The sequence below is a fragment of the Saprospiraceae bacterium genome (genome assembly GCA_016709995.1).
Lineage (GTDB): Bacteria > Bacteroidota > Bacteroidia > Chitinophagales > Saprospiraceae > JADJLQ01.
In genome coordinates this window covers 1,431,099-1,546,441 of sequence record JADJLQ010000001.1, presented here as the reverse complement: position 1 = coordinate 1,546,441, position 115,343 = coordinate 1,431,099, and the positions used below count along the sequence as shown (strand labels likewise).

Sequence of the window (115,343 nt, the reverse complement as noted above, 5' to 3'; positions counted from 1 at the left end):
GCAGTGATATGGGATATTGAAAAAGAAGATTGGGAGCATGTCAAGGAGAGGGTAGATCAATGCCAGAGATTCCATTTGGACAATAACCAGGATTTATTAATGCATGCTGTCGCAGATATAGAGCAATACTGCGAAAAAAAAATTAATTTTCGACGATGATCAAAAAAATGATACTGCTGAGTGCCTTGCTCCTCATAGGATTTGTCTCTCAGGCACAGAATACAACACGCTATGGTTTGAAGTTGGGGCCTACCGTTGGATTTCAAAAATGGAATTATTTTCAAAATGATCCACTCTTTAAATATCATGCAGCTGCCTGGTTAGAATCATACAGGGACGAGGATCCGTTCTCGGTGCTTTTACAATTGGGGTACCATCTCAAGGGAAGTGCTACGCGATATTCTTTTCCGATACAATATAATAACACGGTCTACACCATACCGACAGATGAATTCATTTTTAGAAACTTGTCCTTGCTGGCTGGAGTTAAAAGAAAGTACGCAAAAGCCAAATTCTCCACCTATTACACCATGGGATTAAGGGGAGAATACACATTATCTACCAACCTGGATCGGTATGATCCAATCAATAAAATTATCCCGGTATATCCATTTAATCAGGCAGTAAAAAAGGTTCTACTGGGTTTTTCTTTGAGTGGTGGACTGGAACTTCCTTTTGGCGATTTGGCTGGTGGCATTCTTGAGTTTACCATTGGGCCGGATATCACAAAACAATATTACCAGCCACAGATTGATAATATTATTGACATCTATAGACCAGGCAATACAACCTCTATCGGAGAAAAAAGTATCAAAAATGTGACCCTCGAGCTTTCCTTTGGCATTTATTTTAATAGAAAAGTGGAATACATCGACTGATCAACCTGGCGGTCTACTTAATTAATTATCAATAAGATGTACATATAAATATGGGCAATATAATTTTCAGGACCCTGTATAACTAAAATATACGTTAAAAAAAATAAATATTAGTTGCAAATCGTATAAATTCGTTTTATATTTGATTTGTCAAACGAAATGAACGAATCATTAAAAGAAAGTCAGTAGATACATTTTTAAACTCATCTCAAATAATGTGATATGCGAAAAAAACTAACCAAAGCAGAAGAAGAAATTATGCAAATCATCTGGGCTAAAGGCAGGGTGCTGGTCAGTGATATTTTAGACGAATTGGGGGATCCCAGGCCGCCGCATAGCACCATTTCTTCGATCGTACGCATCTTAGAGAAGAAAGGGTTTGTAGCCCATAAAGCATATGGTCGTACTCATGAATATTTCCCTTTAGTACCAAAGGAAGAATATGGCAAAGTCTCTGTTAAAGATTTGATTACAGAATATTTTGGAGGCTCAGCCAACAGCCTGGTCTCTTTCCTGGTCAAAGAAAATGATCTTAGTCTAAAGGAATTGACAGAATTGATGGAATCACTTAAGAAAAATAAAAAATAGCCCGATCATGATTACGCTCATACTTCAAAGCAGTCTTTGCTGGCTTTTATTCATGGTGATCTATCATTATTTTTTGCGCAGAGAGACTTTTTTTAGGTTTAACAGGTATTACTTGATCACTACCTTGTTTTTAGGAGCCGGAATACCTTTGGTCAGAAGGTATTGGGAAGCATTTTTTCCGGATTACATGCCTCAGGTATCATTCATTCAGGGGAGTGCAAGGATGTTTGAGGTTTCCCAAGCAGTAGTGCCAGCTGATTCTTTTCAATGGATGTATTGGTTGGAAAAATTATACTGGATAGGTTTTTCTATTTCCATGGTTTTATTAGTCCGGGAATTATTTTTTTTGGTGAAATGGATTTACAAATACCCACACACTTATAAAAAACAGCATACTCTTATCACGACTGATATAGACCATCTGCCTTTCTCTTTTTTAAATTATGTATTCGTCAGTGATAAGTCCCAGTTTATCAATGAAGAAATGGAAAAGGTGATGCAACACGAACTCAGTCATGTCTCAGGGTGGCATACGATAGATATATTGTTGAGCAGGTTGGTAGCCGTCGTCGCATGGTTTAGCCCCATGGTCTACTGGTATCAAAATACCATACGCAATACGCACGAATATCTCGCAGACGCCATAGTGACCAGGAGCTCCGATACACAAAGTTATGGCCAGCTTTTAATCGAAAACTCCAGTCGCAGCCTGTACATGTCATTAGCCAATCATTTTATTTATTCACAATTAAAAAACAGAATCAACATGATGATAAAAATTCCTTCCAAGCCATTGAGTGCCTGGAAATACGCTTTGATTATTCCAATTTTACTTTTATTAGGAGTCGTTTTTGCTTACAAATCGGAAAGCAATCTTAATCAGCCAGTGAGCTCGAATTTTAGCAGCTCCTTATCTGACACCATTCCTGAAGCTGCACTATACATCCTTAATGGCGAAAAAGTCACAAAAACTGAAGTAGACAATGTTTACCCCAACCAAATCACCTCCGTCAGTGTACTCAAAGGTGATAGTGCTATAAAAAAATATGGAGAAACTGGAAAAGACGGCGTCATCGAAATTCAAACAAGAACCTTGTATCTGATAGATGGTGTCGAATCCAGCAAAGAAGCAGTAGACAAAATAAGTCCAGATGATATAGCTACAATGGATGTAGTTAAATACGGTAAAAATAGTGAAGGGGTCGTCAAAATAAGATTGAATTCTAACGCTAAAAAGAACAGTGAAACTGAAAATGGAACCGCGTCAAAAATATTTACACAAGTGGATGAAATGCCTATGTTTCCAGGTTGTGAATCTGAGTCAGATCTCACCGCTCGGCGAAAATGTGCCGATATGAAAATGCTTCAATTTCTTTATGGACAAATGAAGTATCCTGAACAAGCTAAAAAAGCAGGTTTGGAGGGCAAGGTGGTCGTCAGTTTTATAGTGGGCAAAGAAGGTATGATCAACAATGTTAAAATAATCAAAGATATCGGCGGAGGTGCAGGTGATGAAGCAATCCGTGTTGTGAACACCATGAATCAACTCCCGGATAGATGGATGCCTGGTAGGGTGGATGGGAAAAATGTGTCAGTGATGTATACACTGCCATTCCAATTCAAATTACAAAATGACCAAAAATCAAGTGAACCAACCTTAAACCAATCTTCAGAACTATTGCCCACTAAAGAAATCTTCAATGTAGTTGAAGAAGCACCAAGATTCCCAGGCTGTGAAGCAGAATCAACAGAGGATGCAAAAATTAAATGTGCCACAGAAAAGATGTTGCAATACCTGTATACCCATGTCAAATATCCTTTGGAAGCAAAAAATGAAGGTGTTCAAGGAAAAGTGGTCATTTCCTTTATAGTCAATGAAGATGGTTCTATATCTGATGCAAAGATCGTGCGCGAGATCGGAGGTGGATGTGGTGAAGAAGCACTGAAGGTAGTTCAATCTATGAATCTTATGCCTGAAAAATGGATACCGGGCAAACAAAAAGGGAAAGCGGTCAATGTTCAGTACAATCTGCCCATTGCATTTAAATTATCCAATGGCAGCGAAAGCAATTCCAACTCAAACAGTTCAAAAAATACAAATCTCAATCCAATCCAATTAAAAGCTTTTGACAATCTTAAGATCAGCCCTAATCCTGCTAACCATAGAGTTGAAATAGCATGGCCGGAGAAAGGTGAAATTCATGTTCATATTTTTGACATGAATGGAAGGATAGTACATTCCAGTGACTGGGGAGATTTTGATGGAAGACAGTTCATCGATGTGTCTAAGCTCGTCAAAGGCGCCTATATCATCAGAGCATTTAATTCAACTAGCTCTCAGGATCAAAAATTATTGATACAGTAGAAGTTTATTTCTTGAAGCATTTGCGATTGGCCTCCTGGTAATCAAACTAAAGAGGCCAATTTTTTATTAGGAGCATATAGGAATATAGTTTGTGATACGTAGTAATTTCTCCATTCAATTGATTATTGTTTTAATAGTGGTCGCGATCGCACTTTCAACTCCCAACCTGCAGATTGGGCTATCAACCTGACCATCTCTAAAAATTCCTGGCCTTGTACTCCAGCCTCTGAAAGAAGCTGACTTTCTGATGCTTTTTGTTTGATCAATGCCTTGGCTTCAACCTGTATCTGATTATAGTCTTGGACTGTAAAGCTCGTAAATAATCCTTCACTGATATCATAATAGTCCAGGTCATGATCTATGGAGAGAATTTGAGGATCGGGAAGAGAATTGATGTAAATGATTTTGTGAAGAGAATCTATCTCTAAAGAAAGATTGTTGAAGTCAAAACCAGCAGCTACTGTAGCTTTGACTCTGACCAATACTTTTTTCTGAAAGGGAGATATATCGAAATATTTGAAGGAGGTCTTTTCGTAGATCTCAGAAAACTGTCCTTCGACGGTAGTAAGCTTTGCTACTTTTTGAATTCTTTCCAGGAGGACCGAACTCTTAGTCTCGACATGAATGCCAGACCTGGACTGCCACCACAGGTACCCTAATAGGATTAAGGTAAGTAACAAGGCAGCACTAAGGCCATAGAGTAGGTTTTTAAATTTTGCCATGGAACTAAACGATCTCAGTTTTCCTCAAACTTATATTTCAATCCCTTATAATCTTTGAGCACGGCTTTGATGGAACCCACGGAGACCGGAGATTCGATCAATAATGGGATCCGGTTTTGATCTGCACTCGCCCAGATATGCATCCTGTCTTTTTCTTTAAACACAGTTCCTGCGATCACTTCAGGACTCAGGTGATGTGTTTTATACCTCCCCAATTTATATACTTTTTTATCCTCTTCGAGACCGAGGTAAGCCAGGTTTAGGTTGTATTCTTTATTGTCTAAAAATATATTTACAGGGACGACACTATTCTTTTTTAGGGCATCAAAATCCTGGGTGCGTATAGAATACACCATAGCCAATATATCATGAACACAACCATTCAAAGAATGATTGGCCAGGGTAGCGGACTCTTCGGACTTTCCAGTCCACGATCGCAGGCGATTACCTTGCTGATCAAACTCCACTTTTTCAAAATACCTGTATTTGTTTTCTTTTATATCCCGCTTGAAGCTAAGCGGTAGAAGTGTAGATTTATCCACAATAGATTCAAAATAGTCATCCGCCTTAAAAAACCATTCGTACGAACTATAAGTACGACCGTTGGCACTGAGTTTGTACCGATCACCAAGATCTGAGACTTTAAATACTACTTCTCCAGCCGAAAGCCAGACGAAATTCCAATTGTAATAAAGTTTATAGGTCAATTGCTCACCAGCCTTAAAAGTAGTGTTATCGGACTCACATTCGAGCATCGTTGGCGCAAGGGAGCCCTTATCAGCTAGATCTGGTTTGGGGCTCAATAGTGAAAATAAAAGAATCCAAATTGGTAGAATCATCTATTCAATTTATTAGCGGGTTTACAAATGATTTTTTTCGATAGACAAAGTTCATTCCCAATAATGCTGGTAATACAATATTGATCATCCATATAAATAACGAAATAATCACTGCGGACTGGATCGACTCTCCGATTAATCCCCAAATCAAAATATTGATCTGGGCTCTGGAGAGCAATCCTGCTACGAATGGGAGTGGTACCATAGACTGAATCATAAGAGCAGAACATATAATTGAAAATAACGTTACAAAGTCACTATTAATTCCTAAGCTGATCGCGCATATATAATACTGTACCACGTAAACAGTGTAGCGTAATATGCTGTAAAACAATGCTTTAAAAGGGTTATACGCAGGAAATTGATTCAGTAAATCTTCCTGAAGCGGTATGAACTTTAGATGATTTTTAACAAACCTAAAGCCCCAGATTGTTAATTTTTTTCGACCATCTGCATATGTAAGGAAGATGGTAAGTAAAAGTAACAGTATCACGCTTGGCACCAATACTAATTTTAAATAGTTATTGTGATAACGAAATAGCAAGAAAGATACTCCGAGAACACCTCCGATCAAATTAGCCAGATTTTGCCATAAGCTACTGTGGAAGGTAGCTGTGAGGGCTGTGACAGATCGACCTTTGAACTGAGTGGCCCTTCCTATATAATCGCCTACTTTCGCCGGGGTGATCAAGCCCAGGGTATAACCTGTCAGTACTGCTTGCCAGGCTTCAAAGGTGGTGATTTTGTTATTTGAACTTAAAATAGTCTTCCATTTAATGCTTTCCAATATCCAATTGACCGGAGCCAGGACCAGGATCAACATGATTCCAATCCAGGTCTTGGCACTTAATGGAAAAATAGGGTTAAAGCCACCTTTAAAATCTTTTAATTGCCAATAGATGACACAAAACAATGTCAATGTGACTACTATCTTGGCGACGGTGATTAATCTTTGATTTAAAAAAGGCATGAATTTTTATATCTACAATGCTATTAACAGCATCGAGAGTGCAAAGTTAATCATCAAAACTTATTTAGCTTTAAGGGCTATCTGCCTTAGGGTAAAAGATGAATTAAATAAAAAGGCTAAATCATCAGAAATACATCGATTTCAAAAAGTATAAAATCACTGGACTGAAAGCAAAGCCTCCTTAGCGGCATCTAATAATTTTCTCACTTTGATACTGTCTCCTGCTTGAGCATATACACGCAAAACGGGCTCGGTGCCGGAAGGTCTGACCATGACCCATTCATCAAAGCCAAACAGAAACTTATAGCCGTCCATATCTTCGACAGATTCGATCTTATATGACCCAAAAGAGGTGAATGCCCGATCTTTACAGGCCTGGATGATAGTTTGCTTTTTAGATTCGTCCAGATGAAGATCATCCCGGTCGCACTTAAATGCGCCTACCATCGCGTATACCTCATTGATAAGGTCTGTAAGTGATTTGCCGGTAGAGGCCATAAACTCGAGGATAGTCAGTGCAATCCATACGCCATCACGTTCTGGAATATGCCCTGCTACTGCGATGCCACCTGATTCTTCGCCTGCGACCAGGATAGGGGTGTGCATCATGATTTCGCTGATGTATTTAAAACCAATTTTGGTGACTTCACATTCTACCCCGAAGAGATCAGCAAGTTTCTTTACTTTATCCGTCACGGAAAAAGTAATTAGCACTTTTCCTTTTTGTTTTTTAAAATGATGTTGATAATACAATAAGAGTAAGAGTAAATGGTGTGAATCGACGAATTCGCCATATTGATCCAGCATGCCGATTCGATCCGCATCTCCATCAGTGGCAGCGCCTACTTTGATGGCCGGATCTGATTTGACAGTTTCGATCAAATGACTGAGATTTCGCTCGATAGGTTCGGGAGCCTGACCATGAAACGAAGGGTTAAAATCGCTGTGCAGGTGGATAGCTTCAGGAAATAATTTTTTCATGATACGTTGGCCGGCTCCATACATCGCGTCATAGGCAAATGGCATCGCCACAGCCTGGATAGTAGGTATATCAAAGGCAGCTCTGACTTTGTCTTCATAGATTTTTTCGAGATCAACCAATTCTATTTTACCATTGCCATCCATATTAGTAGGAATGCTGTCCGGGATTAGATTTTCTATTTCCGTGACCTCACTGGGGATCATTGGACCACCATAGGATGCTTTAAGTTTGTAGCCATTATAGGAGGGAGGATTGTGGCTGGCAGTGATGACGATGCCCAGATCAGCCTGAAGGTGCAACACACCAAGAGAAACCATTGGTGTCGAGGCATAATCGTTAGATAAATAGACATGATGACCATCTCCGGCCAATAGATCTGCGACAGCTTTAGCAAATAAGGAGCCTCCAAATCGGGTATCATACCCTATGATGGCTTTCGACATATTTTTTTGCTTCATCCAGGTGGAAGTGCCTTTGGCGACTCTCCTCACATTATCAATAGTGTAATCATCAGCTATGATTGCTCTCCAGCCATCTGTACCAAATTTTATCTTCAACATAATAAGAGATTTATACACAAAGAAACAAAGAATTGGGGGATAGCTATCAATTTTTACATATCAAAAAAATGAAGAATATTCTGTAAGTGGTTAGGATCAAGCTACATCTTTTTAAGCCTCAATTAGTCTGTATGATGGCCGCAGTGCGTTCCATACTATAAAGCGGGTGGAATTACATTAATTTTTTTCTTAATATAAAAAGCATGATCTTCGGGCCATCATATGCCAGTCACCTCTTTTCAACATAGAATCCTGGGTGTAGATCCAGGCACCCTTTTCCTGGGCTATGCTATCATTGAGCCGCATCGGGAGGGTACTAAAATCCTTTGCATGGGTACTCTGATGTTAAAAAACCTGGGCGATCATCAAGAGAAGCTCAAGGAGATTTTTCTACAACTTCAGGAATTAATCGAGACCTACAGACCCGGTCAGATGGCTATAGAAGCTCCTTTTTTTGGTAAAAATGTACAGGCTATGCTCAAGTTAGGTCGTGCGCAGGGGGTCTCCATCGCAGCAGCCATCACGATGGGACTAGAGATCTATGAATATTCGCCCAAAAAAATTAAACAATCCGTCACCGGCAATGGCAATGCGGCTAAAGAACAGGTAGCAGCAATGTTGAATCATTTGGTCAAGACGCCAATACCAGCCGGCACGCTGGATGCCACCGATGCATTGGCCTGCGCCGTCTGTCACCATCAAAACTCCAGCCTGATGACTGCTTCACCAGGTAAAAAATTTAATTCCTGGAAAACCTTTGTCTCCGGCAATCCGGACAAAGTAATGAAGTGAACTTTTTTTTCGATGATTAGAGGCTTAAAATTTAAAATTTAATAATTGATCAACTAGCTCTGGCACTCCCTCCGTCGCTGATGATGTTATGACTTCTAATCTGGGGGATTTTTTTAACCCATGAGAAATATGAGGCTTGGGATCAATGTAATAAATTGGGCATTCAGCATCAAGATAACTAACCAGGCCAGCTGCTGGATACACCTGCATGGAAGTGCCGATTATAATGCATAATTGAGCAGAAATACATTCTTTAATGGCCCTTTCCAACATAGGCACCTCCTCACCAAACCAAACGATATGGGGTCGGAGTTGACTACCATCGTCTGCTTTTTGTCCAAGGGTTAAGTCTTCCTGCCAGGTATAGATCAAATCTGGGTTTCGTTCACTTCTGACCTTCAGAAGCTCCCCGTGAAGATGAATTATTTTTTTGCTCCCGGCTCTTTCATGCAAATCATCAACATTTTGAGTGACGATTCTGACATCATATTTATGTTCAAGAGCAGCTAGGCTTTGGTGTGCAAGGTTGGGCTGACTTAGTTTTAATTGTGCTCTTCTTTGATTGTAAAAATCCAATACCAGCTCCGGGTTTTTGTGCCAGGCTTCGGGAGTGGCTACTTCTTCTACGCGATGCCCTTCCCAGAGCCCATCTGCATCTCTAAAGGTTTTTAAACCACTTTCGGCGCTGATACCAGCTCCAGTCAGAACTACAATTTTTTCCATTAAAAATTTTTATCAGCCATGAAATATCGTGTGAAAGGCATGCCCCATATATTTGATGATATCTGAAGCGATCAATGATTCATAACTGGAATCCTTGTAGGCCAGGTCCCCGGCAAATCCATGGATAAATGTCCCAATCAACGCTGCAGACTGGCTGTCATAACCCTGTGCCACCAGGCCTGTTAATATACCAGTCAGAACATCGCCGGTCCCAGCAGTGGCCATGCCTGGATTGCCAGTATTGTTAAAATAAATATGGCCATCCGGAAGACCGATCGCGGTATGGGCTCCCTTGAGTACGATGATCAAATTGTAGTCACAAGCGTTTTTACGCAATTTTTCCACCCTGTCAAAACAAGATTTACTGGGGCCGAATAATCTCTCAAATTCTTTAATATGAGGTGTCAGTATCGTTCCTGCTGGTAATTTATGGAGCCAATCCGGATGTCGTGCAAGCAGATTGATGGCATCTGCATCCAACACCATTCTTGAATCATTTTCGGATAGGAGCGTCAACAAAGCTCTTTCGGTAGATTCTTTCTGATCTATTCCGCATCCAACCCCAATAGCGGTATACTTCCTGATATCTTTTGGAAGCGAAGACCAATAGAATTCATGTTCATCCAAAGATGCCATGGCCTCTGGCACAGAAGTTTGCAGAATGTTATACAAATTGCTTGGAATGTGATTGGTCAACAAACCAACTCCGCTCCGGAGACAAGCTTTGGCTGCCAGGATGGCTGCACCGCCTTTGCCGTAACTGCCATTGATCAGTAAGGCATGGCCATAGGTACCTTTATGTGAAAACTTTTTACGTTTATTGATGAGGGTACGAATCAGTTCAATCTCAGATAAATAATAACGGGATGGTGTTCTGGCTGCAAAACCTTTAATAAGTCCGATGTCAACTGTTTCCCAAGTGCCGGTATATTGCTCATACGAAGGCAACAAAAAACTGATCTTAGGGATTTGGAATGTAATAGTATGATTGGCTTTGATGGCAGTCTCACAATCTGCATCGGCATATAAGCCCGAAGGGATATCCACAGAGACGATAGTATGATGAAGTGAATTGAGCCAGTGGATTAAGTCTTCTAATGCACCTTCTACAGGTCTGTTGATCCCAGTTCCGAGTAAGGCATCTATGACCAGCTCATCAGGGCTCAGCATGGGTGGTTCGGCCATATCGACTGCAAACATTGGGATGTGGTCAAAGTCCGGTAGTCTGTTCAGGTTTATGAGAAAGTCATTGGATTTGTCTTGACCAAAATCAGCTAGCCAGATCCTGACATCATAACCTGCCATACTCAATATTCTGGCTATAGCGAGTCCATCACCTCCATTATTGCCCATGCCACAGAAGACTGAAACTGGTCGGTTAGGAGTATATTTTCTTTTAAATATATCGGTAAAAGCGATAGCAGCTTTTTCCATCAATTCAATAGAACTGATTGGAGTTTCAATGATGGTAGCCTGATCCCACTCTCTGATTTGTTGGGCATTAAATAGTTTCATGCTTTGAATAATTTTATCAACTGAAAGTATAAAAATAATTGTGGAGTCCCGGGCTAAATATCAATTACTTTTCCTTTTTTCAAAATTACCCATTATCCTATTTTGAAGAGGGTATAAATTATTTAACCGATATGGGACAGATTTGAGCCATCCAAGCGCCAATCCCTGATATTTTGCCAGATAATATCCTGATGTTGTGGTATTATTTGGGAGGATGTCTTTCTTGAGAAAATGAATAGCATCGTCCAGGTTGTATTCAATCGAAAGGATACCTGGATGTAAGATTGAACTTAACGCAAGATGATGATCCGGTATGACTTCAAGATTTTTTAATTGCCCCAGTTTGATGCCCGCTTTTACTATCCTTAAGCTACTACTGAGCATCTCCAGGTCTGATACAAAATCCAAAGGGAAGGCAAAATAATTTTCTTTATGAAAAAAAGCAGCATGATCCCCCATATCCACGAATGGTTTGAATGCTTCCGGTAGTTCCAACCAATCCAATCTATTCGATGTAATATGCTTGGATACCTCGCCGGGCGGTTTTTTGAGCACACTGACGAACAGACCTTCACCCTGAATTAAATGAGGATATCCTTGATAACCAAAAGCATTTCCAGAGCTTATTTTGACCCAATCAGCCGATTCCAAAGATTCCAGGGGCAAGGGTTCAAACTGTTGTTTACAAAGATTTTGTATCTGAACTATGTTTTCTTCAGGATTAAAAGTACATGTAGAATAAATCAGGAAGCCACCGGGACGCAAGGTCTGGACAGCATGCTGCAAGATTCTGTTTTGACGCAAACTGCATTGGTGTGCAAGGTCTTTGGACCAATGTGCCATACTATTTGCATCCTTTCTGAATAACCCCTCCCCTGAACATGGAGCATCTACCAATACGACATCGAAAAAATTGGGTAAGGCATCAAACTTTTCAGGATCTGAACTTGTCACGACAACATTTGAAAATCCCCACTTATCTATATTCTGCACCAGGGAGGCTACTCTCGATTGAATGGTTTCGTTGCTGACTAATAACCCTCTGCCTTCTAATCCACTCAGGCATAGAGTGCTCTTACCCCCTGGTGCTGCACATAAATCCAACACTTTCGGTGTAATCGTCTCCTCCGATAAAGCTTTGAATATTTGGCCTATCACCATCGAAGAAGCTTCTTGTACATAATATCCACCTGCATGGAAGCATGGATCTAAAGTGAAGATCGGTCGCTCGCTTAAATAATATCCTTTGGAATACCAGGGCACCGAATTTGAAAGATATTCCTTCAGGCAATTCTCCCCCTTTGAGGGATGCAGGTGCACGCTAGTCGCCAGGGGAGATGTAAGAGAAGATATAAAAGCCTCAGATTGATCACCAAGTTGGGTTCTGATCCGGTCCACAAAATCAAGTGGCAATGCAGGGGAGACCTTCATTACCGGGAGGGTTTTGTTTTCTTTTTTATCCATGCTATACAAAGGCCCACCCTTGGCAAATAATTGGTCGACAGCCCTGGAAGTTATCGGGTCAACCTCCAATACAGGTGCATGATGTGGTTTTATTCGTGCATCGATGATCAATGGCCCGTGACAACCCCAATGTTTAAAGTTGGTAAACGATTTTACTCCATAAATGTCCTGGGCGGGATTGGAACGGGTAAAGGTCACCCATAAAAAGTTTTTCCAGTCAGAGGAGGTAAAATGCGCATCATCAACCAGTATTATCCAGGCAATCCCTTCTAATTGGTTGGGCTGAATTTCTTTGGCAAAAATCTCAATAATATGTTTTTCATTTTGATAATTGGTAAATGTGCTTGCTTTTACGCACAATATTCCGGAATGAAAAAGGGTAGGGTCGTCAAATCCTCCTGGCAATCTGAAGTTTTCAGGTAGGGTGCGGAGTAAAGATCTAATAGGTGCTCCATGGCAAGCCATAATAATCTTAGAGCCAGCATTCCAACTCTCCCCGGAATAATCCAGTGTATCAATAGTCGTCTGAGTGATAAAGTGTAAGTCGCGGTCAAAACGAAGCCTGCTCAATAAGTGATCAAAAAACCGTGAATAGTCATGGGTGTCCAGTGTGGGGTCATCATCTGCAGCTATCAGAACAAACTTGGCCAGCGAAGTTTGACCTGAACCCAGGATACGATGGGCAATGGTCAGTATTTCTTCGGGTCGTCTTTCCCGGAAAGGCATATATCTTTCTTTGCCAATAGCCAGCAAAAGTGGATGCACTCCAGCTGCATCCACCGCATGCATTTGCTTCAATCCTGGAAACTCTTTGGGGATCAGGTCTTGCACCAATTGGTGTATCAGATATCCGAAGTAGGAGTCTTCTTGAGGAGGTCTGCCGACCACCGTAAAATGCCATATAGCATCTGTACGATGATAGACCTTATCTACTTTGAATACTGGAAAATCATGTTGTAGTGAATAATATCCCAGGTGGTCTCCAAAAGGACCTTCTGGTTTTAAAGCAGATTTGTCTATTGTGCCGGTAATGACAAAATCAGCTTGCTCGGATAAATAATACCCGTTATGATAAGAATAAGGAAATCTTCGACCGTTGAGCAGCCCTGCAAAAGTGAGCTCTGACATGCCTTCGGGCAATGGAAAAATGGCAGCCAAAGCGTTAGCAGGAGGACCTCCTATGAAAATACTTGCTTTAAATGGTTGGTCGGAGTCGAGGTACTGTCTATGATGATTACCTATCCCTCGATGGAGTTGATAGTGTAGACCGATTTCCTTATTTTTAATGTATTGATTACCAGATAGTTGTATCCTATACATGCCAAGGTTGGATTCCATCAAATTGGTACTTCCGGGCGGAAGGGTTAACACTTGGGGCAACAAAATAAAGGCACCTCCGTCTTTAGGCCAGGACCTGATCTGCGGAAGATCTTCAATTTTGCATTCAAAAGCCAGATGCCTATGCTTTATTTTTCTGGGCAAAGCGTACCTCGATTTGAGCGCTGGGCCAAGATAAGTAGATGGTTTTTTGAACAACAACGAAGGGTCGCTTCGCAAAGCCCCGAGTGCTTTTATAAGTGGAATACTTTTATGAAATAAATATTCGATTCTCTCGGTAGTGCCGTACAGATTTGATAAGCCAGGAAATTTCGATCCGATGATATTTTCAAATAAAATCGCCGGGCCTTGAGCATCGTGTATCCGACGATGTATTTCTGATATTTCAAGATCAGGGTCTACGGGGGTTTTGATTTTGACGACTTCGCCCAGGCGATCGAGGTCGTTTACACATTGTCTAAGGCTATCATACACAGATCAAAAGTAAATAATTTTAACTCTAAATTTGGAATGCAGATTTAAGGTAGGATCCCATGTCGAAGGATACAAAGTAGTTAAATCAAATCTTCAAGCTCTACGACTGTTTTATAGATTTCGCCGTCTCGGATATATTGGACTTTTATTTTCCTATGACCTTTCCTGGAGAAAATAGCAATGATCTGGTCCAGGGAAAGAATGTTGGATGACAAGCCTACTACTTTTTTTATAAAATCACCTTTTTTCAGGCCAGCTTTGGCCGCTGGCGAGCCTGGTAGGACAGAGCTTACTATATACTGTTTGAGCTCATGACCTGTAGCCAGGATATCCATTCCGCTACGATCCACATTAAATTCTTTTGATAGATCTTTAATAGGGCTCATATACATGATACTTTTTTGATAGTCAATATATATGTCAAACCGATTGAGCAATTGATTCCCAATGAGTCCATCTCTAAAATTACGTTGGTTAGGATCTTGAAATTGGACGGTTACCGATGAATCCAGTTGTTGAAAACTAGTCACAGTATTAGGGAATTTAAAAGACTCTAATTGCAACTCATTGATCTTGCCGATATGCCCCTCAAGAAACCCGCCCAGTCCTTTACCAAGCTTTCCAGGGATGGATTTTTCAGGTGGAGCAAAATTTGGATTGGCGTCGGTATACAATAGTAAAGGTAAGCCTGCGCCTGTATCCACCAGCAATTTCACAGGTATTTTCTTGTTGTTGATAGAGACGGTGGCGTTGACATAGATTTTGCCATTACTTAATTCAATGGGCACTTTGACATACTTGCGGGATACTCTGAACGCATTAGGCTGAATAAATGAAAGATACCTGGATTTATAATTTATGTGGGTGATATAGGTTTTGAAAAAGCTTCCACTCATGATGCCATCCACATACAGGCCAGTGAGTTCTTCTAATTGAAAAAAATCTTGTTCCAGTACCAGGATATCTTGTGAATAGGATACAGTAGGCGAGAAGCTAAATCCTATACCTCTGGTGATTAAAGCATACATTTCTTCTGTGTGATCGGATCCTAAAAGTTTAATCCTCCTATCGTATTTGAGTCCTAGTAGATCTGAATATTCTTTTTTGAGCAAAAGCGTGTTTTCTGCCCCCGTATCAAAAATAAAATTGAGGGGAAATGATTTTTGCAGAAGGACCCTCAATAAAATGAAGTGATTCTCATATTGAAATGGTATATCAATCTTTTTTTGGCGCCCAATTATATCGAATTTGTTGAGGACAGATTGGCCAGAAATCTTTAAACAGATCAATAAGATTGATAAGGTAAGGGTCAGTCTGATCAGGTTTTTTATCATATCGAAGTATCCAAATTTAAAGCTTTTCTAAAAGTAAACGCTTTTCTAATACCTATTGTATGATCAAAACTTGCTAAAAAGCTGTTCAAACTAGCTTCATAAACAAAAAAAGCCAATCCGTATCGACGGATTGGCTCTAATCTATAATTAAATAGGATTACTTCTTAGTTACGACGACTTCTACACGACGATTGGTTGCTTTGCCTTCTTCGGTAGCATTGTCAGCGATAGGTTTGTCAGGTCCCATACCTGCAGTAGCTACTCTTGCACCGGCTACACCTTTTCCAACAAGATAAGCTTTTACAGATTTAGCTCTCATATCAGATAATTTTTTATTAGCAGCAGCATTGCCTACGTTGTCTGTATGACCTACTACTTTAATAGCTACAGTAGCGTAAGCATTCAATACGGCGACCAGTTCATCCAATTGAGCTGATGATTCAGCAGTCAAAGAATCTGATCCGGTTTTGAAGTTTACACCATCAAATGCAAAAGCCATATTTGGGTCTAAAGTGGCATTTGCATCAGAGAAATAAGTAGCGATTTTGTCAGTAAAGCTTCCTTTTTTGGCATTTAGTTCCACACCTCCTGGCAAAGAAAATTTGCTCACTGTGGCAGCTATACTATCAGCCACTCTCTTCATAGCAGCAGCTGCAGAGTCAGCAGCCATTTTAGCTGCATCCATAGTCGCCGTTACAGCAGCAGCTGGAGACTCCATAGAATTTGAGCAGCCTTTACGACCTAAGAAATAAGCCAAAGCTCCTAATAAGAGTAAAGGCAATAACCATTTAAGCATATTGTTGCCACCACCTGAAGTATTGCTTGATCCACCACCTGAAGTCATTTTGCTTGCAGTAGAAGCAGTGTTACCTGCAGTACTTGCAAGACCTAATACGCTACTTAAAGCTGAAGGCACCCCTTTAGAAATGAAATCACGTTGTCCGCCTAATAAGTTTTTTAAACCTAAGGCATCAATTGATTTTTCTTTGATATACTTACCTACAAAACCCATTAAAAGAGGTGCAGCCATTTTTAATAACGATGAAGAAGAACCAGTCTTTACACCAGCTACATTGGAGATGACATCTACGATAGATCCGAGTTTGTCACCAACCAGAAATTTGAGTATTCCACCACCAGCATTCAAAAGACTGTCAGTACCTTGTCCACCGGAGAACAAACCACCTAGATTGCTGAGGATGCTACCATCAATATTATTGGTTTTAATAAAATCTAATATACCACGGGCTCCAGATTCGCTAGAACCTTTACCTGCAAGGCTACCTAGAAGCGTTGGAAGAATGGATCCAACTGCTTTTGAAGTGTTTGATTCAGATTCACCTAAGAATTTACTAGCTTGACTTGCTAGCTCGCCACCAATTTGAGATTGGAGCATTTCGAGAAGATTAATAGCCATAGTTTAAATGTTTTGTTATTGTTTAAGTAAAAATTTTAAATTGGAAACAATTAGTAAATTGGAGGGAATTATTGGGGCGATCAATAATTTGTGATGCAAAAATAATCTGTATATAACTTAAAATGTTAAAATATTTGTAAATAAATTGCTAATGTTTAGATGGGGAATAATAGGGTTGGGGAGAATAGCGCACAAATTTGCTCAAGAATTAACTCAAACTAGCCTTGGAGTGGTAGGCGCTGCAGCATCAAGGGACTTGGCTAAAGCTGAGGACTTTACAGCATTATATGGAGGGGTGCCTTACGGTGATTACGATGATTTTATATCGGATGCCAGTGTGGATGCAGTATATGTTGCAGTACCTCACCATTTACACTTCGTTTTGGCTTCAAAATGCATTGAAAAAGGGATTCCTGTTCTATGTGAAAAACCTTTTACTATCAATCTTCATCAATCTGAGGCTTTGGTAGCTTTGGCCAGAGCGCGATCCGTATTCTTGATGGAGGCTATGTGGACACGATTTATGCCTCATATTTTATGGTTAAATGAATTTTGTCGGCAAGGTTCACTTGGACATATGCTACACTTAAAAGCGGAATTCTGTTTTAAAGGCAAAGAAAGGGGACTGACACAAGGGGTCTCCAGGTTACTTCAAAATGAATTGGGCGGTGGAGCACTTTTAGACATTGGCATCTATCCGATATTTTTAAGCTTGTTGTTATTGGGAGGTCCTGACGAAATCAACGCTCAGGCAGTCATCGTGAATGACATCGACGAATCCTGCAATTTGCTCTTTAAATATAATCGCGGCACTACTGCCTACCTCGAATCCAGCATCATGTATGAGTCAGCTGGTCAGGCTATTTTGTACTTTGAACAAGGCTCAATCATAATACCTCTTAGGTGGCATGAGTCAAACGAAATCTGGATCTTACGACCTGATGGCTCCAAAGAAATCAAGAAGTGGGATTATCCATCCCGAGGTTTTTATTACGAGATGAAAGAGGTCCAGGAATGTGTAGAAGCAGACCAAAAAGAGAGCAAGCTGATGCCTTTGGATTTTTCTTTAGAGCTCACGAGTACCTTAGATAGAGTCCGAAAAATAATTGGGTTACATTATCCTGCTGACTTGGGATAGTTTCGTTTATGGTTAAAGTTGAAATCGTCAGCGTCTAGCTATTTATTATATTAACCCTAGGTTATTCTTCTTCGTCACCTATGAGTGATTTGACTTCGGATTCAATATTCCTCAATCTCATTTGACAATAAGTGATAAGCTCCTGCGCCTGTTTGATTTTTTCTGCCAGGAGATCAATTGAAAGGTTTTCATTTTGAATGTCCTTGATGATCTTATCCAGTGCTGATTTTGCTTGTTCGTATGTGAGATCCGATTTATGTAGGTTTGATTTTTTCATGTACAATTAAATTGATGTTATTTAACTATGCTGGATATAGTGCCTTTCGCCAGGCGAGTTTCTATGATGTCGCCGGCATTGACCTGCTGCATATTTTTAATCAGTATACCTCCTTTGGTGGTCATACTATATCCTCTTTGCAATAAAGTATAAGGATCTATCAGGTTTAATACCTTGTGGGCACTGTCGAGCTCCAGTTGATAGGCTTTGATCATCATCAAAGGTCTTTGATTTAAATCTAACCGGTACTGATTCAGCTTAAATTTATGATTTTGAATAGTTTGAATTGCGAGGTATTTAATAGATTCTGCAGACCGTTGTATGCGTCGATTTTGGTCTTTAATGATCTGATGAGCAAAAGTCTCGATATGCCTGAGCCTTTCAAACAAGCTGGACTCAAAGCCTACATTGTGATCTATCAGGTAGTTGGCCACCGCGGTTGGGGTTTTTAAGCTGGTGTGGGCCACCAGGTCGGCAATAGATTGGTCTATGTCATGTCCTATACCGGTGATGACAGGAAAGGGCATATCTGCCAATTGCATACAAAGTCTAAGTCCGTCAAAGGGGGAAAGGTCTAGTTTGGATCCCCCGCCTCTGATGATGATCACCGCATCATAAGGTTCTTTTTCTTTGAGGATGTCCAGGCAGGCACGAATGACTTCGCGTTCTACATTTTTTCCCTGCATGGCTGCAGAGAATAGTTCACAACGGAAGGCAAAATCATAGGCGTTTTCCTGCAAGTGGGAGATAAAGTCCTGCAGACCTGCTGCGCGCTCTGATGAAATGACAGCTATCTTTTGTATTACCACTGGTAACAGTATTTTTTTGTTTTTTTCAATCAGTCCTTTTTTTTCTAGTTCATTCAGTACTTCTCTGCGTTTTAGCTCCAGCTGTCCCAGCGTAAAGGAAGTGTCTATATCTTCGACATTAAATTTGAGGCCGTATCGTTCATTGTAATCGATTTTTACTTTAAGGAGCACCTGGACTCCTTTTTGCAACAATTGGCTCAATCCGGGACCGGTCTTATGTTCGATAAACTTCAGATTTCTATACCAGATGGCAGCACTTGCCTGGGCTATGATGTCCTCGCCTTCTTCTTTTTTTTCTATAAGATCCAGATAACAGTGGCCTCTAGAAAAACTACATTGATTGATTTCAGCTCTGATCCAGACAGGTTCAGTAAAATTGAGTGCTATGACCTGTCTTATATATTCATTTATCTCAAATAAGGATAGTGGTGTCAATGTGATTTGTCAGTTATTGACTGATTAAGACTCTAACGCTTCTTTTACCAATGCGGCGGCATCTTTAAGTAAAATGGCTGATCGAACCCGGAGCCCCGAATCATCGATGATTTTTTTGGCTAATTCAGCATTTGTCCCTTGAAGTCTCACTATGATAGGCACTTTGATCTCGCCGATATTTTTGTAAGCATCTACGACACCTTGAGCCACACGATCACATCGGACGATGCCACCAAAAATATTGATGAGTATTGCTCTTACTGCCGGATCTTTTAAAATAATTCTGAAAGCTTGTTCGACCCTGGCAGCATCTGCAGTACCTCCAACATCAAGAAAATTGGCCGGCTCGCCACCAGATAGTTTGATGATGTCCATGGTAGCCATAGCGAGACCAGCACCATTGACCATACACCCTACATTTCCATCCAACGCTACATAATTCAAATTATAAGCTTTCGCTTCGACTTCAGCCGGATCTTCTTCGTCGGTATCTCTAAGGGCTTCGAGGTCTGCATGCCTAAAAAGGGCATTGTCATCCAAAGAAACTTTACAGTCGACCGCGATAATATTGCCAAGTCCATCCCTCAGACAAGGGTTGATTTCAAACAAGGTGGCATCAGACTGGACAAATGCCTGGTATAGGTTGGTAATAAATTTAACCATGTTTTTAAAACTGTCCCCTTCCAGTCCCAGATTAAAGGCAATATTTCTTGCCTGGAATGCTTGTAGTCCTACCAGAGGATGTACATACTCCTTGTATAAAAGCTCTGGGGTATGCTCTGCCACTGCTTCGATATCCATGCCACCTTCAGTCGAATAGATGATCACATTCGCCTTCTTTTCCCGATCTGTTAAGATAGAGACATAGTATTCTTTGCAAGACTCAAAGGTGGGTCGGAAGGAATCTTCAGTGATCAGGATCTTTTTGACCAATTTGCCAGCACCAGTCATGCCCCCGGGTGTCTGTGGCGTTTTGAGCATCATACCTAAGATCTGGGGTATAACCTGCTGAGCCTGCTCTTTTGACTTGACGACCTTGACCCCGCCTCCTTTGCCTCGTCCTCCTGCGTGAATTTGAGCTTTTACAACGACTACTGGTGAATGCGTGTCAGCTGCGATTTTTTCGTATGCAAGGAGAGCCTCTTCTTCCGTAGTGGCGAGAATCCCTTCCTGAACGGGAATATTAAACTTTTTTAAGAGGTCTTTACCTTGATATTCGTGAAGATTCATGTTGTAATGTTGATATGGGTGCGAAAATAATTATATATTGAAACTATTTAGAGAAAATAAGAAGCTCACATTGTTCAAACCAAATAATATATCATAATGGATCAGAAAATAATAAGCCGCATGTTGAGCCCGTGGGTGATGCGATTTTATTTTTTTAATCAATTGCCTGGTGCTTGGTTTTTTGGTCTTAAGATCAAAGTGCTGGATCACGAAAAATGTGTGGTTCAAATCCCATACAGATGGTCTACAAAGAACCCCTTTCGTTCTATCTATTTCGCAGCATTGTCCGCTGCAGCTGAACTATCAACAGGAAGTATTGCATTGGCAGCTATTGAGGGGAAGGATATGTCCATGTTGGTCACTGGGATGAGTGGTGTTTTTCTAAAAAAAGCAAAAGGAATCATTTTGTTTGAATGTCCGGAAGTTCCTCGAATTGTCGCAGCTGTCAAAGAAGCTGAAAATAATCCGAATGGTTCGGTTGTCTCGGTTACCACGATCGGACGCAATAAAGATGGAGTAGAGGTAGCTAAATTTACCTTTGAATGGTCATTTAAGAAAAAATCTGCCTGATCAAAGTACAACCAGTTTTCTAGTCACCTGGCCTTGACCTGAGGAGAGCACCACCGCATATACTCCAGGTTTTAATACATCCATGTACAGTTCTTTGGCAGTTAGCCCACTTTGAAACTTATCTTTAAATTGGTATATAAGTTGCCTTCCACGTATATCGTACACATTGATCGTACCATTAAAACTGGTCTTACTCTCAAGTTGAATATGAACTTTATCATCATTAAAGGCAGGATTTGGATACACAGCAAAGCTCTTTACTTCAGGAATATCGGGTACCGCTGTCAAAGCACCAGCTTTAAAAGTAAATCTCTGCGGATCAAGAAAGCAAGTAGAGTATTCATTGAATGGGATCACCCTCCAGTGATAAGTCCTGTTTTGAGTGAGCTTTTCTATTTTTAATTTACTTTCTTTAGTAACAATAGATTGTACGAATAATTCAAAGGTGGATACGACATCATACTGTACCAGATAAGAAGTGGCTCCTGGCACATCATCCCAGTCAAGGGTGACCGTGTCGGCACTGACAGTGGGGCTTCCATTGGCTGGAGTGCGCAAGGTTGCTTGACTAGTGATCGTTGTAATGGTAGGCGGAGAGGTTCCTCTGATATCCCTTCTTGCACTACTATTATAACTGGCGAGTACTGCGTCTTTTTGATTAGGTGTAAAAATGTATTCTGTACATCCAGAAAAATAATTCATGAAATTATTTGTTTGAGGATGTAATAATCGACCATTGGGATCCATTGCCAAAGGATTATAAGTACAGGTAGGAGAGGGGCCGAAATTATAATCAGCAGGGGTGTCGCAAAAACCATCTCCTACATTTTTAGGTCCACAATTGGAGCTGTCTGCAAACTCATTGATGGTGATGCCATCAGGGGCAAACTTGCCGACAGGATTGCCATTTTTAACCGGATCCCAGGCAACGGCATCCCAGCCATGAAAAGTATGAGGTAAGCTTAAATAATGTCCCATTTCATGAGGTGCCACCCTTACATCTGCTATATAGTCACTTTGGATGACGATAAAATCATTGGAGGACGCTGCCGGTCCTATATAATATCCAGCCACACCATCGAGAATCTTTTGGGTGATGAAGATATTGACGGCTTTGGGGTCCTTGTTTAGGGACATTTGCAAAGTACCTCCGGAAGATCCAGGTGTCTCAGCGATGGCCGTATTATTGATTGTTTTGAGCTCTTTGATATAAAATTGAATATTTTGGTCGACATAGGCTTTATTCAATTGGCACATCATGCGCAGCGCATTCATGACTGATATATTGCCGGTACCATCATTGTATGCAACCAAAAATATTTTGACAGGTATATAATTGATAGCCCCCCTTTGAATATGAAGGTTTTTGAATTCCTCCCTGTTTTTGAGCATCTCTTGTTTAATGTCTTCCAGATGCTCAGTCCCACAGGTAAAAGGCAGGCTACTTTGGGAAGGTAGTACAAAAGCACACAACAATAAAGAAGAGATCGCTAGAATTCTTTTCATTATTACAAAATTATCGATTTTATGGTTGAAAAACCCAACAAACTCATGGAATATCTTTTGTGGTATCACAATACAGGTCTAACTTTGCGCTATTTAATATTCTTAACGTAAAAAATATGAGTAAAGTTAGTGTGATCGGAGCAGGTAATGTAGGTGCTACTTGTGCCAATGTCCTTGCACATCAGGATATCGTGAATGAAATAGTGATGATCGACATAGCAGGAGACCTGGCCAAAGGCAAAGCTTTGGATATGTGGCAGCAAGCGCCTATTGATGAATACAGTACTAGGGTCAAAGGGACTGACAATTATGCTGATTCTGCGGGGTCGGATATCGTGATTATTACTGCCGGAGTGCCACGTAAGCCTGGCATGAGCAGAGATGATCTGATATCAACCAATGCCAGGATCGTCAGCAGTGTCACTAAAAGCATCCTCCAATATTCTGCTGACCCAATCATCATCGTGGTATCTAATCCCCTGGATGTCATGACTTACGCAGCTCAAAAGACTTCAGGTTTGCATACCAGTAAAGTGCTAGGAATGGCGGGTATTCTGGATACAGCACGATACAGAGCTTTTCTGGCAGAAGCACTAAATGTTTCACCAAAAGATATCCAGGCAGTGCTTATGGGCGGTCATGGTGATACTATGGTGCCACTTCCGAGATACACCACGGTCAGTGGGATACCCGTAACTGAGCTCATCAGCCATGCAGATCTGGATGCCATTGTAGAAAGAACTAAAGTCGGTGGTGGCGAACTCGTAAAATTAATGGGGACTTCCGCATGGTATGCTCCTGGAGCTGCTGCTGCTCAAATGGCGATTGCAATATTAAAAGATGAAAATCGCATATTCCCCTGCTGTATAAAAATGGAAGGGCAATATGGACTTAATAATGTGTATGTAGGAGTGCCTGTAAAATTGGGCAAGGGAGGGATCAAGGAGATCATCGAACTTAAGCTCAATCCTGCTGAAATGGCTCTGTTAAATGCATCTGCGACATCAGTAAAAACAGTGATGGATGCTTACGATTCTATGAATCTTTGAACAAATTAACGTTTGTTTATAATAGTCACTAGGTGTGACTTCGTTCTATTGAAAATTTTGTCCATGAGATTTATCCTGGCAGGGGCCTTTATTCTTTATATATCTATGATGGCACTAGGTCAGCGATCAAGCCCGCTTTCCTCTGACGAAAGACTTGCTATTCAGGTATATGAAGATACATTATCTGTACTTGCCAGAGGAGTACTGACTGCAGAGCTTACTGAAGATAGGGTATATGCGTGTCACCAAATGATACCGATTTTGGTAAAAGCATTAAAAACAACCAATTCTTTTAAATATAGCTTTCCAAGGTTAGAAAATGTTTCGATGATCTACCCTCTGGATAGTACCTTTAGAATTTTCAGCTGGCAATTGAAAGTCAATGATGCCGAATACCGATATTTTGGGGCTATCCAGTGGGACTTCAAGGAATTGAAACTAATCCCATTGGCAGACCGGTCAAGCAACCTGCCTAATCCTAAGTATCAGGAAACCAATGCAGATCAATGGTATGGGGTGGTGTATTACGGATTAAAGTCCTTTAAAATGACCAACCAATCCGAAGGATACCTTTTATTTGGTTACGACGGCTTTGGAGTCACAGAACGGAGAAAAGTAATTGATCTTCTTTATTTTAAAAACGGGGTACCCAAATTTGGAGCACCCGTATTTAAAGTCGACAAAGGCCAATTGCAGACTCGCTTAATTTATGAATTTAGTGCCGATGCTGCAGTCAGGGTTAATTATGATGAGGCCGAAGGTATGATCGTTTGTGATCACCTTACCGCCAACCAAGGTCTATTGCCGGGCCAGGGTAAGACCATGGTCCCTGATGGATCTTATGAAGGATTTAAGTTAGAAAAAGGTATATGGAAATATGTAAATGAAGTTTTTCCATCTGGTAGTGGTAGTAATCAAAGAGCCTTTTCTACCAAGCCCAAACAATAATGGGCCTTTTTAGTGCTGATAATCAGTCAGTTCACTAAATATTTATCAACATTATCTATATATGTATCTATATGATCCAGTTGGACATATAAACTTAATATTGGCTTAAAGCTGGCTTAACATTGACAGTCTAGTTTTGCACCGTATTTAACAAACTGGTAATGAAACAAACTCTATTAACATTTATTTTCGGGATATGCATAATATCCTTTGTGTCGGCACAGACCGGCACCATTCAAGGGATTATTATTGATCAAAAGCTTGGTGACCCATTGATTGGAGCCACGATACGACTTGTGGGGACTGAAATAGGTACTGCCACTGATATCGATGGTTTTTTTAGCCTTGAAAGAGTACCTGTGGGTACCTACAGTCTCCAGCTGTCTTATGTATCCTTCAAAACAGAATCATTAGAAAATGTAAAGGTAGAAGATGGAAAAGTCACCTCCATCAAATTTGGAATGATCGAAGAATCTGAAACCCTTCAGGAAGTAGTCGTATCCAGTGACAAGGTCAGAAATAATGAAATTGCTATATTATCTGAGATAAAGGCATCCATGCAAGTGGTCAGCGGTATTTCTGAACAACAAATCAAAAGGTCAAATGATGGCAATGCCGCTCAGGTAGTCAAACGGGTACCTGGGATCACTGTAGTTGGAGAACGTTTTATCAATATCCGTGGGCTTAATGCACGATACAATAATGTGATGCTGCACAATGCGATTACCCCGTCTATGGAGACGGATATCAAGTCTTTTTCGTTTGACATCATTCCAGCGGGTCAAATAGAACGATTGCTTATATTCAAAAGTCCTTCTGCAGATTTGCCCGGAGATTTTGCGGGTGGGGTGGTTAAAATATTTACCAAAGGTATCCCTGATCACAATGGGTTGACACTGGATTATGGTGTTTCCTTCCGTGAAGGGACTACTTTTAATACCTTCAAGCAAGGGCAAAATGGAAGTTTGTATTGGACTGGTTTTAATGATGGCTATCAAAATTTACCAAAACGATTCCCAGCCTCTATAAATAATGTAATCAATAATCCTATTGCACTGGAGCTGGCCGGTAAAGCGCTGAAAAATAACTGGGAATCAGTATCATCTACAGCTGTTCCGGACCAAAAAATAGGCTTGACCAATAATCTCCGTTTCTCACTAGGTGGGGTTGATATCGGCAATATTACTTCAGTCAATTACTCAGACTCGCGGACGATTTATGATATCAATAGGGGAGATTACAACGAACAAAATCAGGGCATCGAATCCAAAATATACAATTATCAGGATCTTCAATACAATCGCAACATCAGGGTAGGTTTACTGCACAATTGGGCAGCTAAATTTTCTCCAAATCATCAGATAGAATGGAAGAATCTTTTCAACCAAAACAGTACCGGCTCTTATGTTGCCAGAGGTGGGAAAAATTTTGAGTCAAATTATTTTCCTAATAGTCACTCGTTTGATCAGGTATATAAGAGTATCTACTCCGGCCAATTGGTGGGTACACATAAATTTGATGATGAAAAATGGATAGTAGAATGGCTCGCAGGTTATAATCGGGCTACCCGCGAGCAACCAGATTACCGAAGATATAGATCTGACCTGGATCCGGATACAGAACAGTCTACCATATATGTTCCATTTGGTGCAGCTCAGGCATTTTTTCTAGGTCGATTTTCATCCGATATGCTGGAAAAGACCTACTCAGGACAGTTGAATGTGACCAGGAAAATTGGGGCAGTAGAAATCAAAGCCGGAGGTTCCTATGAATCTAAAAATCGGGATTTTGCAGCGCGTAATTTGGGCTATGTAAGGGGCAGTGCATTTGATTTTGACAATTCATTGATAGACGGCACCGTCACCAACCTGTTTAACCACGTAGATTCTAAAACAGGTATCAAAATAGACGAACAGACCAATCCAAGCGACTCCTACAATTCAAAAAATCTTCTGGAAGCCGGTTATATTACTTTTCTGGCACCGCTAGGTAAAAAGTTGTTATTCTCAGGAGGCGTGAGAGTAGAGCACAACGAACAAACACTTTTGAGTAACCTCATCGGGGGTGAACCCATCAACTTAAATTATCCGGTGACCAAAGCTTTGCCTTCAGCTACTTTATCCTATAATTTTAACCACAAGACTGTTTTAAAAGCCTCCTACGGTATCACTCTTAATAGGCCTGAATTTAGAGAGCTGGCACCTTTTGCATATTATGATTTTGATTATAATTATGTGTATAAGGGTTCTCCACTTTCTACAGCAGTTGTTCAAAACTTTGATACCAGATTTGAGTTTTACCCATCGCCGTTCGAAGTCTTTAACGTAGCATTATTTTATAAAAACTTTAAAGATCCTATCGAATCCCTGGTGGTGCCTGGTTCTGGTTCAGGTGGAGCAAAAACTTTCACCTTTGCCAACGCAGAAAAGAGTATTAATTACGGGGTGGAGATCGAATTGAAAAAATCTTTTACCAACTTGACGACTTCCAAATTTTTGGGAAATTTCAGCACAGTGTTTAATGCGACCTTGATTCACTCCAAGGTCACTTTGGGAAATAAAATCAGTGGTGGCCAGTCTGATAATCGTCCACTCCAGGGCCAGTCTCCCTTTATCATCAATGCTGGATTAAATTATCAGGACAGGGATAGGGGATTTCAATTTAATGCTTTGTACAATGTGATCGGCAAAAGAATATTTGCAGTTGGTTTTGAAGGATACCCTGATCTATATGAAATGCCTCGCAATGTAATTGATATCACTGCAAGCAAAGACCTTAGCCCACGACTTACCATAAAAGCAGGCATCAGTGATCTCTTAAACCAGCCAGGTCGAATCCTTCAGGATGGCAATCAGGATCAAAAGTGGAATCCTAAAAATGATCAGATCATTCAACAATTTGCTCCAGGCAGGTTAGTGCAGCTTGGGTTGTCCTATAAAATTGGTAAATAAAAAAAATAAAACTTTATATCTAATAAAATTTTCAAAACTATGAAAGTAACAATGAAAAATTATTTACGAACCGGCATGATAGCGCTCCTGGGTGCTTGGTTTATAATGAACTCAGCTTGTAAAAAGGACGAACCTGTTTATCCCGCTCCATCAGTATCTGTAGGTGCTGCAGCCTCAGGCTTAGCAGGAGCATCGGCCACCATATCAGCAAATTTGGCTTCGGAAAAGGGGCTTAAATCGTTACTGGTATTAAAAAATGGAGCTTCTTTTGATTCAAAAACTTACCCTGAAGGCGTATTTTCTGATGCTTATTCAAAAACTTATACCATTGAAAATCTAGCCGCCGGAAGTGCAATCAACTTCACTTTTATTGTAACAGACTATGCTAATCTGACCACCACTGGTGGACCACAAACTGTAACAGTTTCAGCAGTTCCTGCTAAGCAGGTAGTTGAGGTTTCTGGCATATTGAGTGGCAACGTAAGTTGGACCAGTGATAAAATCTATAAGTTAAAAGGATTTGTTAGAGTAGGTGAGGATTTGACCAAAGATGGCACTCCTACCAAGACTGGTGTATTAACCATCCAGGCAGGTACTATTATCATTGGTGACAGGGCCAGTAAAGGAACTTTAATCGTACAAAGAGGCAGTAAGATTATGGCTGAAGGTACAGCGACTGCCCCCATCGTATTTACTTCAGAAAGAGCTCCTGGAGAACGTGAGCCTGGTGACTGGGGAGGACTGGTAATCTGTGGAAAAGCAAAAAATAATTTACCTGGAGGTACTGCTGAATTAGAAGGTCAATATAGTGGATTCCATGGCGGTACCGATGATGCAGACAACTCCGGAGTATTAAAATATGTCAGAATTGAATATGCAGGTATTCCTATCAATCCTAATCAAGAGGTCAATTCTTTGACCATGGGCTCAGTAGGTAGTGGTACTACCATAGATTACGTGCAGTGTTCTTACGGATTAGATGACTCCTACGAGTGGTTTGGTGGCACTGTCAATGTTAAACACATCATAGCTTTCAGAGGGCTGGATGATGACTTTGACTGTGACAATGGTTTTACCGGCTACGTACAGTATGCTGTAGGTTTGAGAGGTACTACCCAAGCTGACCAATCTGGTTCTAACGGTTTTGAAGTAGACAACGATGGTAGTGGTAGTGGAGCGACTCCGATTACAGCTCCAACCTTCTCTAATGTAAGCATCATTGGAGCGAAAAGCTCTAACGCAACTTCCATAAGCCCATTGTTTCAAAATGGTATGCAGTTAAGAAGAAATGCCAAAATCAAAATTTACAATTCGGTAGTGACAGCTTATCCTAATGGTGTGTATATAGATGGTACCGCGGCTGCTACCAATGCTAATAACGGCGAATTGATTCTTAAGAACATCGTAGTAGCTGGTGTCGACGATTGGGGTGACAATGGATTTGGCAATGGAACTTCAGTAAATCCCCGAGGTTTTACGATCAGAGATATTAATACCTCCTCACCTGCAGGTGATTTATTGATTGGTACACAAAAGCCATCCGTTTGGTTTGCGGCTATCGGTGGGAATAAAGTGCTTTTAATCAATAGCAAAACTGGTTTAAACGCTGATATTTATAGCGCCAAACCTACGCTCACTATTGCCCAGGGTCAGGCAGACGGCCTTGAAAAAGGAGGAAGTGGTGATGGATTGCCAGCTTTCTTTGACAAAAATACTTACATAGGTGCATTTAATACAGTGGATTGGACTGCCGGTTGGGCCGAATTCAATCCAGGTGCTAAAATTTATAATTAAGAGCAGCTTCTAATTAAAATACAGTTTGTTTATATAGGCTCCGTACCTTTCTTAAGGGACGGGGCCTTCTTTTTGTGCTCTAAAGTATAATTTATTATGATTCTGGATATTAACTGCTGTAGCTTAAATGGAATCGTAATCATTCATGTATAGCCCAATTAATTTTCTACCTTTATGCTCCGTAGTAAAATAATCAAGCGGCATGAGTAAATACATCTTTATTACGGGGGGAGTCACCTCATCATTAGGAAAAGGAATCATTGCCGCGTCTTTGGCAAAATTGCTCCAATCCCGAGGTTTTAGCGTCACAATTCAAAAGTTTGATCCCTATATCAATGTGGATCCTGGAACTTTGAACCCCTACGAGCATGGCGAATGTTATGTCACGGTGGATGGCGCAGAGACAGACCTGGATTTAGGTCACTACGAGCGATTTTTAAATGTGCCAACCACCCAGGCCAATAATGTCACTACCGGTCGTATCTACCAAACCGTCATCGACAAAGAAAGGGCAGGCGATTTTTTAGGCAAAACAGTCCAGGTCATCCCACATATCACGGATGAAATCAAGAGAAGAATTAAACTTAATGCCGAAGGAGGCAAGTTTGATATCATCCTGACTGAGATTGGAGGGACTGTAGGTGATATCGAATCCTTACCATATCTGGAGGCCATCAGGCAGTTGAGACATGAATTACCAGCTCATAGTACAGTCTTGTTGCATCTGACTTTGATCCCATACCTTTCTGCAGCAAAAGAATTAAAAACCAAGCCCACCCAGCACAGCGTTAAAGAATTATTGACTACTGGGATACAACCAGATGTATTGGTATGTCGTACAGAGCATCATATCAATAAAGAACTCAGGGAAAAATTGGCCTTATTCTGTAATGTGGACAAAAACTCGGTGATCGAGGCGATTGATGCTGAGTCTATCTATGATGTTCCACTCCTGATGCTCAAAGAAAGACTGGACAAAATAGTGATCAGCAAGCTTCATTTAAAGTCAAAGCACGAGCCGGAACTGGATGCATGGAAGGGCTTTCTGACCCGACTTAAACACCCACTTCGTGAAGTCAATATAGGTCTGATAGGGAAATATCATGAGCTTAGAGATGCTTACAAATCTATCTATGAAGCTTTTGTGCATGCCGGTGCAGTCAATGAATGTAAGGTGAATATTGAAGCCATCCACGCAGAATCACTGGATGATATAGAGCAGATTACCGAGCGGTTTAAACATTTTGATGGAATACTGATAGCACCAGGCTTTGGAGAAAGAGGGATCGAAGGAAAATATAAAGCTATCGAATATGCCCGCACACACAATATTCCTTTTTTTGGTATTTGTCTTGGGCTTCAGTCAGCTGTGGTGGAGTTTGCCCGCAATGTTTTGGGGATAAAAGATGCTGCTTCCACGGAAGTCAATCCTAAAACCAAGAACCCTGTCATTGATTTGATGAATGATCAAAAGACGATCACTGCAAAGGGAGGAACGATGCGGCTTGGTTCATTCGATTGTAAGATTAAAAAGGACAGCAAAGCGTATAAAATATATGGATCGGATCTGATCAAAGAGCGACACCGCCACCGATGGGAATTCAACAATAAATATCTTGAACTATTTGAATCTCATGGGTTCAGAGCATCCGGTGTCAATCCATCCTCCAAACTCGTAGAGATCATGGAGCTCAAGTCACACCCATTTTATATTGGGGTCCAATTCCACCCAGAACTACAAAGTACAGTAGAAAATCCACATCCTTTGTTTGTAGCATTTGTACAGGCAGCGATGAATTATAGGATGAAGGAGTGAGCGTCTGGAAGAAATAAAAAGACTACTGTTTAATTTATCACCTTTTTTACTTCAAACTTGAAATGAACGCGTCTCTGATTTGAGATTCTACCAAATCCCGGGTTGGCCTATATTTTCACCCATTTTAGCTACAGATAATTTATGAAATACTCAGGAGGTATTTTTCAGGACTTTTGTTGTCATATAGCAGACATCGTGTGGTGGTCGTTATCGCCCAAAGGATTGACTTCTATTTCTTCGAGGGGAGAAAAGTCAAGTGGGGTAGGAGATACTCCCAAATGGCTCGAGGTAGACTATAAGTTTGACGGATTGGATCTTCACTGGAGTTCAAGTCCCCCTCCTGTGCGGGGTGCAGCCGACAAACATATTGGAGCTTATTTTGTAGGCGAAAAAGGCAATTTATTGTGTGATTATTCTACCATGCAAATAGAGATGGACGGTCAGATAATGAAAGACCTTCCTCAGATCCCGAAGTCAATAACAAGGTCGACGGGACACCAACAAAATTTTATAGACGCAATCAAATCCAGATCCCAACCAGAATCCAATCTTCCTTATGTAAGACAGATGACACTTCCGATGCACCTGGGGCTCATCTCCTGGCGCGTGGGTAGAAAACTTGAATGGAATCCCAAAAGGGAAAAATTCAAAGGAGATAAAGAAGCCAATAGCTGGTTAAAAAGAAAATATCGCAAGGAATATGGTTGGATATGAGACTATTTTTTGGATAAGATAGTGCTTGCGTCCATAAAATAGATATTGTCCCAGCCATTCATCGGGCTGCTTAAAAGTGTTTTTATTTGTTTGAGGTTTTTTTTACTGTCAAATGGCGGGGCGGACCATCTGCTGGAAGTGAAGAAAAAGTATTTTTTATCAGGCGAGACATAAGGGCAATAGGTGAGTCCGGAATCATTGATCTTAGGTCCAAGGTTTGAAGAGGTACCCAAGTGTCCTTCTTCATTTTTAAATGATATATATATGTCGCCTGATCCTGAATTGCCTTCTCGCCGATAAGCTGTATACAGGATAAATTGTTCATCAGCATCTATATATGCATTGAACTCTACTTTATTTGAATTAATAGCCGCAGGAAGGCTGACAGCGTCATCGTAACCACTTCCATTCCAGGTGCATACCACGATATCTTCGTCTTGATCAGGCATTTCTCTGGTGAAATATATATTGCCTGATGAGGTTACGGCTGGATAAAATTCATTTTTGGATGTATTTACGGGAGATGGAAGTATAACCGGGGAGCCCCAATCACCATGTGCATTTTTCTCTACTAACCAAATATCGTAATCTTTGACTTTGCCTTGAGCAGTCAAAGGGCGATTGGATACGAAGTATAATTTGGAGCCATCAGGAGCATAAGCTGGCTCAAGATCATTGTATTGACCGCTGAAGGGAGCTATATCCGGTACGGACCATTTGCCATTTTTGTATTTGCAATATAAAATCCCACTATAGGCGCCAGACTTGTATTGAAGTGTGTACATAAATTCAGATGCATCCGGAGAGATAGCCATATTCCGGTTGCCGAATTGATCAGATATGACTCCGGGGGCAAATAAATCTGGCAATTCAGGAGCTTTTGATTTAAACAAATTTAATTTTTGGGAGTACCCAATTAAACTGATCATCCAGCAAATACTCAAGGTTGCTAGCTTTTTCATACATGTATATAGTTAGTTCATTAGTATTCGCTGTGTCTTAGCTCCTTTTAACAAAAAAAAAGCTCATCGAAAAAATTCGATGAGCAATATAAACCATTAAAAATTACCTGCTTCCACAGGATGTTATGAAAAAGTGTTTTACTTCAGTTTGAAGGTAGTAGTACCAGCGAGATACCCTTTATTGTAGATTTCTACCGTATAAGTGCCCTCTTGAAATGGAATATTGGGCTGCCAATTCATGCATGTATTTTGAGCATTGTTCTCATATTTCACTCCTTTTAATGAAGTGTATTTTATTTCTTCGCTATTAGCTTGATTGACCAATACACCAGAGCCAAGATTTTCTAGTGCTTGAGTCTCTCCGGTAGGATTGATCACTCTTACATAAAACTGTTCGACGCCAGATTCTGCAACATTGTTTTCGGTGATGTCAAAACAGATTTTTAAGCCATCGATGCTCTTTGCACGGCTGCGATCTACTTCCTTACCACTATTTTTAACTCTAAAACCTGCTACATCGATATTAGCTACTTTAACCACTGAAGCAATATTGACTTTTTTAGTAAGTGTTGTATTTTCAGATGCCAGTTTTTCTTTTTCACTGATCAGTACAGTTTTGGCTGTGGTCAGTTCTTCATTTGCCTTTTTTTGTTCTTCCAAATTCATTGAAAGCGACTTTTTTTCTTCAGTAAGGGAGGTATTAGTATTGACCAAGAGCTCATTCTCTGCCTTCAATTTGCCGATTTCAGCCATATAGCCGTCTACCTGAACCCGCATAGCAGCCATTTCAGTTCTGGCACTGCTTAGGTTTTTAGAATCGCCTAATAATTTGGCGATACGGTCTTTTTGTGTTTTTAACTCTCCTTTCTGAGTTTCAATCAGATCATTTAACTCCTTGTTATCTGTTCTTTGTTTTTCCAAATCCTGAAGTGCCTGATAGTATTGAGTTTCCAGCTCGGCTTTCAGTCGTTCTGATTCACTCAATTTAGTTTCAGTACTTACTATGATTTCTTGTTGTTTTTGTTTATTAAAAAACAAATATGCATTGGCACCGAAGGACGCAATTAAAAGGCCAATTAAGATTGGTAGATAATTGTTCTTTTTTGGTGGGTTGGTACTTCCATAATTGTAATCTGCCATTGTTTTGTAGTTTAAGATTGTTGTTTTTATTAAATTAATTACAAAGTTATGTAGTATTAACGCAACACCTGCTACCGAATAGTATTACAAACTGTAAAATTTCTTAAATGGCTTGTTAACATTTGGTCAACCACTGGGTTTTCGAAAATTAAATATTGGGTCTGACATACTAAAATTGAATTTGCTCTAAGATTTCAAAATTCACTTTCTAATATATTTTAAGCATTTTTGCATGAATATCTTACTATGGAATCAACCAAACCAGCCGACATTCTTTTTTTTGATATTGAGACTGTCTCTAGCCGGGCTACTTTCAGCGAATTGTCTGAAGACCTAAAAAGCCTGTGGAGAATAAAAGCAAATGCCTTTACCAAGTCCTATGATGATCCCATGAGCGATGAGCAAGTCAGTGACTTTTTCGAAAAGAAAGCCGCCATCTTTGCGGAATTTGGCAAAATCGTTTGCATATCAGTAGCACGGTTTGCGGTTGACGCTGACCATACTCTCCGACTTAAAGTAAAATCTTTTGCAGGAGATGATGAGAAAAAACTGCTGCTTGAATTCGCTGAAATGCTCGACAAGCGCTTTTATAAAGAAGAGCACCGGATTTGTGGACATAATATTCGTGAGTTTGATATTCCATATTTGTGCCGTCGAATGGCCATTCACCGGATCAAATTTCCCAGGATAATTAATCTGAGCGGCAAAAAGCCCTGGGAGAATGCACATATAGATACGATGCAGTACTGGAAGTTTGGAGATGTTAAACATTATACTTCACTCAATTTACTCTCTGCCATATTAGGGATCGCCAGTCCAAAAGATGATATTGATGGCAGTAAAGTGGGTGAAGTCTATTGGAAAGAAAATGATCTTGCCAGAATAGCCCGGTATTGTGAAAAAGATGCCATCACTGTGGCACAACTGTATTTGTATTTTAATCATAAGCCAATGCTTGAAAACGAACAAATAGATATCTTCTCATGAACAGTCTACCAATATTAGCACCTTCTATTTTAAATGCTGATTTTGCCCGCTTAGGTGAATCTATCAATATGCTCCAGCACAGTGAAGCAGATTGGATACATCTTGATATTATGGATGGTAGTTTTGTGCCTAACATTTCCTTCGGAATGCCGGTGATCCAAAGTATTCGAGGACTGACCGACAAGCCTCTTGACGCCCATCTGATGATTGTCCGACCAGAAAATCACGTGCAAGCAGTACGTGATGCAGGAGCTGATATGATCACTGTTCATTATGAAGCGAGTGTCCACTTAAACCGAACCATTGATCTCATACAGAAATCTGGAGCAAAGGCCGGCGTGGCATTAAACCCGCATACTCCAGTGGAACTACTGAAAGACATCATAGAAATGGTGGACCTGGTCTTGATAATGTCTGTCAATCCTGGGTTTGGCGGGCAAAAATTTATTTATCAGACCATACCAAAGATTAAAAGACTCAGGCAAATGATTATCGAATCAAATGCTCATGCTTTAGTCCAGGTTGACGGTGGGGTAGGCTTGCAAAATATAGCTTCGATCTTCGATGCCGGGGCAGATGTATTTGTAGTGGGCAGTGCTATTATTAATGCTAAGGACCCGTTAGATACCATTAAGAAGTTAAAACAGATTTCGAGAAATCAATTTATCGTTTAGTGAATTTCATGAAGTTAATTTGTTCGTTTCTACTTGGCTTTTTGGCAATATCCTCTGTTAGTGTAAAAGCCCAGAGCAAAGCGAAGATCATTGGTCAGGTGCTGGATATTGACACTAAAGAACCAATAGAAATAGCTACCGTCTTCGTTCGTGAAACCAGTCAATCTGCTGAGACTGACTCCAAAGGCAATTATAGTATTGAAGTCAACGCCGGCGCAGCTTTATTATTGGAAGTGAGCCGACTGGGTTATAAACCGGCTTCTATCAGGATCAATCCTCTTAATATTGGGGCCGAGATAAAAATAGATTTTGAACTGGCCATAGAGTCCTCCTCGCTCGAAGTGATCGTGAGAGAAAGTACAGTTAGGGATAATGGAATGATCCGGGAAAATATTGAAAACTTAAAGCTGATCCCATCAACAACTGGCAATTTTGAGAGTATCCTGCCTCATATAGCCCTGGGAACTTCGTCAGGCACTGGTGGTGAATTGAGTAGTCAATACAATGTACGTGGAGGTAACTATGATGAAAATTTGGTTTTTGTCAATGACTTTGAAATATATCGACCTCAACTCATTCGAAGTGGTCAGCAGGAAGGGCTCACTTTTCCAAACCCCGATCTTATCCGTGATCTTTCTTTTTCTTCGGGCGGCTTTGAAGCAAGATACGGGGACAAGCAATCCTCGGTGCTGGACATCAGATATAAACGACCTGATTCAGCCAAAGCATCTATAAGTATGTCCTTTTTAGGTGCCGGCGCTCATATAGAAGGCAGTCAGAAAATCGGACAAAGCAGTTATAAAAGATTCACTTATTTAATAGGTGCCAGGTATAAGACCAATCGGTATTTGTTGAACTCGCTTCAACTTCAGGGAGAGTATGTACCTGACTTTGCAGATGTGCAGGGACATTTTACTTATGATATTAGCAAAAGCTGGCAGTTAGGGATATTGTCCAATTATAATTCCTCCCTGTTCAGGTTTATTCCTGCTTCCAGGAGTACAGCTACAGGATTAATAGATTTTTCTTTAAGACTGAGTGCTGATTTTAATGGGCAGGAGATAGACAATTTTCAAACTGGGATGGCTGGAGCCTCTTTGACTTATTTACCTGAGAGAACGAAAAATCCACTCTTTGTTAAGTTTTTAGGATCTGCCTATCAAAGCCTGGAAAAAGAGACTTTCGACATTATAAGCAACTATCGTCTGAGTTTGATAGAAACTGGACTGGGTGCTGAAGATCAGGGAAAAGAAATAGCGCTCGTAGGGGATGGAGTACAACAAACCTATGCCCGAAATACCTTGTTTTTGAGAGTGCGCAATCTGGAGATGAAAGGTGGGTACGAACACTTTGTAAATAATGACCGCAATAAAACTCACTTTCTGCAATGGGGTGTCAAATCACAGATAGAAAGAGTATTAGATCGGCTTAACGATTGGGAGAAACTGGATTCTGCTTTATACAACCTGGCACATACCGAAGATGATATCATATTTAAGAAGGTATTAAAAACAAAGAATGAACTGGAGTCTTACAGGTTTTCAGGTTATGTTCAAGATGAATACACCATTCAAAAAAATAATGGAGGTGAAATCAGATTTACCGGAGGGATACGGGCATCGTATTGGACGCTCAATAAAGAGTTTTATTTAAATCCCAGAGGACAGGTCATATTTAAACCTGGGGATTGGGAAAAAAATATTTCATTCAGATTTGCAGCAGGACTGTATTACCAACCACCTTTTTATAGAGAGCTTCGCAACCCTTTTGGAGTAGTCAATCAAGATCTTAAATCTCAAAAATCAGCCCATGTATTGGCTGGTCTGACCTGGGATTTTAATAAGGGCAGAAAAACGGTGATCCCCTACAGACTGGTCACAGAAATCTATTATAAAAAATTGTGGGATCAGGTTATTTATGACATTGACAATGTGAAGATTCAATATTCAGGTCAAAATGAGGGCAAAGGGTATATCACCGGGCTGGATATGCGGCTTAATGGCGAGTTTGTGCCGGGAGCTGAATCCTGGTTTAATGTGTCCTTTTTGAGAGCCCGCGAAGCGATAGATGGTATAGATCATCAAAAGAGAGAGAAAGGCCAGGCGGAGGGTGTCCATGTCAAGGATGTCCCCAGGCCCACAGATCAATTCATGACATTTTCGACTTTTTTCCAGGACTACTTGCCAGGAAATGAAAACCTAAAAGTCAATTTGAACTTAACATTTGGCACAGGCCAGCCATTTGGCATCCCGGGCAATAATAGATTGTATCGCAATACCTATCGATATCCAGCGTATCATCGGGTTGATCTCGGCTTTTCATACTTACTATGGGATCATCGGTGGGCTTCGAGGAGACCGCACCATCTGCTCAAATTTGCAGAGAGCTCATGGTTTAGTGTGGAGATATTTAACCTGCTCCAAGTCCAAAACGTGGCTTCCAATACCTGGTTTAAGTCGATCTATAATGTACAATATGCTATTCCTAACTATCTGACTTCGAGGCGAGTCAATCTTAAATTTAAAATGAATTTTCATTGACATCCACTGAGTAATTAATTCTTTTTGGAAGGGACCTATGCTATTTATAATTATACACTTGGTATAACAAATAAAAAAATTATCTTTGCAGCCATTTTTTAACAATAACTACAAAATGTTTATCATTATATGGCAGTTAAAATAAGATTGCAAAGACATGGTCGTAAAAAACGACCTTACTATCACATTGTGGTAGCTGATGCCCGATCACCTCGTGATGGAATGATGCGGAAGCAAAGTATCAATCATTCATTACTGACAAGGACAATACTAATGCTGCAAATAAGGCAAAAAGTGTAGCAGAAGTAAAAGCCTTTCACGAACAGGTATTTGGCAAAGCCAAACCAGCTAAGAAAAAAGCTGAAGCACAGGCTGCTGAAACTTCAGACACTCCGGAGGAGTAATAGCACGTTTTATAGAACTTATTGTTTATAATTTTGATCTGGTAAAGTAAAATTCTACTTTACCAGATTTTGGTTTTAAAATAAATGTAATTATGGAAAAACTGGATTCCCATTATATAGACTCCCTGGAGGAAATCAAAAGCCGACTTCAATCGTCTGAAACACTTCAAACCTTTCTCGAAGAAGAAGCTGAGGAGGGATTTCAGGCCTTGCGTGATGAATTCGAGCCTGAAATTCATCAACTTTATACTGAGATAGGCAACAAAAAGCCATTGCAACTCCTAGATCTTGAACAAAGACTTTTTGACGCTGAATTTGAGGGGATCTACCTTCCCAAGATTTTAGGCTATACCGTGCTTCGGGGAGATGTCAACGAATTTGTCAAGTATCGCCGCCCACAAGATCAATTTGGTCTGGCAGTAAAGGCACTTGCCAATTGCAATAATTTTGATCTGTTAAAGAACAAGACTGGGCAGACTTTACAAATCGGCTTTTCTATATCAAGTGACATCTGGGTATCAAATCTGGTCGACCATATCGAAAACAAGAGGAGTCGACAATTTTTTGAAGGAATAAGAACCAATACTATCAATGACGAAGCGGAACGCAAAATAGCGCTTAATAAATATGCCCGCCAATTTGAAGGAGCGCCTTATCATTCTGCAGAGTTTCCTAATACCCCTGAAGACCTTAAAAGCCTCTATATACCTTTGAAGGATTTTCTATTGAATAGAGTCAAATCATTTACTGATAATTCAAGTATAAAACCTTACCTGGTAGCATTAATCAAAAATGAAAAACTGTATCATCTGTCAGAATTTTGGGACTTAGTATTTATCATTCATAATTTTTATCCTCTTGAAGCTGCTGACGCTCAAACTTTGTTCAGTCTCATCAATGATAACCGAAAACATTCTCCTGAGTTTAGCCAACAGTATTTCAAGTTTTTACACCATATGCATATGGAAGGGATGAAATTTGATACTGAGATAGATAGGCATGCTAAAAGCCTGCTGGATCCTGATGTCCAGGATGATGTAAAAAGATACTATGAGTTGGTAGAAATCATTCATTCTAAGGGTTATATGCACGAAGATACCATCGAGGCAGTACGTAATTTCTACGATTCAAACGAAGGTCTATCGGTCATCAATGCGACGGTACGCAATACGATCCTGGGATATTTTAATCAATTATTGAGTAATCTGGAAGTGGACGACTATCAAAACTATTTTGAAATATCCAAGATTTTCAATACTTATATGAAGATATTTTCAAACGAAAAGTTCAACCAGGATGTCCAGTCGTTGAATCAGAATTTCATTCAAAAACTCCTGGTTAAATTTAATGATAAGCGGGGTAAAGATTACCAGGATATCAAAAAGTTTGTCACTTCTCATTTTGCTGACCTCGAGTACATGAAAGAAAAGGATATTGCTGAATTGTTTAAGTCTAAGCGTAAAAAAGCAACGGTCTGATTCGATAAAATCCCTGGCTGAGGCTTATTTACATTTTATTAATAATTTTCCTCAAACCATTTTTTGATTTCGGTCGTTATAACCTTAATGATACGGGATTTGGTAGCGTCTTTCAAAGCATATTGGGAGGCATGGAAGATTATAGTAGATCAAAAGCTTTGGTTATATCTTTTTATACCCGGTTTGATTAGTTTGTTTTATGGCTTATTAGTAGGTTTTTCTGCCTGGTACTGGTCTGACAACCTAAAAGACTTTGTCTTTAATGTTTTGCCTTCAGGGTCCAATTCAAAAATCCTTTCTCGTATTACATCTGGTTTCTTAGGCATCGGTATAGCTACAACCGGGGTCGTCGTTTATAAGTATGTTATTTTGTCCGCTCTTTCTCCGATCCTTATGGGCCTTTCCAAACGGGTGGAAGAAGCAGTAATGGGTTATTCTATCTCCTATAAAAAGGAAACGAATATGTCCACTTTAGATGATCTTGGAAGGTCTATTCTTTTTGGATTGAGAAATTTTGTCAAAGAATTTGGCATCACTTTAATTATCCTGATTTTAAGTTTAATTACAATTTTAGGATTTATAGCAGCTCCAATTATTTTTTTAGTCCAGGCGATGTATGTGGGATTTTCAAATCTTGATTTTACCCTTAATCGATATTTTAGCATCAATGGCAGTGTGGATTTTATCAGAAAAAACTTAGGATTTAGCCTGGGTAATGGAGTTGCATTTATGTTGATCATCATGATTCCGGTAGTAGGTTTGTTTTTCGCCCCAACTTTAGGTGCTGCAGCGGCCACCCTCAAGGCTGTGCCCAGAATATACCGACCATCATTTACCTAAGGTAGAAGTCGATTTATTTAAACTTGAATTTTCGTACCTTGCTTTATTATTGACCTTAAATGGGGTTTTCAGCATACATTTTAGAGACTTTGAACCGATATGGACGGGCTGATATAGGCGCGCTGGGTACTTTTATATTGAATTATTCACCGGCAGAGTGGAAGGTATCTCAGCAAAACTTTGAGCCACCCAAAGCCCAACTTGAATGGCAATCCCCTTCAGCTTCTTATTCCTACTCTTTGATTGCTACCGTGGTAGCTTCGTTGCATGACATTTCTTACTCAAAAGCTTATGAGTTTGTGGAAGCTACAGTGAACAAGCTCACGCATGAAGATGCTCCTGTACATTTGGGTATTTTAGGCTTACTGGACAAAGATAACCCGGAGCAGAAGCTTAGATTCAGTCCTAATCCAGACCTGGAAAAATCCCTACAATTCGCCCCATTATCTATTAAGCCTCAATATCAGGGCAATATAACTAAGAATAAGTTTAATTGGTGGTTATTAATTGCATCAGCAGCTTTCCTGAGTGTTGTATTCATCTTACTCAACTTGTTGTTTAGATCACCAATGCAGAATTCAATCGCACAAAATGTAGTCCAGCCCTCCAACCTCCCAGCAAATACTTCTCTTAAACAGACCAATATGGCTCCGGAAAAGGTCTTGGACAATTATCAAATTCAAAAGCAGGATCTTGATAATCAGGCTTACATCATCATCACCGGCACTTTCTGTACTAAAGTCAATGCGGATAGAATGAAATCCAGGATCGCACGCCTGGGGTTGAATACTTACGAGGAAAGCTTAAAAGAAGGATGTAAACGATTGGGAATCAAGGTAGAAGCAGGTGTTAAAAGAGATTCTATGTTGATGTCTGTCAGGTCTCTGATAGAACCTACCGCATGGATATTGGATCAATAACTTTATATGAATACAACTAAATACTATTCTTCACTGAAGTCATTGAAACATCCTTCATCAAATATGTTTTTGTTGATTGCAGGCCCTTGTGTAATAGAAAGCAAAGAATTGTTGATCGAAGTAGTGGAGACTATATTGCCCATAGTCAATCAATATCAAATCCCTTTTATATTCAAATCATCTTACCGCAAAGCTAACAGGAGTAGTAAAGATTCCTTCACTGGTCTGGGGGATGAGGTCGCTTTGGAGTATTTACAATTCATAAAGGAACAATACAACCTCCCTGTCCTGACAGATATCCACACTGAAGAAGAGGCTTATCTGGCAGCTAATTATGTCGATGTGCTCCAAATACCAGCTTTTTTGTGCAGGCAGACCAGTTTGTTGGAAGCTGCTGCAGATACTGGAAAAGCGATTAATATCAAAAAGGGTCAGTTCATGGGGCCGGAGGCCATGAAATTTGCCGTAGACAAAGTCACTTCAAGGGGAAACAACGATGTATGGCTGACAGAGCGGGGGACCACTTTTGGATATCAGGATCTGGTAGTCGATATGCGGTCTATTCCCATTATGCAATCACTTCAGGTGCCTGTGATCCTCGATGTGACCCATTCTCTTCAAAAGCCAAACCAGGTATCCGGAGTTACAGGCGGGCATCCTCAAATGATACAAACCATCGCCAGTGCTGGTATAGCCGCTGGAGCTGATGGATTATTTATCGAAACGCATCCAAACCCATCTGTCGCAAAATCTGATGGTGCCAATATGTTAGCCTTACCCATGCTCGAACAATTACTTCAACGATTGGTCAGGATTAGAGAGGCTATTATCAAATAGTGTCATGTCACGTATCATAGAAGTAGCGATCAATCCCTCTGACCAAAACCAGGATCTGGTCATTTCTCAAAAAATAGCAGAAATCCTTGATCTTCCTCTAGCCCAACTACCTTATTTCCGGATACTCAAGAAGTCTCTGGATGCACGCAAGGCACCGATGTATCGACTTAGAATAGAACTGTCTGATACTCCATTTATAGATCAACCTGCCTATAAATCCAGGTTTAAGGATGATGTCTCTAACAGCGAAAAGAGTGTAGTGATCATAGGTGCCGGACCGGCAGGATATTTTGCAGCCCTTGAATGTCTTTTACTCGGTATCAAACCGATTGTTTTGGACCGGGGAAAGGCTGTCCAAGACCGGCGACGGGACCTCCGCCTCATTCAGCAATTTCATACCGTTCCACCGGATTCAAACTATTGTTATGGTGAAGGTGGTGCAGGCACCTACTCAGATGGCAAACTTTATACCAGGTCTGTCAAGAGAGGGGATATCTATAAAGTATTGAGTTTATTGGTTGAGCATGGAGCAACCTCAGAGATAATGATTGATGCACACCCACATATTGGATCTAATCATTTGCCAAAAGTAATAGAGACGATCAGGGAGAGCATTTTACAGCATGGTGGGGAAATACATTTTGGTCAAAGGGTGGTAGACATTGAGATTAAACACCAGATCTTTAAAAGTGTGATCACCCAATCAGGAAGCCAATTTGTCGCTGATGCATGCATATTAGCTACAGGTCATTCTTCGAGAGATATCTTTAGATTGCTTGCGGATAAAAACCTTGTGATGGAGGCCAAATCGTTTGCTTTAGGTGTTAGGATTGAACATCCGCAGGAAATTGTAGATAGTGCACAATATCATACACCATCCAGGCCGGAACACCTGCCTCCGGCAAGTTACTCCATGGCATGCACGTTAGATGAGCGAGGTGTTTTTTCATTTTGCATGTGCCCGGGAGGCCTGATGGTGCCTGCAGCCACCAGCCCAGGTGAAATCGTGCTCAATGGCATGTCACTGAGTCGTAGGGACAGCCGATATGCCAATTCGGGAACTGTTGTAAGTGTACACCCAACTGACTTTGACAACTCATCTGATCCTTTCTGTACCTTAAATTTTCAGCAATCTGTGGAACAAAATATTTTTAATGCTGGTGATGGATCTCAAAAAGCTCCCGCTCAAAGGTTGACAGATTTTATGACTGGCAGAGTGTCTGCCTCCTTGCCCGAATCATCTTATATCCCCGGTTTGTGGAGTGCACCAGTCCATGATCTACTGCCAAAATTAATCATCGAACCCCTTCAGAGTGGCATAAAAATTTTTGCAAAAAAAATGAAAGGATATCTGACGGAGGAAGCAGTTGTAGTCGCCACTGAGAGCAGAACGAGCAGTCCGATACGCATTCCCAGAAATTCACTATCTATGCATCCACAATGCATAGGACTCTTTCCATGTGGCGAAGGAGCGGGGTATGCCGGAGGCATAGTTTCAGCTGCCATGGATGGTCAACATTGTGCTGAAGCTGCTTTTCATTATTTAACTACAAATTGAATAAAACATATTTTTGATGAAGCAATGGATCGATCTTATAGCAAGAATATTTCTGTCAACCATATTTTTTTGGGAAGCCTATGATTCTATAGCTTATTTTGATTCGGTCAAACGGACGATGACCAATTATGGGATTACCTGGAATCAGGAATTTCTTTTAGTTTCAGTCATCATAGTTTTAATCCTTGGAGCTTCATTTGTATTACTTGGATATCGGTCAGCTACAGGCGCTATATTATTATTATTGTATTGGGTGCCCGTGACATTTATAGTATTTTCTTTCTGGAATGATCCCGTGTCTGAAAGAAGGCTTCAATCCATTCTATTTATGAAAAATATTGCCATTATAGGGGGATTGTTGATGGTAGTCGTCAATGGAACAGGTAGGTTCTCTATTAAAAGAATGATTGCTGCCAGCCGGCCACCCAAAGCAAAATGGTGATTGCGATTTATCGGCTAGACAATACATTAAAAGGACATTTTAATTCTGCTCCTGTAGAATCGATCACCGTGATGACATGAGGCCCTGGCCCAGCTTCAATAGACATTTCATGAAAAGTACGGGTACTTCCAATAAATGTTTCATCCAAATGCCAATAAATCAACATGTCAGTCTGTCGATGTGTAAGTTTGAAAATTATTTTCCCTGCCAAACCATTCTCATCACGGGGTATAAAAAACGAACTATTGGGTTCGGGTTGAATCATACTCATGTTGGAACCAATTGACTTTTGAGTACACCTGGGATCAAAATCAGGTATGAGCTCATATTCGGCATGAGATCTGGCATAATAATATTCTCCCAGGGTAGGCAGGTTGAATATTTTCCTTGGCTGCAACCGGCCAGGCAGCGCACAAGATTGATTTACCTGAAGTAGTGAGAGAGGATCTATGTAGATCAACTTATGATATGGGCAGGGTAAAGTATTATTGGAAAAACGGGAGGTAAGGATGCTATCTCCTAATGTACAATTAATGGACATTTTCATTCCGCTTTGCCGGCAAACTACGATTGGGACCAATTCATCGAGCGGTGCACGGAAGTCGCCATTGGAAGATGCTTTTAGATGAGTTAGGACGGAAAACAATATTGGAGCTGCTGCCTTTATCCCCAGGAGACCTTGCCTTCCTTCTCCGGAGGAATTTCCAACCCACACTCCTATCGTATAATTGGCATTCACACCGATCGCCCATGCATCTCTGAAGCCAAAGCTGGTACCCGTTTTCCAACTTAATGACTGACCGGCATCAAAGGATTCCCATTTGCCTAGTTCATCAGGTCTCTGTAATTGCTGTAGCGTCTCCAGGGTTGTATAAATACTCGCCGCACTGTACATTGGGGGGTCTTTGAGAGGTCACCTTCTTTCGGTAAAGTAGTCATTTTGCTTTTTTCAAAATACAATGGATGAAGGTCTGTCAATTTGTATCCATTACCAGCTGATTCAAAATTGATTAAGACTCTTCCTAGGTATGCATATGCTCCCACCAAATCAAAAAGTGATGATTCTCCTCCACCCAGGATCAAGGATAGACCATAATGCCCTGGCGGTTTACTAATATGGTGAAGGCCGAGTTTATTCAAGTCAAAATGAAATTGTTCCAGACCATATTGTTGCAACAAATAGACAAAGGGTATATTAAGAGATTGAATCAGAGCCTGGTTAGCTTCCTTGAAACCTGTGTAGCCCAGATTAAAGTTTTTAGGTTGAAACCCATCGATAACCATAGGGATATCCGGCAAGATTGTCCCGGGCAAAATCACACTTTTGTCTAATGCTCCCGCGTACAGAAATGGTTTTAGTATGCTTCCGGTACTTCTGGGAGCTTGAGCATTGTCGACATACATTTGGTGAATGGTATTTGGAGCGTTGCCACAATAACTCAATACAGCACCGGTCCTGGTATCGGCTACGATAATCGCAAGGTTATGTATTTCGTTAGCGGATAATTTATCATAGGACCATTGTGCGATATCATTTATTTGTAACTGGAGTTGAATATCTATACTGGAATTGAAGTTCTGGCCTGGATGATTTTTTTGTATAAAGTCTAAGGCATGAGGTGCAATATTCGGTAAAGGAGCTGGCTTTTCTGGTATAGGTTCTAATTTGGAAAGAAATAATGTGGCAGAATCTATGGCCCCCACTGCCTTCATTTTATTTAATAGTGCGTCTCGTTTGATATGAAGTATATCGCGATTTCTGCCTGGGTGAATCAAAGCAGGACTGTTTGGCAATACTGCAAGAAAAGCGGCTTCGGCCCAGGTCAAATGGGAAGGTGCTTTGTCAAAATACCGCCAACAGGCTGCTTCTAATCCTACCACATTGGTGCCAAACGGGGCTGCTGCGGCATAGTCTTTTAAGATGTTTTTTTTGGAATAGATCAGCTCCATACCCAGCGCCCAGAGCATTTCGAGTGATTTGTTGAATATCGATCTGGTTTTGTCTACACCATGTCTCAATCTTATGGCCTGCATGGTCAGGGTACTGCCTCCACTTACTATTTTACCTGCTCTCCAATTTTGACGCAGGGCTCGCCATAAGCTTATTGGATTGATGCCAGGATGATAAAAAAAGTATTGGTCTTCATACACCGTGATGGCCGAAATGTATTTTTGAGGTAGGCTATCACTGGGAATAAATCTCCATTGTTCGTCTGGAGCAAGCCGTGCCCCCAGGAGCTGGCCATCGGATGAAAACAGGGTAGTGCTATACCCATATCTGGGGTTAGGCATAGTCAGTATTCCGACTATTAATAAAGCAATGAAGGATCCTAATATATAGAATAATATTTTTTTCAACTAAATATCACTTGATGCTTTTAATGTAATAAGATCGCTTCAATAGGAACATTCAAAATACAGCGTTTTTCAATCCAATATTGTAACTAAGTTATAAAACAAGAAAGGCAACTCGGATGAGCTGCCTTTCTTTATAATATGATGTTATTATGAATCGATTACATCATGCCGTCCATTCCACCGCCACCATGTTGATGACCATGAGAAGCTTCTTTATCTTTTGGCTTGTCATTGACTACACATTCGGTAGTCAGGATCATACCTGCTATAGAAGCTGCATTTTCCAAAGCGATGCGGGTAACCTTAGTAGGGTCTATGACACCTGCTTTTTTCAAATCTTCATATACATCCGTACGAGCATTATAGCCATTAGAGCCCTTACTTGTCAATACTTTATGGAATATTACACTGCCTTCCATGCCAGCGTTTTCAGCGATGACCCGTAGAGGGGCTTCGAGTGATTTTTTGACGATTTGAATACCGATAGTCTCGTCTTCATTTAGACCTTTCATTTTGTCCAGGGCAGGGATAGATCTGACTAAAGCTACACCACCACCAGCTACGATACCTTCTTCGATTGCAGCACGAGTCGCATGCAATGCATCATCTACACGATCTTTTTTCTCTTTCATTTCTACCTCTGTAGCAGCACCTATGTACAATACAGCTACTCCACCAGACAATTTGGCGAGTCTTTCTTGTAGTTTTTCTTTATCGTAATCTGAGGTAGTAGTCTCGATTTGTTGTTTGATCTGGTTGATCCTTGCTTCGATCATTTTACTATCACCGCCACCATTGACGATAGTAGTATTGTCTTTGTCTACAGTGATCTTCTCTGCCTGACCCAATAAGTCAAGTTCAATGTTTTCAATTTTATAACCTTTTTCTTCTGAAATCACTGTGCCTCCAGTTAGGATAGCGATATCTTCAAGCATAGCTTTTCTTCTATCACCAAAACCAGGAGCTTTAACAGCAACTACTTTAAGGTTTGCTCTCAACCTATTGACAACCAAAACACCCAGTGCTTGACTTTCCATATCTTCTGCTATCAAGAGCAAAGACCTTCCGGTGGATATAACTTTCTCCAATAATGGCACGATCTCTTGCATATTGGAGATCTTTTTGTCATGAATCAGGATATAAGGATTATCATATTCTGCAGTCATATCTTCGGCATTAGTCACGAAGTATGGAGAAAGATAACCTCTGTCAAATTGCATACCCAGTACCTCTTCCATATAGGTATCGGTTCCTTTGGCTTCTTCTACAGTGATGACCCCATCTTTTGACACTCTTTTCATAGCATCAGCGATCAACTTGCCTATTTCCTCATCATTATTAGAAGAGATAGAGGCTACTTGTTGGATTTTGCTAAAATCATCTCCAATAGTTTCAGATTGATTCTTTAATTCTTCAATCACTTGCTTTACGGCTTTTTCAATACCTCTCTTGAGGTCCATAGGATTTGCTCCTGCTGCAACATATTTCATTCCAGCGGTCACCATACCTTGAGCCAATACGGTGGCGGTAGTCGTGCCATCACCAGCCAAATCAGCGGTTTTAGAAGCAACTTCTTTGAGCATTTGAGCACCCATATTCATCACCGCATCTTCGAGTTCTATTTCTTTTGCTACAGTTACACCATCTTTAGTGATTGTAGGGGCACCAAAACTTTTTTGTATGACCACATTGCGACCTTTAGGGCCCAGGGTGACCTTCACAGCATTTGCCAAAGCATCTATGCCTGCCTTTAGTCTTTCACGTGCCTCGGCATTAAAACTTATTTGTTTAGCCATTTTTTATTTTGTTTTTACGAATTAACAATAGTTTGATTTTCTGATTAAAATGTTTTTGATTACAATACCACAAGGATATCATCTTCCCTCATAATAAGATAGTCCTGACCCTCATGGTTCAATTCTTGACCGGAATATTTTCCGTACAATACTATATCCCCTGCTGTGACGGTCATCAGATTACCATCTTTGCCTGGGCCTACTGCTATTACTTCACCTCTTTGAGGTTTTTCCTTGGCAGTATCTGGAATTATGATTCCACCTTTTGTCTTTTCTTCGGCTGGTGCCGGTTTTACGATTACTCTGTCGTTGATAGGCTTCATGATTGAATATGTTTAATAAAAGTTAACAATTTATGATTTGATTGATTCTTATCATTTATAGTGCCATGATGAAAAGGCCTGACATTTTTTCTGGTTTTGTCAAAAAAGTAAAGTTGTTCAAGCAGTTACCAGCGACAAGAATGGCAGGGGAATACTAAAGAGTAGTATTTTTGGCAGGTTATTGATTCAAAGGAGAGGCAGCTTCAGCGCCTCCACCAACGAACATGGCAGTGATGATACACAATAAAAACAATGCTGCGATCAAGCCCCAGGTCAGTTTCTCTATAAAGTCTGTAGAGCGGGCCACACCAAATACCTGATTTGCGCCTTGACCTCCGAAAGTAGAGTCGATGCCTCCGCCTTTAGGGTTTTGAATCAATACAGCTAATATAAGTAATGCACTTACTATTCCGATTAAGATAATTAATAACGTGATCATAATGATTTTTCAGCCTTTAATTTTGCTATTTTGGCTGCGAAAATACTACTTTTTTCAGGATTTTCTCTGCCTAATTTCTCATAAATCTTGAATGCAGCTTCGTATTTGCCCTGGCTAGCCCATAAATTGGCCAGACTCTCTGAGCTGACACCTTCTTGGAGGTCAATACTGGCGGCGATATATTCATCAGTTGCTGCCATACTGTCCTTTTTTTCGATTCCAACTTCATCAACAGGATGTACACTACATGCTGGTAGGTGTTGAAGGTATATGATGAATTCTGAAGGCTCGTAGGGATAAAGTCTAAAAGGAGCCTGTAAGTCTCCCAATGTATCCTGGCTTGCGGCTAAGATATCTTGCCTAGATGAGGGGTCTGTTTTCTCAGAATCTGTGTCATTCTGTATAAAATTGAGTTCAAAAGGAGAAGGTAATGAGGCTTCAACTGGAGTAAAATGGTACTCCTCTAGTGACAATGACTGTTCTGGCATACCGGGTGTCACATCAAAGATGGGAGGGGACATTACATTTCCAGGGTTATCATAATTGTATGCTCGGGCGGCTAGTTGAATGAATCGATTTTGAAGATCTATATCGTTAATAGCCTGAAATGGTGTATTTGGGTTCTGAATAATAGCGTGCCTTAAGGATTCCAGGTAAGGGTATTTTTTGAGTAATTGATTCAGCTCTGTGGCCTCAATCTCTGGTATCGATGCTGAATGATGCAGATGATATAATAACTCGTCAATCTTCATGATGATCAACAAAAATAATCAAGATCACCAATCCCCGAAAGCTTTATTGAAAATATCCTCCGTCAATTGGTTTGTGATCTTATCAACCAGGCCTTCCTGGATGTCTAATAAATTGAGGGTGCCGTCAAAATCCTGAAAGAATGAAAAGGATTGACTCCAGTTTTTTGTTTCGTCATGTTTGTTTTCAAAATCCACTTTTACACGAATGGATAATCTGCTCAAGGCGCTCAGGTTTTCTGCTGTTGGAGCCTGGGAGGTTACATTAAAATCCTCCAGCACTCCTGAAAAAGTGATGTCAGGGTCTGTATCAATAAATCTCAATCGGGATTCTCTTCTGATTTTATCTTTAAGTTTTTCGGTGAAAGTGATGGGTAAGGTCACAGGGCCGTTATCAGCCCTACCTTCGAATGGCAGTACCGTAAAAGTAGTAATGGCTGGATCGATCGAGGTGCTTTTAAAGGAATAACAGGCGGACATAAAGACAAAGCTGAGGGTCACCATCCAGTACCAATGAAGGAGTGCAGTATGCTTTTGCTTATTCAAGATCGTATTGTTTAATTTTTCTATACAAAGTGCGTTCGCTGATGCCCAATTCACCAGAGGCTTCCTTTCGTCGACCTTTGTGTTTGGTCAGCGCCCGTCCGATCAGGTCCTTCTCCATTTGTTCCAAAGACAAAGGTTCTTCGACAATGATGGTCTTTGCTTGCAATTCAGCGCTTTCTTTTTTGTCCAAAAGTATAGGTTTATGTATCTCTTTGGAGCCAGGTTCACTCTGGTATGGCGTTCTGCCGGCAATGGGAGCATATTTATTGTCTGACCATGGGCTGTTGTCTTCTGGCCAGGTTGTTTCCTGTAGGCTGCCACTGACCTCCGGCATTTCTAATTTATTGCGACGAATGAGCTCGAAAAATAAATTTTTCAATTCATTTACATCTTTTTTCATATCGAAAAGGACTTTATACAAAAGTTCCCGCTCATCGAGTTTTGATTCACTTAATTTTCCTGGCACTAAAGACAGCTGGTGTGGGTTGAGATTTGGCATTAAAAGGATCAGTCTGTCTTTATCTATCAACCTCGATTCGGATAAGACTGATAATTGTTCAGCAAAATTCTTAAGCTCACGTACATTGCCGGGCCAGTGATACATGTATAGTAGATCTTTGGCATCTTCATCCAATTCTACCGGAGTTGTAGAATATTTATCCGCAAAGTCTACTGCAAATTTTCTAAATAAAAGATAAATATCATCTCTTCTTTGTTTAAGAGCTGGTACATGGATCGGTACTATATTAAGTCGATAATAAAGATCTTCTCTAAATCTATTGGACTCTATGCGATCCAGCAGATTGACATTGGTAGCGGCGATCACTCTTACATTGGTTCGTTGGGTTTTGGAAGATCCGACTCTTATAAATTCGCCACTTTCCAGGATTCTGAGTAAATAGGACTGAGTATCCAACGGCATTTCAGCGATCTCATCGAGGAAAATGGTCCCTCCATCAGCAGTTTCAAAATAACCCTTTCGCTCACCGGTTGCGCCTGTAAAGGAGCCTTTCTCATGACCGAATAATTCAGAATTGATTGTCCCGGGGGGTATAGCACCGCAGTTGACTGCTATAAATTTGTTGTGTTTTCTTTTACTCAGCGAATGGATAATCTGAGAAAATATCTCTTTTCCGGTGCCCGACTCGCCTGTGATCAGCACCGTAAGATCCGTGTCTGCCACCCGCACGGCGGTCTCTAATGCGCGCTCCAGATCTTTCGAATTGCCTATGATGCCAAATCGTTGTTTGATCGCTTGAATAGAAAATTGAGCCACAATGCAGTTTAATAATTAAATAATATCACCCAATAAGGTCGCACTGTTTGCATCCCTTACCTTAACCATAACATAATCACCTATGCTGTGTCCTGTCTTCTTTGGAAATACAATGACTTTATTTTGAGAGTTACGGCCTTTAAATTCGGATGTTGATTTTTTAGAATCACCTTCAATCAATACCTTGAATGTATGACCTATGTCAGCACGATTGCCGTCCAGCGAAAGTTGATTCTGAGTAGCGATGACTTCGGCTAATCTGCTCTTTTTAATTTCCAGCGGAATATCATCCGCATATTTTTTTGCAGCAGGCGTGCCTGGTCGCTCAGAGTAAGCAAACATATAAGACATGCTGTATCGGGCCATTTTCATAATAGATAAGGTATCCAGGTGATCTTCATTCGTTTCGGTACAAAATCCTGTGATGATGTCGGCAGATATAGAACACTCTGGCAGAATGGAATAAATCGATTGTACTCGCTCAATATACCAGTCTCGATCATAAGTACGATTCATAAGGTCCAATACACGACTGCTGCCTGATTGAACCGGAAGGTGTATATACTTGCAGATGTTTTCATGCGCTGCCATGGTATGCAACACTTCGTCAGTGATGTCCTTTGGGTGAGAAGTGGAAAATCTGATTCTTAAATCCGGGTGAATCAGCGCTACTTGCTCCAGTAATTGTGCAAAATTGATGGTCTTGCCCTGGTTTGGGTCCAACCATTTGTAGGAGTCCACATTTTGACCCAACAAGGTTATTTCTTTAAAGCCCTTTTGATATAAGCTGGTCGCCTCAGCAACGATACTATACATATCCCGGCTACGCTCTCGCCCACGCGTATAAGGGACTACACAAAAGGAACACATATTATCACATCCTCGCATTATGCTGATGAAAGCACATACTCCGTTACTATCCAGTCTGACAGGGCTGATGTCAGCATAAGTCTCTTCCCTCGATAAAAACACATTGATTCCTTTATGACCATCATGGGCACCTGCAATGAGCGTTGGCAATGATCTGTAAGCATCAGGTCCTACCACCAGGTCTACTAATTTTTCTTCGTCCAGCAGCTGTTTTTTCATTCGTTCCGCCATACAGCCTAAGACTCCGATTAAGGTACCTGGTCTTTCATCTTTTATTTTGTCAAATGTCCTCAGGCGCTTGCGGATAGTCTCTTCGGCTTTTTCACGGATGCTACAGGTGTTGAGGAGTATGAGATCAGCTTCTTCCAGAATCTGAGTAGCATTATAGCCTTGTTCCTTCAGGATAGAAGCGACGATCTCGCTATCAGAAAAATTCATCTGGCACCCATAACTTTCAATATAAAATCGGCGGTTAAAGGGATTTTCACTGCTATCAGCTTGAACGCCAAATACTTCGCCTTGTCTTTCTGCTGATATGACTTTTTCTATGATGGATTCTTCAAACATACCTGGAGCTAAAAAAATGCAAAATTAGGGATTTTTATGACAAAATGGCAGATATCGAAGAGCATTAATAAATAATCCATTTATTTGGGATGTGGCCCTGACACGTTTGATTTGGTAGCATACAATATTATTAATCATATTTAATTATTTGGAGTGAGTTTACAAGCACGAATTATGTGTCAAACACTTGATTTATTCTCTATTTTTGCCACAGTTTATGCGCAAATTTGGTTTAATAGGATATCCGCTAGGACATTCATTTTCAAAAAAATATTTTACACAAAAATTTGATAATGAAGGTATTAAAGATTCCGTCTACGAGCTTTATCCAATAAAAGAGATTACAGATTTCCCGGCTTTGATCGCTGATATTGGCCCCGAGCTCATTGGAATGAATGTGACCATTCCTTACAAACAAAGCATTATACCTTATTTGGATGACTTAGCCGAGGATGCGGCAGAGATTCAGGCTGTCAATACAATTTATTTTGACCCAGCTGGTAGGAGATATGGGTTTAATACTGATATTCCTGGATTTGAGGAAAGTTTGAAGCAGTTTATTTCAGAAGATGTACGTACTGCTTTGGTATTAGGCAATGGCGGTGCAGCCAAAGCAGTCCAATATGTTTTAAAGAAGCTGCAATTTGAATTTTTCACTGTTTCTCGCAGACCTTCTTCAAATACAATCACATATGATCAAATCGATCGCGAACGAATGAATCGTACTCGCTTGATCATCAACACCACACCGTTGGGTATGTCTCCTTATGAAAATGTCACACCTGATCTTTGTCTCGATTGGTTGGATAGTCACCAATATTTATATGACCTGGTCTATAATCCTTCTAAAACGTTATTTTTAGCAGCTGGAGAAAAAAAAGGGTGTAAAATCCAAAATGGTTTGGATATGTTATACCGACAAGCTGAAGCTTCATGGAATATATGGAATCGAAAATGAGCAATACTACCAATTTGGATTTTTCCAATACAGAAATAGCCTTTGGCCATAAATCTGATCAGGAATTGAAGGACACTTATCGCATTTTTAAAATGATGAACAGTCCTAACCTGGTCAAGCTGGGTTCTGCCATGACCTTATTGATGTCCAAACTCAAACTTCCCTTGCTTGATCCGATCATTAAGGCTACTGTTTTCAAACAATTTTGCGGTGGCACCAACCTCCTGGATTGCCAATCTACCATAGATAAATTGTACAAAAACAAGACGATGAGCATCCTGGATTTTGGAGTGGAAGCCAAGGATACTGAAAAAGATTTTGACTACACCCTGGCTGAAATTCTCAAAGCTATTCAATTTGGAGCAGCCAATGCATCCGTGCCGGTGATCAGTTTAAAAATTTCCTCCATTGCCCGAAATGGTCTTTTGGAAAAATGGCAGGGACATAAGCCGCTGGAACCGTTTGAAGAAGATGAACTCGCTAAGGTGAAAAAGAGGCTGCATCGGATCATGCATATGGCCTCCGATATGGGTATTGGTGTGTTCGTAGATGCGGAGGAGACCTGGGTACAGGAAGCCATGGATGCTTTAGCAGAAGAGTTGATGGAGACTTACAATAAAAAGAAAGTCGTCGCTTATAATACTTTTCAAATGTATAGGAAAGATCGACTGGACTATTTAAAGTATAGCTTTGAGCGATCTCAAAATAAAAATTATTACCTCGGAGCCAAAATCGTAAGAGGAGCGTATATGGTCAAAGAACGCCAAAGGGCAGAAGACCAGGGCATAGCCTCGCCAATTCAAGACAACAAAGAAGCTACAGATTTGGCTTTTGATCAGGCTATCGGGTTTTGTGTAAAGCATTATAACCGGATATCATCTTGCAATGCCTCGCACAATGCGGCAAGTTGTCTATTGCAAGCTCGATTAATCTCAGAGCTATCCATCCCCAGGAATCATTCTCACCTCAATTTTTGCCAATTGATGGGCATGAGTGACAATATTACTTTTAACCTGGCTCAACAAGGTTATAATGTAGCAAAATACGTGGTATATGGGTCCATAGCAGAAGTGATCCCTTTCCTCATCCGAAGGGCGCATGAAAACACTTCCATCACAGGGGATGTGGGCCGAGAGCTAGGGCTCATTACGGAGGAGATGGCTAGAAGGAGACTGATTAAGTAATCGTATCAATATTTTCCTCTGCGGTTTGAATAAAATTTTCCTCAAACCGCCATCGCTTTTTCAATCAACCATCCCTGATTCACCACACCTTCGGTAGATTTTATATCTGCAATCACTTTTGTTTTGGCAGCCTGATCCTGATATTTCACCTTGCTTAGTCTTTTTACAAATTTTATAAAGTTAGAATAGCGAAGTTTTTTGGCTGCGGTGATGTCTTTCTCGTGACGGTTGAGAAAGGTCCTGAAACTATCTGCCAGAGAAACTAAAGCGGGCCATTCTTCCACCTCAAAATAGGTAGCCAGCAGCAATACTTTGGAGTCAAGATTATAAGTGAGTTCATCAAATTCTACATCACGAAGCTTTTCAATGACCTGATCAAACTTTTTTTGATTAAAATACAATCGAGCCAGAGAAAATGTCACTAGCGTATGCTTTTGATCTGGAGGAATAATCTTCTGATATTCTTCAATAAAGTTTTCTGTCCAGGTAAACTCTTTCGTTCGGATACCGAATAATACGATGTTAAGAAAATGACCAGGATGAAATTTGTCTTGAGGGAATGTCAAGTCAAATTTAAGTCCATATTTATACCATTCCAGGGCTTCATGAACAAATAGATTGAGCCCTTGATTATATTGGAAAATACAATAATTAATAATCTCCTTAAAAATGTCTACTGCGTCGTCGAGCGGAAATTTTAAGATGTTTTCATAAAGCTTTAATTTTAACTCCTTATAGCCGGCTTCTGTATTCGCATTCCTTTTTAGCTGATAAATCCGATAGTAGATATCTATCTCAGGATACTGTTGAAAATTATTTTTCTCTATTATATCTATGACTTCCTCCTCTAGCTTTATAAATATCGGCAAATTGAAATCATGCCTGCGCGTAGCAGCATTCACCAATTGTTTTGTTTTTTCAGAAATATAAAATAAGTCCAGGTAGTGGTGTATGGTTTCCTGATTTGATTGCGATTCCATATTGATGTCATACTCCAATAAATCATACAGGTTTCGTTCTAACTGAAATCTTTGAAGATGATACTCAGAGGATAAGTTTTTATTTTGTTTAAATGAAGATTGCGCACTTTGAGCGACTGATTTATACATGGACTCCAGTTTATGCTCGTACAAATATTCCAGTAATAGATTTTCCTCGAGCAACTGATTGTGGTCGATTTGTTCGAAAGTGAAAAATTTTTGCAATGCTGTGAGTAGATCATTACAGGTTTTGCGCCATTTTGGATCATTAAACTCTTTATCAGCATATAATTGCTTCCAAACATTGCTTTTATCTACACTCTCATTCACAGAACCAGTCTCTACCGATACTACTGCTGAAAAAAGAAGACTTAGGATGGGGTTAGAGTTACAATAGGGCGAATCCAGAAATTTCTTAAACTTCTGCAATTCTGGCTTAGATAATTGGGAGAGTACTCTAAGAAATTTAAGCTCTTTCATTCATTAACATATATGTAAATAATGTTATATATTATATTTTGATAATTATACTTTAAGATATTGTAAATTAATTACATGTGTTAATATTATATATAGAAATAATATATGTTTATTATTTTGATTTACAATTTATGGCTATCTTGCAACTTCAAATGGTAGTCGCTAAGATAATGAACCGTTTCGTCAGACTTGTTAGTTTTTTAGTTTTTCTCTTTTCCGGGATCTTACTTCCAGGTCAGGATTGGAATCTGTCTACTGTTTGTAAACCGGATTTTAATCATACCACCGGGTCTGCAGTTACAATCGCTCCATTAAATAATGACCTGAGTCTTAAATCGTTGCCACTATCATTAAAAGCCATCTCCTATGTCAGTCATGGTAAAGCTATTTTAAATGGTGGAAATATTTTGTTTACGCCTACTCCGGGCTTTAGTGGATTAGGACACATTGTCTACACTGCTTGTGACCCCTCTGGCAACTGTGGCATTGGTGATGTAAGCATTCTGATTATTGACCCAGGTCGTACGGTATATGCAGATACCATAACCCGGGGAATCCTTCGGAATCAGCCTTTCTTGTTTTATTTACCTGATCCTGATTTTAAACTTTTTGCGGCACCTAAGTTTGGTCAAATCACCAAGATCAATGAATATGAATACCAGTATGTTCCTACTGGTGCTGTTGGATCACAAGAGTTATTGACTTTTGATAAGGGCAATCAAAAATCTGTTTTTCTTTTGTCTTTAATTGACAGACCGCTGCAGAACAAAATTTTGGTGGATGATGTTGTATTTCTGAATAAAAACACATCCAGGCTATTCTCAGTTACGCTCAATGATCTATCCACCGGTGGTGTTCCTACTGTTACTTCATACACTCAGCCACCTTCAGGCAATCTCAGTCTTAATGCGGATAATACTTTTACTTATACCTCTACGTTAGATTTTGAAGGCATTGCTCCATTCACGTATACCGCTTGTAATTCGTTAGGTTGTGAAACCGCCGATGCTTATCTCTACGTGAGTGATTTTTTGCCCAGAGAAGACATCAATCCTTTGTTTAGGGTGGCTGAAGGAAGATCGCTGGTCATCCCGTATGATATTCCGGTGCAGGATTACGAGTTTAAGATTCTCAACCATCCTAGCTATGGCACCCTGGATTTTTATAAGGGAAGCGCCAATATCAATTTGCAATGTGAGTCCTATAGCAGTTACAATCCTTTGGTTTATACTCCTTTTCCTGGTTTTATTGGGACAGACCAGTTTATTGTCAATTTTTGCCTTACCACCGGTACCAAACAATGCGCGCCTATAAAAATAAAAGTCGAGACCTATGCAGAGGTCGGCTGTATCCCTTCCAAAGAGTATGTATGGCCGGGAGATGCCAACGCAGATGGTTTGGTTGACCTTAAGGATGTCAATACGATCAGCGAATTTTTAGGCACTGCAGGCCCATCTCGCCCGTCAAATTCTACCAATTGGGCCAACCAGGCTTCTTTGGATTGGAACCGCCAGTTGATATTAAATGCCAAGCACGCCGATGCCAATGGTGATGGATTGGTGAGTGCCGAGGACATACAAATCGTATTGGATAATATCAATCAAACTCATAAGCTTATCCCACAGGGCGTCTACCAATTAATTTCCACTAATTCCTCTGTTACACCCGTAGCTGAGATCATAGCTCCAGGTGATGATGCGGTGCTGCAACTTGCTTTTGGCAATGCTCGGGATCTGATGTATGATATAGATGGTATTAGTTTCGATTTGGCTTTTAATGACCAGATGATTGACCCGGAGGACATTGAGATCAGTATTATCGACAATTCCTGGTTTGGATATGACAATGCTGTGCTTGATGGCAGAATTGACGGGGATGATAAGATCAATATTAGTTTTTCAAGTGCTCAGCGTAAACCAAGATCAGGATATGGCAAAACAGTCAGGGTTCAAGCCAAAGGAGGTCCGATAGTATCACATGCTGAAGGTTTCAAAATACCTAAAGAGTTGCCTTTGGAGTTTACCATCTCCAATATAAAGATCAATCAATCTAATGGCACTGTCAGATTGCTTCCCGATAATAAAGCTACTGTAGTTATAGATTTTTCCAAAAAGCCTGTGGCACATGTAGGTATTCGACAATATCCTAATCCGGCATCTCAATGGATTACGTTGGAGGCTATGGAGGCTGGAGATCATATTGAAAAATTAACATTGATGGATATTACCGGCAGGATAGTATTAGACAAAAATCTTTATCCATCGAAGCAAGTGAAACAATCACTGCTTCAATTCAATCCTGGCATTTACTTGATGCAAGTGAAAACCAACCACGGGGTGACAACTGAAAAACTCGAGATTCACCGTTAAATCTATCGCAATCGATCCATTGATTTGACGATTTTATCATCTTTGGTTATTCCCCGATATGCAAAAATCAAAGCTATCATTGCTATGACAGGCATGAAGGCTCCAATACCAGGAGTGATCGCGGCATTTGAAATATTTGGGGTGGCAACTTGGGTGCCGAGTGCGACGGCGGCAATCATCAAAAACACAGTCTGAATTCGTTGGATCATATTCTTAAAAGTCTATTAAAAAAGCGAAGATAATGGCTTATCATTTAGCCACGGATCCTTCGTAGCAACTTTTTATCTTGCAGCGGCGTTTTACCACACGACATGGGGCGGAAGTTTAACATTTATATATTATCGTCTGTTTTTTTCTTCATTGGATGGAATCTTACTGCCCAAGTGATTGGCCAAGGACCTAAAAATGAGGAGATCAAGATCATTCATTCGGATTTTACTTTTTTGGAAATGAATCCTGGCCAGGAATTAAAAATATTGACGGGAGATGTCCAGCTTTATCACGATAGCAGCTTTTTATATTGTGACTCTGCAAGAATAGAGGGGTTGTTGGTCAAGGCCTACGGCAATGTAGTGATCAGGCATAACGATACGGTCCAGATATTTGCTGATTCATTGATATATAATGGATTATTGAAGACTACAGATTTGTTTGGAGAAGTGATACTGGTCAGTGGCACCCAATCATTATATACCAAAAGGTTGCATTATGACCTGGACAGTTCTGTGGCATCCTATCATACTCCTGCTACCTTGCGCACTAATACTACCGTGCTCAAAAGTAAAAACGGATATTATCACGTGTTGAAGGACATGGCTTATTTTTCAGGCCAGGTACAAATGACTGATCCGGAGGTTCAACTGAGAACTGATTCCCTGGAGTTTAATACCAAGACTCAGACTGCTTATTTTGTAGCACCCACTTTGATGGAGAAGGAATCTCGAAAAATCTATTGTGAGGGTGGGTTTTATGATGTAGACGATAAGTTTGCAGAGTTTACCGGTCATCCACAATACCAGGATGAGGGCAAAAAAGCAACAGCAGAACTCATCCGCTACAATGGAGTCTCGAACGAAATAAACTTATATGATAAAGTACAGTTCATAGGAGAAGACACCCGACTCTCTGGTGATACGGTGCTTTACAATGAAAAATCTAAAGAAATGACGCTGCTTGGCCAAGGCAACATCATCACCAAAGATGGTAATATCGCCTCCTCCAAAAAATTGGTCTATAATGAAAATACCGGTGTTTTTGTTACGACCGGACGGTCTGCCTTGCAAGACAGCAGCAATCATCTGGAGGCAGATAGGATTGTGCGCAGTGGCAATGAAGGCAATCTGGTCGCTGCAGGTCGGGTCCTTTGGACCGATACGGTTAATCATGCCGGCATAGACTGTGACTCCATGTTTTTGGACAAAAAAAACAATAAAGTCATCGCAATGGGTCATGGCAGACAACCTTTGTTCAAATCATATTCCAATCCGGAGGATACCTTATTATTACGTGCAGATACTTTGATTGCTTTTGAGAAGGATACAATCTCTAAGTCCAAGGCGATCCTGGCTTATCATCATGTCAGGGTGTTTAGATCTGACCTTCAGGCAGTTTGTGACTCCTTGGTATACAGTGAAGCGGATTCTGTTTTTACCTTGTATGACCATCCTACGATCTGGTCCGATACCTCACAGTTTTTTGCGGATACTATCAGGATTATACAATCAGGCAATCAGATCAAGACCATGCATCTACTACAGAATGCGATGATTATTAACTCTGAAGATCTAAAATTTTTCAACCAGATAAAGGGCAGGAATATCCAGGCGGATTTTGACTCATCCAATCTTTCGACCGTAGATGTACTGGGCAATGCGGAAGCAGTCTATTATATCTTAGATGATAATCGAGCTTATATCGGCGTAAATAAAATGATCTGCAGCCATATATTGGCTAAGTTTGGTAGTAATCGGGTGGATAGAATCTATTTTTTTACCAAACCAAGTGGCAAAATGCAACCCATGCTCTCTGTAGACCATGAAGCGTTGAAATTAAGAGGTTTCAGATGGGAGGCGACAGGCAGACCTGATTGGAAATCTATGGTTGGCGATCAAATACTAAATTTGCAATAATGTTTATGAAGCGGCTCATTTTATCGTCAGCATTATGTGTAGGAATTTTTGGGTTGGCCTTATCACAAATATCCGAGGAGGCGTTCGTTCTGTACCAGCAGGGAAAATACCTTGATGCTGCAGCCAAATATGAAGCTCTGATTAACAACGAATTACCTTCATCTGATTTATATTTTAACCTGGGTACCTGTTATTTGGCTGCCCATGATATAGCTCATGCCCGATTAGCGCTTGAGAGAGCCCTTTTATTAAATCCGGGGTCGAGATCTATCCAACAACAATTGAACAGATTATCTCGCAGTATAGAGCCCAATATCGAGCCATTACCGAGTTTTTTTCTTTTGGAATATTTTTTTAACCTGCGTGACCTTTTGAACAAAAATTCCTGGGGGTGGCTGTTTTTGATTTTTTCATCCAGCTTTGCTGTATTCGGTATGATCTTGCCATCTCCTCGCCGTAAAGCATTGCTCCTCTTCATTGGTTTCATCACTTTTTTCTTATGCCTATTATTTGTTGCAAGATACCGGCATGAGCAAACTCCGGCATCAATCCTTATGGATGCTCAGCCGTTGCGCATTGCTCCTGAGATTTCAAGTCAGCAGTTAATATTTCTGGGGGTGGGCACCAAAGCTCAGCCTGTAGATAGTCTTGGTGAATGGTATAAGGTAGTACTGGATAATAATGATATAGGTTGGTTGCCAAAGGCAAACCTCACCAAAATTTAGTCATTTTCCTAAGCATATTATCCTCGAATCCTATTAAGTTCAAATAGACTCCATATTTAACTTTTATAATCTTTAAATACTTTTGTTTTATTCACACTCAAAATAGCTTAATTTTGTTTGTTAATATAAACTTAATTTCTGATATTAATAAGGCATTTTTTCATTATTACTTCCAAAATAAATGGGATATTAATTTGAAAGTGAAATAAAAATTGTTAAAATTTTTAAGATTGATTACAATTTATACAACATGTTTTTGTAATTTTATCAACTATAAACAAATTAACTCAAACGATTAACTATTGATTAAAATGAAAATGAAACTCTTGAATGTAAAAGGGTGGAGCAAGTCAAGTCTTGTAGTTGCTTGTTTCATGCTTTCTTTTTCTGTTTTTGCCCAGGTGAGCGGGGTTATTACGGATAAATCGACTGGTGATCCATTGATCGGTGCTTCGGTATTGATCAAAGGCACTGCTACAGGGACCATTACGGATGTAGATGGTTCTTACAGTATAGCCGCAAAGGCAGGGGATGTATTACAAGTATCGTACACTGGATTTAACAATATGGAAGTTACCGTAGGCAATGATGCGGTATTAAATATAACCATGGATGAAGGTGTTCAGATCGATGAGATCGTTGTGACTGGATATTCTTCCCAAAAGAAAAAAGACTTCAGTGGAGCGGTTTCTATCGTCAAAGCAGCCGAATTACGTGCTGTTCCATCTGGTAACGTAGAACAACAATTACAAGGTCGTGTTTCAGGGGTGACAGTAGTGACCAATGGCCAACCGGGTACCACCAGTATGATCAGGGTAAGGGGATTCGGCGCCTTAGGTGGAAACGAGCCTCTTTATGTCGTGGATGGGGTTCCGGTCGGATCTACGGACTTCTTAAACCCGGATGATATCGAGTCGACCACAGTGCTAAAAGATGCTGCATCTGCCTCTATTTATGGTGCTCGTGCTGCCAATGGTGTCATCGTCTACACTACAAAAAAAGGAAGACAAGGTAGTAATAAGGTCAATATCACCTATGATGGCGTTTTTGGTCTTACTGATCCAAACGTTGCAGGTGCTCCAAAAATGCTGAGTCCACAACAACAGGCAGATTGGACCCATATAGCTTATAGGAATAACGCTGCAGCAAATAACGTTGAAGTGAAGTACAACCATCCTCAATATGGTACTTCAGCCCAGGCTACACTGCCGGATTATCTTCATGCCAATGGGCAGAATGGTGTCCGTGGAAGTGTAGATTTAGCAGCCATACAGGCAGCTCACGAAGCCAGTCCAAGTACTGTATTTTTAATCAAACCCAATTTAGCTGGTACTGACTGGTATGATGCTATCACCCGAACAGGCGCTTTGATGCGACATACCCTTGGGTTCCAGGGAGGTGGTGAGAATGCCAAGTTTTATGTATCACTTGGTATGCAAGATCAAAAAGGCATCTTATTGGAAAATGCATTCAAAAGATATTCATTGAGGGTTAATACCGAATTCAATTTAACTAAAAAATTAAGGTTTGGACAAACTTTGCAATTCACCTATAGGTCTGTCCTCGGTCAACAGGGCGATGCTGGAGGACAGGGCGTTGCTGATGATGAATCTCAAGTACTATCTGCTTACCGTATGCCTACCGTAATCCCGGTATTTGATGAATTAGGCAATTATGCGAGCACTAAAGCTGCTGGATTTAACAATCCTCGAAATCCTGTACGATCCTTAGTTCTAAACAACAAAGATGATCGCAACTATAATGCAGGTGGTTTTGGTAATCTATACCTTGAATTTGATCCTATCAAAAATCTGGTCCTTCGTTCCAGTATTGGAGGTAATTATTTTAGTTCTTTCTTTAAGAATTACAATTACTTATATCTGGGTGATTCTGAGCCTGAAGCAAGCAATACCTTCAGTGAAGGTAGTTCTAATGGTTTCGGATGGGTCAATACCAATACCGCTGCTTATAACTTCAAATTGGGCAACCATGGTATTACCGCTCTGGCAGGTGCTGAATTCCTCAACACCGGGGCCGGAAGATTTATCAATGGTTCTGGATTAAACCCTTTCTCAACTGATCTGGATTATGTCAATTTAAATGTGGTACAGAGCCCACAGGTAAATAGTGGTTTATTTAGTGGTGTCAATTTCGAATCTTATTTTGCTAAGGTTGATTACAATTTTGCGGATAAATATTATTTGTCTGGAACTTTGCGAAGAGACGGCGCATCAAGATTTGGTATCAATAGCCGATATGGTACTTTCCCCGCAGTAGCTGCTGCATGGAGGGTCAGTGGTGAAAACTTTTTAAGAGCCAATGATTTCATCACTGACCTCAAATTGAGAGCTGGGTGGGGTCAAATGGGTAACTCAAACAACGTGGATCCAGCCAACCAATATTCTTTATTTGCAGCTTCCAGAGGCAATTCTTATTATCCTATTTCCGGTCAAAATAGCGGGGTAGATGAAGGATATTATAGATCAAGAATTGGTAATCCTGATGCCAAATGGGAGACAAGTACTACGCTTAATTTTGGATTTGATGCTACACTCTTAAATGGCAAGTTTGAAATCGTAGCTGATCTTTGGAGAAAAAATACTGAAGACTTGCTTTATACCGTACCTCTTCCTGGAGTGGTTGGGGTATTGGCTTCTGCGCCAGCAGTCAATATCGCCAGTATGAAGAATGCAGGTCTTGATTTCCTGGTTGTCAATCGGGGAAAGTTAAGTTCTACTGTTAACTATGAAGTGAGCTGGACGAGTTCTTTCCTTCATAACGAAATCACTGCATTGGCACCCGGAATTGATTTTTTTACCGGATCTGGCTACAGAGGTATCAGTCCTATCAGAAATGCAGTTGGCCAACCCATATCTTCCTTCTTTGGATATAATGTTTTAGGATATTTCAAAGATGCTGCTGATGTAGCCAATTCACCTGAACAATCCGGCAAAGGAATAGGCAGGTTTAAGTACGAGGATACTAATGGAGATGGTAAAATAGATCCAGCAGACCGTACTTTTATAGGAAATCCTGTTCCAAAGTATACGGGAGGTCTGACATTTACTGTAGACTTTAAAAACTTTTCAGCAAGTACTTATTTGTATACCTCCATTGGGAATAAGATTTTCAATATGTCTAAATGGTTTACAGACTTCTTTGGATCATTTGAAGGCTCTGGAAAAGGAATCAGAGCTCTGGAATCCTGGACCCCTGCTCTTGGAGACAACGCTAAAGCGCCTATATGGGAGTCTGCATCTAATATCAGTACCAATGCTGGAGAAAACTCCTGGTATGTGGAAGACGGATCTTATCTGAGAATGCAATATTTGTCGTTGGGATACACCTTGCCAAAAAGTCTAGTTAAACCATTGGGATTCTCCAATGCAAGAGTTAGCATCGCTGGTACTAATTTATTTACGATTACTAAGTATGAAGGACTCGATCCTGGAGTAGGTGGAGCTGTTGATACCAATTTTGGTATTGATGTTGGAAACTATCCGGTGACCAGAGGATTTACGTTAGGTATCAATGTTGGATTTTAATTCTTTAAAAAATTTCATTTAAAAAAAATTGTAATGAAAATTAATACGTTTAAACAAAAATTGATGGCTTGCATATTTGCAGTCTCAATTTTTACATTTTCGTGCAAAGATAATTTTCTCGAGGTTCCTCCTACAGGATCATTGTCTAATGCACAGTTGGCTACAAAGGCAGGGGTAGAAGGTGCTTTGATAGGTGCTTACTCTATGCTTACTGCCAGAGGTTTTTCCAGATATGCTGCCCCAAACAATTGGGTATTTGGCAACATACTTGGTGGTGATGCCAATAAAGGCACTGACCCGGGCGATTATTCTTCTATCAATACGGTCCAGCGATATGAAACTGAGCCTACCCAGGGTGATATGAATAGCGCATGGCAAGCGAAATATGAAGGTATCTCCAGAGCCAATGTTGTCTTGAGACTTGCTGCAGAAGCCAAAGATATTCCTGCTGCTGACCTCAAAAGGATACAGGCCGAAGCCAGATTTTTAAGAGGAAATTTCTATTTTGACCTTAAAAAAATATGGAACAGTGCGCCTTATATCGATGAAACTATCGATTATGGCACGGGAATAGAGAAAGTACCTAATACACCAGCATTTTGGGACAAAATTGAGGCAGATTTTAAATCAGCTTTTGACAATTTGCCCGAGACTCAAGCACAGGCTGGTCGTGCAAATAAATGGGCTGCAGGGGCTTATTTAGCAAAAGCATATCTTTTCCAGAAAAAATGGGCAGAAGCTAAAGCTTTATTTGACCAGGTCATAGCGAATGGTAAAACCACGAATGGTAAAAAATATGGGTTGGTCAGTAAATTTAATCAGATTTATAATGCAGCCAATGACAATCATGAAGAGTCTGTATTTTCCGTACAAACAGCTATGAATACAGGAAATGTCAATAATTCCAACTGGTTTGATGACTTGAATTATCCTTATAATACAGGTGTAGATGGTCCGGGTAACTGCTGTGGATTCAATCAACCTAGTTTTGATGCAGCTAATTCATTCAGAACAGATGCCAATGGATTACCATTGTTAGATGGCAGTTATAACAGTGCTGCCAATGCTTTGAAGAACGATTATAATGTCGAGTCTTCTGCACCTTTTACTCCAGACGCAGGACCTGTAGATCCAAGACTGGATCATTCCATTGGTCGAAGGGGCATCCCTTATCTTGACTGGATAGCTCATCCTGGTAAAAACTGGATTAGAAACCAACCCTATGCTGGTCCTTATTCTCCAAAAAAATATGTGTATTATAAGTCACAGGAGAATACACTTACAGATGGAAGCTCCTGGACTCGTGGTTATGCTACTATGAACTATACAGTGATCAGGTTTGGAGATGTGCTCCTTATGGCTGCAGAAGCTGAAGCAGAGCTTGGCAATCTTGAAAAAGCCAGAGCTTATGTCAACCAGATTCGGGCAAGAGCTGCTGATCCAAGCAGCTGGGTCAAAAATCCTGATGGATCTAATGCAGCTAATTATGTCATAGGTTTATACAATACACCCTGGACTGACAAAACTGCCGCCATCAATGCTGTTAGATTTGAAAGAAGATTGGAGCTTTCACAGGAAGGCCACAGATTTTTTGATTTGGTCAGATGGGGTATCGCAGCAGATGTGTTAAACAAATATTTGGCTAATGAAGCTGTACTCCTGACTACTAAGTTTGGCGGTGCTAAGTTTGTAGCGGGTAAGAGTGAATTTCTGCCCATTCCACAGTCTCAAATTGATATTCAAGGGGCTGATGTTTTAAAACAAAACCCTGGCTATTAATTAAATAAGGCTTTTAATCATACAATTTTGTTTAGTCCACTGAAGACTTTTCTTCAGTGGATTTTTTTTTAGGGTATTACTAGGAGGGGTATTAGCTTTATACTTTAATTATGAAACTTTTTTATATCCTTTCTTTAGTGATGATGGTGCTTGTGTCATGCAGTAAGGATGACCCTTTGTTTACGAATATAAATCCTTCATTTTCAGGTATTTCATTTGCTAATAATGTCACAGAATATGATTCATTTAATATACTGAATACGGAATTTATCTATAATGGAGCAGGGGTAGCCATCGGTGATCTCAACGGGGACGGACTGGAAGATTTGTATTTTACTGGCAACCAGGTGGAAAACAAATGTTACTTAAACCTGGGAGGTCTGAAATTTAAAGATATTACTGCAGAATCAGGCACCCAAAAATATCCTGGACAATGGTCTTCAGGAGTAAATATCATCGACCTCAACGGGGACGGAAAAAAAGATATCTATGTCTGCAATACTTTGATAAAAAATGCCTCGCTAAGAAGAAACCTGTTGTTTATCAATCAAGGCAATGAAAACGGAATTCCTAAGTTTTTGGAGTCCGCTGAGGCCTATGGTGTGGATGATACCTCCCATTCATCTCATGCTCAGTTTTTCGATTTTGACAGAGATGGAGATCTGGATTTATTTATTGGCACCAATTTTATTGACCGTAAAGTGCCTGGTGTTTTTGTGAAAGACTTAAATGACGATTGTGATATGAACTGTGACAAATTGTATCGCAACGATTGGGACTCTATCCACCAACACCCTTACTTTGTAGATATATCCTCTGCAGCTGGAATGTCTTTTCACGGATATAGTCATAGTACCCTGATCAATGATTTTAATGAAGATGGTTGGCAGGATATCTATGTGGCCAATGATTACCTCAGTGATGACCTCATTTATATCAATAATCAAGATGGTACTTTCACCAACAAAGTGGGTAATATATTCAGACATCAGTCTTCCTCTGCTATGGGGAGTGATCTTGGAGATATCAATAATGATGGCCAGATGGAGTTGATGACTGTGGAGATGTTGCCTTTCACCAATCTTAGAAAAAAGACCTTAATTGGGCCAGGCAACTATGCTTCCTACTTATATATAAAGGAGTATGGATACCAGTACCAGTACACGCGTAATACCCTTCAACTCAATGAAGGGTTGAATGCTACCAACCATCTTCCTGTGTATGACGAAATAAGTTTCCTCAGTGGGGTGCATGAGACCGAATGGAGTTGGGCTCCTTTATTTGCAGACTTTGATCTGGACGGCTACGAAGACTTATATGTGACGAACGGTTTTCCCAAGGATGTGACGGATCATGATTTCGGCGAATATCGGGCCATGGCTGACAATTTATTGAGTGATATGGATCTTCAAGCGGTCATCCCACAGGTCAAAGTGTCCAATTTTTTGTTTCACAATAACCGGGATCTCACTTTTTCTGATGTCTCTGAGCCAACTGGGGTGCATATCAAATCTTTTTCCAATGGAGCAGCATACGGTGATCTGGACAATGATGGCGACTTAGACCTGGTCGTGCAAAATATTGATGATGTGCCATTTTTGTTTAAGAATAATACCAAAGAACATACAAGTAAAAAGGACAGTTTACATTTTGTGACTATTCAATTGAAAGGAGGCCCATTTAATTCAGATGCTTTTGGTGCAAAAGTTCAGGTTTTTGAAGGACCTTCTATTCAAACAAGGTATATCCTAAGTGGAAGAGGATATCTGTCCCAATCTTCCAATCGATTGCAGTTTGGTTTAAAGGATGGGCGGATCATTGATTCAGTAAAAGTGTATTGGCCGGAGGGGACTATCAATGTCTACCGGACTCCTTCTCTTTCAACGCCAATCATCTTGTCTCCGCTGAGCCGGCAGCAAGAAATTCAAAATGCAGCGCAGGATTATAATGGTAAGGTATTTCAGTCGATTAGCCCCTCATCGATTGGCTTGAATTATGTACACCAGGAAAAAGATTTTATCGATTTCAATATTCAAAAAACATTGCCGCATAAAATGTCCCAGCAAGGAGTACCAATGTGTACGGGGGATCTGAATGGAGATGGACTGGAAGATATCATCATAGGAGGTAGTGCGCACCACCAGGCATCCATGTATTTTCAAAATAAACTGGGAATATTTGATTCACAGTATGTCGACCTCAAAAGCCCGGACGAACTCCAGATCGAAGATGCTGCTATGGCGACCTTTGATGCTGATGGAGATGGTGATCTCGACCTTATGATCGCAGGTGGATCTTATGAAAATCTGACGGCTGGCAAATCGGCTTATGTGGTTCGATTTTACAAAAACGACGGGCATGGTCACTTTGAGCGAGATACCTCTGCTATACCGGCTAGTGCCAATACCTGTGCTTCCACGCTTAGAGTTGCAGACATAGACCTTGATGGAGATCTGGATATTTTTATCGGTGGCTACGTATTGCCCGGGACTTACCCCAAAGCGGATAAATCTTTTATTTTGCTCAACGAATCTACTAAAGGACATATTAAATTTAAAAATGCTACTGGAGAATGGAAATTGCCGGAGCCGGGAATGATTTGTGATGGGTTGTTTTCGGATTTTGACAACGACGGCTTGCCCGATCTCATCCTGGCCGTGGAGTGGGGGCCCATTACAGTTTTAAAAAACACCGGTACCGAATTTCAAAAAGTCATGGATCCTGTATTGGACTCCAATCCTGGTTGGTGGACGAGCCTGACCTCAGGTGATATTGATAATGATGGAGACATAGATTATATCGTGGGCAATTATGGCCAGAACACTTACTTCAAATGTAATTCGAAGGAGCCGATCACGATTTATGCCAAAGACTTTGATCAAAATGGTAGCCTGGATCCTTTTATTTCTTGCTATTGGAGAGATACTAACGGCATCAAAAGAGAATATTTTTACCATGGCAGGGATGAAATGATCAAACAATTACTCACGATTAGGAGAAAATTTCAGACTTATACTTCTTATGGACTGGCTACGGTAGACCAGGTATTTTCAAAGAAAGAATTAGAGGGAGCGCTGATTTTAAAAGCAAATAATTTTAATTCTGTGCTGGCAAGAAATGATGGTAAAGGCCATTTTTTGATCGAAAACCTTCCCCGTGAAGCACAAATGGCACCTTTATATGGCATGCAAGCACTGGATTTGAATGATGACGAATACCTGGATCTTGTCATCAGTGGCAACGACTACGGTATTGAACTCATCCAGGGTAGAGCGGACGCAATGCAAGGATTGGTTTTATTAAATGACAAGCATGGAGATTTTATACCGGTTTCATTTCAGCTAAGTGGTTATTTCATCTCTGGAGATGCCAAATCTTTGGTGTCCATTCATAATCCTTCTGGGGAAAATATATTTTTACAAATGATTAATCTCGACTCATTGGCTGTCCATAAAACCACTCATAAGACCACCCTTTTCTACCCAAATGACAATGAATATTCAGGAATCATGACCTTCCAACATGGTCTTTCCCGGAAAATTGAATTTTATTCCGGTACTTCGTATAAGAGTCAGTCCAGAGCTGGAATTTCTTTATCAGCCCGATCAACTCAATTACAAGTAAGAAATGCAATCTCCAAATCAGTAAGAACCATCAATTAATTAAGTATTTTTGACCTTAGAATCATGGATCGAGGCCGAATCATACTCAAACATCCCCGCTTTACCCTGACTTTACGACGATTGGTGTATAGGCTGATCGAAAACTATGATGATTTTAAGGATACCTGCATCATCGGCATTCAACCCAGGGGAGTGGAGCTATCTGACAGGATCTTTACGCTGATCACGGAACTGTTACCAAGACATCAAGCCAAATATGGTAAATTGGATATTACATTTTATCGCGATGATTTTAGGCTACGTAAAGCGCTGAAAGCCAATGAGACAGAGATGGATTTTGTAGTGGAAGATAAAAGGGTCATCTTGATAGACGATGTACTGTATACAGGTCGTACGATTCAGGCTGCACTCACTGCTTTAAATCATTTTGGCAGACCGAGCAATGTAGAACTCCTCGTACTCATTGATCGCAGATTTAATCGTGAAGTACCCATCAGTCCAGACTATGTTGGTTATACGGTTGATGCAGTAGATGAAGCCCACGTGGTGGTAGATTGGGATTTGAATCCTGAGAAAAGCGAAGTGAGATTGTATAAAAAAAAATTGGTTGATTGATCATGAGTGATAAAGCGCAGTTGACTACAAGACACCTGTTGGGTATCAAGTATATATCGACTGCCGATATTGAATTGATTTTTGATACTGCTGACGAATTTAAGGATGTCATCAACAGGCCGATTAAAAGGGTACCAACCTTACGGGATGTCACCATCGCCAATATATTTTTTGAAAACTCAACCCGTACGCGTATATCCTTTGAGTTGGCGGAGAAAAGGCTTTCAGCAGATGTGATCAATTTTTCTTCTTCCTCTTCATCTGTAAGCAAAGGGGAGACCCTGCTCGATACTGTCAATAATATTCTGTCCATGAAAGTGGATATGGTCGTCATCAGACACCCTGCGGCCGGAGTCCCAATATATCTATCCAAAAGAGTAAAGGCCAACATCATCAATGCAGGAGATGGCACCCACGAACATCCGACACAGGCATTACTGGATGCTTACTCGCTTAAAAGCAAACTTGGCTCATTGAAAGGTAAAAAAATAGTTATTGTAGGAGATATACTCCATTCAAGGGTCGCTTTGAGTAATATATTTTGTTTGAATAAACTTGGAGCCAAAGTGAGAGTCTGTGGACCACCTACTTTGATACCAAAACATATAGCCTCATTGGGAGTGGAAGTAAGTCACGATGTTGAAGCGTGTCTCCGATGGTGTGATGCGGCCAATGTATTGCGGATTCAGCTGGAGCGCCAGGAGATTCCTTATTTACCAAGTTTGCGTGAATATGCACAATATTATGGCATCAATGCGGCCATGCTGAATAGGATTGAAAAACCGATCACTATTATGCATCCCGGGCCTATCAACAGAGGAGTAGAATTGTCTTCTGATGCAGCTGATTCGAAGCAAAGTATTATATTAGAACAAGTAGAAAATGGAGTAGCGATCAGAATGGCGGTACTCTATTTACTGGCCAATAGAAATTAATCGTATAAGAATATAAGCATGGAAGTAACAGATTTTCAAAAGGAAGTAGTAGACAGAAGCTTTGAGGTGCCAGTCGTCGTCGACTTCTGGGCACCCTGGTGTGGCCCTTGTCGGGCGCTAGGGCCAGTCATTGAAGCCCTGGCTGCCGAGGCCAATGGATTGTGGGAGCTGGCTAAATTAAATACCGATAAACATCAGGATATAGCAGAGGCACTAAACATCATGAGCATTCCGGCTGTAAAAATGATTTTCCAGGGGAAGATCATTGCTGAGTTCGTAGGTGCATTACCTAAACCTCAGATACAAAAATGGTTGCTTGAAAATTTGCCTGCTGCAGGTGATCAAGTGACGGATGGGGTAGAACAAGCTGATCAGGCTGCGGATGAAAAACTACCTGATCCTGATGAGATCCTGCCTCAGATCATCCAAGTGCCTGATCCTGAGTTTTTAATGTATCTCGAAGATTATCTTATTCAGAATCCGGATTCAGATAAAGCTAAAGTGTATCGTGCCAGCCATTTGGTGTTTTCAGACCCGGGAGAAGCTGAGTTACTGACCAATCATATTAAAGAAGGAAACCCTTATTTTGATTTGGTTCATGATATACGTACACTTTCGTCCTTTTTTAATACGGAGTTTGATCAATCCAAAGTGGGCCAGCTCTTGAATCAGGCCAGGGAAGATCTTGATTTTAGCAGGCAAGATGCTGCAGTAGATAAAATCATTCAGTCTATGCACATCGATAAATCCTATAAAGAGGAGATCGCGCGTAAAACAGGCATAGCTTTATTCCATATTTTTGGAAAAAATCATGCTGTTACAAAATCACAGAGGAAGTATTTTGATATGGCTATTTATTGATGAACCTAGAGATACTTAGATCACACTGCTTGGCGCTTCCTTTTGTAGAAGAGCGTTTTCCATTTGGTCCGGAAGTGTTGGTATTTATGATCAATAATAAGATGTTTGCATTGGTTAATTTGGTGGAAGAAAGATTAAGAGTCAATTTAAAATGTGATCCGGATTATGCCATCACCCTTCGAGATGAACATGAAGAGATCATCCCCGGGTGGCATATGAATAAAAAACATTGGATTACTGTATACCTTGACGGCTCATTAAAAATAGCGCTGGTCAAAGAGTTGATTTTAAACTCCTATGACCTGGTCAAACTCCAAATTAAAAAAACCAAAAAGCAAACCTAAAATTGCAAGTGGATGTGCTGATAGTGGGGCAGGGGCTTGCAGGTAGTTTGTTGGCCTCTGAGTTAGAAGATCAGCAAAAATCCTTTGTTCTTATAGATCAGTATTTACCAGGGGCAGCTTCGCTTCTGGCAGCAGGCATCATCAATCCAGTCACCGGCAGGAGGTATGTCAAATCCTGGAAGTATGACGAACTGGTACCCATCTTTATCAAAACATATGAAGACATTACATCCAAACTTGCTTGCCAAGTGCTTTTTGAACATGATATACTCCTGGGATTGTCTTCGATCAAAGAGGAAAATGATCTATTGAGTCAATCGCTTCGATATCAATATGAAGATTTGATCAGCCAGGCAGATGAAAAACGAAACTACCTCAGTGCTTCGATCAGATCAGTCTATAAGATCAAAGGATATCGACTTGATATCAAGACCATGCTTCATTCTTTGCGTTCGATATGGAAGCTTGCTGACAAGCTTATCGAAGAACAAATGATTTATACAGATTTGCGCCACACATCGAAAGGATGGGAATACCATGGTATCATAGCTCAGCATATCGTGTTTTGCGAAGGGGCAGCAGTGATTCACAATCCATATTTCAAAAATTTGCCAATCCTAGGCAACAAGGGTCAGTTACTTTTGATTGAAACACCCGAATTAGAATTGAATGCGACTTTTAAACACCATCTCGTGGTATCTGGCTATAAAAACAAACAATGGGTAGGGGCGACCTATGAATGGAAGTATAACAGCGTCTATCCCAGTGAAGAAGGCATGGCAGAACTTAGACAAAAACTATCTGAAATTCTGATTACACCATTCCGCATTGACGCTCATCACGCAGGTATCCGACCGACTACTGCCGATCGCAGACCTCTTATCGCCCTGCACCCTGAATTTAATACTATGTGGGCACTGAATGGTTTAGGCACGAAGGGGTCCTCATTGGCTCCATTTTTAATAAAAAAATTTATACCTCACCTATTTGGGCCTGATATGGATAATGAATTTGATGCGAAGAGATTAATTAAATAAATTAGACTAAATTAGGGACTTAATTTAATAACTATGATTAGGAAAATACTTTTGGGTTTATTGGCCATTTTGCTGGTCATTCAATTTTTCAGGCCTGCGAAAAACAATAGCAATGATCAACAATATCATATAAAGACATTATATCCTATGTCTGCTGACCTTACCAAACTAATGGAGGTAGCCTGTGATGATTGCCATTCTAACAATACAAGATATCCGTGGTATTCTAATTTTCAGCCATTGGCTTGGTGGTTAGATGATCACATCAAGGAAGGTACCCGGCATTTGAATTTTTCCAATTTGGCTAGCCGGCGAATTGCCCTGCAAAACAAAAAATTGGAAGAAGTCGTCGAAATGATAGAAGAAGGTGAAATGCCATTATACTCATATACTTTGACTCACAGCGATGCCCGGCTCACTGCAGACCAGAAAAAAATGATTACCGACTGGGCAAAGTCTGCATCAGATCATATAAAGGCAACGTACCCTGCGGATAGTTTAGTACTTCCTAAGCGACCCGCTCCAGCTAAATAGTAGATTTAACTTCTTGCAATTTTGAAGGTATTTTGGGATCCTTCAAATTGAGACTTGGGTAATAATTCAAAAAATTCATTTGGAATGAATTTTTTATACTACGGATAGATGAAGAAATTGAAAATTAATTTCTTGTTACGGTTAGTCCCGATATTAATGATGAATTAATTTTTTCATCAAAAAAAAATCACAATTAATTTATAGTCAATCGTCAGATCGTTCATAGAAATTCAAATGGAAGATCACAATAAAACCTTTATCACAAACAGGCCGCAACCCATTTGGGTATAAAAAAATACACTGAAGGCAAAGAATGTATTGCCTTGAAAAAGAATAAATTATTGTGTGGAGAAATGCCTAAGCCTGAGCAGTCAAAATATGGATGAAGGTCCTGTCTTGTCTTCCTTTTTTGAATTGAACAGTACCATCGACCAAAGCATGCAAAGTGAAATCTTTAGCTACACCCACATTAGTCCCTGGATGGAATCGGGTACCTCTTTGTCTTACAAGGATATTGCCAGCTCTTACCACCTCACCACCAAATTTTTTAACACCCAGGTATTTAGGATTGCTATCCCTTCCGTTTAATACTTTACCTTCCCCTTTCTTATGTGCCATGACTTAAAAATGTTTATGCGGTGATGGAATTAATTTGAATTTGGGTAAATTGTTGACGATGTCCTCTTTTGACTTTGTAACCTTTTCTTCTTTTCTTTTTGAACACGATTACTTTGTCTCCCTGGACATCATCAGCCAGGACAGTTGCATTGATAGAGCCACTCAAAGTCGGAGTACCGACTTCTACTGCACCATCGCGGTCGATCAAAAGAATTTGATCAAGGTGGATGGAGTCGCCTTTCTTTGCATCCAGCCGGTGGACAAAAAGCTTTTGGCCTTCTGACACTTTCATTTGTTGACCGGCAATAGTTACAATTGCATACATATTGCTATTTATTTTAAATTTTGGAAGCGCAAATATAGATGATTTATTATAATTTTTAGATTTTTTTAAAAACAAAGCCAAGAGAAGCGGCTGAACCAATCAAATACAAGAGTCAACGATGGCTATAGCTTATACTTATTTAAAAAAGGAGGATTTATTAATATCTAATTTGTTTTAAATCAATTGTTTATATAATATATGGTCGCTTATCTCCGATTTCATTTTAGTTTAGATGAGGGTAGGGGCCAAATAACAAATGAAGTTGAATAACTCACCAGGGGGCCCAATTTGGGGCTAAAGCGAATATTCCAATGCATTTTATGCAGTATATTTTCGACTGATTTAAACGTTATGTCCTTTGCAGATAGTATGATACCATGATTTGACGGAAAAAATAATATATTTGTGCCGCTTTTTAAATATATATATACAAAAAAAATAATATGTTAGGTAAAGGTTTAGTGAAGTTTTTCTTCATACTGCTGGTTGTAGTATGCTTGATGCAATATTTATTCATGTTGCCGACCAAACGGATAGAAAACAGGGCTGATCGATATGCTCAGGAATTGGCGGATGCTTTACCCGATAGTATCAAAGGGGAGACTGCTTATAAAGATTTCAGGACCAGATATTTGGATTCTGTATCTGATGTAGTCGCCTTTAGTATACCGGGCATGAAGAAATATAGCTATGAAGAGCTCAAACGCCAACAGTTAGCACTTGGATTGGACTTAAAAGGTGGTCTTCAGACTACGCTCAATGTCGATCTTAAAGATTTTTTGATCAGACTTTCAAAAGATAGTAAAGATCCGGATTTCCTCCTGGCACTTGACAATGCGGAAAAAGCATTGTCCAATGACAACCGGAATTTCATACTCATTTTTGGAGAAGAGTTTGCTAAAGTAGCGAAAGGCAAAAAACTTTCTGCTATTTTTCAACGTGACCCAGGATTAAGAAGCCAAATCAACCTGGAGACCTCAGATGCAACCGTACTTAATATACTTCGAACCAAAGCAGACGAGACTGTCAAATTGACTTTTGACCGTTTGAAAAACAGGATAGATAAATTTGGGGTAATCCAGCCCAATGTGTCCCTTGATGCAGCCAGAGACCAGATCTCAGTAGAGTTGCCTGGTATTGAGAATCCTGAGCGGGCTCGAAGATTATTACAAACCACCGCTAAACTTGAATTCTGGGATGTCTATCGGGCAGGTGATCCTGCTTTGACTTCTCCAAGTATATTGAATGCCATCGTAGATGCTGATGGTCTGCTTAAAAAAACGATGGGGGAAGATACCATAGCTGTTGACACTGTTCTAAATATTGATACTGCTTACACCCAGGTTTTTGATTCCATTGGTAATGTAGTTGATTCAACGATGAGGATCGATACCTTACCTGCTTCTGCGGATCCATTGGCTAACAGAGGCCCTCTGCTGAGGATATTTACTCCAAACTTTGTCAATCAAGATAGAACTAATTTTACATTTTCACCTTCGGTGATGGGTGTTGCGGAAAGCCACATGAAGAATACGATCTCGAGCTACCTGGCTGATCCTGCAGTTATGGCGATGTTTCCCAAAGATCTTGAGTTTCGTTGGGCTGCTAAGCCGGTGAGCCTTACCAGCACAGACGAAGGAGAAAAATCCAATATGTATTATCTGTATGCGATACATAAAAAGCGAGGATCTGATGTAGCGCCTATAGAAGGGGATAGAATCATAGATGCTAAACCATCCAGCAATCAACAAGGCCAGACGACAGTGACTCTTAAAATGGACAATGCCGGATCCAAAGTATGGGCAGACATGACTACCAAGGCTGCACAGGATAATAACAGGGAAGTAGCTATTTGTTTGGATGATGAAGTGGTGTCATGTCCTAGTGTAAATGGACCTATTACCGGTGGTGACACTGAAATCACAGGTAGTTTTACAGTACAAGAGGCTACAGATCTGGCTAATATCTTACAAGTAGGTAAATTACCTGCCAAGACAAAAATTGTTGCCGAATCTTTGATCGGTCCTTCTTTAGGTAAAGACAATATCCGTCGTAGCTTATTGGCCATGGCTATTGGCTTTTTTATTGTTTTGGCCTTTATGATATTTTATTATGGCAGTGGAGGTTTGGTTTCTATTATTGCTTTGATCGCCAACTTATTTTTTATAATCGGAGCGTTGGCATCACTGGGTACAGTGCTTACATTGCCAGGTATCGCAGGTATTGTGTTGACTACGGGTATGGCAGTAGATGCTAACGTAATCATTTATGAACGGATCAGGGAAGAGCTGAGAGCTGGCAAATCACTGCTGACTTCCATTGCAGAAGGATTTAAACATTCGATGTCCGCCATTCTAGACTCCAACATGACTACCTTGTTGATAGGTATTGTTTTGATATATTTTGGCACGGGTCCTTTGAAAGGATTCGGTACTGTATTGATAGTCGGTATCATATTTACTGTTTTCACTGCATTATTATTATCCAGGTTGATGATTGACTATTGGGTTGGCAAAGGCAAGGATATTAGTTTCTGGACTTCCAAAACAAAAGATTTATTTACCCATATCAGTTTTGACTGGATTGGCATCAGAAAGAAAGCCTATATGTTTTCTGGAGCACTGATTCTTTTAGGATTGATATCTATTTTCACCAGAGGGTTTGACTTGGGCGTTGATTTTAAAGGTGGATATTCTTACAATATTGATTTTGGAGCTTCGGGTATATCTTCTGAACAGGTCAGAAATACATTATCCACCACATTACCCGGCTCTCCGGTTATCAAAGCCGTAGATGTATCCAATACTTATAATATCACTACCAGTTATTTGATCAATGATCTTGAAGCAGATGCGCCTGATCGTGTACTTGCTAAGATTCTGGATGGTTTAAAAGGCCTGCCTGGTGCAGAAAATCTTACTTTGGATCAACTAAAAAATCCTGATGGTACTGGCATCCATATCACCAGTTTTACCAAAGTAGGCCCAACAATAGCAGATGACATCAGGGCAAGTGCTATTTGGTCCACCATTGTTGGATTATTGGTAATCTTTTTATATATCCTGGTGCGTTTTAACAAGTGGCAGTATAGTTTGGGTGCTACAGTGGCTTTAGCGCATGATGTATTGATCACCGTAGGTTTGTTTTCACTGCTTCACGGATGGTTTCCTATATCGCTTGAGATAGATCAGGCTTTCATAGCTGCAATTTTGACCTTGATTGGTTATTCCATCAATGACACCGTGATTGTATTTGATAGGATCAGAGAATATATGGGGCACTATACAACTTTGACTTCTTCTGAAGTAATTAATAAAGCCATCAACAGCACCTTGGCCAGAACGATCATTACTTCACTTACTGTATTCTTTACCATTTTCGTACTATTGTTGTTTGGAGGTTCGTCCATTAAGGGATTTGCCTTTGCGATGACTGTGGGTGTCGTAGTAGGTACCTATTCCTCCATCTTTATTGCTTCACCGATCCTGGTAGATTTTGCAATGGGTGAAAAAAAAATCAAAGCAAATAGCAATACACCCGATCAAAAAGTGAAAAATGCACCAGCAACCACTCCTTTAAAGGTTAAATAATAAACAAAACACTTCTTTGCCAAAGAGCTTGCTTGATTACCAGGCAAGCTCTTTGTAATTTTAGTAATTATTATTTTACATGACGCAAGTTATTAGCATAAGAATGGCTTTAAGTTGGGTGGCCCTGATTCTTGTTTTTATGGCATGTAAAGTTGTAGAAAAGGCAAAGACAGGGGCTGACGCTTTTAACCGCAAACAATATTTTATTTCTGCAGCTTTATACGAAAAAGAATTTGAAGCAAACTCGAATCAAAGCTCTAAAGCCAAGCTGGCTTATGGTGCAGCAGTGTCACACCAAAAAATCAATGAGACAGCCCAGGCTATGCAGTGGTTTAAAGAAGCTGCCAATCTGGATTTTGGAGATGTTGCCTGGAAAGAGTATGGCCTGGCTCAAATCCAGTTAGGAGATTATGAAGGCGCTATTCGCACCTATGAGACGGTGCTGAATAAAAAGGGCAATTCGGAAGAGTTCAAATTATTGGTTTCTACTGCAAGGCAGGGGCTGATGATGGCACAAGAGAAATTAAATATCTACAAAGTAATGCCTCTGGCATTGAATACCGCTGCTTCTGAATACGCACCCAGCATTGATCCTAAAGGCAATCTTGTGTTTACCTCAGATCGACCTTCTGTAACAGGTGAAGATGTATATAAATGGACAGGAAGAAAATTTTCAGATTTATTTTCTGGTCAACCAGATGGAGCGGAAACCACTTCTTTCTCCGCAGACCTCAACACCGTAGCCAATGAAGGCACCTCCTGTTTTAACCATAGCGGAAATGTTATTTTATTTACACGGTGTGGTTTTACCACTACTACTACAGATGCATATTGTAAGTTGTTTATCTCTACCATCAATGGAGGCAAATGGGCAGAGCCACAAGCGTTGCCATTTCAAAAAGAAGAGGTCAACTATATGCATCCCTGTTTTGCAGCCAATGATTCTGTCATCTTTTTTGTGTCAGATGATGCTCGAGGCGAGGGCGGTACGGATATTTATTATTCAGAGTGGAATGATGATCAATGGCAAACCCCGGAACGACTGGGTCGAAGAATAAACTCTGCCAGTAATGAAAAATTTCCTTTTATGTTTCATGATACCCTCTATTTCGCTTCTGACAAACTTGGCGGTTTGGGAGGGCTGGATATCTATAAATCGTTTGTAAACGATAAAGGCGAATGGCAACCACCCATCAATTTGAAGTCACCTATCAATAGCAATGAGGATGATTTTGGACTTGTCGTAGACGAAGCCGCATCCACTCAGACCCTCAAAGGGTACTTTACTTCGTCCCGGTTAGGTGGCGCCGGCAAAGATGATTTATATCGATTTGAGCGCATGCAAACAGACGAATCAGTATTATTTGCCAATAAGGAGTCCAAAGACACGGTGACGAAATCCAAAGAAATCAAATATCTGTTATACTTATCTATCATTGTTGTGCAGGCTGTACATCAAAATCCGGAAGACCCTAATAGTCCGGTTATCGAGAAAAAACCGCTCCCAAACTCTTTGGTATTACTGCGTGAAGGCAATACACCTTTCCAGGTCCCGACCAATGAACGAGGGAATGCACTTCGTGAAATAAAATTTGATCAGGATTATTTTGTTTTGGCCACCTTTCCTGGTTTGTTAAATGCTAGTAAAACATTGACTACCAGGGAAATAAAGGATTCTGCTCAGCCTGTAAAAACGTTGCAGGTCGAGATCATGCTGGATAAAGTCTACTCAGGTAAAGAAGTGCTTATTCCAGACATCTATTATGATTTGGACCAATGGCTTATCAGGAAAGATGCTGAGCCCCCGCTCAACCAATTGGTTCAATTGTTAAAAGATAATCCTCGAATTAAGATCCAGCTTTCATCACATACTGATTGCCGTGCCACAGATGCTTATAATCTGGAACTGTCACAGAAAAGGGCTCAGTCTGCAGTTGAATACCTCATTAAAAATGGTATTGCACAGACTCGACTTACTCCAAAAGGATATGGAGAATCGCAGCTCGTCAAGACTTGTCCCTGCGAGCAATGCACCGAAGAAGAACATCAGGCCAATCGAAGAACCACTTTCCTTATATTGGAGTAAGCGTCTTGAGAGATTTTAAATCCTGCCAAATTTTAGATTTTAATTCTTTTTGCGCTGCAATATTTTGCAGCAAATCACAGCTATATACTTCAAAAGGAGATACCTTAAAAAGATGATAGTTGACGGCTGGGATAAATAATCCAATGGAGTGGATAGGAATGCCAAAAGAGACTACCAATCTCAGAGATTTGGATGCCCAGAATGCACTGTAGTCATAATGATCTTCTGGCCCGATCTCAAGGTGGAGGCATTCATGGGCATTCCATTCAAAGGCCTGAATCATTTTATCCAAAAAAGCAGAAAGATCAGGAGCCAATTTTGGATGTGCCAGCACAATGGAGGCTTCAGGATTGGAAGCTGCAGGTGAAGGTGTTTTTATATCGTAGTGTTTACTATTTTGTAGAAACTGCATGGTTAATGGTAAGGCAACAAAAATAGGTTGACTGATCCGAAATTTGAAATCTGAATGCAAGATACGCTGATGTGGAGGGATTTAAGGGGCGTAGAGTAATACCCAGATCAGAGGTGAAAACGGCTACCAAAGGCTGAAAAAATATTAAAAATGCTATCATTCTTCTAATCTCTGAAGCATGATAAAAGACTCTAACAGTAAAAAAACGAATTTCCTTATATTTGCAGGTATACTATAACTTTCTAAATATGACTTATCCTATTAAAATCGAAAAAACAAAAAACTCCAGACTGCCTGAGGTAGACCTGGAGCGTGTACCTTTTGGTAAAGTTTTTACTGACCATATGTTTGTGGTGGATTATGTCAATGGAAAGTGGATCAATGCTGAAATCAAGCCAACCCAGGCACTTCCAATGCATCCTGCCAATCTGACTTTGCATTATGGACAAGCCATTTTTGAAGGCATGAAAGCAACTAAAGACATCAATGGCCAGCCTGTTTTGTTCAGGCCTGAGCTCAATGCCCGGAGGCTTAATTTTTCTGCTCGTAGAATGTGTATGGCAGAGCTTCCTGAAGCACTGTTTTTAGAAGCTTTAAATACATTAATCGATCTCGATTCAGATTGGATACCACAGGGAGAAGAAGGGGCTTTATACATCAGGCCGTATATGTACGCTCTTGATAGTTTTATCGGTGTCTCCCCTTCAGAATCATACCGTTTCGTGATCATGTTATTGCCTGTAGGTCCTTATTATTCCACTCCTGTAAAATTGTGGGTAGAACGAGTATTTGCCCGCGCGGTAAAAGGCGGCACCGGCGAAGCCAAAGCTGCTGGCAATTATGCTGCTTCACTTTATCCGGCAAAACTGGCCAGACAAAAAGGCTATGATCAATTGTTGTGGACGGATGCCATACATCATAAGTGGATCGAGGAGAGTGGGACGATGAATGTATTTTTTGTTATTGATGAGTTGGTGGTAACCCCGTCTTTAGAGGGCTCTATTCTTCATGGTATCACCAGGGATTCAGTCATTACGCTTTTGAGAGACAAAGGATATGAAGTGCAAGAAAGACCTGTCAGCATAGACGAGCTTATTATAGCTTATCAAAAAGGGATTCTGAAGGAAGGATTTGGGGTAGGTACTGCAGTAGTGGTCATCCCATTCCAGTCTATCACCGATGGTGACCTTACCATGGAATTACATCCTGAATCATTCCAGATAGCTCCTATGCTCAAAGCAGAGATCAATGGGATTAAAAAAGGATTATTACCTGACAAGCATGATTGGGTCAAGCGTGTGCAAGCTGATGAAGCAGTCGCTGCACATTAATTCATGCCTGGATCGTTTTTTTTTATAAATATTCATGTTGACCATAAGGCCTGATTCTCTATTTCAGAATCTTGAATTTGACAAAATTTCAAATTTAGTCAGAGATCTATGCCTTATCGGGGATACAAGAACTACTTACTTTCCACTTACTCTTTATGTGGACAAAACCACCCTGGATCAACAGCTGGATGAAGTACAAGAATGCAAAAGGGCTTATGAGCAAAGTGCTTTGATTCCCATCAAGTCTTGTCAGTCTATTCAACAAACATTAGAATATATTTCAGTAGAAGATTACGCGTTAGACCACGAAGCACTTTTATTGGTGTTGGCAGTACTGGTCAATCTGGAGGAGTTAAAGACATATTTTAATGACCCTGCTGTTGTTGAGTTAAGTCCTCTGGCATATAATCAGTTTGTGACCCTGGCCTATGAATCTAGTCTGTATGAAGAATTTAAGAAAATCTTTGACGATCATGGTCAAGTCCGGCCGGATGCGTCACCCGAACTCAAGACGATAGCTAGGAGTCTGAAGTCCAAGGAGCATGAAATAGACCAGGTATTTAAGTCCTTACTTGCTGAATATAGAAAGAATGGATGGTTGAGTGAGTCTGGTGAAAGTATTAGGAATAATAGAAGGGTAGTCGCTGTCAATGCGGAGCATAAGCGCAAATTGCGGGGCATTATCCACGACGAATCCTCTACAGGCCGCACGACCTATATTGAGCCTGAAGCCATTCTCGAAAAGAACAATGAACTTTTTGAATTGGAGATTGAATACCAAAAAGAAATATATCGGTTATTCAAGTTATTGAGCCAGAAATGTCATAGTCAGGTTGATATGTTGAGGACAGCATGGGAAGTGCTCCTACATTTTGATTTTGTTAGAGCCAAAACTTTACTGTCAGCGAGGTATGCAGGCTGTCGACCAGAGATATATGATCGTCCTCAGTTAAAGATTAAATCGGGACGCCATCCTTTATTGTTGCTCAAAAATCAGCCTTTAAAAAAACCAACGATCCCTTTTGATTTAATACTATTGGGTGAAAACAGGATATTGATACTAAGTGGTCCTAATGCTGGCGGTAAATCAGTAGCTATGAAAGCTGGTGTCCTGATCCAGATGATGTTGCAGTCAGGCCTGCTGATACCAGTGCATGAAGCCAGCGAGATGGGGCTTTTTCATAGTTTTCTTGGTGATATCGGAGATCATCAGTCTTTGGAAGAAGATTTGAGTACCTACAGCTCCAGGTTATTATTGATGAAACAATTTATGGAGGTGGCAGACGAACGAAGTTTGATTTGTATCGATGAATTTGGTTCAGGGACCGATCCTAAGCTCGGGGGGGCTATCGCCGAAGCCATCTTGTTGGCCCTAAATAAGAAAAAAAGTCTTTGGTATCATTACGACGCATTATTCCAATCTCAAAGTATTGGCCTATAAGACCAAGGGATTACTCAATGGAGCTATGGTGTTTGATACAGAGTTGCTAAAACCAACTTTTCAATTGAAAGTGGGTAGACCCGGCAGTTCCTATGCTTTTGAGGTAGCCACCAGAAGCGGCCTGGACCCAATCGTTATAGAACAAGCGAAGCAAAGGACCCACCAGGATCAGAAAGAACTCGAAGAACTTTTAATCGAGCTCCAACGCGATAAAGCCTTGCTGGAAGAACAAGTGACAAGATCTAAAGAGAAAGAAGACCGATTAGATAAACTCATTAAAACCTATGAACAACTTGCAGCCGACTTTGAGATCAAGCGCAAAAAACTCAAGCTGGAGCAAAAATCCTGGGAGGTAAATGCAACCAAAGAAATAGCCCATAAAGTAGATAAAGCCCTCAGAGAAGTTAAATCGACTCAATTAAAGAATCCTGTCCAAGTCCAAAATCAGAAGCAACACCAGAAGATTAAGATTGAGGCATTGACTACAGAGGTAAAATCTTTGGATATGGAGATAGCTGCTCTTGAAAAAATACATTCCAAACCAATTGTAGTGGGTAGCCATGTCAAACTTAAGAATGGTTCAGAGATCGGGCAGGTCCTGTCCATGCGCAATGGATTGTCAGAAGTGGCTATTGGGTCGATCCAGTTGAATATTGCTACCAGAGACCTGATCGCCGTACGATCACCAGTGGAGGATGCTCTGCCCTTGAAGACTAAGACTATACTCGTCGAAGAAAAAAAAGTAGAGAGCAGCCTTGATTTGAGAGGGATGAGTAAGGCACAAGCTATAGAACTATTAGAAAACTACCTTGATAGGGCCTTACTGAGTAATGTCCATGAAGTCAAAATATTGCATGGCAAAGGTACCGGCATCCTGAGAGATGTGGTCAGGTCTCAAGCGAGACAGTACAAAGCCATTAAAAATATTTTGCATCCTCCGGAAGAAGCCGGTGGAGATGGAATATCTATTTTGCAAATTGGATGAACCAGGGTCATCCATCAGCTTTGATCAAAGCCTAAAATGTTTCTACACCTGCAAAATGAAAAGCGGATTCAATAGCTGCATTTTCATCAGAGTCAGAACCGTGCACTGCATTTTCACCCACATTTTTTGCATAAAGTGCTCTAATAGTACCGGGAGCAGCTTTAGCAGGATCAGTGGCTCCAATGAGGGACCTGAAGTCGTCGACGGCATTTTCTTTTTCAAGTATGGCAGCAACGATAGGGCCAGAACTCATAAAATCGACGAGTTCGCCATAAAATGGTCTTGCTTTGTGCACTTCATAGAATCGTCCGGCAGTCTCCTGTGACAATCGGGTAAGTTTCATAGCGACTATCTTAAAACCAGCCTGGTTGATATGATTTAGTATGGCGCCGATATGACCAGAAGCTACTGCGTCTGGTTTGATCATGGTAAAAGTCCTGTTATTGCTCATTAAATATTTTTTTTGCGCGGCAAAGGTAATATCAATTGACCAATAAAAGCCTTCGAATTAGTTTATTTTGACGATATTTGCGGCGCTTTATGGAAGATTTATTAGAGGTGCGTCGAGCCCTCGCGTTTCCTCAAAATATCGTGATCTTATCCCATCGTAATCCCGATGGTGATGCTATCGGTTCATGTCTGGCCTGGATGCTTTATTTGAGTGGACGAGGACATAAAGTAAATGTGATATTGCCCAGTGAGTACCCACTCAATTTTAGTTGGATGTCCCGAGCAGACGAAATCATTATTTTCGATACCCATGCCGAACGTGCCAAAGAATTGGTGGATGTAGCTTCTATGATATTTTGTCTTGATTTTAATGCTTTGGACAGGATCGATAAAATGGGTGAATGGGTTCGACTCAGCAAAGCCACGAAGGTGATGGTGGACCATCATATTGATCCAGAGCCCTTTTCTGATCTCATGATCTCTGATCCCTCTGCCAGTGCAACCTGTGAGCTGATTTTTGATATGATTTCTGAGTTGGGTCATGAAGCTTTCATCACACCGGATATAGCAGAATGTCTTTACACAGGGATCTTGACTGATACCGGTAATTTTGCACACGCCTTGTCGCCGAAGTTAATGCGTAAAGCGGCACGCCTGCTCGAATTGGGGGTAGACAATGACAGACTCCAGGTGCTTTTATTCAAGAACGCTCCGGAAAAACAACTTCGTTTACTGGGTTATTGCCTGTATCACCGCATGGAGATCTTGCCGGAATATCTGACCGGATATATTTACCTGACTAAGGAAGATTATGCTAAATTTTCGATATCCAGAGGAGATACGGAGGGGATCGTCAATTATTTGTTGACACTGAAGGATGTGATGATTGCCGCCCTAATCACAGATCAAAACGGCATCATTAAATTTTCTTTTAGGTCCAAAGGGGATATCTCCGTTCAAAGTATGTCCAGAGAACATTTTAATGGTGGAGGACACAAGAATGCAAGTGGAGGATATCAACACACCAGTCTCAAAGAAGCTATTGAAAAATTCAAATTAGTCATACCTAAGTACGCTGATTTTAAACCATTGATCAATTCAAATTAATTCTATCAAAAATGACAAATAAAATAATTTTAATTCTCTTGTTGCCTTTGATGTTGCTCAACGCATGCAAGAAAGATGCCGGTTCACTCAAGACCGTCATGGGTTATGGGTACGATATACTCAAAACGAACAAAGGCCGCAAAGCCAAGACTGGCGATCATGCCTATTTTAATATTGTAACTATGGCAGGGGATTCTGTGCTGGAGGATACACATATATATCCTTTTACTCCTACATTAAGATTAGAGGCTAAGCCTCCTCGTGAGATAGCAGCGATCGTGGATATGCTCAATGAAATGTCTATTGGCGACAGTGTGGTATTGCATGTTCCTATTGATTCATTGCCATTCGCCAGTATAGAATTTCAAAGTTATAAAGAGATAAAACACCTGATCAACCTGATTGACCTTAAATCTGATGCTGAATTTGAAAAAGATATGGAGTCCCGCAATGCGATCATTCATGCATTGGCAGATTCTTTACAAGGCTTGGATTCTATGCAAAGAGCCAGACTGTCCGGAATTATCCGGGATTATAATGCTAAAAAACTGGATGCTCAATTAAAAACCACTGATAAAGGAGTAAAGTATATAATCCTTCAGGAAGGCACCGGTTTGATGCCTGAGTCAGGTGATATGATCGAGGTCAATTATACCGGAGCGCTTGGAAATGAATTGGTATTTGACTCGTCCTTTCCAAGAGGTCAACCCTACGTATACCGTATCAACACAGGTCAGGTAATTAAAGGTTGGGATGATGGTCTTTCCAACTTTAAGGAGGGTACTGAAGCTATTTTATTCATACCATCTGCGATGGGATATGGTGCTACCGGGTCATCTCCGAATATTCCTCCAGATTCTGAGTTGATTTTTTATGTCAACCTATATAAGGTCCGTAAAATGTAATATCTTTTTTTTAAAATATTAAAATTCTGATCAATGACGATAGAACAATTAAAATCACTAAATGAGCGACAGGCTTCGCTAAGGAGGTTTCTTTGACATCGGGACACGACTCCACGATATAGAAGATAAAGAACTTCAAACTTTTAATCCTGATTTCTGGAATGACCATGTCAAGGCTCAGACCATACTAAAGGAAATCAAATTAAATAAAAAATGGGTAGCCAACTATAAAGTCATCGAAGATGAAATGGATGAGCTCAACCTGCTTTTTGAATATTCCAAAGAAGGCGAAGCTACAGAAGTTGAAGTAGACAACAAATATCAGCATTGTATTGCAGTACTGGACGATGCTGAATTCAGGTCTACCCTCAATCAACCCCAGGACTCATTAGGTTGTATTCTGGAAATCAATGCCGGTGCGGGCGGTACCGAAAGTTGCGACTGGTCTGAGATGCTTTACCGTATGTATATGATGTGGGCGGAAAAAAATGACTATAAAGTTTCTGAGTTGTATAGAGTAGATGGCGATGTAGCAGGCATCAAGAGTGCTGGATTGGAAATATCCGGTGATTTTGCCTTCGGCATGCTCAAAGGTGAGAATGGAGTACACCGCCTTGTGCGTGTCAGCCCATTTAACTCACAGGGAAAACGTATGACTTCTTTTTCCTCGGTATTTGTGCATCCGATGATTGATGACACGATTGAGATCAATGTCAATCCGGCTGACCTGGATTGGGATACTTTTAGATCCAGCGGGGCAGGTGGTCAGCATGTCAATAAAACCGAATCTGCTGTGAGAGTACGCCACTTGCCGTCAGGCATCGTGGTAGAATGCCAGCAAGAGCGTTCGCAACATCAGAATAGAGATAAAGCTATCCAGATGCTCAAATCAAGGCTTTACGAGGCCGAGCTTGAACGCCAACTTCAAGCAAAAGGAGTAGTCGAAGCCGGCAAAATGAAAAACGAATGGGGTAGTCAGATCAGATCTTATGTACTCGATGACCGTCGGGTAAAAGATCATCGTACCGGCCATACGGATTATAATACGGACGGGGTGCTGAATGGCAATCTCAATGGATTTATCAAAGCTTTTCTCATGTGGGATCAAGATGTTATTGGTTCTGATGAGGAGTGAGGGTGAGGTAGGAGGTGTGAGGTGTGAGGTGTGAGGATTGAGTATGTCTTTTGAGTTTGAGTTTTGAGTTACATTTATTGTTGATTTTTGAAGTTGGGAGTATGTAAGAATACTGGTTAAAATTAAAATTAAAGTTCAAGTTCAAAAGCAAAATTCAAGTTCAATGATCAAAAGCAAAGTTCAAAAACAAATTAAAGTTCTCATCCACAATTAACTAAATGAATAAATCTGAAATACTGGCTGATCGACTCGAAGAAGTAATCTATGACAGCCCATGGTATGGTCAAAATATCAATGATATACTATCGAAGATCAATGCGACGCAAGCACTCATTCGCATCAATAACCAACACAGTATTGCTGAAATATTGCAACATATGACTGTGTGGAAAAGATTTGCTTATCAAAAAACTTTTGGCGATAAAGAATTTGATATCCGGGCAAATGATGAGACTGATTGGAAAATTATCGAATCCCTTTCAGAAGGAGAGTGGGGGACAATCATTCTGGAGTTTATGAGTATAACAGGTGAATTGATCCAGGCCTTAGGTCAGTTGAGTGCAGCCAGCTATGACAAAAAAGTGCCGGGGAGAGATTATACTTATGATCATATGTTATTTGGTATAGTGGACCATGATATTTACCACATTGGTCAGATTGCTTTATTGTCAAAATTGGTTACCGATGAGATTTAAAGAACCAGCCGGCCTCAATCATGTGGCTGATTTTCATGATTTATTTGATGCTCCTATTTTGGAGACTCCTACGATTCCAGCTGCAGATCGCTGTATCCTACGGATTAATTTGCTCCAGGAGGAACTCAATGAATTGAAAGAAGCCATAGCAGATAATGATATGGTGGGAATAGCTGATGCCCTGGGTGATATACAATATGTGTTGTCAGGAGCGATCCTGGAGTTTGGCTTAGGTGAAAAATTTGCAGCTATTTTTGATGAGATTCAAAGATCAAATATGAGCAAGACCTGCCCAAGTTTAGAAATTGCAGAACAAACTGCGAAATATTATGAAACTGAAAAAGGATTTGAAATCAAGATAATTCAAAAAGGAGATGTCTACCTGGTCTATAGATTGTCTGATTTTAAAGTCCTTAAATCCATCGCCTACTCAGAGGCAGATCTGGCTAGCATAATTGCAGAGTAATAGCACACAATTAAAAACCCTGCCTTCCATTTAAAAAAGCAGGGTTTGAAGGTCAATAATAATTCAAATTTATCTCACCACCAGGCCGGAAGCTCTGGCAGGCAGTCCGCCATCTTCATCGATCTGTGTGAGGCGACCATTTGATTTTACAGAATAGGATATTATAGCACTGTTTCCTCTGGCCAAAACATATAGATTTCTTGAATTTTTATCCATTGCTGCATCGATAGGGCCTGCATTGGTAGGGGTGCTGGCACCACCATTAGCCAAACTCAGATGCCCATAACCTGAGACTGAGAGCGAAGTGATATCATTGCTACCGGTATTAGTGGCATATACCGTTTTACCATTATTATCTGCTACCACCCAGCATGCAGCTGATCCATTGGTAGCGAATGGACCTTCTATCAACGTAACAGTTCCAATTGGATTGATTCGATAGGATGAAATCGTGCTGGCTCCTGCTGCGCCACCAGCGGCTTCACTTACCAAAAATGTTTTAGGAGAGGTGAAATAAAACCCAAATGGGGTAGCACCGGCTGAAGGAATAGTATGGATATTTCCAGTGTTGCCATGATTGTCAACTGAAAACGAAGATATGCTGTTGGTTGCTTTTTCGGTAATGACCAGGACTGTCCCATTAGGGCTAAAGGATATTTGAGCAGGCCCTGAAGCATCTGTACTTAAAGATTTGATTGAGTTTGGCAAAGGGCTCAAATGTCCGGTGCCGTTAAAAGTAAAACCAGCTATATTGCCAGTTCCTCCAGCATTAACTACAAACACCCTTCCTCTGGATGAAGAGATACTAATAGGGGTAGAGCCACCTGAAGCAATTCTATCGACATATCGCAGGCTTCCATCATTTCTCACAAAAAATGCAGAGATATCATTGCTGCCGGGATTAACAGTCAAAAGAATTCTGCCCCAATCATCTATAGCCACCGCGCCCTGACTTCCCAGTCCTGCGCCGTTTCCGGTCCCACCGGTGGCATATCTGGCTAATTCGTTAAGCTTTCCATCAGATCCCCGGCTAAAAGCAATCACCTGGTTTTCGTTGATTTCGTTAGACATAATATAGACCGTCGATCCAGCAGAATACGATGATCGAGATTCTAATGGATTGGATGCCTTGGAGGTCACATCCTCTTGTTCGAGTTGGTGCAATAAGGAAAGATAGTTTTGTTCAATTGGGTTGGCAAGTGCAGCAGACTCTTCAGCTTTCGAAGATGTGGTGATCTCATCTTTGTTGCAAGCGGTAGAAAACAAAGCAACTACGGAGAGGTAGATCATTAATTTTAAGATTTTCATGTTGTTGAAAGTTTTTGAAGTGAATAAAAATATTTGCTGCAATGATCTGCACCCGGTATCACATAGGTATCACGTATTTATCACAATTTATCACAGAGCTGTTTTTCTGTGATTAAGGATCAGGTAGAACCAACTCCACCAAAGCGATAAATCTAAGTCGGAGTGCAACTCCTCCGGAGTGACTGGGCATTACGCTTTCGGCGTAAAACTCTTCCTGATCGTTAAATCCAGGTTGGAGTGCAACTCCTCCCGAATGAGATGGAATAAATTAAAGCTGCAGTAGTAAATCTGGGTCGGATTGAAACTCATCCTAAACGACTGGGCATTGTACTAATGCGTCGGAGTATAACTCCTCCCTGAGCACGTACACCTTCATAAGCAGACAGGGAAAATTAGGTCAAAAGCTATCAGCCCAAATAATTGAAATAAAAAAAGCCTTTGCTGCGTGGCAAAGGCTTTGAGTATATTTTTAAAAGAAAAAAATTACAACCATTTTTTGACTGCAGGCTCTAAGGCATCTCCCCTTAAATTAGTACCTACAATCACGCCATCCTTATTAAGCAAATAGGCTCTTGGGATAGCATCTACGCCGTACAGTCTTCCGGCAGCACTGTTCCAATGTTGAAGATCGCTCACATGATTAGGCCAGCTAAGATGATCCGCTGCGATGGCAGACTTCCAGTTTTCCATAGCACCGGGTCTGTCCAATGAAACACTATAGACTGTAAATCCTTTGTCTTTATACTTATTATAGACGCTGACTACGTTGGGATTTTCTCTTCGACATGGACCGCACCAGCTAGCCCAAAAATCCAGTAGCACTACCTTGCCTCTGAGCGAATTGAGCTCTATGATTTTACCATCAGGATTGGGAAGACTGATATTTGGAGCTTCTGATCCTTCTTTGACAAGCATCTTACTTTCGTTGGCCATCATATCTCGTTCCATTGAAGTGGTCAGGCCATCCAGTTCAGTGGTATAAGGGCTTTTTGGATATTTTTCACGCAGTTTGTTGACGATGCCTTTGAGCATGTCTATATCTTCTCTTGATTGGGTCACATTGCCAAGCGCAAAAAACAGTGAAGTCAACGGGTTGGATGCATTGGCAATTTCTTTTTTTAAATCTGCCAGGCCGATTTCTTTATTGAATAACTTGCCAGTCAATTCATTTACTTTAATCGATTCGGCAGAACCCTTAATAATGGTTTTCCCCTGATCCATATCTGCTAAGGATCCGTTGATTTCAATATTCTTTTCTGTCCCATCCAATATCAGATTTACATTTCTGCTCCCTATTCTGATTCTATAGATACCTGGATCTAGTGGAGCATCAGTGGTAATATTAAACTTGCCGCTACCATTGACTTCAGATTGTGAGATGACTTCAATTTTTCTGGATACCATAGGCAGCTTGTCTAAAAAGACCCGCAAATCAGAAGCATCACTGATTTTTCCCTTAATTGTAATCCCTTTAGATGAAGTACCTGCACAATCAAGTATCAGGAAAACACTGAACATCACGAGTGAAAACTGAAAAAAGCGCTTTAACATATTATATAAAAATTTAATGCAAAATTAAGGTTTTTACCTGAAAGATTCAAGGGGTATTTCAATTCAAGCAATCTCGGCATAAATAAAATACTGCCTATCTAAAACCGGGGCTATTTGGATTATCAAAGATCCATGATCTTCTTCAACTTTAGATTATACTCTTCTGACCAATCACTGACCCTACCTAATACCTCACCATCTAGTATAAAGGAATCTTCTGTGGTGGTATGTCCCAGATGCCAACACTCAACGGAAGAATGTTCCACTAAAGCCTTGAATGCATCTTCCTGTTGTGGATCTACTGCCACTACTATACGGGACTGTCCTTCTCCAAAAAGAAAACTATCTTTTCGGATACCGGGCTTTGAAAGGATATGGACACCTATCTTATTTAATGAGCATGATTCAAACAAAGTCACCAATAGGCCTCCGTCACTAACATCGTGTGCAGCTGCCAGGCATTTTTCTTTAATACAGGCCCGGACGAGGTTTTGCACTTTTTGTTCAATTTCGAGATCAAAATATGGAGCCGGAGAATGTCGGACTTGATGCACTGTCCTCAAATACTCACTGGAACCCAGATCGTCCGTGATTGGACCTAATAGATACAGATTTAATCCTGGTCGGTCGAAAGACAAAAAGGTCTTGTAGTCCAGGTCTAATAACCCCAGCATGCCTATAGTCGGAGTAGGGTAGACAGGTACAGTTTTGTCTCCAATGACGGATTGGTTATAAAAGCTGACATTACCTCCGGTCACCGGGGTATTAAACGCTCTGCATGCGATGCCCATGCCTTTAATCACTTCTACAAATTGGTAATAAACTTCCAGGTCATAAGGATTGCCAAAATTGAGACAATTGGTGATGGCCAATGGGGTACCACCAGAACAAACAATATTGCGTGCAGCCTCTGCCACCGCTATTTGTGCGCCTATATTCGGGTCGGCATATACGTATGCACTATTGCAATCTACGGTCATGGCCAGGGCCTTGTCAGTGTCTTTGACCCATACCAGCGAGGCATCCGAAGGTTGGGTGGTATTGATAGACCCTGTCCGCACAGTAGAATCATATTGCTGGGAGATCCATTTTTTTGAGGCTATATTCAGAGAGCCAATTAAATCAGCGGCTACTTGCCCAAGATCACCAGGTACTTTTATTGAATTAGGATCGAAAGCTGCAATTTTATCGAGATAGGTTGGGCGCCTAAAGGATCTGTCATATACCGGGGCACCACCCCCTAATACCAGGCTATCGGCATTGACTTTGGCGACTAATTCACCGTGAAAATAATACTCAAGATTCGGGCTGTCTATGACTTCACCGATTTGCGCACATTCCAGGTCCCATTTGTCAAATATTTTTAAAATGGCGGCTTCTTCGCCTTTTTTGCAGACCACCAGCATGCGCTCCTGACTTTCAGAAAGTAGGATTTCGTGGGGAGCCATATCGACCTGCCTCAAAGGCACTTTGTCCAGATGAATGATCATGCCTGACTTGCCTTTGGCACTCATTTCGGAGGTTGAGCAGGTGATCCCGGCTGCGCCCATATCCTGCATGCCTATAATGGTACCTGATTGAATCACTTCGAGAGACGCTTCTAATAAAAGTTTCTCCTGGAAGGGATCACCTACTTGTACAGAAGGTAAGTCCTCAGCACTGTCTTCAGTAAGGTCAGCAGACGCGAAAGTAGCACCATGGATACCATCTTTGCCTGTAGCTGAACCTACGATGAAAACAGGATTGCCAGCACCATAGGCTGTCGCGGAAACCGTCTCACCAATTTTTACAGTACCAACAGACATGGCATTGACCAGGATATTTTGCTGGTAACAATCCATAAAATAGGTTTCGCCCCCAACAGTAGGGACACCAAAACAATTGCCATAATTGCCTATACCCCTTACGACGCCTCTCACGAGGTTTTTCATATGGGCTGTCTCAGGAATGCCAAATCGCAAAGAATTGAGTGCAGCAATAGGCCTGGCGCCCATTGTAAAAATATCTCTATGAATGCCACCAACTCCGGTGGCAGCTCCCTGGTAAGGCTCGATGGCAGATGGATGATTATGGGATTCGATTTTAAATGCACAAGCAAGTCCATCTCCTATGTCGACCAGGCCAGCATTTTCTTCTCCTGCGCCTACCAGAAGCGCTTTTCCCTCCCGAGGCAAGGTCTTTAAGTATTTGATGGAGTTTTTGTAGCTACAGTGCTCTGACCACATGACAGAATAGATGCTTAGTTCGGTGAAATTTGGAGTCCGTCCAAGTAGGATTTTTATTTTTTCAAATTCTTCATGGGTGAGGCCCAGAGAAGAGGCTATCTCTTGCGTAGTTTCCTTAGTCGCTATCATCACACAAAGATAGACAGAAGGCCAGATAAATTTATAATCTCAAAAACCGGTGATCACAATCCTCAAGAAAAAGAAATTAGGTTAAATTCTATCCGAATGGCTTAAAACAGCTGTAGTTTTGAAAGATAAAATATTAAAACAATGAAAGCTATCCTTTTGACACTCCTGTTTGCCCTTTTTGTTCAATTTGGAATAAGTCAAATTCAAAAAGATCATAAGTTGACGGTAATGGTAAATGGCAAAGAGTTTACTACTCAACCGCAACATCTCAAATTTGGAGGATACCGGTACATCACCGGCAATGCCTTAAAGCCAGATCAATCTCTCCGTGTCTGGATAGCCGGCTGGGATGGGGGTATGATCACAGAATCAGGTGCTTATCTTATAGTTGACGGAGATAAACCTGATACCAAAGAAAATATAAAGACCGCGCAGGAATTGGGAAAATATAAAGGGATTGCTGCGATCAAATATGTTGAAGAGACCAAATCACCCAGGATGGAATACCATGTAGGAATGAGTGAAAATAATGGAGAAGCTATCGAAGTAAAAATAGATCAGGATGGCTACTATGATCTTTCGTTCAATGCCACCCTGGTCGGCACATGGTGGAAAGAAAAAACCACTGCCACAGTATTTGGAGGATTAGATCGGTTGGCAGATAAAATGAAAGACAAGGCTGTCACCGGAGCTACCGGTCTGGACCAGGACATCGACCCTGAAGGTAGAGGATATAAAAAACAAAAGACTGCTGACAGGATTGTACTCAAAGACGGGCTGATAAAGCTCAAGATGAAAGCGGAATAATTTCTTTCACCATTATTTTAAATATTGGTGACAGCGTAATTCATAACTAGGGTTAGTTTTATACCTTTTTTTATATGGAGGGTTAGTATATATCATAAATAATATTTAGCCTGTACAGCTTTTGCAGCGGAATTTGATTTTAGAAAAATCAGGAAATGATAAAAGTTTATTAAATTCATTTTCTTAATACTCACATTTATGAATTATTCTAAGCTTCCTATATGCTTCGTGTTGATGCTGCTTTCCAGTTGCGTCAAGGAAATTACTTCAGAAAGTATCGGAGTTGCAGGTTCGACCTCTATTCAATCAACCTCCAATCTTTCATTCCAGGTTTTTTCTTACAATGAATTCAGGCCTAACTTTCTACACAAATCTACCATGGAGGATTCTATAAAAGGAATTTCCTCCAATGGGTTCACACCCCTTCAACAGAATGTAAATAATGCTTTCCCCATTGATGCCATGGTCAACCTGGGAAGGATATTGTTTTATGACAAAAACCTTTCCCTCAATGGTCAGGTGTCTTGTGGGTCTTGCCATATTCAAAGCAAAGCATTTACGGATGGAAAATCATTTAGTGTAGGATTCAATAATCATTTGACAGAGCGAAGCACCATGTCCATACAAAACATGGATTTTATCAATAATTATCAGTGGCAGTCAGCAGTACAGGGATTACCGGATTTGGTCACCAAACCATTGCTGCATCCCACCGAAATGGGTAATAACAGTATAGAAGAAGTGGTCAATCGGGTAAAGGCCCTTAATTATTATGAACCCTTCCACAGTAAGGCATTTGGCCATGCAGAAATACAGGCAAAATCATTGATTTGGGCTTTGTCATCCTTTGTAGGCAGTATTTATTCTGTCAATTCAAAATTTGATAAACAACTGAATAATTTTACGGACGAAGAAAATCTAGGTATGACCCTGTTTAATGGTAAAGCCAAATGTGGCGAATGCCATACTGCCCCTACGTTTGCAGCCCCGGATTTTGCAGGGGGCTCTTATGGATCCAGCCAGGATGCCACCTCACTGGTTGCTGTTAATAAAAAAGGCCTGGCGAATAATGGTTTAAACTTTGCAAGAATTGAGGGCGAGTCCCGATTGATCAAAATACCTACGCTCAGAAATATTGAATATACTGCTCCATATATGCATGATGGAAAGTTTAAGACGCTGGAGGAGGTTATTGAAAATTACGATCATAATATCCAATATGATGCGTCTCTGGATGAAAAGTTTGTCGATCGATCTACTCCTAATCCACATGCGATAAAACTTCACCTTACTGTTGAAGAGAAAAAAGCGTTAAAAGCATTTTTATTGACATTGAGCGATGCTGAATTACTGACAGCCAAAAGATATTCAGACCCTTTCCAATAGTCTTAATCGTATTTTCTTCCGCTTCTATCTACGAAATTGCTCCCTGCTTGTTGGGTTCCCATCACAAGGATATCCTGGATATTGACATGCATGGGTCGGCTGGCAGTAAAATAAATGATCTCAGCCACATCCTTGGAAGTGAGCGGATTAAAATCTTTATAAATTTTGGCTTTCTCTTCATCTCCATGGAAGCGCACCTTAGAAAACTCGGTTTCTTCTACCATACCGGGAGCCACCTGACTTACCCTAATACCATGGGTGTACAGATCCAAGCGCATCGTCTGGGTGAGCATATCTACGGCCGCTTTGGTAGCGCAATATACATTGCCCCTCGCATAGGCGTCTTTGCCGGCGGTGGAACATATATTGATGATCTGTCCTGATTTTCGGGCTACCATCTGAGGACTTACCAACCTGGTGATGTACAATAATCCTTTTACATTGGTATCGATCATGGTTTCCCAATCATCGAGATTGCCCTCCTGGATATAATCGAGACCGCTGGCCAGGCCTGCATTGTTAAGCAGGACATCTATTTGATCAAAAGGGGGAGATAAGGAAGCGATCGCTTTTTTTACTTCATCATATTTTTGGAGATCAAAACTTAAATAGGTCGCTTTTATCTCGTAAGTACTGACCAGGTGATCTGCTAATTCCTTGAGTCTGTCTTCGCGTCGTCCGCACAAGATTAAGGAGTAGCCATGTTTGGCAAATTCCTCAGCAGTAGCCTTGCCTATACCTGAGGTAGCTCCTGTAATTAGTATATTCATCATTATTGTTTTAGTAAATTTTGAATGACTCGGTCGAATTCAATTTCAAATTCTTTGTATTTACTGGTAGCAGGTCCGTCAAATCCTGTGTGGATAGTATGCACACGGTTGTTTTTATCCAGAATGACCATCGTTGGATAGGAGATCACATTATCTATGAAAGGCAGATGTTTGCTGGTTTCAGCTGTTTTGGTCGTGGTAGCAGCCAGGAGCACATCATAGGGGAGATTCATTTTTGTTCTATAATTAGCGATGGCTTGCAAAGATGGTGCAGTGTCATTATATCGCTCACATGCCAGGCCAATCACTTGCACATCCAAAGCAGGATGGGCTGCGAGGTATGTTTTAAGAAATCGCGTTTCGTCGTAACAATTGGGGCACCAGGTCCCCATGATCTGCAGTACTTTTATTTTCGAATGATAATCAGTGATCGTTTTCGTTTTATCATTTTGGTCTAAAAAAGCAAAATTGACAGGAGTTCCAGTACTTTTGGTCAAGGAAGTAGCTGCTGCTAGTGTTGCATCAGGATTCTTAAAAGCTTTCCATACAGAGGTGTAATGAATTCCGGATTTAAAAGTGCCCAAGAGCGTGTCCCCTGACTGCTTGCCAAAAAATAAAAAAGCATGAGATCCATCAAAACAAGACAAGAAGAATTTATCTCCCGATACTGTCCCATCGAGATATCGGTAATCTCCTGTTTCAGTGCGGAAAGTGCCTGTCAGGTGATTGCCGTCCTGTGACCATTCTGCAATGGCTTTAAATGGCGTCTCCAGGTTGAGATCAAAAGTACAATCCCAGATACCGGAGAGATCATTGGTCTGTGGAGTAGGCAACAACTGGAATCTATCTTTTTGGCCAAAGTGGGCACTAAAGGGGATTCTATAATTTGGTTTATTTCTGACTACCCACTCTCCTTGTAAGATGCCTTCTCTCAAAATCGCCCTGATATGTGAGTCGTAAACTGAAAAATTGATATATACAGTATCATCTGCAGTCGATCTGTTGCGGCCTACATACACTTCATCGACCTTGATTCTTTCTGTTCCATTGATGATTTCAATATATGGAGTCTCTTGTTCATATTTTACTTCAAACATAAAAGGGAGGTCGTTTTCAATCTCATAGATCGGTCTCGTACCATCTTTTTCATACCTTTCGATCTCATCTTTAAGTGGCAGTTTAGGCTCAGTATTGAGATGCAGCACACCACGCCAAATGCCAGGAGCAAGGGAAGCATATGGCGCTTTTGGCCGAATGCACCCAAGGAAGCATGAAAACAATATAAGCCCTAGAGTATATTTCACGATTCAGATTTTTCTCCAATAAAATTATCTTCCTTTCGCTTAAAAAGGATGTTGAATGTAGTCAGACTGCCATAAATTCTGGTGATATACTGTTGCATATCTACTTTGTCAGCATCGGTAAGTTTAGGATGAGCATTTACCTTTTGCTCCAATACCCGGAGTCGATCGCGTACCATTACAATTTTATGAAAAAAAGCTTCGATGGGAATTTCCTTAGGCTTGAGGCCAGCATCAGAAGATTTTAAGATCATGATTCCGTCATCCCATCGGTCTGCTATTTCGGTGACAGAGGTGATATCAGACCACTGTTTAAGTATACGAATTAACGATTTCTCCGCTTCAGTATAGGTGATAGGTTCTTCAGACGGTATTTTGTCTATGATCTCCCAGCCTGCGTAATCTTTACCCACCGGTTTGATGCCATAATGCATAAAACAGACTTCATAAGCAGCACCATGTAATCTGATGATCACGCCTTCCCCATAAGCCGGGTGTTTAATCCTACTTCCTATACCCAATAATTTATCTAGATCCATATTCAATTAGCTTATTTTTGTCACAAATCTAACTATCATATGAAATCATTACATCATTGTGTATTAATAATTCTGTTTTTTACCATTTTTGACAACACGGGTAGCGCTCAAAAGGTTATTAAAAAAATAAATAGTAGTGTAAATCAGGATAAAATATATACTGACATGATGTATCTCGCCTCCGATGCTTTGAAGGGGCGCAAGACAGGGGAGCCAGGTAACCAACAAGCTGCCAATTATATCGCAGATCAATTTAAAAAAGCCGGTGTCAAAACTATTCCGGGTATGAACGGATATTTCCAACCAATACCTTTTGTGAAATATGTACCTCCCTTGTCCGGGACTCTTTCCATGGGGGGCACTGAGTATGTAGTCAAAAACAACCTGGTGATTTTGGATGGCGGTGCTATAAATAAAACTACTGAAGCGATCTATGCTGATTATGGATGGGTAGATGCTGCCAAAGGCAGAGATGACTATCAGGGTTTAGAGGTAAAAGGTAAATATGTTATTGTGCAGGGAGGATTGCCAGAAGGCGGATCTCCGTCAGAGATATTTAGTGCCATGCCATTAAAACGGAAGATGGCGGCAGATCATGGTGCATTGGGTTTGATAGAAATATATAACCTTTCTTTCCCATGGAATTTTTTCAGGAACTATTTTAGCAAAGAAAGACTGGAGATCGTGGAAGGAGCCGGAGGCCATGCAAGCGTTTTGCATGCATGGCTACAACTACCTACCAATGGTAATAAACCTACCTGGTCAAAAGGGAAAAGCTATCCGATCACAATAAATACTCCAGGGGCTGCTACTACTCCTGTCGAAGCTGTCAATGTCCTGGGTATGATACCCGGCAAAAAGAAAAAACTAAGGGATCAGTATATATTATTGTCTGCTCATTTTGACCATGTAGGAGTGAAAGCTGGCCAACCCATCGGCAATGACACTATCTGGAATGGGGCTCGTGACAATGCCTGGGGTACAGTTGGACTTCTCGCTGCAGCCCGATATTTTGCCAAAAACCCTCCTAACAGATCGGTGATGATTGCAGCTGTAAATGGTGAAGAGATTGGCCTTTTGGGTTCAAAATACCTTGCTGAGCATCCTGTGATGCCTTGGAATAAGGTAATTTTTGACCTTAACTCAGATGGAGCAGGTTATTCAGATACAACGCTGGTATCGATCATAGGACTCAATAGAGTAGGGGCTGCCGATGAAATGAATACAGCCTGCAAAGCTTTTGGCTTAACTACAATAGCCGATCCTGCTCCTGAACAAGGTTTGTTTGACAGGTCTGATAACGTGTCCTTTGCGCAGTTGGGTATTCCAGCTCCGACTTTCGCAGCTGGATTTAAAACTTTTGATCAAGAGGTGGGCAAATATTATCACCAGGCGATAGACAATCCGGACAATATCAGTTATGGTTATTTACACCGATTTACCAAGGCGTTTGTGTTGTCAGCATTGCAAATAGCCAATAAAATAGAGCTTCCCAGATGGAGCTCTGGTGATAAATATGAATCTGCGGGCAAAAAGCTATATGGTTATTAAAGACTCTGCCCGTTCGGACGGGCCAAGGGATACGCTGATTTAATTTACTTTAGGCAATCTTTTGCTATACCAGGTGATCTGTCCTCGGTGATTGGCAAAATGTTCTGCTACGTGAAACCACTTACAGTAGTTATTCCAATCCCAATCTTTCGTTTCTCCGGTCAAGAGCCATTTGTCATCTCTTTTTTTCATCTCTGCTTTGGTTTTGGACCTGGCTTCGTCCATCGCATCGATATAATAAGACAAGGGATTGCCTTTGATTTTTGATTGGGCATCGTGACCCAGTTCCATAGCCACGTTCCAACGCTCTTTATTAGCAGGACTGAAGTCATCAAGGCCAGAAAAAGTGATATCCTGGTAGATCACTTCTGTTGCGGCCACATGCAGCATCAAAGCCCCTATGGAGTTTGAATCGGCATCATGCAGGTAGTCCAGAGCTGCTACTGATAATGATTTGGTCACCCCTTTTACAGAAAAACTCAACCAATCAAGCATCGAGATCAAAGTGCCTATCTGGGCGGTATAACCAGATTTAGGGCCTATAAGGTTAATAGAGTCTCCTACTAATTTGGGCTTTTGGCCCAGCCTTGGAGCTGAGAGGAAGGCGTAAGACCCGGCGGAAGCAGCCACGGTGTTATGAATAAAGTCGCGTCGAGTTTGATTTTTTTTCATAAAAAAGAGATTATTATTGACAAAATATGATTGAATATCAACGTAGTAATGTCCAAAAGTAAGCAAACTGATAAGTTAATGCAGACTCAAATATTAAAGCCAAATGTCAGACTAAAAGAGGTTATCATTTCGTTAAAAAAAATTATCAGGTCATTATCCCCATTTGCTGCCTTCGAGTTAATGCATTCAAAATATTTAGCATGGTTTTTGCTTATATACCCAAAGGAAATTATTAAAAATTGAATTTATAGCTAATTGTCTATTTATCAATTTTATAAACATTATGAAAATATATAATATAATTAAGAGGGTTCTATGAAACGCAATTTTTTTTACTCTATCAAGCTGGCAATTTTAATTTTAACAATTTCTAATGTGCGAGCTCAGGATCTGCATTACACTCAGTTTTATAATGCCCATGTCAATATCAATCCCGGGCTGACAGGCATATTTAATGGGGATGTGAGGATGGCTGCCAATTACAGAAATCAATGGCGGGTATTGCCTGTGCCATATATGACTGTGACCGGTGCTTATGATATGAAGATCTATCGCAAACAAGCTAGAAAAGATTTTTTCGGTGCGGGACTGGTCTTTAACTATGATCAGGCTGGCGATTCCAAACTTAACCTGGCGACTTTGGGCCTGAATGGGTCTTATTCATTACCTGTAGGGGTTAATAATTTTTTTACTGTTGGTGCCCAATTAGGTTTTTCCAGAAGAGCATTTTCACTTGACGACCTCAATTTTGACGAACAGTGGGACGGAGTACAATTTATACCTACCAGGAATGTGACGGAATCATTCGATCGCAAATCCTTGTTTATCCCTGATCTCAATATGGGTGTAAATTACAGGATTCAAAAATCCACTAGGTCCAAAGCAGATATCGGACTGGCAGCATTTCATATCAATAGTCCTAAAAACCCATTTTATACGGATGATAAGTCTGTTAAATTGCCAATTCGTTTTGCGATTAATACGTTGATTCAATCACAATTGTCCAATTCACTTGATTTAATGGTGCATGGCATTGCTCAATTTCAAAAACCTTACAAAGAGTTCCTGATAGGAGCGGGACCAAAATTTTATTTAAATCAAAAGCGTGGCAAAAATTATGCATTAGGAGTGTATGGTATGTACCGGTTTAAAGATGCGATCGCTCCCGCTTTTCATTTGTATCTGAATGAATTGCAGTTGGGTATCAGTTATGATGTGAATACCAGTCAGTTTAATAGAGTCACAGACAAAAAAGGAGGTCCTGAATTTTCTTTGACCTATATCATCACCAAAGTGAAGCCATTGAGCCAGATGAAAGCATGTCCGATATACTAATTTATTTAAAAGTGAAGATTATGAACTTATATAAACCTTCGATCATAGCACTGACATGGATGTTGGCGATAGGCACCCTGACAGGGCAGACTTTTAAAGCCTATGTAAAAGCTGCCGATGATGCCTTTCTAACCAAAGATTATTACTCATCATTAGTATACAATCTCAATGCACTGGAATTTGACAGTACCAGAATAGAACGAATGCATGCTGCAGCAGAAGCCGCCCGGAATCTGAATTCTTACAAAGTTGCAGAGTTGTATTATCAAAAAGTAGTGGATGCTGATAAGAAAGATGCATATTCACTGGACAAATATCACCTCGCGGCTATGAAACAGGCGCAAGGTAAATATGAAGAAGCTATCGCTGGATATAATATGTACCTGGCTGAAAACAGGAATGAAGATGTATATTATACTCAACGTGCAGACAAAGAAGTAAAAGCGTCTCAATGGGCCACTCAACAAGTTGCCCAGACAAGTGAAGCTGTAAAAGTGACCAGGTTGGGAGATGAAATCAATACTCCATATTCGGAGTTTGGAGCATCTCAAAAGGGAGATACCTTGATATATTCTTCCATGCGATTTGAACTGCCTGCCGAAAAGGCAGTGCCCAAAAGAACATATTCCAATGTCTTGTTGTCTATCAACGGTCAAGCCAATGATGGTTTCAGTTCGATCAATAATCCTTTGGGTCATACTGCAAATACTGCAATCAACACGCTGAATAACAGAATGTATTTCACATTGTGTGAAAATCTCAACGATGCTGATATCCGGTGCGATTTATATTACAGGGATTATACAAACAGTAGTTTTGGTGAGGCTATTAAGATACCTGAACCAATCAATCAACCTGGATTTACGACTACGCAGCCCAATATAGCCTTTGATTCAAAAAATAACCATGAAGTACTGTATTGGGTTTCTGACCGGCCTGGAGGAAAAGGCAAGCTGGACATTTGGTCTGCTGACATCAATGCAGACGGAACTTTTGGTATCCCTCAAAACCTGGTGGCCATTAACACTGCCGAAAATGATATCACGCCTTTTTTTCAGAATAATCTCGGCGAATTATATTTCAGTTCGGACGGTCGAATCGGAATGGGGGGCTATGATGTATATAAAGCTATATTTAAAAATGGGGCTTTTCTTGAAGCTGAGCACATCGATCCACCCATCAATACCAGTTATAACGATATCTATTATACGATCTCTGCGGATGGCAAGAAAGGATTGATGTCTTCAAATCGGGTAGGGTCATCCTATTTGGACGCGCTGCAGGAAGCATGTTGTTATGACATTTACAGCATTGAGGCTGAGCCTACTAAAATAGACCTGCTCGTCAGTACTTTCGACAAAAACACGCTGGAAGATTTATTAGGCGCTACTGTGAGATTAAAAAATTTAACTGATCCAGGGGCGGAAGATATCCTCGTCACCCTCCATGATTTAAATGATTTTAATTTTCCTTTGGAACGAAACAAAGAATACCTGGTCATTGCGGAGAAAGAAGGATACAGACCTGACTCGACCAATGTATCAACTTATGGGCTTAATCGATCTCAAAAGATCGAGAAGAAACTTTACCTGGAGACTGACAAGATAGATCTCAATGCATTTACCTTCGATGCCAAAACCAAACAAGCACTGCAAGGGGCAGAAGTGACATTAATCGATTTGACAGATAGTACCATCGTGTCCAAAATAAATCTTGACGCCAATGATTTCCATTTTCCACTGATCAGAGGCCATCAATACAGGATCATAGCTAATAAAAAGGGGTATAATCCTGCTACGGTCATGATTGATACCAGGGATGTCAAAGCCAATACTATTACAGAAAACCTGTACATGGAGATCGGCGACATTTATTCATTTTTGCCTTTAATTTTATTTTTTGACAATGATCAGCCTGATATCAGATCTTACAAACCGCGTACTGACAGACTGTACAGTGAGACCTTCCCTCCATATTATGCCCGAAAAGAAGAATTTAAGGATCAATGGGCCAGTAAGCTGAAGCAAGAGGAAATCCCTATTTCAGATCAGGCTTACGAAACATTTTTTAATGATCGATTGGCGAAAGGAAATAATGATCTTAGTAAGTTTCTGGATATACTCATCAGTATGTTGCAGAGAGGAGATAAGTTTGAAATTTTCCTCAAAGGATATGCCAGCCCACGCGCCAGCGAAAAATACAATTTGATCTTAGGTCAAAGAAGAATATTTAGCGTGAAGAACGAATTCCTGAAATATCGGGATGGAATACTTTCAAACTTTTTGAATAACAAACAACTAACTATTTCTGAAAAATCTTTTGGAGAGTTGACCGCTCCTAAAAAAGTGCCTGACATTCTTCGGGATACCAGGTTATCTGTTTTTAGCCTTGATGCATCTCAGGAGCGCAGAGTAGAAATAGTAGATATAAAAAGTAATAAATAGGAGGCCACCATGAAGAAATTATATATGCAGAAAATGTGGAAAAACTTTAAGGCCCTAACCTCAGTGACCATGCTTGTCCTGTTGGTTACCCAAGCCAACGCTACCCATATCGTAGGTGGCAATATTACCTACCGTTGCGTGGCTAAGGATATATACGAGGTGACCATGGTCGTGCGACGGGATTGTTATAATGGTGATCCTGAAGCATTTTTCGATGATCCGGCGTCTATTGGTATTTTTGATCGCACAGGAGAGTTGATGCAGGGACTGGGCACTAAAGGCCAGTTACTTTTGAAGCTTAATCAGAATGATACGTTAGAATCGATTATGGAGAATTTATGTTCTCTTGACGGAGTAAATAGTGTTTGTATCCATGAGACCACTTACAGAGGAACTGTCTTTTTACCTTTCCGACCAGGCGGTTATTACCTCATGTATCAGAGATGTTGTCGCAATGTACCCATCCAGAATATCAAAGAACCATTAGAAACAGGCGCATCCTGGGTGGTACATATTTCAGATTTGGCAATGTCGCAGTGCAATAGTTCACCCGTTTTCAAAAAATGGTCTCCTATCTTTATTTGCGTTGGCAAGCCTTTTCGATTTGATCATGGAGCCACAGACAAGGATGGTGATTCATTAGTATACAAGCTCTGGACTCCATACACTGGTGCAACTCGCAACTTCCCCAAGCCACAGCCGCCTAATAAACCAGATTTTAATCCTATAAGTTGGCAAGAACCTTATAGCCAGTCTGACATGTTAGGAGGCGATCCAATTAAAATAGACTCGAAGACAGGAGAGATTACAGCAGTGCCAGGTACGTTGGGCCAATTTCTAATAGGTGTCCAGGTCGAAGAATACAGGAATGGTCAGTTTATAGGTACCGTCTTTAGAGATTACGAGGTAAAAATAATAGACTGTACCAATCTTGTGGACGCCAAAATTATAGCCCCGGCACTTCAGTGTGATGATCTGACTGTGAACTTCAAACAAGAAAGTCAAAATGCCCTGCACTCAAGATGGTTTTTTGATTTTGATCGCAACCTCAATGCTACCAGTTCAGAAGCAGAGCCCACTTACAAATACACAGACACCGGTACATACAAAGTGGCCCTGGTCATTACGAGGGACAGTACTTGTTTTGATACTGCTTTCCAAATCGTGAGACTCAAATTGAGTAGTGCCACTACAGTCGATTTTGCTGCCAGATCCGGTGAATGCATTAATGGAGATCTTCAATTATCACTTACTGATCTAAGCACCGGAGTTGATCCCAATGCAAAATATATCTGGACTATCACTTATAATGGTCAGACAATTAGTTCAAATTTAAAAAATCCTGTAATCACTGTACCCAATGGGGTGGTTGCAACGGTCAAACTCGATATATCTGAAGAGGGTAACGGATGTGATGTTTCATTTTCAAAGACTTTTGTTACCTCCTTTGTCCATCCTGAAGATCATGCGGATCAAATGGTAGTCTGTACCGGTGATACCACTACTTTGAAATTTGTATTATCAGATTCGATTAAAGCAAAATATAACTATACCTGGGACCCAAGCCCATTGATCGTCAGTGGAGCTAATAGTCCCGAACCAAAAGTATTCTCTCCAATCAATCAAGCCATCTATTTATATGTCACAGTAGATAACAAGGCAGGATGTACTAGCCGGGATTCGATTTTGATCATATCCCTGATCAAACCTACATTGGCCTTTACCTTTACCAATGCCTGTGGTTCACTAAAAATAAAAGTAAATAACCAAAGTGATCAGTTGACTAACTACCAATGGGATTTTGGAGACGGCACGACTGCGATAGAGCGAGAGCCAGAGCACACTTATACCACAGGAGGGACCTATACGGTCACCTTGCGGACCACAGATGGTTGTGCTCCTTCATTAAGTAAAACATTTAATTTGGGTAATGTCTCTTGTCTCAGCCTGGTAGATTCTGTCAATGGATGTGTAGGAAATCCTCTTGCCATCAATCCAAGGGCAAATCCTGCATACACTTATATCTGGAGACCGACGGACAAATTAGATGACTTGAGCAAGTCCAACCCTATATTTATAGTAGATAGTGCCAGGACTTTCATAGCTGATTTTTTTGATGCCAACACCGGAATTGGTTTGGGTTCTTTGACTATTATCGTGAAGACTCCGACATCGGATCAGGTAGATTTTATCAAAGACAGCGTGCTGGCTTGTGCCGGTCAGGGTGTAGGACTCAATCCGGGTGGCAATCCAGCATTAAAATATGAATGGTCTCCTGCGCAGTTTCTAGATGATGCCAAAGCTATAAATCCTATTGCAACTGTCAATGGGCAGACTGTGTTTACTGTCACCGTAACTAATCCTGCAGATACATGTGTATTGTCCAAGCAAATAGTTGTGGTCATACCGTCATCATTGGCCGCTGATGCAATACCAGATTCAATTGATGTATGCAATGATGTGCCTGCCGAGCTCAATCCACAAGGCAAGGCGGATCCTAATCTGAAATATCAATGGTCACCAGGGAATGTATTGGATGATTCTACCAGTTTCAACCCGAAAGCCACCATTGTCAAACCAACAATATTTACGGTGACCATCACCGATACCAGGTTTGATGATTGTAAAGTGACTAAAACAGTCAAGCTCAATATTCCCATCGTAGATGAAGTCAAAAAAATAATGGATAGTATCAAAGCTTGTGCGGGTGTGCCCACCCCATTAAACCCAACCGGCAGTACTCGATTCAAATACGAATGGACACCGGCCGCAGGACTTGACAATCCCAATATAGCCAACCCATCAGCCACTGTCAATCAGACTACTACGTACAATGTAAAAATCACTGACACGCAGCGTGGTAATTGTACCCAATCCAAAGCAGTAAAAGTGATCGTACCACCTGATTTTAAAGTTACACCCTCCTATAAGGATACTATTAGTTGTACTGCGACGAGCTTTTTACTCAAAGCGAGCTCCAACAACCCTAAAGTTACTTTTGAATGGTTCTTGCCATCCGGCACCAGGGTAGCGACCAAGGATACCTTTACAGCAAATCCGCTGCAACGGACGGTGTACAGGGTAGTGGGTACTGATGAAAACGGATGTCGAAGAACCGATTCAGTAATAGTAGACCCTGGCAAAATCAATATTAAAGCTTCTTTAGTAGGTCCTGATCCCTTGTGCCAGGGCGTTTCTGCCGGATTGCAAGTGACCGGACAAAATCCTGCACAGGCATTGACTTACGAGTGGTCACCAACAGCATCCATCACGAGTGGTGCTAATACGGCCAATCCTCAGATCAAACCTGATGTATCTACTACTTATAGAGTCAAAGTGTCCAATGCTCAGGGTTGCTCAGTGACAGATTCGGTAAGAGTCAATGTCAGCCCTGTTGGGACAGTCACCAGTACAGCCAATCCAACTACGATCACTATAGGACAGACATCCCAGATTACAACTACTATACTACCAGGTTATACTTATAGTTGGAGCCCCTCCGAGACACTGGACAATCCCAATGTTCCAAACCCAGTGGCTACTCCAAAGCAAACTACCACCTATAACTTGACTGTAACGAGTCCGGATGGCTGTGTAGCTACCCGGGCTGTGACCATCACCGTCAACATACCAGAGTGTGCCGAGCCATTTATTTTTCTGCCCAATGCCTTCTCACCCAATGGAGATGGCAAAAATGATGTGCTCTATTTACGTTCCAATATTGTAGATCGGATGAGTTTGATTATTTATGATCGTTGGGGTGAAAAAGTATTTGAGACGACCAATCAATCAGTTGGTTGGGATGGAACCTACAAAGGCAAACTACTGCCTCCAGATGTCTATGGATACTATTTAACTGTGATCTGTATTGATGGTCAGCAGTTTATGAAGAAAGGTAATGTGACCATTTTGAGGTAGAAACACGAATTTTACAATTGAAATAAAAAAACAAAAGGAGCATCACTGCTCCTTTTGTTTTTGATTTGAAATCAGAAGTAGATTTAAGCTATTCGCATTCTCTTTATGGATTTACTCCATTTTAGCCGGAGTGCCCTTGCGATAGGATTCTGTCATATCTTTTGAGATCGCACTTTTGACCACATTGATATAGGATTTGGTGTCAATCTGAAGCGAGACGATATCTCCTTCAATTTTATTGACCCGACCTATAATGCCGCTAAGGGTGACTATGTCGTCTCCTTTTTTGATCTCAGTTTGAAATTTGGCCTGGTCCTTTTGTCTCTTTTGCTGAGGTCTGATGAAAAAGAAATACATAATGACCAGCAATATCGGAAACATCAATAAATTGAGTATTCCTCCTCCAGAGGCAGCCTGTAAAATGATAAGTTGAAGCATAATAATTAAATTGTTTAGTGAAGCAAAAATAATAATATTGTGATGGAAATGACTTCAAGGGTATTTTTAGTAGGATTTATGGGCAGTGGAAAATCAACATTGGGCAAACTTATCGCTGCCGAACTGGGGTTTTCTTTCTTAGATTTAGATCAAGCTATTGAAGAAAAATACCATAATACGATATCTGAGATTTTTTCACTGCATGGCGAGCAAGGATTTCGCGAATTTGAAAAAGATACCCTGCATAGCCTTGAAGCCGATACTCAAGTCGTCATTGCCACTGGTGGAGGTACTCCATGCTTTTATGACAATATGCTTTGGATGTTAGATCATGGTTTGGTGATATTTCTCAATTGTAGTGTCGAGGTACTGATGCAAAGGTTACAGTCAGAAAAAGAACATCGCCCATTGATCAATCACCTGGACCATACTGCATTACAAACTTTTATTGAACATAAACTTTCTGAGCGACTTCCTTTTATTCAAAAGCACACCTGGAAGTATTCGATTTTGAAGATAAAGTACAGACAGCCAGATGGATAGGTCACTATGTGCAATCATTGGGCCAGGGAAGAGAGATTAGCCAATAGTTTGGTAATCGCTTTGTCGGCATTAATCGTATACCCGGTTTGGGTTACATCTTTTCCCTCAGTACCAGTAGATTTTAAGATGTCATATACTTGAGCGGTAGTCAGGTCAGGAGCTATGCTTTTCATCATTCCTACCAGACCGGTTACATAAGGTGCTGCCATGCTGGTACCGTTGAATGGGGCATATTGATTGTTGGGGATAGTGCTGTAAATCTGAGTGCCGGGTGCTGAAATCTTGTATTTAATAAATTCGACACTATTGGAAAAAGAGGCTTTATTCAAATTGGTATCTACCGCGCTTACCGTGATGACTCCCTGCGCATTGGCAGGCGCATATCCTCGAGCATCGGCATTGTCATTTCCCGCAGCTACTACGACTATGGCCCCTTTGGCATTGGCATATGCTACGGCATCACTGTAGGCTTTCTGCTTAGAATCCAGGCTTCGACCGCCAAGAGACAGGTTAATGACACTGGCGCCCGCATCAGCGGCTTGCAGAATGCCATTGATAATGTCTCTTTGTGTTCCAGCTCCAAACCTTCCCAACACTTTGATGCTGGATACACTCACAAAGGCAGGTCCAGGGCTTACGGATGAAATCCCTTTTTCATTGTTGGTCACTGCTGCAGCGATACCGGCGCAGTGGGTCCCATGACCCAATTCATCTGTATCGTATTTGGAGTCGATGGAGACATAATTGTCTTTTAAGTCCTCGTGATTACCATCGATGCCTGTGTCGAGGATAAATATTTTTGATCTTTTGGTGGGTTTTATATGGGTATCATTAAATTTTTCAAGCACCTGATTCCAGCCCAAAGCTTCTATAGCCCACTGTTTTTCAGAATGGGGATCATTGCTTAGGGGTTTGAATGTTGACTTAAAGACCTGCGCGGGATTTTCTTCAGCTTTAATAATCTCATTATCTTCCAGCCACTGGACATTTCTGATGACACTGAGCTCAGATTTAATATCCAATAACAGGCTTTCGTTTTTTTGAGGAACTTCAATGGAAATATACTCGTCCAAATCTGTATTGGAGGCGTCTTTCAACTTGAAAGCAGGTTCAGTGATCAGTCTGTATTTATCAACGACAGACTGGATATCTTTCAAAGCGTCTTTATCTTTCAATTGAACCAGGAGTTCCCATTCGTTTTCTCCATCAGGGGCGTAAACAGGTACCGAGGAAAAAGCTGCTTTTTGCCATTCTCCTATAAACAATTTAGATAAAGCATACAATAAGATGACTGACAGCCAATAAAGGCTCTTGTAGCTGCGCAAAGCTTGGAAAACAATTGAAACGAAACCCAAGAGCACCATATCTCTTGATAAAATAACTAATTTAGATACTGCAGTCACTTCAATGAATGAAAAAGAAATGGCGTAAATAGAAAGACCGAGGACCAGGCCGAGCTGCGCTATTCTCGACCAACCATCATGAGATTTAGCTAGCTGCCAGGCTACCAAAGAGAAGGTGGCTAGCCAAAATCCTTTAGAATACCAATCTACCAGGTGATTCATAATACGAACTAACTACTTTTTAATCATATTGTAAAAAAAAATCGTTCAACATGTGGTTTTTACAGACGAAAAGAACCAAGACGATAGTAGAAGATGTCATCGATGCTTTAAGCTTGAAAATCCTTACCTTTGCGCCCTTTAATTATGGAAAAACATCATTGTGTCATTATTGGTTCCGGTCCCGCAGGTTATACAGCAGCTATTTATGCAGCCAGGGCTGGTATGAAGCCTTTACTGTATACTGGTACGGAGCCAGGAGGGCAGCTTACTTTAACTTCTGAAGTTGAAAACTTTCCGGGTTATCCTGACGGTGTCATGGGGCCAGAGATGATGGAAGAGTTTAGAAAACAAGCGGAAAGATTTGGTACCATCCTGAGGTATGAGCGTATTGAGAAAGTCGATTTTACCGGCCCGGTACATCACCTGGTATCCGAGGCAGGCCTTGATATTGAGGCTGATACGGTCTTGATATGCACGGGTGCCAGTGCCAAGTGGCTAGGTCTGCCTTCGGAAAAGACTTATATGAACAAAGGGGTAAGTGCCTGTGCTGTTTGTGATGGGTTTTTCTTTCGTGGGAAAGCGGTAGGTGTCGTCGGAGGCGGTGATACGGCTACAGAAGAGGCCCTCTATTTGTCAAAACTATGCAGCAAAGTAGACCTCATCGTCAGAAGGGATGAGCTCAGAGCTTCTAAAATTATGCAAGAGCGGGTGCTGAATACTCCTAATATCAAAGTTTGGTGGAATTCTGAAACTAAAGAAATAAAAGGGGATCAATCTGTACAATCCGTTGTAATCCAAAATAATATCAGCCAGGAGATGACCGAATTGCCTCTGAGTGGATTCTTTGTGGCAATAGGGCATCAACCCAATACAGCTATATTTAAAGGCTGGTTAGATATGGATGAAAGTGGGTACCTGATCACTCAACCCGGGTCCAGCAAGACCAATAGGGAAGGGGTCTTCGCGGGGGGAGATGCAGCAGACCGCATTTATCGCCAGGCTGTCACTGCAGCTGGAACTGGTTGTATGGCTGCACTTGATGCAGAACGATATCTCGGAGCCCATGGCATATTATAATCGAACAAAATTTAATAAAATATAAAATTTAATATCAATCATGATTAGTTCAAAACTGAAACCGGGAGTTGTCTTCGGCCCTCATTTAAAAGATTTGTATGATTATGCCAATGCTGAGAAGTTTGCGATTCCGGCAGTCAATGTAATCGGTACTAATACCATCAATGCTGTGCTCGAAACTGCGCGTGATGTTAATAGCCCGGTGATCATACAATTTTCTAACGGCGGTGCTTCTT

Annotated in this window: 93 protein-coding genes and 2 pseudogenes (2 of these 95 cut by a window edge); 56 read left to right on the top strand and 39 right to left on the bottom strand. The window is 40.7% G+C overall.

All coding sequences use genetic code 11. From position 1 onward, the window contains the following. The 4 genes from IPJ09_06515 to IPJ09_06500 all read left to right on the top strand — a co-directional run. A protein-coding gene (locus tag IPJ09_06515) for a hypothetical protein (protein ID MBK7371080.1) crosses the window boundary here: on the top strand, positions 1 to 159 show its final stretch. The gene continues 915 nt to the left of window position 1, outside the view; the window shows 159 of its 1,074 coding nt (coding positions 916-1,074); the start codon falls outside the window, past its left edge; its stop codon occupies positions 157 to 159. After that, complete coding sequence (locus IPJ09_06510) at positions 156 to 878, top strand: hypothetical protein (protein ID MBK7371079.1); 723 nt, start codon at positions 156 to 158, stop codon at positions 876 to 878. Before IPJ09_06515 ends, IPJ09_06510 begins: the two co-directional genes overlap by 4 nt. A gap of 222 nt (positions 879 to 1,100) precedes the next feature. Continuing rightward, positions 1,101 to 1,466, top strand: a complete 366-nt coding sequence (locus IPJ09_06505) for a BlaI/MecI/CopY family transcriptional regulator (GenBank protein ID MBK7371078.1) — start codon at positions 1,101 to 1,103, stop codon at positions 1,464 to 1,466. 7 nt (positions 1,467 to 1,473) lie between these two features. Continuing rightward, positions 1,474 to 3,831: a TonB family protein gene (locus tag IPJ09_06500; protein MBK7371077.1), complete on the top strand. Its 2,358-nt coding sequence runs from the start codon at positions 1,474 to 1,476 to the stop codon at positions 3,829 to 3,831. A gap of 122 nt (positions 3,832 to 3,953) precedes the next feature. On the opposite strand, the gene IPJ09_06495 is transcribed toward IPJ09_06500, so the two are convergent. From IPJ09_06495 to IPJ09_06480, 4 genes are all read right to left on the bottom strand, one after another. Continuing rightward, the gene (locus IPJ09_06495) at positions 3,954 to 4,553 is read right to left on the bottom strand and encodes a DUF4230 domain-containing protein (GenBank protein ID MBK7371076.1); all 600 of its coding nucleotides are present in this window, start codon (positions 4,551 to 4,553) and stop codon (positions 3,954 to 3,956) included. A gap of 14 nt (positions 4,554 to 4,567) precedes the next feature. Further along, positions 4,568 to 5,392, bottom strand: a complete 825-nt coding sequence (locus IPJ09_06490) for a DUF3108 domain-containing protein (GenBank protein MBK7371075.1) — start codon at positions 5,390 to 5,392, stop codon at positions 4,568 to 4,570. Positions 5,393 to 5,396: 4 nt separating this feature from the next. Beyond that, positions 5,397 to 6,362, bottom strand: coding sequence for a flippase-like domain-containing protein (locus IPJ09_06485; protein ID MBK7371074.1), 966 nt, complete (start codon positions 6,360 to 6,362; stop codon positions 5,397 to 5,399). Positions 6,363 to 6,518: 156 nt separating this feature from the next. Beyond that, a complete protein-coding gene (locus IPJ09_06480) occupies positions 6,519 to 7,904 on the bottom strand; it encodes a phosphoglucomutase/phosphomannomutase family protein (protein MBK7371073.1) in 1,386 nt (461 codons plus the stop codon). A gap of 222 nt (positions 7,905 to 8,126) precedes the next feature. Here IPJ09_06480 and ruvC point away from each other — a divergent pair, with 222 nt between their 5' ends. Then, positions 8,127 to 8,696: a crossover junction endodeoxyribonuclease RuvC gene (ruvC, locus tag IPJ09_06475; protein MBK7371072.1), complete on the top strand. Its 570-nt coding sequence runs from the start codon at positions 8,127 to 8,129 to the stop codon at positions 8,694 to 8,696. A gap of 24 nt (positions 8,697 to 8,720) precedes the next feature. Here ruvC and IPJ09_06470 read toward each other — a convergent pair whose 3' ends face one another. From IPJ09_06470 to IPJ09_06450, 5 genes are all read right to left on the bottom strand, one after another. Beyond that, a complete protein-coding gene (locus IPJ09_06470) occupies positions 8,721 to 9,419 on the bottom strand; it encodes an NAD-dependent deacylase (GenBank protein ID MBK7371071.1) in 699 nt (232 codons plus the stop codon). 12 nt (positions 9,420 to 9,431) lie between these two features. Continuing rightward, positions 9,432 to 10,934, bottom strand: coding sequence for an NAD(P)H-hydrate dehydratase (locus IPJ09_06465; protein MBK7371070.1), 1,503 nt, complete (start codon positions 10,932 to 10,934; stop codon positions 9,432 to 9,434). 60 nt (positions 10,935 to 10,994) lie between these two features. Continuing rightward, on the bottom strand, positions 10,995 to 14,210 hold the full coding sequence (locus tag IPJ09_06460; GenBank protein MBK7371069.1) for a UbiD family decarboxylase: 3,216 nt from the start codon (positions 14,208 to 14,210) through the stop codon (positions 10,995 to 10,997). Between the two features lie 80 nt (positions 14,211 to 14,290). Beyond that, positions 14,291 to 15,544: a PDZ domain-containing protein gene (locus tag IPJ09_06455; protein ID MBK7371068.1), complete on the bottom strand. Its 1,254-nt coding sequence runs from the start codon at positions 15,542 to 15,544 to the stop codon at positions 14,291 to 14,293. A gap of 157 nt (positions 15,545 to 15,701) precedes the next feature. After that, entirely contained in the window at positions 15,702 to 16,961 is a 1,260-nt protein-coding gene (locus IPJ09_06450) for a DUF937 domain-containing protein (protein ID MBK7371067.1), read from the bottom strand. A 151-nt stretch (positions 16,962 to 17,112) separates the two neighbouring features. On the opposite strand from IPJ09_06450, the gene IPJ09_06445 reads away from it, so the two are divergent. Continuing rightward, positions 17,113 to 18,099, top strand: a complete 987-nt coding sequence (locus IPJ09_06445; protein ID MBK7371066.1) for a Gfo/Idh/MocA family oxidoreductase — start codon at positions 17,113 to 17,115, stop codon at positions 18,097 to 18,099. A 61-nt stretch (positions 18,100 to 18,160) separates the two neighbouring features. On the opposite strand, the gene xseB is transcribed toward IPJ09_06445, so the two are convergent. Genes xseB through sucC form a run of 3 tightly spaced genes read right to left on the bottom strand, consistent with a single transcriptional unit; the run spans position 18,161 to position 20,850 of the window. After that, the gene (xseB, locus tag IPJ09_06440; GenBank protein MBK7371065.1) at positions 18,161 to 18,376 is read right to left on the bottom strand and encodes an exodeoxyribonuclease VII small subunit; all 216 of its coding nucleotides are present in this window, start codon (positions 18,374 to 18,376) and stop codon (positions 18,161 to 18,163) included. A gap of 17 nt (positions 18,377 to 18,393) precedes the next feature. Then, positions 18,394 to 19,620 carry an exodeoxyribonuclease VII large subunit gene (xseA, locus tag IPJ09_06435; protein ID MBK7371064.1) on the bottom strand — a complete coding sequence of 409 codons (1,227 nt, stop codon included), beginning with the start codon at positions 19,618 to 19,620 and terminating at the stop codon, positions 18,394 to 18,396. Positions 19,621 to 19,644: 24 nt separating this feature from the next. Further along, positions 19,645 to 20,850 carry an ADP-forming succinate--CoA ligase subunit beta gene (sucC, locus tag IPJ09_06430; protein ID MBK7371063.1) on the bottom strand — a complete coding sequence of 402 codons (1,206 nt, stop codon included), beginning with the start codon at positions 20,848 to 20,850 and terminating at the stop codon, positions 19,645 to 19,647. 96 nt (positions 20,851 to 20,946) lie between these two features. Between sucC and IPJ09_06425 the strand changes: the two genes are divergently transcribed. Further along, a complete protein-coding gene (locus IPJ09_06425; protein MBK7371062.1) occupies positions 20,947 to 21,420 on the top strand; it encodes a DUF4442 domain-containing protein in 474 nt (157 codons plus the stop codon). Here IPJ09_06425 and IPJ09_06420 read toward each other — a convergent pair whose 3' ends face one another. After that, complete coding sequence (locus IPJ09_06420; GenBank protein MBK7371061.1) at positions 21,421 to 22,926, bottom strand: T9SS type A sorting domain-containing protein; 1,506 nt, start codon at positions 22,924 to 22,926, stop codon at positions 21,421 to 21,423. A gap of 116 nt (positions 22,927 to 23,042) precedes the next feature. On the opposite strand from IPJ09_06420, the gene mdh reads away from it, so the two are divergent. The 6 genes from mdh to IPJ09_06390 all read left to right on the top strand — a co-directional run bounded on the left by mdh (position 23,043) and on the right by IPJ09_06390 (position 32,198). Continuing rightward, a complete protein-coding gene (mdh, locus tag IPJ09_06415; GenBank protein MBK7371060.1) occupies positions 23,043 to 23,975 on the top strand; it encodes a malate dehydrogenase in 933 nt (310 codons plus the stop codon). Positions 23,976 to 24,038: 63 nt separating this feature from the next. After that, positions 24,039 to 24,923 carry a hypothetical protein gene (locus IPJ09_06410; GenBank protein MBK7371059.1) on the top strand — a complete coding sequence of 295 codons (885 nt, stop codon included), beginning with the start codon at positions 24,039 to 24,041 and terminating at the stop codon, positions 24,921 to 24,923. Between the two features lie 161 nt (positions 24,924 to 25,084). Continuing rightward, positions 25,085 to 27,874, top strand: a complete 2,790-nt coding sequence (locus IPJ09_06405) for a TonB-dependent receptor (GenBank protein ID MBK7371058.1) — start codon at positions 25,085 to 25,087, stop codon at positions 27,872 to 27,874. A 51-nt stretch (positions 27,875 to 27,925) separates the two neighbouring features. Further along, the gene (locus IPJ09_06400; GenBank protein MBK7371057.1) at positions 27,926 to 29,668 is read left to right on the top strand and encodes an Ig-like domain repeat protein; all 1,743 of its coding nucleotides are present in this window, start codon (positions 27,926 to 27,928) and stop codon (positions 29,666 to 29,668) included. Between the two features lie 202 nt (positions 29,669 to 29,870). Then, the gene (locus IPJ09_06395; protein ID MBK7371056.1) at positions 29,871 to 31,484 is read left to right on the top strand and encodes a CTP synthase; all 1,614 of its coding nucleotides are present in this window, start codon (positions 29,871 to 29,873) and stop codon (positions 31,482 to 31,484) included. A gap of 141 nt (positions 31,485 to 31,625) precedes the next feature. After that, positions 31,626 to 32,198 carry a hypothetical protein gene (locus IPJ09_06390; GenBank protein ID MBK7371055.1) on the top strand — a complete coding sequence of 191 codons (573 nt, stop codon included), beginning with the start codon at positions 31,626 to 31,628 and terminating at the stop codon, positions 32,196 to 32,198. A 2-nt stretch (positions 32,199 to 32,200) separates the two neighbouring features. Here the strand turns inward: IPJ09_06390 and IPJ09_06385 are convergent, their stop codons facing one another. Both IPJ09_06385 and IPJ09_06380 read right to left on the bottom strand, forming a co-directional pair. Continuing rightward, the gene (locus IPJ09_06385; GenBank protein ID MBK7371054.1) at positions 32,201 to 33,160 is read right to left on the bottom strand and encodes a PD40 domain-containing protein; all 960 of its coding nucleotides are present in this window, start codon (positions 33,158 to 33,160) and stop codon (positions 32,201 to 32,203) included. A 138-nt stretch (positions 33,161 to 33,298) separates the two neighbouring features. Next, a complete protein-coding gene (locus tag IPJ09_06380; protein ID MBK7371053.1) occupies positions 33,299 to 34,300 on the bottom strand; it encodes a hypothetical protein in 1,002 nt (333 codons plus the stop codon). A gap of 246 nt (positions 34,301 to 34,546) precedes the next feature. On the opposite strand from IPJ09_06380, the gene IPJ09_06375 reads away from it, so the two are divergent. The 10 genes and pseudogenes from IPJ09_06375 to IPJ09_06330 all read left to right on the top strand — a co-directional run bounded on the left by IPJ09_06375 (position 34,547) and on the right by IPJ09_06330 (position 44,980). After that, the gene (locus tag IPJ09_06375; protein ID MBK7371052.1) at positions 34,547 to 35,287 is read left to right on the top strand and encodes a ribonuclease H-like domain-containing protein; all 741 of its coding nucleotides are present in this window, start codon (positions 34,547 to 34,549) and stop codon (positions 35,285 to 35,287) included. Further along, entirely contained in the window at positions 35,284 to 35,961 is a 678-nt protein-coding gene (locus IPJ09_06370; GenBank protein ID MBK7371051.1) for a ribulose-phosphate 3-epimerase, read from the top strand. The genes IPJ09_06375 and IPJ09_06370 overlap by 4 nt, the downstream gene beginning before the upstream one ends. An 8-nt stretch (positions 35,962 to 35,969) precedes the next feature. Beyond that, complete coding sequence (locus IPJ09_06365) at positions 35,970 to 38,501, top strand: TonB-dependent receptor (GenBank protein MBK7371050.1); 2,532 nt, start codon at positions 35,970 to 35,972, stop codon at positions 38,499 to 38,501. Between the two features lie 129 nt (positions 38,502 to 38,630). After that, positions 38,631 to 38,723: pseudogene (gene rpsP / locus IPJ09_06360) on the top strand (30S ribosomal protein S16). Positions 38,724 to 38,997: 274 nt separating this feature from the next. Beyond that, positions 38,998 to 40,383 (top strand): hypothetical protein, encoded by a 1,386-nt coding sequence (locus IPJ09_06355; GenBank protein ID MBK7371049.1) that lies wholly within the window; start codon positions 38,998 to 39,000, stop codon positions 40,381 to 40,383. Between the two features lie 87 nt (positions 40,384 to 40,470). Continuing rightward, the gene (locus IPJ09_06350; protein MBK7371048.1) at positions 40,471 to 41,223 is read left to right on the top strand and encodes an EI24 domain-containing protein; all 753 of its coding nucleotides are present in this window, start codon (positions 40,471 to 40,473) and stop codon (positions 41,221 to 41,223) included. Positions 41,224 to 41,282: 59 nt separating this feature from the next. Further along, positions 41,283 to 42,143, top strand: coding sequence for a hypothetical protein (locus IPJ09_06345; protein MBK7371047.1), 861 nt, complete (start codon positions 41,283 to 41,285; stop codon positions 42,141 to 42,143). Positions 42,144 to 42,176: 33 nt separating this feature from the next. Then, entirely contained in the window at positions 42,177 to 42,980 is an 804-nt protein-coding gene (kdsA, locus tag IPJ09_06340; GenBank protein ID MBK7371046.1) for a 3-deoxy-8-phosphooctulonate synthase, read from the top strand. A 4-nt stretch (positions 42,981 to 42,984) separates the two neighbouring features. Further along, positions 42,985 to 44,538, top strand: a complete 1,554-nt coding sequence (locus tag IPJ09_06335; GenBank protein ID MBK7371045.1) for an FAD-binding protein — start codon at positions 42,985 to 42,987, stop codon at positions 44,536 to 44,538. Positions 44,539 to 44,554: 16 nt separating this feature from the next. Continuing rightward, entirely contained in the window at positions 44,555 to 44,980 is a 426-nt protein-coding gene (locus IPJ09_06330; protein MBK7371044.1) for a DoxX family protein, read from the top strand. A gap of 7 nt (positions 44,981 to 44,987) precedes the next feature. Here the strand turns inward: IPJ09_06330 and IPJ09_06325 are convergent, their stop codons facing one another. From IPJ09_06325 to miaB, 9 genes are all read right to left on the bottom strand, one after another. Next, positions 44,988 to 45,875, bottom strand: a complete 888-nt coding sequence (locus IPJ09_06325; GenBank protein ID MBK7371043.1) for a hypothetical protein — start codon at positions 45,873 to 45,875, stop codon at positions 44,988 to 44,990. Beyond that, a complete protein-coding gene (locus IPJ09_06320) occupies positions 45,806 to 47,338 on the bottom strand; it encodes a transglycosylase domain-containing protein (protein MBK7371042.1) in 1,533 nt (510 codons plus the stop codon). Before IPJ09_06320 ends, IPJ09_06325 begins: the two co-directional genes overlap by 70 nt. A 158-nt stretch (positions 47,339 to 47,496) precedes the next feature. After that, positions 47,497 to 49,134 carry a chaperonin GroEL gene (gene groL, locus IPJ09_06315; GenBank protein ID MBK7371041.1) on the bottom strand — a complete coding sequence of 546 codons (1,638 nt, stop codon included), beginning with the start codon at positions 49,132 to 49,134 and terminating at the stop codon, positions 47,497 to 47,499. A gap of 59 nt (positions 49,135 to 49,193) precedes the next feature. After that, a complete protein-coding gene (locus IPJ09_06310; protein MBK7371040.1) occupies positions 49,194 to 49,460 on the bottom strand; it encodes a co-chaperone GroES in 267 nt (88 codons plus the stop codon). 175 nt (positions 49,461 to 49,635) lie between these two features. Further along, entirely contained in the window at positions 49,636 to 49,896 is a 261-nt protein-coding gene (gene secG, locus IPJ09_06305) for a preprotein translocase subunit SecG (protein ID MBK7371039.1), read from the bottom strand. Beyond that, a complete protein-coding gene (locus tag IPJ09_06300) occupies positions 49,893 to 50,648 on the bottom strand; it encodes a hypothetical protein (GenBank protein MBK7371038.1) in 756 nt (251 codons plus the stop codon). The genes secG and IPJ09_06300 overlap by 4 nt, the downstream gene beginning before the upstream one ends. A 24-nt stretch (positions 50,649 to 50,672) precedes the next feature. After that, positions 50,673 to 51,191, bottom strand: coding sequence for a hypothetical protein (locus IPJ09_06295; protein MBK7371037.1), 519 nt, complete (start codon positions 51,189 to 51,191; stop codon positions 50,673 to 50,675). After that, on the bottom strand, positions 51,184 to 52,467 hold the full coding sequence (locus IPJ09_06290; protein MBK7371036.1) for a sigma-54-dependent Fis family transcriptional regulator: 1,284 nt from the start codon (positions 52,465 to 52,467) through the stop codon (positions 51,184 to 51,186). The genes IPJ09_06295 and IPJ09_06290 overlap by 8 nt, the downstream gene beginning before the upstream one ends. A gap of 15 nt (positions 52,468 to 52,482) precedes the next feature. Then, positions 52,483 to 53,904: a tRNA (N6-isopentenyl adenosine(37)-C2)-methylthiotransferase MiaB gene (gene miaB, locus IPJ09_06285; protein MBK7371035.1), complete on the bottom strand. Its 1,422-nt coding sequence runs from the start codon at positions 53,902 to 53,904 to the stop codon at positions 52,483 to 52,485. A gap of 217 nt (positions 53,905 to 54,121) precedes the next feature. Between miaB and IPJ09_06280 the strand changes: the two genes are divergently transcribed. Next, complete coding sequence (locus IPJ09_06280) at positions 54,122 to 54,862, top strand: shikimate dehydrogenase (protein MBK7371034.1); 741 nt, start codon at positions 54,122 to 54,124, stop codon at positions 54,860 to 54,862. Next, a complete protein-coding gene (locus IPJ09_06275; GenBank protein MBK7371033.1) occupies positions 54,847 to 56,046 on the top strand; it encodes a proline dehydrogenase family protein in 1,200 nt (399 codons plus the stop codon). Before IPJ09_06280 ends, IPJ09_06275 begins: the two co-directional genes overlap by 16 nt. A gap of 41 nt (positions 56,047 to 56,087) precedes the next feature. Here IPJ09_06275 and IPJ09_06270 read toward each other — a convergent pair whose 3' ends face one another. Continuing rightward, the gene (locus IPJ09_06270; GenBank protein ID MBK7371032.1) at positions 56,088 to 57,506 is read right to left on the bottom strand and encodes a hypothetical protein; all 1,419 of its coding nucleotides are present in this window, start codon (positions 57,504 to 57,506) and stop codon (positions 56,088 to 56,090) included. A 131-nt stretch (positions 57,507 to 57,637) separates the two neighbouring features. On the opposite strand from IPJ09_06270, the gene IPJ09_06265 reads away from it, so the two are divergent. Then, positions 57,638 to 59,875 (top strand): T9SS type A sorting domain-containing protein, encoded by a 2,238-nt coding sequence (locus IPJ09_06265; protein ID MBK7371031.1) that lies wholly within the window; start codon positions 57,638 to 57,640, stop codon positions 59,873 to 59,875. A gap of 2 nt (positions 59,876 to 59,877) precedes the next feature. On the opposite strand, the gene IPJ09_06260 is transcribed toward IPJ09_06265, so the two are convergent. Beyond that, a complete protein-coding gene (locus IPJ09_06260) occupies positions 59,878 to 60,084 on the bottom strand; it encodes a DUF4293 family protein (GenBank protein ID MBK7371030.1) in 207 nt (68 codons plus the stop codon). A gap of 174 nt (positions 60,085 to 60,258) precedes the next feature. Here IPJ09_06260 and IPJ09_06255 point away from each other — a divergent pair, with 174 nt between their 5' ends. From IPJ09_06255 to IPJ09_06205, 11 genes are all read left to right on the top strand, one after another. After that, positions 60,259 to 62,004: a hypothetical protein gene (locus IPJ09_06255; GenBank protein MBK7371029.1), complete on the top strand. Its 1,746-nt coding sequence runs from the start codon at positions 60,259 to 60,261 to the stop codon at positions 62,002 to 62,004. A gap of 5 nt (positions 62,005 to 62,009) precedes the next feature. Further along, the gene (locus IPJ09_06250; GenBank protein MBK7371028.1) at positions 62,010 to 62,729 is read left to right on the top strand and encodes a tetratricopeptide repeat protein; all 720 of its coding nucleotides are present in this window, start codon (positions 62,010 to 62,012) and stop codon (positions 62,727 to 62,729) included. Between the two features lie 317 nt (positions 62,730 to 63,046). Next, the gene (locus tag IPJ09_06245) at positions 63,047 to 66,274 is read left to right on the top strand and encodes a TonB-dependent receptor (protein MBK7371027.1); all 3,228 of its coding nucleotides are present in this window, start codon (positions 63,047 to 63,049) and stop codon (positions 66,272 to 66,274) included. Between the two features lie 33 nt (positions 66,275 to 66,307). Continuing rightward, positions 66,308 to 68,053: a RagB/SusD family nutrient uptake outer membrane protein gene (locus IPJ09_06240; GenBank protein ID MBK7371026.1), complete on the top strand. Its 1,746-nt coding sequence runs from the start codon at positions 66,308 to 66,310 to the stop codon at positions 68,051 to 68,053. Between the two features lie 110 nt (positions 68,054 to 68,163). Further along, complete coding sequence (locus IPJ09_06235; protein MBK7371025.1) at positions 68,164 to 71,715, top strand: CRTAC1 family protein; 3,552 nt, start codon at positions 68,164 to 68,166, stop codon at positions 71,713 to 71,715. Positions 71,716 to 71,739: 24 nt separating this feature from the next. Beyond that, positions 71,740 to 72,291: a bifunctional pyr operon transcriptional regulator/uracil phosphoribosyltransferase PyrR gene (pyrR, locus tag IPJ09_06230; protein ID MBK7371024.1), complete on the top strand. Its 552-nt coding sequence runs from the start codon at positions 71,740 to 71,742 to the stop codon at positions 72,289 to 72,291. A 2-nt stretch (positions 72,292 to 72,293) separates the two neighbouring features. Continuing rightward, entirely contained in the window at positions 72,294 to 73,226 is a 933-nt protein-coding gene (locus IPJ09_06225) for an aspartate carbamoyltransferase catalytic subunit (protein ID MBK7371023.1), read from the top strand. An 18-nt stretch (positions 73,227 to 73,244) separates the two neighbouring features. Beyond that, complete coding sequence (locus IPJ09_06220) at positions 73,245 to 74,087, top strand: tetratricopeptide repeat protein (protein MBK7371022.1); 843 nt, start codon at positions 73,245 to 73,247, stop codon at positions 74,085 to 74,087. Beyond that, a complete protein-coding gene (locus IPJ09_06215; GenBank protein ID MBK7371021.1) occupies positions 74,087 to 74,431 on the top strand; it encodes an MmcQ/YjbR family DNA-binding protein in 345 nt (114 codons plus the stop codon). Before IPJ09_06220 ends, IPJ09_06215 begins: the two co-directional genes overlap by 1 nt. A gap of 8 nt (positions 74,432 to 74,439) precedes the next feature. Next, on the top strand, positions 74,440 to 75,468 hold the full coding sequence (locus IPJ09_06210; protein ID MBK7371020.1) for an FAD-binding oxidoreductase: 1,029 nt from the start codon (positions 74,440 to 74,442) through the stop codon (positions 75,466 to 75,468). A 33-nt stretch (positions 75,469 to 75,501) separates the two neighbouring features. Continuing rightward, positions 75,502 to 76,002 (top strand): heme-binding domain-containing protein, encoded by a 501-nt coding sequence (locus IPJ09_06205; protein ID MBK7371019.1) that lies wholly within the window; start codon positions 75,502 to 75,504, stop codon positions 76,000 to 76,002. A gap of 357 nt (positions 76,003 to 76,359) precedes the next feature. On the opposite strand, the gene rpmA is transcribed toward IPJ09_06205, so the two are convergent. Together rpmA and rplU are read right to left on the bottom strand one after the other, a co-directional pair. Continuing rightward, a complete protein-coding gene (gene rpmA / locus IPJ09_06200; protein MBK7371018.1) occupies positions 76,360 to 76,620 on the bottom strand; it encodes a 50S ribosomal protein L27 in 261 nt (86 codons plus the stop codon). 13 nt (positions 76,621 to 76,633) lie between these two features. Beyond that, positions 76,634 to 76,945 (bottom strand): 50S ribosomal protein L21, encoded by a 312-nt coding sequence (gene rplU / locus IPJ09_06195; GenBank protein MBK7371017.1) that lies wholly within the window; start codon positions 76,943 to 76,945, stop codon positions 76,634 to 76,636. Positions 76,946 to 77,388: 443 nt separating this feature from the next. On the opposite strand from rplU, the gene secDF reads away from it, so the two are divergent. Together secDF and IPJ09_06185 are read left to right on the top strand one after the other, a co-directional pair. Beyond that, positions 77,389 to 80,535, top strand: coding sequence for a protein translocase subunit SecDF (gene secDF, locus IPJ09_06190; protein MBK7371016.1), 3,147 nt, complete (start codon positions 77,389 to 77,391; stop codon positions 80,533 to 80,535). A 79-nt stretch (positions 80,536 to 80,614) separates the two neighbouring features. Beyond that, the gene (locus IPJ09_06185) at positions 80,615 to 82,621 is read left to right on the top strand and encodes an OmpA family protein (protein ID MBK7371015.1); all 2,007 of its coding nucleotides are present in this window, start codon (positions 80,615 to 80,617) and stop codon (positions 82,619 to 82,621) included. Here the strand turns inward: IPJ09_06185 and IPJ09_06180 are convergent. Further along, on the bottom strand, positions 82,608 to 83,033 hold the full coding sequence (locus IPJ09_06180) for a hypothetical protein (GenBank protein MBK7371014.1): 426 nt from the start codon (positions 83,031 to 83,033) through the stop codon (positions 82,608 to 82,610). The genes IPJ09_06185 and IPJ09_06180 overlap by 14 nt on opposite strands. 248 nt (positions 83,034 to 83,281) lie before the next feature. On the opposite strand from IPJ09_06180, the gene IPJ09_06175 reads away from it, so the two are divergent. The 3 genes from IPJ09_06175 to IPJ09_06165 are packed head-to-tail and all read left to right on the top strand — an operon-like array spanning position 83,282 to position 86,790. Further along, the gene (locus IPJ09_06175) at positions 83,282 to 84,364 is read left to right on the top strand and encodes a branched-chain amino acid aminotransferase (protein MBK7371013.1); all 1,083 of its coding nucleotides are present in this window, start codon (positions 83,282 to 83,284) and stop codon (positions 84,362 to 84,364) included. A gap of 34 nt (positions 84,365 to 84,398) precedes the next feature. Next, entirely contained in the window at positions 84,399 to 85,805 is a 1,407-nt protein-coding gene (locus IPJ09_06170; GenBank protein MBK7371012.1) for a hypothetical protein, read from the top strand. Further along, positions 85,795 to 86,790: a Smr/MutS family protein gene (locus tag IPJ09_06165; protein MBK7371011.1), complete on the top strand. Its 996-nt coding sequence runs from the start codon at positions 85,795 to 85,797 to the stop codon at positions 86,788 to 86,790. The genes IPJ09_06170 and IPJ09_06165 overlap by 11 nt, the downstream gene beginning before the upstream one ends. 31 nt (positions 86,791 to 86,821) lie before the next feature. On the opposite strand, the gene IPJ09_06160 is transcribed toward IPJ09_06165, so the two are convergent. Continuing rightward, complete coding sequence (locus IPJ09_06160; protein MBK7371010.1) at positions 86,822 to 87,241, bottom strand: nucleoside-diphosphate kinase; 420 nt, start codon at positions 87,239 to 87,241, stop codon at positions 86,822 to 86,824. A gap of 89 nt (positions 87,242 to 87,330) precedes the next feature. On the opposite strand from IPJ09_06160, the gene IPJ09_06155 reads away from it, so the two are divergent. The 5 genes from IPJ09_06155 to IPJ09_06135 all read left to right on the top strand — a co-directional run bounded on the left by IPJ09_06155 (position 87,331) and on the right by IPJ09_06135 (position 91,548). Then, positions 87,331 to 88,347: a DHH family phosphoesterase gene (locus IPJ09_06155; protein ID MBK7371009.1), complete on the top strand. Its 1,017-nt coding sequence runs from the start codon at positions 87,331 to 87,333 to the stop codon at positions 88,345 to 88,347. An 11-nt stretch (positions 88,348 to 88,358) separates the two neighbouring features. Further along, positions 88,359 to 89,252 (top strand): FKBP-type peptidyl-prolyl cis-trans isomerase, encoded by an 894-nt coding sequence (locus tag IPJ09_06150; GenBank protein ID MBK7371008.1) that lies wholly within the window; start codon positions 88,359 to 88,361, stop codon positions 89,250 to 89,252. Between the two features lie 33 nt (positions 89,253 to 89,285). Then, positions 89,286 to 90,387 (top strand): peptide chain release factor 2 gene (prfB, locus tag IPJ09_06145; GenBank protein ID MBK7371007.1). Its coding sequence is split into 2 segments (ribosomal slippage): positions 89,286 to 89,345 and positions 89,347 to 90,387, totalling 1,101 coding nucleotides; the frame shifts between segments, so codons are not numbered across the junction. 218 nt (positions 90,388 to 90,605) lie between these two features. Beyond that, on the top strand, positions 90,606 to 91,082 hold the full coding sequence (locus IPJ09_06140; GenBank protein MBK7371006.1) for a DinB family protein: 477 nt from the start codon (positions 90,606 to 90,608) through the stop codon (positions 91,080 to 91,082). Then, complete coding sequence (locus IPJ09_06135; GenBank protein ID MBK7371005.1) at positions 91,072 to 91,548, top strand: nucleoside triphosphate pyrophosphohydrolase family protein; 477 nt, start codon at positions 91,072 to 91,074, stop codon at positions 91,546 to 91,548. The genes IPJ09_06140 and IPJ09_06135 overlap by 11 nt, the downstream gene beginning before the upstream one ends. 69 nt (positions 91,549 to 91,617) lie before the next feature. On the opposite strand, the gene IPJ09_06130 is transcribed toward IPJ09_06135, so the two are convergent. From IPJ09_06130 to purL, 3 genes are all read right to left on the bottom strand, one after another. Then, a complete protein-coding gene (locus tag IPJ09_06130; GenBank protein MBK7371004.1) occupies positions 91,618 to 92,856 on the bottom strand; it encodes a beta-propeller fold lactonase family protein in 1,239 nt (412 codons plus the stop codon). 483 nt (positions 92,857 to 93,339) lie between these two features. Continuing rightward, the gene (locus IPJ09_06125) at positions 93,340 to 94,407 is read right to left on the bottom strand and encodes a TlpA family protein disulfide reductase (protein MBK7371003.1); all 1,068 of its coding nucleotides are present in this window, start codon (positions 94,405 to 94,407) and stop codon (positions 93,340 to 93,342) included. A gap of 122 nt (positions 94,408 to 94,529) precedes the next feature. Next, positions 94,530 to 96,761 carry a phosphoribosylformylglycinamidine synthase subunit PurL gene (gene purL, locus IPJ09_06120; protein MBK7371002.1) on the bottom strand — a complete coding sequence of 744 codons (2,232 nt, stop codon included), beginning with the start codon at positions 96,759 to 96,761 and terminating at the stop codon, positions 94,530 to 94,532. Between the two features lie 141 nt (positions 96,762 to 96,902). On the opposite strand from purL, the gene IPJ09_06115 reads away from it, so the two are divergent. After that, complete coding sequence (locus IPJ09_06115; GenBank protein ID MBK7371001.1) at positions 96,903 to 97,568, top strand: hypothetical protein; 666 nt, start codon at positions 96,903 to 96,905, stop codon at positions 97,566 to 97,568. Positions 97,569 to 97,766: 198 nt separating this feature from the next. Further along, positions 97,767 to 98,954: a hypothetical protein gene (locus IPJ09_06110; protein MBK7371000.1), complete on the top strand. Its 1,188-nt coding sequence runs from the start codon at positions 97,767 to 97,769 to the stop codon at positions 98,952 to 98,954. Between the two features lie 2 nt (positions 98,955 to 98,956). Here the strand turns inward: IPJ09_06110 and IPJ09_06105 are convergent, their stop codons facing one another. From IPJ09_06105 to IPJ09_06095, 3 genes are read right to left on the bottom strand one after another with little or no spacing between them, the layout of a single operon-like run. Further along, positions 98,957 to 99,727: an SDR family NAD(P)-dependent oxidoreductase gene (locus IPJ09_06105; GenBank protein MBK7370999.1), complete on the bottom strand. Its 771-nt coding sequence runs from the start codon at positions 99,725 to 99,727 to the stop codon at positions 98,957 to 98,959. Beyond that, entirely contained in the window at positions 99,727 to 101,028 is a 1,302-nt protein-coding gene (locus tag IPJ09_06100) for a TlpA family protein disulfide reductase (protein ID MBK7370998.1), read from the bottom strand. The genes IPJ09_06105 and IPJ09_06100 overlap by 1 nt, the downstream gene beginning before the upstream one ends. Continuing rightward, positions 101,025 to 101,564, bottom strand: coding sequence for a hypothetical protein (locus IPJ09_06095; protein MBK7370997.1), 540 nt, complete (start codon positions 101,562 to 101,564; stop codon positions 101,025 to 101,027). The genes IPJ09_06100 and IPJ09_06095 overlap by 4 nt, the downstream gene beginning before the upstream one ends. A 39-nt stretch (positions 101,565 to 101,603) precedes the next feature. Here IPJ09_06095 and IPJ09_06090 point away from each other — a divergent pair, with 39 nt between their 5' ends. Continuing rightward, positions 101,604 to 103,115 carry a M28 family peptidase gene (locus IPJ09_06090; protein ID MBK7370996.1) on the top strand — a complete coding sequence of 504 codons (1,512 nt, stop codon included), beginning with the start codon at positions 101,604 to 101,606 and terminating at the stop codon, positions 103,113 to 103,115. Positions 103,116 to 103,154: 39 nt separating this feature from the next. Here the strand turns inward: IPJ09_06090 and IPJ09_06085 are convergent, their stop codons facing one another. Beyond that, positions 103,155 to 103,787 carry a DUF664 domain-containing protein gene (locus IPJ09_06085; protein MBK7370995.1) on the bottom strand — a complete coding sequence of 211 codons (633 nt, stop codon included), beginning with the start codon at positions 103,785 to 103,787 and terminating at the stop codon, positions 103,155 to 103,157. A gap of 315 nt (positions 103,788 to 104,102) precedes the next feature. Between IPJ09_06085 and IPJ09_06080 the strand changes: the two genes are divergently transcribed. From IPJ09_06080 to IPJ09_06070, 3 genes are read left to right on the top strand one after another with little or no spacing between them, the layout of a single operon-like run. Continuing rightward, on the top strand, positions 104,103 to 105,122 hold the full coding sequence (locus IPJ09_06080) for a PorP/SprF family type IX secretion system membrane protein (protein ID MBK7370994.1): 1,020 nt from the start codon (positions 104,103 to 104,105) through the stop codon (positions 105,120 to 105,122). Between the two features lie 20 nt (positions 105,123 to 105,142). After that, positions 105,143 to 107,566, top strand: a complete 2,424-nt coding sequence (locus IPJ09_06075) for a hypothetical protein (GenBank protein MBK7370993.1) — start codon at positions 105,143 to 105,145, stop codon at positions 107,564 to 107,566. A gap of 9 nt (positions 107,567 to 107,575) precedes the next feature. Next, entirely contained in the window at positions 107,576 to 111,484 is a 3,909-nt protein-coding gene (locus IPJ09_06070) for a gliding motility-associated C-terminal domain-containing protein (protein MBK7370992.1), read from the top strand. Positions 111,485 to 111,595: 111 nt separating this feature from the next. On the opposite strand, the gene yajC is transcribed toward IPJ09_06070, so the two are convergent. Beyond that, a complete protein-coding gene (yajC, locus tag IPJ09_06065) occupies positions 111,596 to 111,922 on the bottom strand; it encodes a preprotein translocase subunit YajC (GenBank protein MBK7370991.1) in 327 nt (108 codons plus the stop codon). Positions 111,923 to 111,970: 48 nt separating this feature from the next. On the opposite strand from yajC, the gene IPJ09_06060 reads away from it, so the two are divergent. Then, complete coding sequence (locus IPJ09_06060) at positions 111,971 to 112,465, top strand: shikimate kinase (GenBank protein MBK7370990.1); 495 nt, start codon at positions 111,971 to 111,973, stop codon at positions 112,463 to 112,465. A gap of 14 nt (positions 112,466 to 112,479) precedes the next feature. Here IPJ09_06060 and IPJ09_06055 read toward each other — a convergent pair whose 3' ends face one another. Next, a complete protein-coding gene (locus IPJ09_06055; protein MBK7370989.1) occupies positions 112,480 to 114,030 on the bottom strand; it encodes a S8 family serine peptidase in 1,551 nt (516 codons plus the stop codon). A gap of 144 nt (positions 114,031 to 114,174) precedes the next feature. Here IPJ09_06055 and trxB point away from each other — a divergent pair, with 144 nt between their 5' ends. Then, positions 114,175 to 115,107: a thioredoxin-disulfide reductase gene (gene trxB / locus IPJ09_06050; GenBank protein ID MBK7370988.1), complete on the top strand. Its 933-nt coding sequence runs from the start codon at positions 114,175 to 114,177 to the stop codon at positions 115,105 to 115,107. A gap of 40 nt (positions 115,108 to 115,147) precedes the next feature. Next, positions 115,148 to 115,343: pseudogene (fbaA, locus tag IPJ09_06045) on the top strand (class II fructose-bisphosphate aldolase) (it continues 879 nt past the right edge of the window).

Excerpts from the sequence above, each read along its gene's own strand:
- IPJ09_06510 (MBK7371079.1), top strand. The coding sequence starts at position 156 with ATGATCAAAAAAATGATACTGCTGAGTGCCTTGCTCCTCATAGGATTT.
- IPJ09_06505 (MBK7371078.1), top strand. The coding sequence starts at position 1,101 with ATGCGAAAAAAACTAACCAAAGCAGAAGAAGAAATTATGCAAATCATC.
- IPJ09_06500 (MBK7371077.1), top strand. The coding sequence starts at position 1,474 with ATGATTACGCTCATACTTCAAAGCAGTCTTTGCTGGCTTTTATTCATG.
- IPJ09_06495 (MBK7371076.1), bottom strand. The coding sequence starts at position 4,553 with ATGGCAAAATTTAAAAACCTACTCTATGGCCTTAGTGCTGCCTTGTTA.
- IPJ09_06490 (MBK7371075.1), bottom strand. The coding sequence starts at position 5,392 with ATGATTCTACCAATTTGGATTCTTTTATTTTCACTATTGAGCCCCAAA.
- IPJ09_06485 (MBK7371074.1), bottom strand. The coding sequence starts at position 6,362 with ATGCCTTTTTTAAATCAAAGATTAATCACCGTCGCCAAGATAGTAGTC.
- IPJ09_06480 (MBK7371073.1), bottom strand. The coding sequence starts at position 7,904 with ATGTTGAAGATAAAATTTGGTACAGATGGCTGGAGAGCAATCATAGCT.
- ruvC (MBK7371072.1), top strand. The coding sequence starts at position 8,127 with ATGCCAGTCACCTCTTTTCAACATAGAATCCTGGGTGTAGATCCAGGC.
- IPJ09_06470 (MBK7371071.1), bottom strand. The coding sequence starts at position 9,419 with ATGGAAAAAATTGTAGTTCTGACTGGAGCTGGTATCAGCGCCGAAAGT.
- IPJ09_06465 (MBK7371070.1), bottom strand. The coding sequence starts at position 10,934 with ATGAAACTATTTAATGCCCAACAAATCAGAGAGTGGGATCAGGCTACC.
- IPJ09_06455 (MBK7371068.1), bottom strand. The coding sequence starts at position 15,544 with ATGATAAAAAACCTGATCAGACTGACCCTTACCTTATCAATCTTATTG.
- IPJ09_06450 (MBK7371067.1), bottom strand. The coding sequence starts at position 16,961 with ATGGCTATTAATCTTCTCGAAATGCTCCAATCTCAAATTGGTGGCGAG.
- IPJ09_06445 (MBK7371066.1), top strand. The coding sequence starts at position 17,113 with ATGTTTAGATGGGGAATAATAGGGTTGGGGAGAATAGCGCACAAATTT.
- xseB (MBK7371065.1), bottom strand. The coding sequence starts at position 18,376 with ATGAAAAAATCAAACCTACATAAATCGGATCTCACATACGAACAAGCA.
- sucC (MBK7371063.1), bottom strand. The coding sequence starts at position 20,850 with ATGAATCTTCACGAATATCAAGGTAAAGACCTCTTAAAAAAGTTTAAT.
- IPJ09_06425 (MBK7371062.1), top strand. The coding sequence starts at position 20,947 with ATGGATCAGAAAATAATAAGCCGCATGTTGAGCCCGTGGGTGATGCGA.
- IPJ09_06420 (MBK7371061.1), bottom strand. The coding sequence starts at position 22,926 with ATGAAAAGAATTCTAGCGATCTCTTCTTTATTGTTGTGTGCTTTTGTA.
- mdh (MBK7371060.1), top strand. The coding sequence starts at position 23,043 with ATGAGTAAAGTTAGTGTGATCGGAGCAGGTAATGTAGGTGCTACTTGT.
- IPJ09_06410 (MBK7371059.1), top strand. The coding sequence starts at position 24,039 with ATGAGATTTATCCTGGCAGGGGCCTTTATTCTTTATATATCTATGATG.
- IPJ09_06405 (MBK7371058.1), top strand. The coding sequence starts at position 25,085 with ATGAAACAAACTCTATTAACATTTATTTTCGGGATATGCATAATATCC.
- IPJ09_06400 (MBK7371057.1), top strand. The coding sequence starts at position 27,926 with ATGAAAAATTATTTACGAACCGGCATGATAGCGCTCCTGGGTGCTTGG.
- IPJ09_06395 (MBK7371056.1), top strand. The coding sequence starts at position 29,871 with ATGAGTAAATACATCTTTATTACGGGGGGAGTCACCTCATCATTAGGA.
- IPJ09_06390 (MBK7371055.1), top strand. The coding sequence starts at position 31,626 with ATGAAATACTCAGGAGGTATTTTTCAGGACTTTTGTTGTCATATAGCA.
- IPJ09_06385 (MBK7371054.1), bottom strand. The coding sequence starts at position 33,160 with ATGAAAAAGCTAGCAACCTTGAGTATTTGCTGGATGATCAGTTTAATT.
- IPJ09_06380 (MBK7371053.1), bottom strand. The coding sequence starts at position 34,300 with ATGGCAGATTACAATTATGGAAGTACCAACCCACCAAAAAAGAACAAT.
- IPJ09_06375 (MBK7371052.1), top strand. The coding sequence starts at position 34,547 with ATGGAATCAACCAAACCAGCCGACATTCTTTTTTTTGATATTGAGACT.
- IPJ09_06370 (MBK7371051.1), top strand. The coding sequence starts at position 35,284 with ATGAACAGTCTACCAATATTAGCACCTTCTATTTTAAATGCTGATTTT.
- IPJ09_06365 (MBK7371050.1), top strand. The coding sequence starts at position 35,970 with ATGAAGTTAATTTGTTCGTTTCTACTTGGCTTTTTGGCAATATCCTCT.
- IPJ09_06355 (MBK7371049.1), top strand. The coding sequence starts at position 38,998 with ATGGAAAAACTGGATTCCCATTATATAGACTCCCTGGAGGAAATCAAA.
- IPJ09_06350 (MBK7371048.1), top strand. The coding sequence starts at position 40,471 with ATGATACGGGATTTGGTAGCGTCTTTCAAAGCATATTGGGAGGCATGG.
- IPJ09_06345 (MBK7371047.1), top strand. The coding sequence starts at position 41,283 with ATGGGGTTTTCAGCATACATTTTAGAGACTTTGAACCGATATGGACGG.
- IPJ09_06335 (MBK7371045.1), top strand. The coding sequence starts at position 42,985 with ATGTCACGTATCATAGAAGTAGCGATCAATCCCTCTGACCAAAACCAG.
- IPJ09_06330 (MBK7371044.1), top strand. The coding sequence starts at position 44,555 with ATGAAGCAATGGATCGATCTTATAGCAAGAATATTTCTGTCAACCATA.
- IPJ09_06325 (MBK7371043.1), bottom strand. The coding sequence starts at position 45,875 with ATGTACAGTGCGGCGAGTATTTATACAACCCTGGAGACGCTACAGCAA.
- groL (MBK7371041.1), bottom strand. The coding sequence starts at position 49,134 with ATGGCTAAACAAATAAGTTTTAATGCCGAGGCACGTGAAAGACTAAAG.
- secG (MBK7371039.1), bottom strand. The coding sequence starts at position 49,896 with ATGATCACGTTATTAATTATCTTAATCGGAATAGTAAGTGCATTACTT.
- IPJ09_06300 (MBK7371038.1), bottom strand. The coding sequence starts at position 50,648 with ATGAAGATTGACGAGTTATTATATCATCTGCATCATTCAGCATCGATA.
- miaB (MBK7371035.1), bottom strand. The coding sequence starts at position 53,904 with ATGTTTGAAGAATCCATCATAGAAAAAGTCATATCAGCAGAAAGACAA.
- IPJ09_06280 (MBK7371034.1), top strand. The coding sequence starts at position 54,122 with ATGCGCAAATTTGGTTTAATAGGATATCCGCTAGGACATTCATTTTCA.
- IPJ09_06275 (MBK7371033.1), top strand. The coding sequence starts at position 54,847 with ATGGAATCGAAAATGAGCAATACTACCAATTTGGATTTTTCCAATACA.
- IPJ09_06270 (MBK7371032.1), bottom strand. The coding sequence starts at position 57,506 with ATGAAAGAGCTTAAATTTCTTAGAGTACTCTCCCAATTATCTAAGCCA.
- IPJ09_06265 (MBK7371031.1), top strand. The coding sequence starts at position 57,638 with ATGGCTATCTTGCAACTTCAAATGGTAGTCGCTAAGATAATGAACCGT.
- IPJ09_06260 (MBK7371030.1), bottom strand. The coding sequence starts at position 60,084 with ATGATCCAACGAATTCAGACTGTGTTTTTGATGATTGCCGCCGTCGCA.
- IPJ09_06250 (MBK7371028.1), top strand. The coding sequence starts at position 62,010 with ATGAAGCGGCTCATTTTATCGTCAGCATTATGTGTAGGAATTTTTGGG.
- IPJ09_06245 (MBK7371027.1), top strand. The coding sequence starts at position 63,047 with ATGAAACTCTTGAATGTAAAAGGGTGGAGCAAGTCAAGTCTTGTAGTT.
- IPJ09_06240 (MBK7371026.1), top strand. The coding sequence starts at position 66,308 with ATGAAAATTAATACGTTTAAACAAAAATTGATGGCTTGCATATTTGCA.
- IPJ09_06235 (MBK7371025.1), top strand. The coding sequence starts at position 68,164 with ATGAAACTTTTTTATATCCTTTCTTTAGTGATGATGGTGCTTGTGTCA.
- pyrR (MBK7371024.1), top strand. The coding sequence starts at position 71,740 with ATGGATCGAGGCCGAATCATACTCAAACATCCCCGCTTTACCCTGACT.
- IPJ09_06225 (MBK7371023.1), top strand. The coding sequence starts at position 72,294 with ATGAGTGATAAAGCGCAGTTGACTACAAGACACCTGTTGGGTATCAAG.
- IPJ09_06220 (MBK7371022.1), top strand. The coding sequence starts at position 73,245 with ATGGAAGTAACAGATTTTCAAAAGGAAGTAGTAGACAGAAGCTTTGAG.
- IPJ09_06215 (MBK7371021.1), top strand. The coding sequence starts at position 74,087 with ATGAACCTAGAGATACTTAGATCACACTGCTTGGCGCTTCCTTTTGTA.
- IPJ09_06205 (MBK7371019.1), top strand. The coding sequence starts at position 75,502 with ATGATTAGGAAAATACTTTTGGGTTTATTGGCCATTTTGCTGGTCATT.
- rpmA (MBK7371018.1), bottom strand. The coding sequence starts at position 76,620 with ATGGCACATAAGAAAGGGGAAGGTAAAGTATTAAACGGAAGGGATAGC.
- rplU (MBK7371017.1), bottom strand. The coding sequence starts at position 76,945 with ATGTATGCAATTGTAACTATTGCCGGTCAACAAATGAAAGTGTCAGAA.
- secDF (MBK7371016.1), top strand. The coding sequence starts at position 77,389 with ATGTTAGGTAAAGGTTTAGTGAAGTTTTTCTTCATACTGCTGGTTGTA.
- IPJ09_06185 (MBK7371015.1), top strand. The coding sequence starts at position 80,615 with ATGACGCAAGTTATTAGCATAAGAATGGCTTTAAGTTGGGTGGCCCTG.
- IPJ09_06180 (MBK7371014.1), bottom strand. The coding sequence starts at position 83,033 with ATGCAGTTTCTACAAAATAGTAAACACTACGATATAAAAACACCTTCA.
- IPJ09_06175 (MBK7371013.1), top strand. The coding sequence starts at position 83,282 with ATGACTTATCCTATTAAAATCGAAAAAACAAAAAACTCCAGACTGCCT.
- IPJ09_06170 (MBK7371012.1), top strand. The coding sequence starts at position 84,399 with ATGTTGACCATAAGGCCTGATTCTCTATTTCAGAATCTTGAATTTGAC.
- IPJ09_06160 (MBK7371010.1), bottom strand. The coding sequence starts at position 87,241 with ATGAGCAATAACAGGACTTTTACCATGATCAAACCAGACGCAGTAGCT.
- IPJ09_06155 (MBK7371009.1), top strand. The coding sequence starts at position 87,331 with ATGGAAGATTTATTAGAGGTGCGTCGAGCCCTCGCGTTTCCTCAAAAT.
- IPJ09_06150 (MBK7371008.1), top strand. The coding sequence starts at position 88,359 with ATGACAAATAAAATAATTTTAATTCTCTTGTTGCCTTTGATGTTGCTC.
- IPJ09_06140 (MBK7371006.1), top strand. The coding sequence starts at position 90,606 with ATGAATAAATCTGAAATACTGGCTGATCGACTCGAAGAAGTAATCTAT.
- IPJ09_06135 (MBK7371005.1), top strand. The coding sequence starts at position 91,072 with ATGAGATTTAAAGAACCAGCCGGCCTCAATCATGTGGCTGATTTTCAT.
- IPJ09_06130 (MBK7371004.1), bottom strand. The coding sequence starts at position 92,856 with ATGAAAATCTTAAAATTAATGATCTACCTCTCCGTAGTTGCTTTGTTT.
- IPJ09_06125 (MBK7371003.1), bottom strand. The coding sequence starts at position 94,407 with ATGTTAAAGCGCTTTTTTCAGTTTTCACTCGTGATGTTCAGTGTTTTC.
- purL (MBK7371002.1), bottom strand. The coding sequence starts at position 96,761 with ATGATAGCGACTAAGGAAACTACGCAAGAGATAGCCTCTTCTCTGGGC.
- IPJ09_06115 (MBK7371001.1), top strand. The coding sequence starts at position 96,903 with ATGAAAGCTATCCTTTTGACACTCCTGTTTGCCCTTTTTGTTCAATTT.
- IPJ09_06110 (MBK7371000.1), top strand. The coding sequence starts at position 97,767 with ATGAATTATTCTAAGCTTCCTATATGCTTCGTGTTGATGCTGCTTTCC.
- IPJ09_06105 (MBK7370999.1), bottom strand. The coding sequence starts at position 99,727 with ATGATGAATATACTAATTACAGGAGCTACCTCAGGTATAGGCAAGGCT.
- IPJ09_06095 (MBK7370997.1), bottom strand. The coding sequence starts at position 101,564 with ATGGATCTAGATAAATTATTGGGTATAGGAAGTAGGATTAAACACCCG.
- IPJ09_06090 (MBK7370996.1), top strand. The coding sequence starts at position 101,604 with ATGAAATCATTACATCATTGTGTATTAATAATTCTGTTTTTTACCATT.
- IPJ09_06085 (MBK7370995.1), bottom strand. The coding sequence starts at position 103,787 with ATGAAAAAAAATCAAACTCGACGCGACTTTATTCATAACACCGTGGCT.
- IPJ09_06080 (MBK7370994.1), top strand. The coding sequence starts at position 104,103 with ATGAAACGCAATTTTTTTTACTCTATCAAGCTGGCAATTTTAATTTTA.
- IPJ09_06075 (MBK7370993.1), top strand. The coding sequence starts at position 105,143 with ATGAACTTATATAAACCTTCGATCATAGCACTGACATGGATGTTGGCG.
- IPJ09_06070 (MBK7370992.1), top strand. The coding sequence starts at position 107,576 with ATGAAGAAATTATATATGCAGAAAATGTGGAAAAACTTTAAGGCCCTA.
- yajC (MBK7370991.1), bottom strand. The coding sequence starts at position 111,922 with ATGCTTCAACTTATCATTTTACAGGCTGCCTCTGGAGGAGGAATACTC.
- IPJ09_06060 (MBK7370990.1), top strand. The coding sequence starts at position 111,971 with ATGACTTCAAGGGTATTTTTAGTAGGATTTATGGGCAGTGGAAAATCA.
- IPJ09_06055 (MBK7370989.1), bottom strand. The coding sequence starts at position 114,030 with ATGAATCACCTGGTAGATTGGTATTCTAAAGGATTTTGGCTAGCCACC.
- trxB (MBK7370988.1), top strand. The coding sequence starts at position 114,175 with ATGGAAAAACATCATTGTGTCATTATTGGTTCCGGTCCCGCAGGTTAT.